This is a genomic window from Pseudoxanthomonas sp. 3HH-4 (assembly GCF_006716465.1).
Taxonomy (GTDB): Bacteria; Pseudomonadota; Gammaproteobacteria; order Xanthomonadales; family Xanthomonadaceae; genus Pseudoxanthomonas_A.
This window is the reverse complement of record NZ_VFPB01000001.1, coordinates 416,152-520,982: the sequence shown is the minus strand read 5'-3', so window position 1 is coordinate 520,982 and position 104,831 is coordinate 416,152. Positions and strand designations below refer to the sequence as shown.

General features: G+C 67.0%; 101 protein-coding genes and 1 pseudogene (2 of these 102 only partly in view). 50 read left to right on the top strand and 52 right to left on the bottom strand.

Features of this window, described 5'->3' with window-relative positions; all coding sequences use genetic code 11:
- Window positions 1–1,047, bottom strand: partial view of a tyrosine--tRNA ligase gene (gene tyrS / locus FB548_RS02380; protein ID WP_142123163.1) — the 5' portion only. Its footprint begins 162 nt before the window's first position; only the first 1,047 of its 1,209 coding nucleotides appear in the window; the start codon lies at window positions 1,045–1,047; its stop codon lies off the left edge, out of view.
- Between the two features lie 184 nt (window positions 1,048–1,231).
- Here tyrS and FB548_RS02375 point away from each other — a divergent pair, with 184 nt between their 5' ends.
- Together FB548_RS02375 and FB548_RS02370 are read left to right on the top strand one after the other, a co-directional pair.
- A complete protein-coding gene (locus FB548_RS02375; protein WP_142123162.1) occupies window positions 1,232–2,683 on the top strand; it encodes a peptidoglycan DD-metalloendopeptidase family protein in 1,452 nt (483 codons plus the stop codon).
- Between the two features lie 73 nt (window positions 2,684–2,756).
- Window positions 2,757–3,896, top strand: a complete 1,140-nt coding sequence (locus FB548_RS02370; RefSeq protein ID WP_142123161.1) for an anhydro-N-acetylmuramic acid kinase — start codon at window positions 2,757–2,759, stop codon at window positions 3,894–3,896.
- On the opposite strand, the gene FB548_RS02365 is transcribed toward FB548_RS02370, so the two are convergent.
- From FB548_RS02365 to FB548_RS02355, 3 genes are read right to left on the bottom strand one after another with little or no spacing between them, the layout of a single operon-like run.
- A complete protein-coding gene (locus tag FB548_RS02365) occupies window positions 3,893–4,120 on the bottom strand; it encodes a hypothetical protein (RefSeq protein WP_142123160.1) in 228 nt (75 codons plus the stop codon). The genes FB548_RS02370 and FB548_RS02365 overlap by 4 nt on opposite strands.
- 46 nt (window positions 4,121–4,166) lie before the next feature.
- Entirely contained in the window at window positions 4,167–5,501 is a 1,335-nt protein-coding gene (locus FB548_RS02360; RefSeq protein WP_255470275.1) for an MFS transporter, read from the bottom strand.
- Window positions 5,501–6,271: an exodeoxyribonuclease III gene (locus FB548_RS02355; RefSeq protein ID WP_142123159.1), complete on the bottom strand. Its 771-nt coding sequence runs from the start codon at window positions 6,269–6,271 to the stop codon at window positions 5,501–5,503. The genes FB548_RS02360 and FB548_RS02355 overlap by 1 nt, the downstream gene beginning before the upstream one ends.
- 116 nt (window positions 6,272–6,387) lie before the next feature.
- Between FB548_RS02355 and pyrE the strand changes: the two genes are divergently transcribed.
- Together pyrE and FB548_RS02345 are read left to right on the top strand one after the other, a co-directional pair.
- Window positions 6,388–7,059 (top strand): orotate phosphoribosyltransferase, encoded by a 672-nt coding sequence (pyrE, locus tag FB548_RS02350; RefSeq protein ID WP_142123158.1) that lies wholly within the window; start codon window positions 6,388–6,390, stop codon window positions 7,057–7,059.
- Window positions 7,060–7,076: 17 nt separating this feature from the next.
- On the top strand, window positions 7,077–7,781 hold the full coding sequence (locus FB548_RS02345) for a hypothetical protein (protein WP_142123157.1): 705 nt from the start codon (window positions 7,077–7,079) through the stop codon (window positions 7,779–7,781).
- 91 nt (window positions 7,782–7,872) lie between these two features.
- Here FB548_RS02345 and FB548_RS02340 read toward each other — a convergent pair whose 3' ends face one another.
- From FB548_RS02340 to coaBC, 3 genes are read right to left on the bottom strand one after another with little or no spacing between them, the layout of a single operon-like run.
- The gene (locus FB548_RS02340; protein WP_142123156.1) at window positions 7,873–10,209 is read right to left on the bottom strand and encodes a phosphomannomutase/phosphoglucomutase; all 2,337 of its coding nucleotides are present in this window, start codon (window positions 10,207–10,209) and stop codon (window positions 7,873–7,875) included.
- Window positions 10,210–10,223: 14 nt separating this feature from the next.
- Window positions 10,224–10,688, bottom strand: coding sequence for a dUTP diphosphatase (gene dut / locus FB548_RS02335; protein WP_142123155.1), 465 nt, complete (start codon window positions 10,686–10,688; stop codon window positions 10,224–10,226).
- Window positions 10,685–11,914, bottom strand: coding sequence for a bifunctional phosphopantothenoylcysteine decarboxylase/phosphopantothenate--cysteine ligase CoaBC (gene coaBC, locus FB548_RS02330; protein ID WP_142123154.1), 1,230 nt, complete (start codon window positions 11,912–11,914; stop codon window positions 10,685–10,687). The genes dut and coaBC overlap by 4 nt, the downstream gene beginning before the upstream one ends.
- A 96-nt stretch (window positions 11,915–12,010) precedes the next feature.
- On the opposite strand from coaBC, the gene radC reads away from it, so the two are divergent.
- The 7 genes from radC (at window position 12,011) to FB548_RS02295 (ending at window position 17,499) form a co-directional block, all read left to right on the top strand.
- On the top strand, window positions 12,011–12,685 hold the full coding sequence (gene radC / locus FB548_RS02325; protein WP_142123153.1) for a DNA repair protein RadC: 675 nt from the start codon (window positions 12,011–12,013) through the stop codon (window positions 12,683–12,685).
- Window positions 12,686–12,772: 87 nt separating this feature from the next.
- On the top strand, window positions 12,773–14,461 hold the full coding sequence (argS, locus tag FB548_RS02320; RefSeq protein WP_142123152.1) for an arginine--tRNA ligase: 1,689 nt from the start codon (window positions 12,773–12,775) through the stop codon (window positions 14,459–14,461).
- A gap of 14 nt (window positions 14,462–14,475) precedes the next feature.
- The gene (locus tag FB548_RS02315) at window positions 14,476–15,267 is read left to right on the top strand and encodes an SPOR domain-containing protein (RefSeq protein WP_142123151.1); all 792 of its coding nucleotides are present in this window, start codon (window positions 14,476–14,478) and stop codon (window positions 15,265–15,267) included.
- Entirely contained in the window at window positions 15,264–15,674 is a 411-nt protein-coding gene (locus tag FB548_RS02310; RefSeq protein WP_142123150.1) for a hypothetical protein, read from the top strand. Before FB548_RS02315 ends, FB548_RS02310 begins: the two co-directional genes overlap by 4 nt.
- 35 nt (window positions 15,675–15,709) lie before the next feature.
- A complete protein-coding gene (locus FB548_RS02305) occupies window positions 15,710–16,462 on the top strand; it encodes an SDR family NAD(P)-dependent oxidoreductase (protein ID WP_142123149.1) in 753 nt (250 codons plus the stop codon).
- A gap of 106 nt (window positions 16,463–16,568) precedes the next feature.
- Window positions 16,569–17,135 carry an RNA polymerase sigma factor gene (locus FB548_RS02300; RefSeq protein WP_142123148.1) on the top strand — a complete coding sequence of 189 codons (567 nt, stop codon included), beginning with the start codon at window positions 16,569–16,571 and terminating at the stop codon, window positions 17,133–17,135.
- Complete coding sequence (locus FB548_RS02295) at window positions 17,122–17,499, top strand: DUF6768 family protein (RefSeq protein WP_142123147.1); 378 nt, start codon at window positions 17,122–17,124, stop codon at window positions 17,497–17,499. The genes FB548_RS02300 and FB548_RS02295 overlap by 14 nt, the downstream gene beginning before the upstream one ends.
- A gap of 80 nt (window positions 17,500–17,579) precedes the next feature.
- Here the strand turns inward: FB548_RS02295 and speA are convergent, their stop codons facing one another.
- Window positions 17,580–19,469, bottom strand: a complete 1,890-nt coding sequence (speA, locus tag FB548_RS02290; RefSeq protein WP_142123146.1) for an arginine decarboxylase — start codon at window positions 19,467–19,469, stop codon at window positions 17,580–17,582.
- Window positions 19,470–19,713: 244 nt separating this feature from the next.
- Between speA and speE the strand changes: the two genes are divergently transcribed.
- Window positions 19,714–20,571 (top strand): polyamine aminopropyltransferase, encoded by an 858-nt coding sequence (speE, locus tag FB548_RS02285; RefSeq protein WP_142123145.1) that lies wholly within the window; start codon window positions 19,714–19,716, stop codon window positions 20,569–20,571.
- Between the two features lie 58 nt (window positions 20,572–20,629).
- On the opposite strand, the gene FB548_RS02280 is transcribed toward speE, so the two are convergent.
- Together FB548_RS02280 and FB548_RS02275 are read right to left on the bottom strand one after the other, a co-directional pair.
- On the bottom strand, window positions 20,630–20,992 hold the full coding sequence (locus FB548_RS02280; RefSeq protein WP_142123144.1) for a DUF6404 family protein: 363 nt from the start codon (window positions 20,990–20,992) through the stop codon (window positions 20,630–20,632).
- Window positions 20,993–21,004: 12 nt separating this feature from the next.
- Window positions 21,005–21,343 carry a P-II family nitrogen regulator gene (locus FB548_RS02275; RefSeq protein WP_142123143.1) on the bottom strand — a complete coding sequence of 113 codons (339 nt, stop codon included), beginning with the start codon at window positions 21,341–21,343 and terminating at the stop codon, window positions 21,005–21,007.
- 187 nt (window positions 21,344–21,530) lie between these two features.
- Here FB548_RS02275 and FB548_RS02270 point away from each other — a divergent pair, with 187 nt between their 5' ends.
- The 3 genes from FB548_RS02270 (at window position 21,531) to FB548_RS02260 (ending at window position 25,476) form a co-directional block, all read left to right on the top strand.
- Window positions 21,531–21,794: an accessory factor UbiK family protein gene (locus FB548_RS02270; RefSeq protein ID WP_142123142.1), complete on the top strand. Its 264-nt coding sequence runs from the start codon at window positions 21,531–21,533 to the stop codon at window positions 21,792–21,794.
- 10 nt (window positions 21,795–21,804) lie between these two features.
- A complete protein-coding gene (locus FB548_RS02265) occupies window positions 21,805–23,310 on the top strand; it encodes a YifB family Mg chelatase-like AAA ATPase (protein ID WP_142123141.1) in 1,506 nt (501 codons plus the stop codon).
- 105 nt (window positions 23,311–23,415) lie between these two features.
- Window positions 23,416–25,476 carry a S9 family peptidase gene (locus FB548_RS02260; RefSeq protein ID WP_142123140.1) on the top strand — a complete coding sequence of 687 codons (2,061 nt, stop codon included), beginning with the start codon at window positions 23,416–23,418 and terminating at the stop codon, window positions 25,474–25,476.
- An 84-nt stretch (window positions 25,477–25,560) separates the two neighbouring features.
- Here FB548_RS02260 and aceA read toward each other — a convergent pair whose 3' ends face one another.
- Complete coding sequence (aceA, locus tag FB548_RS02255) at window positions 25,561–26,895, bottom strand: isocitrate lyase (RefSeq protein WP_142123139.1); 1,335 nt, start codon at window positions 26,893–26,895, stop codon at window positions 25,561–25,563.
- A gap of 45 nt (window positions 26,896–26,940) precedes the next feature.
- Entirely contained in the window at window positions 26,941–28,572 is a 1,632-nt protein-coding gene (gene aceB, locus FB548_RS02250; RefSeq protein WP_142123138.1) for a malate synthase A, read from the bottom strand.
- A 110-nt stretch (window positions 28,573–28,682) separates the two neighbouring features.
- Here aceB and FB548_RS02245 point away from each other — a divergent pair, with 110 nt between their 5' ends.
- The 3 genes from FB548_RS02245 to FB548_RS02235 all read left to right on the top strand — a co-directional run bounded on the left by FB548_RS02245 (window position 28,683) and on the right by FB548_RS02235 (window position 30,795).
- Window positions 28,683–29,651, top strand: a complete 969-nt coding sequence (locus FB548_RS02245) for a LysR family transcriptional regulator (protein ID WP_142123137.1) — start codon at window positions 28,683–28,685, stop codon at window positions 29,649–29,651.
- 12 nt (window positions 29,652–29,663) lie between these two features.
- Window positions 29,664–30,374, top strand: coding sequence for a helix-turn-helix domain-containing protein (locus FB548_RS02240; protein ID WP_142123136.1), 711 nt, complete (start codon window positions 29,664–29,666; stop codon window positions 30,372–30,374).
- Window positions 30,375–30,444: 70 nt separating this feature from the next.
- Window positions 30,445–30,795, top strand: coding sequence for a VOC family protein (locus FB548_RS02235; protein ID WP_142123135.1), 351 nt, complete (start codon window positions 30,445–30,447; stop codon window positions 30,793–30,795).
- Window position 30,796: 1 nt separating this feature from the next.
- Here the strand turns inward: FB548_RS02235 and FB548_RS02230 are convergent, their stop codons facing one another.
- Both FB548_RS02230 and FB548_RS02225 read right to left on the bottom strand, forming a co-directional pair.
- Window positions 30,797–31,789 (bottom strand): acetylhydrolase, encoded by a 993-nt coding sequence (locus FB548_RS02230; protein ID WP_142123134.1) that lies wholly within the window; start codon window positions 31,787–31,789, stop codon window positions 30,797–30,799.
- 88 nt (window positions 31,790–31,877) lie between these two features.
- Window positions 31,878–32,162: a hypothetical protein gene (locus FB548_RS02225; RefSeq protein WP_142123133.1), complete on the bottom strand. Its 285-nt coding sequence runs from the start codon at window positions 32,160–32,162 to the stop codon at window positions 31,878–31,880.
- A 156-nt stretch (window positions 32,163–32,318) separates the two neighbouring features.
- Here FB548_RS02225 and FB548_RS02220 point away from each other — a divergent pair, with 156 nt between their 5' ends.
- Both FB548_RS02220 and FB548_RS02215 read left to right on the top strand, forming a co-directional pair.
- A complete protein-coding gene (locus FB548_RS02220; RefSeq protein ID WP_185741940.1) occupies window positions 32,319–33,140 on the top strand; it encodes a CHAD domain-containing protein in 822 nt (273 codons plus the stop codon).
- A 272-nt stretch (window positions 33,141–33,412) separates the two neighbouring features.
- Entirely contained in the window at window positions 33,413–36,073 is a 2,661-nt protein-coding gene (locus FB548_RS02215; RefSeq protein WP_142123131.1) for an EAL domain-containing protein, read from the top strand.
- Between the two features lie 162 nt (window positions 36,074–36,235).
- Here the strand turns inward: FB548_RS02215 and FB548_RS02210 are convergent, their stop codons facing one another.
- Window positions 36,236–37,357, bottom strand: coding sequence for an alpha/beta hydrolase (locus tag FB548_RS02210; RefSeq protein WP_142123130.1), 1,122 nt, complete (start codon window positions 37,355–37,357; stop codon window positions 36,236–36,238).
- Window positions 37,358–37,544: 187 nt separating this feature from the next.
- Between FB548_RS02210 and FB548_RS02205 the strand changes: the two genes are divergently transcribed.
- Complete coding sequence (locus FB548_RS02205) at window positions 37,545–39,125, top strand: hypothetical protein (RefSeq protein WP_142123129.1); 1,581 nt, start codon at window positions 37,545–37,547, stop codon at window positions 39,123–39,125.
- Between the two features lie 15 nt (window positions 39,126–39,140).
- Here FB548_RS02205 and FB548_RS02200 read toward each other — a convergent pair whose 3' ends face one another.
- The gene (locus FB548_RS02200; protein WP_142123128.1) at window positions 39,141–39,530 is read right to left on the bottom strand and encodes a DUF1801 domain-containing protein; all 390 of its coding nucleotides are present in this window, start codon (window positions 39,528–39,530) and stop codon (window positions 39,141–39,143) included.
- 190 nt (window positions 39,531–39,720) lie between these two features.
- Between FB548_RS02200 and adhP the strand changes: the two genes are divergently transcribed.
- Window positions 39,721–40,749, top strand: a complete 1,029-nt coding sequence (adhP, locus tag FB548_RS02195) for an alcohol dehydrogenase AdhP (RefSeq protein ID WP_142123127.1) — start codon at window positions 39,721–39,723, stop codon at window positions 40,747–40,749.
- Between the two features lie 13 nt (window positions 40,750–40,762).
- On the opposite strand, the gene FB548_RS02190 is transcribed toward adhP, so the two are convergent.
- A complete protein-coding gene (locus FB548_RS02190) occupies window positions 40,763–41,161 on the bottom strand; it encodes a hypothetical protein (RefSeq protein WP_142123126.1) in 399 nt (132 codons plus the stop codon).
- A gap of 203 nt (window positions 41,162–41,364) precedes the next feature.
- Here FB548_RS02190 and FB548_RS02185 point away from each other — a divergent pair, with 203 nt between their 5' ends.
- Both FB548_RS02185 and FB548_RS02180 read left to right on the top strand, forming a co-directional pair.
- Window positions 41,365–42,471, top strand: a complete 1,107-nt coding sequence (locus tag FB548_RS02185; protein WP_142123125.1) for a histidine kinase — start codon at window positions 41,365–41,367, stop codon at window positions 42,469–42,471.
- The gene (locus tag FB548_RS02180) at window positions 42,468–43,247 is read left to right on the top strand and encodes a LytTR family transcriptional regulator DNA-binding domain-containing protein (protein WP_142123124.1); all 780 of its coding nucleotides are present in this window, start codon (window positions 42,468–42,470) and stop codon (window positions 43,245–43,247) included. Before FB548_RS02185 ends, FB548_RS02180 begins: the two co-directional genes overlap by 4 nt.
- Here FB548_RS02180 and FB548_RS02175 read toward each other — a convergent pair.
- The 3 genes from FB548_RS02175 to FB548_RS02165 form a co-directional block, all read right to left on the bottom strand.
- Window positions 43,225–43,476, bottom strand: a complete 252-nt coding sequence (locus FB548_RS02175) for a hypothetical protein (protein WP_142123123.1) — start codon at window positions 43,474–43,476, stop codon at window positions 43,225–43,227. The two genes, FB548_RS02180 and FB548_RS02175, sit on opposite strands and share 23 nt — an antisense overlap.
- A 101-nt stretch (window positions 43,477–43,577) precedes the next feature.
- Complete coding sequence (locus FB548_RS02170; protein ID WP_142123122.1) at window positions 43,578–44,546, bottom strand: polysaccharide deacetylase family protein; 969 nt, start codon at window positions 44,544–44,546, stop codon at window positions 43,578–43,580.
- Window positions 44,547–44,612: 66 nt separating this feature from the next.
- Window positions 44,613–45,452 (bottom strand): arylamine N-acetyltransferase, encoded by an 840-nt coding sequence (locus tag FB548_RS02165; RefSeq protein WP_142123121.1) that lies wholly within the window; start codon window positions 45,450–45,452, stop codon window positions 44,613–44,615.
- Between the two features lie 192 nt (window positions 45,453–45,644).
- Between FB548_RS02165 and FB548_RS02160 the strand changes: the two genes are divergently transcribed.
- From FB548_RS02160 to FB548_RS02145, 4 genes are all read left to right on the top strand, one after another.
- A complete protein-coding gene (locus tag FB548_RS02160; protein ID WP_142123120.1) occupies window positions 45,645–46,670 on the top strand; it encodes a DUF2272 domain-containing protein in 1,026 nt (341 codons plus the stop codon).
- The gene (locus FB548_RS02155) at window positions 46,667–47,050 is read left to right on the top strand and encodes a hypothetical protein (protein WP_142123119.1); all 384 of its coding nucleotides are present in this window, start codon (window positions 46,667–46,669) and stop codon (window positions 47,048–47,050) included. The genes FB548_RS02160 and FB548_RS02155 overlap by 4 nt, the downstream gene beginning before the upstream one ends.
- Before the next feature lie 264 nt (window positions 47,051–47,314).
- Window positions 47,315–48,187: a DUF2167 domain-containing protein gene (locus tag FB548_RS02150; RefSeq protein WP_185741939.1), complete on the top strand. Its 873-nt coding sequence runs from the start codon at window positions 47,315–47,317 to the stop codon at window positions 48,185–48,187.
- Entirely contained in the window at window positions 48,184–48,918 is a 735-nt protein-coding gene (locus tag FB548_RS02145) for a hypothetical protein (protein ID WP_142123117.1), read from the top strand. The genes FB548_RS02150 and FB548_RS02145 overlap by 4 nt, the downstream gene beginning before the upstream one ends.
- Here the strand turns inward: FB548_RS02145 and mddA are convergent.
- Window positions 48,902–49,660 (bottom strand): methanethiol S-methyltransferase, encoded by a 759-nt coding sequence (gene mddA, locus FB548_RS02140; RefSeq protein WP_142123116.1) that lies wholly within the window; start codon window positions 49,658–49,660, stop codon window positions 48,902–48,904. The two genes, FB548_RS02145 and mddA, sit on opposite strands and share 17 nt — an antisense overlap.
- A gap of 189 nt (window positions 49,661–49,849) precedes the next feature.
- On the opposite strand from mddA, the gene FB548_RS19095 reads away from it, so the two are divergent.
- Window positions 49,850–50,902, top strand: coding sequence for an alpha/beta fold hydrolase (locus tag FB548_RS19095; protein WP_221625895.1), 1,053 nt, complete (start codon window positions 49,850–49,852; stop codon window positions 50,900–50,902).
- 16 nt (window positions 50,903–50,918) lie between these two features.
- Here FB548_RS19095 and FB548_RS02130 read toward each other — a convergent pair whose 3' ends face one another.
- The 9 genes and pseudogenes from FB548_RS02130 to aceE form a co-directional block, all read right to left on the bottom strand.
- Window positions 50,919–51,872, bottom strand: coding sequence for an HPP family protein (locus FB548_RS02130; protein WP_142123115.1), 954 nt, complete (start codon window positions 51,870–51,872; stop codon window positions 50,919–50,921).
- 97 nt (window positions 51,873–51,969) lie between these two features.
- Complete coding sequence (locus tag FB548_RS02125) at window positions 51,970–52,287, bottom strand: DUF3817 domain-containing protein (protein ID WP_142123114.1); 318 nt, start codon at window positions 52,285–52,287, stop codon at window positions 51,970–51,972.
- Between the two features lie 744 nt (window positions 52,288–53,031).
- A complete protein-coding gene (locus FB548_RS02115; RefSeq protein ID WP_142123112.1) occupies window positions 53,032–54,096 on the bottom strand; it encodes a hypothetical protein in 1,065 nt (354 codons plus the stop codon).
- The gene (locus tag FB548_RS02110; RefSeq protein WP_142123111.1) at window positions 54,097–54,621 is read right to left on the bottom strand and encodes an ImmA/IrrE family metallo-endopeptidase; all 525 of its coding nucleotides are present in this window, start codon (window positions 54,619–54,621) and stop codon (window positions 54,097–54,099) included.
- Between the two features lie 8 nt (window positions 54,622–54,629).
- Window positions 54,630–55,241, bottom strand: a complete 612-nt coding sequence (locus FB548_RS02105) for a hypothetical protein (protein ID WP_142123110.1) — start codon at window positions 55,239–55,241, stop codon at window positions 54,630–54,632.
- A gap of 240 nt (window positions 55,242–55,481) precedes the next feature.
- Complete coding sequence (locus FB548_RS02100; RefSeq protein ID WP_142123109.1) at window positions 55,482–56,576, bottom strand: crosslink repair DNA glycosylase YcaQ family protein; 1,095 nt, start codon at window positions 56,574–56,576, stop codon at window positions 55,482–55,484.
- A gap of 190 nt (window positions 56,577–56,766) precedes the next feature.
- Window positions 56,767–57,045, bottom strand: a pseudogene (locus FB548_RS02095) (addiction module antidote protein); the annotation flags it as partial.
- Window position 57,046: 1 nt separating this feature from the next.
- Window positions 57,047–57,343, bottom strand: coding sequence for a type II toxin-antitoxin system RelE/ParE family toxin (locus tag FB548_RS02090; protein ID WP_142123107.1), 297 nt, complete (start codon window positions 57,341–57,343; stop codon window positions 57,047–57,049).
- Window positions 57,344–57,485: 142 nt separating this feature from the next.
- Entirely contained in the window at window positions 57,486–60,179 is a 2,694-nt protein-coding gene (aceE, locus tag FB548_RS02085) for a pyruvate dehydrogenase (acetyl-transferring), homodimeric type (protein ID WP_142123106.1), read from the bottom strand.
- A 235-nt stretch (window positions 60,180–60,414) separates the two neighbouring features.
- Between aceE and FB548_RS02080 the strand changes: the two genes are divergently transcribed.
- From FB548_RS02080 to FB548_RS02065, 4 genes are all read left to right on the top strand, one after another.
- The gene (locus tag FB548_RS02080) at window positions 60,415–62,442 is read left to right on the top strand and encodes a SpoIIE family protein phosphatase (RefSeq protein ID WP_142123105.1); all 2,028 of its coding nucleotides are present in this window, start codon (window positions 60,415–60,417) and stop codon (window positions 62,440–62,442) included.
- Window positions 62,414–62,851: an ATP-binding protein gene (locus FB548_RS02075; protein ID WP_142123104.1), complete on the top strand. Its 438-nt coding sequence runs from the start codon at window positions 62,414–62,416 to the stop codon at window positions 62,849–62,851. Before FB548_RS02080 ends, FB548_RS02075 begins: the two co-directional genes overlap by 29 nt.
- On the top strand, window positions 62,848–63,237 hold the full coding sequence (locus tag FB548_RS02070; RefSeq protein WP_142123103.1) for an STAS domain-containing protein: 390 nt from the start codon (window positions 62,848–62,850) through the stop codon (window positions 63,235–63,237). The genes FB548_RS02075 and FB548_RS02070 overlap by 4 nt, the downstream gene beginning before the upstream one ends.
- Window positions 63,238–63,350: 113 nt before the next feature.
- Entirely contained in the window at window positions 63,351–63,734 is a 384-nt protein-coding gene (locus FB548_RS02065) for an STAS domain-containing protein (protein ID WP_142123102.1), read from the top strand.
- Between the two features lie 152 nt (window positions 63,735–63,886).
- Here the strand turns inward: FB548_RS02065 and FB548_RS02060 are convergent, their stop codons facing one another.
- The 4 genes from FB548_RS02060 to FB548_RS02045 form a co-directional block, all read right to left on the bottom strand.
- Entirely contained in the window at window positions 63,887–66,184 is a 2,298-nt protein-coding gene (locus tag FB548_RS02060; protein WP_142123101.1) for an NADP-dependent malic enzyme, read from the bottom strand.
- 115 nt (window positions 66,185–66,299) lie between these two features.
- On the bottom strand, window positions 66,300–67,592 hold the full coding sequence (locus FB548_RS02055) for a hypothetical protein (protein ID WP_142123100.1): 1,293 nt from the start codon (window positions 67,590–67,592) through the stop codon (window positions 66,300–66,302).
- A gap of 19 nt (window positions 67,593–67,611) precedes the next feature.
- A complete protein-coding gene (locus FB548_RS02050) occupies window positions 67,612–70,689 on the bottom strand; it encodes a TonB-dependent receptor (RefSeq protein ID WP_142123099.1) in 3,078 nt (1,025 codons plus the stop codon).
- A 38-nt stretch (window positions 70,690–70,727) separates the two neighbouring features.
- On the bottom strand, window positions 70,728–72,083 hold the full coding sequence (locus FB548_RS02045; RefSeq protein ID WP_142123098.1) for a dicarboxylate/amino acid:cation symporter: 1,356 nt from the start codon (window positions 72,081–72,083) through the stop codon (window positions 70,728–70,730).
- A 137-nt stretch (window positions 72,084–72,220) separates the two neighbouring features.
- Between FB548_RS02045 and FB548_RS02040 the strand changes: the two genes are divergently transcribed.
- On the top strand, window positions 72,221–74,863 hold the full coding sequence (locus FB548_RS02040; RefSeq protein ID WP_142124062.1) for a PAS-domain containing protein: 2,643 nt from the start codon (window positions 72,221–72,223) through the stop codon (window positions 74,861–74,863).
- Between the two features lie 22 nt (window positions 74,864–74,885).
- Window positions 74,886–75,803 carry an AEC family transporter gene (locus FB548_RS02035; RefSeq protein ID WP_142123097.1) on the top strand — a complete coding sequence of 306 codons (918 nt, stop codon included), beginning with the start codon at window positions 74,886–74,888 and terminating at the stop codon, window positions 75,801–75,803.
- 3 nt (window positions 75,804–75,806) lie between these two features.
- Here the strand turns inward: FB548_RS02035 and FB548_RS02030 are convergent, their stop codons facing one another.
- Window positions 75,807–76,451 (bottom strand): response regulator transcription factor, encoded by a 645-nt coding sequence (locus tag FB548_RS02030; RefSeq protein WP_142123096.1) that lies wholly within the window; start codon window positions 76,449–76,451, stop codon window positions 75,807–75,809.
- A gap of 48 nt (window positions 76,452–76,499) precedes the next feature.
- The gene (locus FB548_RS02025; RefSeq protein WP_142123095.1) at window positions 76,500–77,738 is read right to left on the bottom strand and encodes a flavohemoglobin expression-modulating QEGLA motif protein; all 1,239 of its coding nucleotides are present in this window, start codon (window positions 77,736–77,738) and stop codon (window positions 76,500–76,502) included.
- Between the two features lie 103 nt (window positions 77,739–77,841).
- Here FB548_RS02025 and gltS point away from each other — a divergent pair, with 103 nt between their 5' ends.
- Window positions 77,842–79,044 carry a sodium/glutamate symporter gene (gene gltS, locus FB548_RS02020; RefSeq protein ID WP_142123094.1) on the top strand — a complete coding sequence of 401 codons (1,203 nt, stop codon included), beginning with the start codon at window positions 77,842–77,844 and terminating at the stop codon, window positions 79,042–79,044.
- A 31-nt stretch (window positions 79,045–79,075) separates the two neighbouring features.
- Here the strand turns inward: gltS and FB548_RS02015 are convergent, their stop codons facing one another.
- Together FB548_RS02015 and rsgA are read right to left on the bottom strand one after the other, a co-directional pair.
- Window positions 79,076–79,348 carry a hypothetical protein gene (locus tag FB548_RS02015; protein WP_142123093.1) on the bottom strand — a complete coding sequence of 91 codons (273 nt, stop codon included), beginning with the start codon at window positions 79,346–79,348 and terminating at the stop codon, window positions 79,076–79,078.
- Between the two features lie 31 nt (window positions 79,349–79,379).
- The gene (gene rsgA, locus FB548_RS02010) at window positions 79,380–80,504 is read right to left on the bottom strand and encodes a ribosome small subunit-dependent GTPase A (RefSeq protein WP_142123092.1); all 1,125 of its coding nucleotides are present in this window, start codon (window positions 80,502–80,504) and stop codon (window positions 79,380–79,382) included.
- Between the two features lie 102 nt (window positions 80,505–80,606).
- On the opposite strand from rsgA, the gene FB548_RS02005 reads away from it, so the two are divergent.
- From FB548_RS02005 to FB548_RS01995, 3 genes are all read left to right on the top strand, one after another.
- On the top strand, window positions 80,607–81,887 hold the full coding sequence (locus FB548_RS02005) for a pyridoxal phosphate-dependent aminotransferase (protein ID WP_142123091.1): 1,281 nt from the start codon (window positions 80,607–80,609) through the stop codon (window positions 81,885–81,887).
- Between the two features lie 191 nt (window positions 81,888–82,078).
- A complete protein-coding gene (locus FB548_RS02000) occupies window positions 82,079–82,732 on the top strand; it encodes an SGNH/GDSL hydrolase family protein (RefSeq protein ID WP_142123090.1) in 654 nt (217 codons plus the stop codon).
- 96 nt (window positions 82,733–82,828) lie between these two features.
- Complete coding sequence (locus FB548_RS01995) at window positions 82,829–83,182, top strand: DUF3806 domain-containing protein (protein WP_185741937.1); 354 nt, start codon at window positions 82,829–82,831, stop codon at window positions 83,180–83,182.
- A gap of 57 nt (window positions 83,183–83,239) precedes the next feature.
- On the opposite strand, the gene FB548_RS01990 is transcribed toward FB548_RS01995, so the two are convergent.
- Complete coding sequence (locus FB548_RS01990) at window positions 83,240–84,052, bottom strand: polysaccharide deacetylase family protein (protein ID WP_142123088.1); 813 nt, start codon at window positions 84,050–84,052, stop codon at window positions 83,240–83,242.
- 66 nt (window positions 84,053–84,118) lie between these two features.
- Between FB548_RS01990 and grxD the strand changes: the two genes are divergently transcribed.
- Window positions 84,119–85,048, top strand: coding sequence for a Grx4 family monothiol glutaredoxin (gene grxD / locus FB548_RS01985; RefSeq protein ID WP_142123087.1), 930 nt, complete (start codon window positions 84,119–84,121; stop codon window positions 85,046–85,048).
- Window positions 85,049–85,265: 217 nt separating this feature from the next.
- Here grxD and FB548_RS01980 read toward each other — a convergent pair whose 3' ends face one another.
- From FB548_RS01980 to FB548_RS01960, 5 genes are all read right to left on the bottom strand, one after another.
- Complete coding sequence (locus tag FB548_RS01980; protein WP_142123086.1) at window positions 85,266–85,814, bottom strand: DUF924 family protein; 549 nt, start codon at window positions 85,812–85,814, stop codon at window positions 85,266–85,268.
- Window positions 85,811–86,338, bottom strand: a complete 528-nt coding sequence (locus FB548_RS01975; protein WP_142123085.1) for a hypothetical protein — start codon at window positions 86,336–86,338, stop codon at window positions 85,811–85,813. The genes FB548_RS01980 and FB548_RS01975 overlap by 4 nt, the downstream gene beginning before the upstream one ends.
- A gap of 74 nt (window positions 86,339–86,412) precedes the next feature.
- Window positions 86,413–87,159, bottom strand: coding sequence for a phage Gp37/Gp68 family protein (locus tag FB548_RS01970; RefSeq protein WP_142123084.1), 747 nt, complete (start codon window positions 87,157–87,159; stop codon window positions 86,413–86,415).
- Window positions 87,160–87,161: 2 nt separating this feature from the next.
- A complete protein-coding gene (tcmP, locus tag FB548_RS01965) occupies window positions 87,162–88,001 on the bottom strand; it encodes a three-Cys-motif partner protein TcmP (protein ID WP_142123083.1) in 840 nt (279 codons plus the stop codon).
- Between the two features lie 40 nt (window positions 88,002–88,041).
- Complete coding sequence (locus FB548_RS01960; protein ID WP_055937943.1) at window positions 88,042–88,818, bottom strand: AMP nucleosidase; 777 nt, start codon at window positions 88,816–88,818, stop codon at window positions 88,042–88,044.
- 113 nt (window positions 88,819–88,931) lie between these two features.
- Between FB548_RS01960 and FB548_RS01955 the strand changes: the two genes are divergently transcribed.
- Both FB548_RS01955 and FB548_RS01950 read left to right on the top strand, forming a co-directional pair.
- Complete coding sequence (locus FB548_RS01955) at window positions 88,932–90,353, top strand: amidohydrolase (protein WP_142123082.1); 1,422 nt, start codon at window positions 88,932–88,934, stop codon at window positions 90,351–90,353.
- A gap of 116 nt (window positions 90,354–90,469) precedes the next feature.
- On the top strand, window positions 90,470–91,723 hold the full coding sequence (locus FB548_RS01950) for an amidohydrolase family protein (RefSeq protein ID WP_345775910.1): 1,254 nt from the start codon (window positions 90,470–90,472) through the stop codon (window positions 91,721–91,723).
- A gap of 17 nt (window positions 91,724–91,740) precedes the next feature.
- Here FB548_RS01950 and FB548_RS01945 read toward each other — a convergent pair whose 3' ends face one another.
- On the bottom strand, window positions 91,741–93,423 hold the full coding sequence (locus FB548_RS01945) for a diguanylate cyclase (RefSeq protein ID WP_142123081.1): 1,683 nt from the start codon (window positions 93,421–93,423) through the stop codon (window positions 91,741–91,743).
- Between the two features lie 265 nt (window positions 93,424–93,688).
- On the opposite strand from FB548_RS01945, the gene FB548_RS01940 reads away from it, so the two are divergent.
- Genes FB548_RS01940 through FB548_RS01930 form a run of 3 tightly spaced genes read left to right on the top strand, consistent with a single transcriptional unit; the run spans window position 93,689 to window position 95,762 of the window.
- Window positions 93,689–94,636, top strand: a complete 948-nt coding sequence (locus FB548_RS01940) for a DegV family protein (RefSeq protein WP_142123080.1) — start codon at window positions 93,689–93,691, stop codon at window positions 94,634–94,636.
- A gap of 55 nt (window positions 94,637–94,691) precedes the next feature.
- Complete coding sequence (locus FB548_RS01935; RefSeq protein ID WP_142123079.1) at window positions 94,692–95,036, top strand: hypothetical protein; 345 nt, start codon at window positions 94,692–94,694, stop codon at window positions 95,034–95,036.
- 33 nt (window positions 95,037–95,069) lie between these two features.
- Window positions 95,070–95,762 (top strand): adenine nucleotide alpha hydrolase, encoded by a 693-nt coding sequence (locus tag FB548_RS01930; RefSeq protein ID WP_142124060.1) that lies wholly within the window; start codon window positions 95,070–95,072, stop codon window positions 95,760–95,762.
- Window positions 95,763–95,899: 137 nt separating this feature from the next.
- On the opposite strand, the gene FB548_RS01925 is transcribed toward FB548_RS01930, so the two are convergent.
- The 7 genes from FB548_RS01925 to FB548_RS01895 all read right to left on the bottom strand — a co-directional run bounded on the left by FB548_RS01925 (window position 95,900) and on the right by FB548_RS01895 (window position 100,637).
- On the bottom strand, window positions 95,900–96,235 hold the full coding sequence (locus tag FB548_RS01925) for a putative quinol monooxygenase (protein ID WP_142123078.1): 336 nt from the start codon (window positions 96,233–96,235) through the stop codon (window positions 95,900–95,902).
- Window positions 96,232–97,068: an S-formylglutathione hydrolase gene (fghA, locus tag FB548_RS01920; RefSeq protein ID WP_142123077.1), complete on the bottom strand. Its 837-nt coding sequence runs from the start codon at window positions 97,066–97,068 to the stop codon at window positions 96,232–96,234. Before fghA ends, FB548_RS01925 begins: the two co-directional genes overlap by 4 nt.
- A gap of 1 nt (window position 97,069) precedes the next feature.
- Window positions 97,070–97,414 carry a DUF3658 domain-containing protein gene (locus FB548_RS01915; protein WP_185741936.1) on the bottom strand — a complete coding sequence of 115 codons (345 nt, stop codon included), beginning with the start codon at window positions 97,412–97,414 and terminating at the stop codon, window positions 97,070–97,072.
- 7 nt (window positions 97,415–97,421) lie between these two features.
- Complete coding sequence (locus FB548_RS01910) at window positions 97,422–98,531, bottom strand: S-(hydroxymethyl)glutathione dehydrogenase/class III alcohol dehydrogenase (RefSeq protein ID WP_142123075.1); 1,110 nt, start codon at window positions 98,529–98,531, stop codon at window positions 97,422–97,424.
- 14 nt (window positions 98,532–98,545) lie between these two features.
- Window positions 98,546–98,821: a formaldehyde-responsive transcriptional repressor FrmR gene (gene frmR / locus FB548_RS01905; RefSeq protein ID WP_142123074.1), complete on the bottom strand. Its 276-nt coding sequence runs from the start codon at window positions 98,819–98,821 to the stop codon at window positions 98,546–98,548.
- 79 nt (window positions 98,822–98,900) lie between these two features.
- Complete coding sequence (gene arsH / locus FB548_RS01900) at window positions 98,901–99,716, bottom strand: arsenical resistance protein ArsH (protein ID WP_142123073.1); 816 nt, start codon at window positions 99,714–99,716, stop codon at window positions 98,901–98,903.
- 27 nt (window positions 99,717–99,743) lie between these two features.
- On the bottom strand, window positions 99,744–100,637 hold the full coding sequence (locus FB548_RS01895; RefSeq protein WP_142123072.1) for a sterol desaturase family protein: 894 nt from the start codon (window positions 100,635–100,637) through the stop codon (window positions 99,744–99,746).
- 41 nt (window positions 100,638–100,678) lie between these two features.
- Here FB548_RS01895 and FB548_RS01890 point away from each other — a divergent pair, with 41 nt between their 5' ends.
- The 5 genes in view from FB548_RS01890 to arsJ are tightly spaced (at most 44 nt apart) and all read left to right on the top strand, a layout consistent with a single transcriptional unit that may run on beyond the window.
- On the top strand, window positions 100,679–101,014 hold the full coding sequence (locus FB548_RS01890; RefSeq protein ID WP_142123071.1) for a metalloregulator ArsR/SmtB family transcription factor: 336 nt from the start codon (window positions 100,679–100,681) through the stop codon (window positions 101,012–101,014).
- Between the two features lie 32 nt (window positions 101,015–101,046).
- Window positions 101,047–102,072: an ACR3 family arsenite efflux transporter gene (gene arsB / locus FB548_RS01885; protein ID WP_142124059.1), complete on the top strand. Its 1,026-nt coding sequence runs from the start codon at window positions 101,047–101,049 to the stop codon at window positions 102,070–102,072.
- Window positions 102,073–102,114: 42 nt separating this feature from the next.
- Complete coding sequence (locus FB548_RS01880) at window positions 102,115–102,609, top strand: arsenate reductase ArsC (RefSeq protein WP_142123070.1); 495 nt, start codon at window positions 102,115–102,117, stop codon at window positions 102,607–102,609.
- Window positions 102,610–102,653: 44 nt separating this feature from the next.
- Window positions 102,654–103,658, top strand: coding sequence for an ArsJ-associated glyceraldehyde-3-phosphate dehydrogenase (locus tag FB548_RS01875; protein ID WP_142123069.1), 1,005 nt, complete (start codon window positions 102,654–102,656; stop codon window positions 103,656–103,658).
- Window positions 103,659–103,663: 5 nt separating this feature from the next.
- Window positions 103,664–104,831, top strand: partial view of an organoarsenical effux MFS transporter ArsJ gene (gene arsJ / locus FB548_RS01870; RefSeq protein WP_142123068.1) — the 5' portion only. It continues 53 nt past the right edge of the window; only the first 1,168 of its 1,221 coding nucleotides appear in the window; it begins with the start codon at window positions 103,664–103,666; its stop codon lies off the right edge, out of view.

Sequence of the window (104,831 nt, the reverse complement as noted above, 5' to 3'; positions counted from 1 at the left end):
GATGCCGGCCGCCGTGAGCAGCGCAGCGATGCGGATGCCCTCCGCAGGCACCACCACATCCTTCAGCTCCAGCAACGAGGTGTCGCCCTGGCCGGTAACAACCGCATGCCAGCCGGCGATGGCGTTGTCAGCCTCACCCGCCGCATGGAACCGCGTGGCCAGTTCGCGCGCCAGACGCAATTTCACGTCGCGCGGGTTCAGTTCGCCGCTTGCGACGGACGCCTTCAGGGCCACCGCTTCCGCCGCGCCGATCTCGAAGCTCAACAGCTCGATCCAGCGCCACATCAGGTCGTCGCCGATCTTCATGGTCTTGGTGACGATGTCGATGGCCGGTTCGCTGACACCGATGTAGTTGCCCAGCGACTTGGACATCTTGTTGACGCCATCCAGACCCTCCAGCAGGGGCATGGTCAGCACGATCTGCGGTGCCTGGCCGTGATGCTCCTGCAGGCCGCGTCCCATCAGCAGGTTGAACTTCTGGTCGGTGCCCCCGAGTTCGACATCGGCCTGCAGGGCCACGGAGTCATAGCCCTGCACCAGCGGGTACAGGAATTCATGGATGGCGATGGACTGCTGGGCGGCGTAGCGCTTGGCGAAGTCGTCACGCTCGAGCATGCGGGCCACGGTGTGCTGGCCGGCGAGGCGGATCATGTCCACCGCCCCCATCTTGCCGAACCATTCGGAATTGAAGCGGACCTCGGTCTTTTCCCGGTCCAGCACCTTGAACACCTGGTCTTCGTAGGTGCGCGCGTTGGCGAGCACATCCTCGCGGCTGAGGGGTTTGCGGGTGATGTTCTTGCCGGACGGGTCGCCGATCATCCCGGTGAAGTCGCCGATCAGGAAGATCACCTGATGCCCCAGGTCCTGGAACTGGCGCATCTTGTTCAGCAGCACCGTATGGCCCAAGTGCAGATCTGGCGCCGTGGGGTCGAAACCCGCCTTCACGCGCAGTGGCCGCCCCAGCTTCAGGCGAGCTTCCAGGTCTTCGGGCTTGAGGATTTCGTCGGCGCCACGGCCGATCACGGCAAGAGCTTCTGCAAGGGACACGGAGAACAGTTCCAGTAGGGGTGGCCGCGTGAAGGCCAAGTCAGTGAGGTGAAGTTACCGTTAAATGAAAGTAAACAGTGATACCTATCAAAAAAGCCAATTGACTCAATGGTTTGACGCGAAGTCTTCGCGTGTCTATGGTACGCCGATTGGGGCTTTGCCTTGGCCCCGGGATGCAACCTTGATGCAAACTCATGGGGGCGGCAACGGCCGCAAGCAACAGTTCCGGGAGCGCCTGGGGGTGCTTCGCGACACTGCACTTCATCATCAGGTGAAGCGCCATCTGCCGGAAGGGCGATGGACGCGCCGCCATTGGATCCATGCCAGCCTGTTCACCACCATCGGCGTGCTGATGGCGACCATCGTGCCGGGTTTCTCCAGCGCCATCCAAGCGCCGGTATCCGAGCCGCGCAGCACGTTGCTGCTCGATCTGCCCGAATTGTCAGCGGCGCGCGTGGCCGGTACGGCCGGCGACAGCTGGCAGGTGATCCGGGTGAAACCGGGCCAGACCATGGGGGCGATCTTCGAGGAATTGGGCATTCCGGCCGCCACCCTGCACCGCCTCCTGGAGAACGCCGACGCCAAGAAGGCATTCACCCGACTGAAACCGGGCACTGAGATCGCTTTCGACCTGCCGGTCAATGGCGGGCTGCGCACGCTGCGCTACGACCGCGACCCCAGCCACCGCGTGGAGTTGCTGGTGGGCGCGGACAAGGTCACCGAGCGCGTGATCGCCCGCGAGACGACCACCCGAACGGTGGTGCTGAGCGGCAAGGTCGGGCGCTCGCTGAACCGTTCGGCGCGCAAGGCAGGCCTGACCTCCGCCAACGTGAACTCGCTGACGGACGAAATCTTCAAGTACGACATCGACTTCAATTCCGACCTGGGCGCGGACGATCGTTTCAGCGTGGTAGTGGAACAGACCTGGCGCGAGGGCGAGCTGATCAGCACCGGCCCGGTGCAGGCCGCCACGTTCACGGTGGACGGCAAGCTGCATTCGGGCTTCCGCTTCACCCGTCCCGGCGGCAAGCCGGAGTACTTCACCGCCGCCGGCCGGCCGCTGAAGAAGAACTTCATCCGCATGCCGATCCCCTATGCGCGCATGAGCTCCAAGTTCGGTGCGCGTCGCCACCCGGTGCTGGGCACGATGCGGATGCACAAGGGCGTGGATTACGCCGCCTCCAGCGGCACGCCAATCATGGCCGCCGGCGATGGCCGCGTGCAGTTCGCCGGCTGGCAGGGCGGTTACGGACGCACCGTGATCCTTGATCATGGCCGCGGTCACACCACGCTGTACGCGCACATGTCCCGGATGGGCAAGATCAAGCAGGGCCAACGCGTCGCACAGGGTACTGTGATCGGTTATGTCGGCACCACCGGGCTGTCGACCGGCCCGCACCTGCACTACGAATTCCGCATCAACGGCGTGCACCGCAACCCGCTGTCGGTGACGATGCCGCCGCCGGAACCGCTGGGTGGCGCGCAGCTCGCGGCGTTCCGCACGTATACCGCCAACGCGCTGGCACGTATCCGCACCGTGGAAGACATCATCTACGCCGATGTCCGCCCGGCTGGTGATGCCGCAAAGGGCTCGACCGTCGCGTCCGCCAAGCCGACCCCGGGAAAGAAGGGCTGACGGGCCCACGCATGGCGGGATGGCCGAAAAGGCGGGACACTGTCCCGCCTTTTTCTTTGCGTGCCGATCCCGTATGCCCCCAGCCTCCGACGCCGCTGTCTCCGAGCTCTACCTCGGCCTGATTTCCGGCACCAGCGCCGATGGAATCGATGCCGCCCTCGTGCGCTTCGACGGTGAAGGCCATGCGCTGCGTTGCGATCTCGTACATGGGCGCACCTTTGCGTGGGACGGTGCGCTGCGAGGGCAGCTCGTCGCGCTGGGACAAGGCGCGGACGCCGTTTCGCTGGATGCGCTGGGCGCACTAGAGGGCCGCACCGCACTGGCATTCGCCGATGCGGCATTGGCGCTGCTGCACGAGGCCGACGTGCCGCGCGGACGCGTGCGCGCGATCGGTTCGCATGGCCAGACCATCCGCCATCGCCCGCATGCGGACCCACCGTTCACCTGGCAACTCGGGGATGGCAATGTCATCGCCGAACGCAGCGGCATCGACACCGTGGCCGACTTCCGCCGGCGGGACGTGGCGGCCGGCGGGCACGGCGCACCGCTGATGCCGGCGTTCCATGCCGCCCTGCTTGGTTCGCCGCAGGAAGATCGGGCAGTACTCAACCTCGGCGGTATCGGCAACTTCACCCTGCTGCCAGCGGTAGGCGATGTGCGCGGCTTCGATACCGGACCGGCGAACGCCCTGATGGACGCTTGGTGCGAACGCCACACCGGGCACGCCTACGACGCAGGCGGCGCCTTCGCCGCGAGCGGACGCGTGGACGCCGGACTGCTGGCTCGCCTGCTGGCGGAACCGTGGTTTGCGCTGGCGCCACCGAAGAGCACAGGACGCGAACAGTTCCACCTGGACTGGCTGCAGGCGCGCATGGGCGAGGCCACGACTTCGCAGGCCGACGTACAGGCCACCTTGCTGGAGCTGACTGCCCGCACCGTCGCCGACGCGCTGCAGATCACCCAGCCTTTCACTCGCCGTGTGCTGGTCTGCGGTGGCGGCGTCCACAACGCGGTACTGATGGCGCGGCTGGCCGCCCATTTGCCGCAGGCGGTGGTGGAATCCACCGCCGCGCATGGCCTTGATCCGGATTACGTGGAGGCGATGGGCTTTGCCTGGCTGGCGCGCGAAACGCTGGCCGGCCGGCCAGGCAATCTTCCTGCGGTCACCGGGGCCGTCGGCCGCCGCGTTCTGGGCGTGGTGTACCCGGCCTAGAACCCCTTGCCGGGCGGCACGTCCTTCAGCGCGCTGATCGCATCGGCGAGCGCATTGACTTCACGGTCGTCGAGGCCGCCGCGCACTTCGGACTCGCAGACGAAGAGGCCCTGCTCCAGCAGGTTGAAGATGGTGTCGTGGATCGGCCATCCCCGTGCCTGCGAGACGCGCCGGATGCGCTCGGCGAGGATCGGGTCCACGTCCTTCAGCACGATGTCGGTCATTGCCCCGTCCCCTGCATGCCCCTTGGCCGGACTTTAGCGCACGCGCTCAGTCCGGTGCCCCGCCCGCCGACCGGTCGATGCCACTCGCCGGCTCGTGGTCGCCGCCGAACTGGATGCGCGGGGCCAGCCAGAAGAACAGCCCGACCGCCGGGATCGCCACCAGGGCGGTTATCCAGAAATACACCCCGTACCCCGTCTGCTCCACGATACCGCCGGACACCGCGCCCAGCAGCTTGCCCGGCAGCATCACCAGCGACGAGAACAACGCGTACTGGGTGGCGGTGAAGCGCTGGTTGACCAGCGCCGACAGGAACGCCACCAGCGTGGTGCCCTGGAAGCCCTGAGCGAGGTTCTCGCCGGAAATCACCAGTGTCAGCCGCCAAAGATCGCCATCAGCGCCTATCAGCCACACGTACAGCAAGTTACTGACTGCACCAAGCACAATGCCCGCGAGCAGCGGCCACTTCACGCCCCAACGCGCGACCGCAATGCCGGCGATGAAGACGCCGACGATGCCCATCCACACACCCCATAGCTTGGACACCGTGCCGATCTCGGTCTTGGTGAAGCCTTGACCCAGGTAGAACGGCGCCATGATGCCGCCGCCCAGCGATTGGTCGGATACCTTCGCCAGCAAGATGAACGCCAACAGCGCCAGCGCCAGCGCCGCGCCAAAGCGTCGGAAGAAATCGAGGAAGGGCTCCACGACACCCACGTACAAGCCTTCGCTCCAGGTCGTCACCTGCACGCGAAGGACTTCGGGTTCGCGCGACATCAGCACCGCGATGACCGGTATCAGCATGACGGCCGCCATCGCCTGATAGACCCGCGGCCACGCTACGTGGTCGGCCATCACCAACGCCAGCATGCCGGTGATGATCAGCGCGATCCGATAGCCGAGCGAATAGGTTGCCAGCAATGCGCCTTGGGATTCCTGCGGTGCGATCTCGATGCGGTAAGCGTCGACGGCAATATCCAGCGTCGCACCGGCGAACGCCGTCATCAGGGTGATCCATACGAACGGCCCCAGCCGACCCGGAGTCAGTTGCGCCATCAGCAGCAGGCCGATGGCGACGACGATGAGCGCCAGCAGCAGCCAGCCGCGCCGTTGCCCGAGCCGCCCCAGCAGCGGCAACCGCCAGCGATCCACCAGCGGGGCCCACAGGAACTTCAGCGAATAGGTCAGACCAGCGCTGGCGATCAGGGTGATGTTTTTCAGTTCAAGGCCGTTTTCGGTCAGCCAATAGGCCAACGTCAAACCGACCAGCAGGAACGGCATGCCCGAGGCAAAGCCGAAGAAGAACATCGTCCACGCCGAGGGCTGCGCGAAGGCACGCCAGACCGAGGGCTTGCCGGGACGTTCGCTCGCCGTTGTCGTCATCAGGTGTAGTCCACCGTGAAGGGCGCATGGTCGGAGAAACGCTGCTCACGGTAGATCGAACAGGCCTTCAGGCGGTCACGCAGCGACGGCGTGACGAACTGGTAGTCGATCCGCCACCCCACGTTGTTGGCGCGCGCGGCGCCGCGGTTGCTCCACCAGGTGTAGTCCTGACCTTCCGGGTGCAGTACGCGATAGGCATCGACCCAGCCGCCGTCGTCCACGCACATCCCGTTCAACCAGTCGCGCTCGGGCGGCAGGCAGCCGGAGTTCTTCTGGTTGCTGGTCCAGTTCTTGATGTCCAGCCGGCTGCGCACGATGTTCCAGTCGCCGCACAGCACGTAGTGGCGGCCACTGCGGCGCCACTCGTCCAGCGTGGGCGCCAGCCAATCCATGACCTTGAACTTGAAACCCTGGCGTTCGTCGCCGGACGAGCCGGACGGGATATAGAACGACACCACGCTCAGGTCGCCGAAGCGCGCCTCAATGTAGCGGCCCTCTTCGTCGAAGTCCGGCCAGCCCAGCGCGGTGCGGACCTCGTCCGGCTCGCGTCGGGCGTAGATCGCCACGCCGCTGTAGCCCTTCTTGGTGGTCGCGTCGCGGAACCAGGCCTTGTACCCGGCCGGCAGGAATTCCGGTCCGGCCAGCTGGTGTTCCTGGGCCTTGGTCTCCTGCACGCACAGCACGTCGGCGTTCTGCGTGGTGAACCAGTCGAAGAAGCCCTTGGTGGCCGCCGAGCGCAGGCCGTTGGCGTTGAAGCTGATGATGCGCATGGATACGTCGTTCGTCGGAAACCGGGCAAGCGTACCCGAACCGGCGCATCCGTCGCGCGGCAGCGGCGGCGTGGCGGTTATCCTGTCACCTCACCTGTTCAGCCCTCGGCTCGCCCATGTCCGATCACCGCTCCCGCTTCCTCCAGCTCGCGCTGCACGCGCAGGCCCTGCGCTTCGGCCAGTTCACCCTGAAATCGGGCCGGCAGAGCCCGTACTTCTTCAATGCCGGCCGCTTCGACAGCGGCGCGCGCCTGGCCGGGCTGGCCGCCTGCTACGCGGATGCGGTCGAAGAGGCCGGCCTGTCGTTCGACCTGCTGTTCGGCCCGGCCTACAAGGGCATTCCGCTGGCGACCGCGGTCGCGTGCGAGTTCGCCCGCCGCGGCCGCGACCTGCCGGTGGCGTTCAACCGCAAGGAAGCCAAGGACCACGGCGAGGGCGGCCTGCTGATCGGCGCGCCGCTGGAAGACCGCCGCGTGCTGATCGTCGACGACGTGATCACCGCCGGCACGGCCATCCGCGAGGCGTTGGGCCTGATCCGCGCCGGCGGCGGCACGCCGGCCGGCATCGTGGTGGCGCTGGACCGCCAGGAAGTGCTGGGCGAACCCGGCGCAACCGCTCCGCGCCGTTCGGCGGCGCAATCCGTCGCCGAGGAAACCGGCGTGCCGGTGGTGGCCGTGGCCAGCCTGCACGACCTGCTTGCATTTGCTGGCGAAAGCGCCGAACTTGTCCGCCATCGCGACGACCTGCTGGCCTACCGGGCCCGCTACGGCAGCGCGACCCAGGACTGAAGCAGCAGGGGGCTGCCATGACCGTCCGAACTTCCTTGGCCCTGTCGGCCGTACTGCTGGCGCTGGCACCCACCGTGCTCGCGCAGGGCAAGAACAAGCCGGCGGCACCCACCGCCAACAAGAAACTCTTCTGCTGGGAAGAGAAGGGCCAGCGCGTCTGCAGTGATGCGCTGCCGGCCGATGTGGTCAACGCGGCCCGCGACGAGATCAGCGCGACCAGCGGACTGCGCACCGGTGGCGTCGCCCGGGCAATGAGCGAAGAGGAACGCGCCCAGGCGGCCATCACGGCCCAGCAGAAGATGATCGACGACGCCGCCTCGGAAATGCGGCGCCGCACCGATGCCGCCATGCTGATGTCCTACCGCAGCGAGGACGAGTTGCGGCGCGTCTTCAACGAACGCACCGCGATCGTCGACAACAACGTGCGCACTGCGCGTTACAACGCGGTCAGCCTGCGCGAGGGCCTTGTCAGCCTGCTGCAGACAGCGGGCGATCAAGAGCTGGCCGGACGTCCGATCCGTGCGGACATGTCGGCCACCATCCACCAGCGCCATGCCGAGCTGCTGCGCACCCGTCGCCTGCAGCAGAGCTTCGAGGCCCAGCGCGCGCAGCTGGACGTCGAGATCGCCGATATCCTGCAGCGCTACCGCAACATGAAGGGCATCACGGCCGAGGCCGCTGAAGAAGCGGCTACCCCGGCCATGCCACCAGCGCGCAACTGATCCGGCAAAGCCTTTCCGGAAGCCCCTCTGGAACGACGACGCCGGGACAAGCCCGGCGCCGTGGTCATGCCGCTCCGAAGCGCGGCAGGCGTCAGAACGTCATCGTCAGTTCCGGTGCAAGCGCCTGCAGGCGGGTACGGAATTCGGTCTTGATCCGCTCGAGCGCCTCGCGGTTGTCCGCCTCGAACCGCAGCACCAGGATCGGCGTGGTGTTGGACGCACGCACCAGGCCCCAGCCATCGTCCCAGTCGGCGCGCAGGCCATCGATGGTGGACAGGCGCGCGCCCTCGAACTCTGCGCCATCGACGAAGCGCTCGACAATGGCGTGCGGCGTGCCTTCGTGCACCGCCACCTTGATCTCCGGCGTGGACACACCATCGGGCAACTCGGCCAGCACTTCCGACGGCGTTTCGGCACGGTTGGCCAGGATCTCCAGCAGGCGCGCGGCGGAATACAGCCCGTCGTCGAAGCCGTACCAGCGTTCCTGGAAGAAGAAGTGGCCGCTCATCTCGCCGGCCAGCTCGGCGCCGGTTTCGCGCATCTTGGCCTTGATCAGCGAATGGCCGGTCTTCCACATCATCGGCGTGCCGCCGTGGCGCAGCACCCAGCCTTGCAGCTTTCCGGTGCACTTCACGTCGAAGATGATCAGTGCGCCCGGATTGCGTTCGAGCACATCGGCGGCGAACAGCATCAGCAGGCGGTCCGGGAAGATGATGGCGCCTTCCTTGGTCACCACGCCCAGGCGGTCGCCGTCACCGTCGAACGCCAGGCCGATGTCCGCGTCGAAACGCTTCACGGTCTGGATGAGGTCTTCCAGGTTGTGCGGCTCGCTGGGGTCTGGATGGTGGTTGGGGAAGGTACCGTCCACGTCGCAGTACAGCGGGATGACTTCTGCGCCGATGGCTTCAAGCAGCTGCGGGGCGATGTCGCCGGCCACGCCATTGCCGGCGTCCACCACGACTTTCAGCGGACGCTCCAGCTGCACGTCGTCGGCGATGCGCTGTATGTAGTCGGCCGAAACATCGCGCTGCTGCAGGTCCCCCCGCGCGTTGGCCACGAACAGGCGGTTGTCGCGGATGCGTTCGTACAGGTCGGTGATGGCGTCACCTGACAACGTCTGCCCGCCGACGACGATCTTGAACCCGTTGTAGTCCGGCGGATTGTGGCTGCCGGTGACGGCCACGCTGCTGCCGGTACGCAGGTGGTAGGCCGCGAAATAAGCCACCGGCGTGGGCGCCAGGCCGATGTCGATGACATTGCGCCCCGCCTTGCGCAGGCCTTCGATCAGCCCTCCGACCAGGTCCGGGCCGGAGAGGCGGCCGTCGCGGCCCACCACGATGTCGGTCAGGTCCTCGTCGCGCATCACCGAGCCGATGGCCAGGCCGATCAGTTCGGCGACCTCGATGCTGAGGGACTGCCCGACGATGCCGCGGATGTCGTACGCGCGGAAGATGCCCGCATCCACCTCGACTGTCGCCGAGTCCGCCTTCCGGTAGTCATCCTGTTCGGAGGATGGGGCCGCCGCGCGATTTCCAGCGGCGGGCAGAGGGTCGCGCATCAGCGCTTCACCCAGTGTGGGCTCATCCGTATCGCTCATCTCCACTCCTTTCTTGCCAAAACCACCCAGGCGCATCCCGCCGCGAGCGACCAGCACCGACACGACCGCGAGGCCTGCGAGCAGCGCCGCCACGATCATCGCCGGAAGGGCACCCAGCCCCAGCGGCCCGGGCTCGCTGACGGGCACCGCCGTCGCCACGCGCAGGCCCGTCTTGCCCACCGCACGCGCCATGCGCTCCGCGCCATCTTGCAGCCCGCTGTTGCCGCGCTGCTTGACGGAATAGTTCCCCTGGCGCAGCGCAAGATAGCCACCTTTGGCCAACACCACGCCATCGAAGGCCTGGGTCAGTTGCGTCAGCGGCAGGCGGACATAGACCACGCCCTGCGGCGCGGGCGCCGCCATGCCGAACGCGATCTGCTTGCCATCCTTCACCACGCGGGTGGCGATGCCGTCGCCCTGCATGCCGTCCTCCAGCAGCGCCAGCTTGCTGAAACCGAACACCGCAGCATCGTCATAGGCCGCCTGCAATGCGCCATCCAGGATCTCGACCTGCTCCACGCCCGCCCAACCCTCCTTCAGGGCAGCCACGGCGGCGGCGGTATCGTTGGCGGCCAGCGCCGCCTTGACCGGCGCGGATGCCAGACGCTGTTCGAACTGGCGGATCTGCGCCGCATGACTGGCCTGAACGGCCTCGACCGCGCGATCACGGGCCTGTCCGACGTCTTCCAGCAGGCGCGCTTCGCGCCATTGGCGGACACCACTCCAGGCCAGCAGTGCTGCGAGCAATGCCAGCAGCACCGCCAGCTTCGGCAGCGCGCCGCGCAGGTCGCCCACGGGAATCCGCTTGCGGCTCTCGTTCGTCGTATTCATTGCGTTGTCCCCTGTCACCGCACGCCGGTGTGGCCGAAACCACCCGTCCCCCGTGCGCTGTCAGCGAAAGTATCCACCACTTGCAGGTGCACGCGCACGACCGGCAGCACCATGACCTGGGCGATGCGGTCGCCGGGCTGGATGGTGAAGGTCTCATGCCCCCGGTTCCACACGCTGATCAGCAGCGGGCCCTGGTAATCCGCATCGATCAGGCCGGTGCCGTTGCCCAGCACGATGCCGTGGCGATGGCCCAGGCCGGAGCGCGGCAGCACCACCGCGCACAGCTGCGGGTCGCCCAGGTGCAGGGCGATGCCGCTGGGCACCAGCGCCGCGTCGCCAGGCTCGAGCACCAGGGGTGCGTCCAGTGCCGCACGCAGGTCCATGCCGGCGCTGGCCTCGGTGGCGTAGGCCGGCAGCGGCCATTCGTCGCCGAAGCGCGGGTCCAGCAGCTTCACTTCCACGGCCCGGGGTGCACTCATGCGTTCAGTCGCTCCACGATCAGGTCGATCAGTTCATCGGCCAGCTGCGTCTTCGGCGCGGAAGCGAAGCTGCGCTCGCCATCCTTCCAGTAGGCCGTCATTGCATTCTGGTCGCTCTCGAAACCGCCATCGGCGATGCCAACCCGGTTGGCCACGATCATGTCCAGCCGCTTGGCTTCCAGCTTCCTGCGCGCGTACTCGGCCACGTTGTTGGTCTCGGCGGCAAAGCCGACCACCAGCTTCAGCGCCTGCGTCTGCGCGGCGACCTCGGCCAGGATGTCGGGCGTACGCACCAGGTCCAGCGCCAGCGACTCGCTGGACTTCTTGATCTTGTTGGCGGCCGGCTCGCGCGGCGTGTAGTCGGCCACGGCAGCGGCACCGATGTAGATGTCGGCCGGCAAGGCAGCGAACACCGCCCGGTGCATCTGCGCGGCCGAACGCACGTCCACGCGCGCGACGCCTGTCGGCGTGGCCAACTGCACAGGCCCGGCGATCAGGGTGACGCTGGCGCCACGGCGCGCAGCGCTGGCAGCGACCGCGAAGCCCATCTTGCCGCTGCTGCGGTTGCCCAGGTAGCGCACGGGATCCAGGTCTTCGTAGGTGGGGCCAGCGCTGACCACCACGTTGAGCCCGGCAAGATCCTGCGGCACCGTGGCGGCGCGAAGGGTGGCGCCGGACAGCGCAGCGACGATCTCTTCCGGCTCGGCCAGCCGGCCCGGACCGGACTCGCCCTCGGCCAGCGGACCGTCGTTCGGCCCGACCACCTGTATGCCGCGTTCGCGCAGCGTGGCCAGATTGGCCCGGGTCGCGGGGTGCTGCCACATGCGGTGGTTCATCGCCGGCGCGATCAGGATCGGCGCGGTGGTGGCCAGGCACAGCGTGGCCACCAGATCGTCGGCCAGCCCATGTGCCAGGCGCGCCATCAGGTCGGCCGTAGCCGGTGCGATGACGACGCGATCGGCCCAGCGGGCCAGCTCGATGTGACCCATCGCCTGCTCGGCCGCGCCATCCCACAGCGTGGTGCGGGTCGGTTGGCCGGACAACGCCTGGAAGCTCAGCGGCGTCACGAACTGCTGCGCACCCGCCGTCATCGCGACCTGCACCTCGGCCCCGGCATCGCGCAGTCGGCGCACGAGTTCCAGCGCCTTGTAGGCGGCGATCCCGCCGCCCACGCACACCAGGACACGCTGTCCCGCCAGATCACGTGTCTTGTCCGATCCGCTCACGTCAGCCCGTTCCTACGTCCATACAGGCGATTAGCTTACCCGAACGCCCCTCATCACCCGATGCACGCCCGGCGTCCTCCGGCCGATCCTGTCGCCATGCACATCCGCGACTGGCCCCACGACGAACGCCCCCGCGAGAAGCTGCTCGCCCGCGGCCCCGCAAGCCTCAGCGACGCCGAGGTGCTCGCCATCTTCCTGGGCTCCGGCCTGCGCGGACGCGACGCCGTCGCCACCGCGCGCGAACTGCTCACCACTCATGGCCCACTGCGCGCCCTGCTGGAGCGTCCACCTGCCGAACTGATGGCGCTGCCGGGCCTGGGACCCGCCCGCGCCTGTGCCCTGGCGGCGGCACTGGAACTGGGCACGCGCCTGCTTCACGCCGCCCTTGAGCGGGGCGACGCCATCGGCGATCCGGAGGCCGCCGGGCGCTACTTCGCCCAGCGCTTGCGTGGCCGCCAGCACGAGGTGTTCGCGGCCCTGTTCCTCGATACACGGCATCGCGTACTGGCGTTCGAGGAGCTGTTCCAGGGCTCGGTGGACAGCGCCGAGGTCCATCCGCGCGAAGTGGCCCGTCGCGCACTGGCACTGAACGCAACCGCCCTGATCGTCGGCCACAACCATCCCTCGGGCAGTGCAGAACCCTCGGCCGCCGATCGCGCCGTGACCCAGCGCCTGAAACAGCCGCTGGCACTGGTGGATGTCCGGCTGCTGGACCACTTCGTGATTGGCGACGGGCCACCCCAGTCGATGGCGGCACGCGGATGGGTCTGAGGATCACCTTCGCTGAACCACGCCGATCCCACGTAATGGGCCGGAAAACCTAGAATAGGCGGTTCCCACGCACCAAGACGGTTCTCCGTGAAAGCTTCCCTTCGCGCCTTGATCGCCCAGGGCATCGACGCCCTGCGCTCCGCCGGCACCCTGCCCGCCGATGCCGCCACGCCCGACTTCGTGGTCGAACGCCCGAAGACGCGCGAGCACGGCGATTTCGCCACCAACGCCGCCATGCAGCTGGCCAAGGCCGCGCGCAGCAACCCGCGCGCCATCGCCACCGCCCTGGTGGCAGCGCTGCCGGCGAGCGACGACGTCGTGAAGGTCGAGATCGCCGGCCCCGGCTTCATCAACTTCCACCTGAGCCCCGGCGCCTATCAGCGCGAAGTGGCCACCGTGCTGGCGCAGGGCGCCGCCTACGGTCGCAACGACAGCGGCGGCGGCCGCACGGTGGGCGTGGAGTACGTATCGGCCAACCCGACCGGACCACTGCATGTCGGCCATGGTCGCGCGGGTGCGATCGGCGACTGCATCGCCCGTGTGCTGGCCGCCAACGGCTGGAACGCAAAACGCGAGTTCTACTACAACGACGCCGGCGTGCAGATCGACAACCTAGCCAAGTCCACGCAGGCACGCGCCCTCGGACTGACCCCGGACAGCGAAGGCTGGCCGGAAGACGGCTATCGCGGCGACTACATCGCCGACGTGGCACAGGCCTACCTCGACGGCGATTCGGTCGAGGTGGAAGGCCACGTCGTCACCGGCGAGAAGGATCCTCAGGACCTCGACGCCATCCGCCGCTTCGCCGTGGCCTATCTGCGGCGCGAGCAGAACCTGGACCTGGCCGCGTTCGGTGTGTCGTTCGACCGCTACTTCCTGGAAAGCTCGCTGTACTCGGACCGGAAGGTGGAAGAGACCGTGAGCAAGCTGATCGCCTCCGGCCACACGTACGAGGAAGGCGGCGCGCTGTGGCTGAAGTCCACCGACTTCGGCGACGACAAGGATCGCGTGATGCGCAAGTCCGACGGCACGTACACCTACTTCGTGCCGGACGTGGCTTACCACCTCAGCAAGTGGCAGCGAGGCTATGAGCGCGCCATCACCGAGCTGGGCGCCGACCACCACGGCTCGCTGGCGCGCGTGAAAGCTGGCCTGCAGGCCCTTGGCGAAGGCATTCCTGCCGGATATCCCGAGTACGTGCTGCACCAGATGGTCACGGTGATGCGCGGTGGCGAGGAAGTGAAACTGTCCAAGCGTGCCGGCAGCTACTTCACCCTGCGCGACCTGATCGAGGAGACCAGCGCCGATGCCACTCGCTGGTTCCTGATCGCGCGCAAGCCGGATTCTCAACTGACATTCGACATCGATCTGGCGCGCCAACAGAGCAACGACAACCCGGTGTTCTACGTGCAGTACGCACATGCGCGCGTGTGCAGCCTGCTGCGCCAGGCGGGCGAGAAGGGTTACGCCTACGACCAGGCGAACGGACTGGCGAACCTGGCGCGCCTGGACGACGACACGTCGCTACAGCTCATGGTGGAACTGTCCCGCTATCCCGAGGTGGTGGAAGCTGTCGGCGAATCGCTCGAACCCCATGCGGTCGCGCAATACCTGCGCGAGTTGGCCTATGCTTTCCATACGTGGTACGCCGGCACGCCCGTGCTTACCGACGATGCGCAGGCACGTGATGCGCGGCTGGCGCTGGCACTGGCGGTACGCCAGGCGCTGGCCAATGGACTGGACCTGTTGGGCGTGAGTGCGCCCGAAAAGATGTGAGCGGAGAGCAGTAGATGGCAGCGAGGCGCGGCAAGAGTCAGGCCACACGCAATTCCAGTCAGGCCACGCCCGCGTGGGTCTGGCTGATCCTCGGGCTGCTGATCGGCCTGGCGGTGTATTTCGTGGTGCCGGGGCTGGGCAAGAAGGACGGCGACGGTTTCTTCCGTCCCACGCCCAACCCTGACGCGCAACCCGCACCTGTCGACAGTGCCGATGTGGAAGCCGTGGTGCCCGACGCGCCCAGCAACGAGGCACCGGCCGCCGCCGCGACGACGGACGATGCCGCCGCGAAGGAAACCCAGTACGACTTCTACACCCTGCTTCCCGGCAAGGAAGTGCAGATGTCCGACGCGGAACTGGCCGCCAGCGCGCGCGAGGAGGAGGCACGCAAGGCGCGCGCCGCCCTCAACGGGCAGGCCACAACGCCCGTCGCCGCCACGCCCGCTGCCACCGCAGCGGCTCAGCCCACGCCGATCAACGAGAGCGCGCCTGCCCGCCCCGCCGAGACACCGCGCCCCGCAGACGCCCCTCCCGCCCCCAAGCCTGCCGCCACCGTAGCCAGCGCAGACACCGGCGCGCGCTACATCCTGCAGGCCGGCGCGTTCGGCGCATCGGGCGATGCCGAGGCCACCAAGGCCAAGATCGCCATGCTGGGCCTGAGCGCCCGCGTGGAGTCGGCACAGATCAACGGCAAGACCGTCTATCGCGTGCGCATGGGGCCGTATGGCACGGCGAGCGAACTCGCCGAGGCGAAGCAGAAACTCGCCAGCGGCGGGTTGCCTGCGATGGCGGTGAAGGCCCAGTGAGCGCCACGCGGCCGACGCTGCAGCGCCTGATCGTGGCGACGGCCGCGGCGATGGGGTCGCTGCTTGCCGCCTCGTGGTTGGTCGGCCTTGTCCTGCCCGCCCACTGGCAGGAGGTGGTGCAGACACGTTGGGGATTCCTGGCGCCGGTCAGCTATGTCGTGACCGCCCTCTGCATGGGGCTGGGTGGCGCGCTGGCAGGCCATCGTTTCCTGATCGTCGCCGTCGGCCTGACGCTGGCGGTGTGGATCGCGACGCTGTCGGTGCTGGCCGGCATCGCCGGTGCGGCCTCGGACATGTCCTACCCCCTTGGTTTCCTGCTGCGCACTAACGCACTCAGCGCGACGCTGTCCGTGGTCGCCGCCGCGCTCGGCACCTGGCTGGGCGCTCTCTGGTATGCGCGCCGCTGACCGCGACCCGTTTTCCCCTCCCCCAAGGAATCCCCATGACCCGCACCGCCCTCATCACCGGCGCCACCTCCGGCTTCGGTGCCGCCGCCGTCCGCCGCTTCGCCGCTGCCGGCTGGCGCGTGATCGCCACGGGCCGCCGTGCCGAGCGCCTGCAGGCGCTGGTGGATGAGATGGGTGCCGACAAGGTGCATGCCGCGGTGTTCGACATCCGCGACGAGGCGGCGATGGACGCCGCGCTGGCTGCATTGCCTGCGGGGTTCCGCGACATCGACCTGCTGGTCAACAACGCCGGTCTTGCACAGGGCACCGCGCCCGCGCAAAGCGCGCTGCTGTCCGACTGGCGCACGATGATCGACACCAACATCACCGCGCTGGTCACGCTGACCCATCGCTTGCTGCCGATGCTGGTCGAACGCAAGGGCGCCATCATCAACATCAGTTCCGTTGCCGGCGTGTATCCGTACCCCGGCGGCAACGCGTACGGCGGCAGCAAGGCGTTCGTCAGCCAGTTCTCGCTGGGCCTGCGCAGCGACCTGCACGGCACCGGGGTGCGCGTGACCACCATCGAACCCGGCATGGCCGAAACCGAATTCACCCTGGTGCGCACGCATGGCGACCAGCAGGCGTCGGACAAGCTCTACACCGGTGCCTCCCCGATGACGGCCGACGACATCGCCGAGACCATCTTCTACGTCGCCACGCTGCCGCCACACCTCAACATCAACCGGCTGGAGATCATGCCGGTGACGCAGTCGGTGGCGGGTTTCCAGGTACATCGCGGCACCTAGGCTGCCCGCGGGCACCGGTCGCATTGTTCCTTCTCCGCCCCGGATTGAACCGTTTTCCTTCAATCCGGCACCTTGATTCCCGATAGACGGAGACAGGGGCAGGCGCGTGCAGCGGGACACGGAACGGATACTGGACGAGTACCTCGCCGCGGCCGCCCGGACGGGTGACCGTGCCGCGTGGGACCGTCTGGTCGCGCGCTGGCAGCCGCGCCTGCTGCGCCACGCGTGGCGCCTGACCGGTCATCCGGACCTCGCGCGCGACATGGCCCAGGAAGCCTGGGTCGAGATCCTGCGCGGACTCCGCCGGTTGGACGATGTGGCGGCGTTCCCGGCCTGGGCCTTCCGCATCGTCACCCGCCGGTGCGCACGCGCGATCCGAGGACGGCAGTTCGAGCGCAGCCACCTCGTCGAGGTCGAGCTTGAGGCGGTGATGCCGGGCGAACAGGACGCGGCAGGCGAACGCGCGTCGGAGTTGGCCATCGTCAGGGCGGAAATGCAGGCCCTGCCCGCGCCCCAGCGCGCGGCGCTGTCGCTGTTCTACCTGGAAGACCTGAGCGTGGCGGAGATCTCCGTGGCGCTCGACGTGCCACCGGGAACGGTCAAGACCCGGCTGATGCATGCGCGGCGCAAGATCCGCGCGCGACTGGAAGGAGGTTCCGATGAACAAGACTGATGACCTGATCAAGCAGACACTCTCGGCCGAGGATCGCGATCTGTTGGCGCGACACGGCGAACCCGGCTATTTCTCGCAGGCGTTCGGGCTGTTCCGCGGCTCGCTGGGCTGGGTGGTGTGGGTGGCTTACCTCTGCGGCATCGTTGCCTTCGCGGGCTTCGGCGTTTCGCTGTGGCGCAGCTGGCATGCCACCGAAGCCTTGGCAGCCGTGCAATGGGGCGTGCTGGCGATCGTGCTGTTCCAGTTCACGATGATCATGAAGTCGTTCCTGGGCAGCCACATGGAGGCGAACCGCATGCTGCGCGAGCTCAAGCGCGTGGAGCTGCAGCTCGCTCTGCTCCGGCAGGACCAGACCGGCATCTAGGCGCGAACGCGCTTGCGTAGCGTGCGCCATGCGCACGTCATGTGGGATCGGGCATCGCGCGGCCGTACGCGTGTCGCACGCTACGCCAGCGGTTCGTCCGACAGATAGGTGTAGCCGGTAAGTCCCGCTTCCAGCGCCTCGGCCAGCCGCTTCGACTCGTCGGCCGGCAGGCCGGCCTCGTCCACGCGCTGGCGATACACCGCGCGCAGATCGGCGAGCTGGTAGCCCACATAGTCGAGCATCACGTCGGTGGTATCGCCACGACGCTGCTGGGTGAGCAGGTAGCCGGTGCCGGCGTCGGCGCTGACTTCCACCGCATCGGTGTCGCCGAACAGGTTGTGGATGTCGCCGAGGATTTCCTGGTAGGCGCCGACCAGGAAGATGCCCAGCCGGTAGCTCTCGCCGGGCTTCAGCGCATGCAGCGGCAGCGAGGAATCCAGCCCCTCGTTCTCCACATACGTATCGATCATGCCGTCGGAGTCGCAGGTCATGTCGGCGATCACGCCGCGGCGCTGCGGGGCTTCATCCAGGCGGTCGATCGGCACGATCGGGAACACCTGGTCGATCGCCCACACGTCGGGAATCGATTCGAACACGCTGAAGTTGACGAAGTACTTGTCGACCAGGCGCTCGTTCAACTCATCCAGCAGGTCGCGGTGGCTGCGCTCGTCGCTGCTCAAACGCGCGCGCACCGCATGCGCGATGGCGTAAAACAGATCGTCGATGCGCGCACGGTGCACCAGGTCGATCTGGCCCAGCGCGTACAACGACAGGCCTTCGCTGTGGTGGTGCTGCGCTTCGTGGAAGAGCTCCACCGCTGGACGTGTATCGAGTTCGCCATGGATCTCGCGCAGGTGGCGGATCACCGCCGGCTCGTCGTCGTGCGCCGGCGGCACACGGCCTTCCGGCGCCTGTTCGACTTCCGACACGTTCACCACCAGCACCGCGTGATGCGCGGTCATCGCGCGGCCACACTCGGTGACGATGCGCGGCGGAGTGAGTCCGTTCTGCTCGCAAGCCTCGGCCAGTGGCTGCACGATGTTGTTGGCGTACTGGCTGATGCCGTAGTTGATGGAGCAGTAGCTGCGCGAACGCGTGCCCTCGTAGTCGATGCCCAGGCCACCACCGACATCGACATGGCTGATCGTCGCACCCAGCTTGGACAGCTCGATGAAATAGCGGGTCGCTTCGCGCATGCCATTGGCGATGTCGCGCACGTTGGAGATCTGCGACCCCATGTGGAAGTGCAGCAGGTTCAGCGTGTCCTGCAGACCGGCCTCGCGCAGCTGCTTCCACAGGTCCAGCACCTGGCGCGGCGACAGGCCGAACTTGGCCTTGTCGCCGCCACTGTTCTGCCACTTGCCGGCGCCCAGCGTGGCCAGGCGCATGCGTACGCCCAGGCCGGGCTTCACGCCCAGCGCGCGCGACTCCTCGATGACCAGCGTCAGTTCGGAAGGCTTCTCGATGACGATGAAGGTCTGTAGCCCAAGCTTGCGGCCGATCAGCGCCAGGCGGATGTACTCACGATCCTTGTAACCATTGCAGACGATCAGGCCGCCCGGGCGCGACAGCGCCAGCACCGCCATCAGCTCGGGCTTGCTGCCGGCCTCCAGGCCAAAACCTTCACCGGCATGTGAGGCCAGCGTGCCGGCGACGCCGCGATGCTGGTTGACCTTGATCGGATAGACCGCCGTGTAGCCGCCCTTGTAGTCCCAGTCGGCCTGCGCCTGCGCGAACGCGGCCTGCAGCTTGCCGAGGCGGTCGCCAAGGATGTCAGGAAAGCGCACCAGCAGCGGCAGCTGCGCGCCCTGCGCGCGTGCGGCATCGACCACCTCGGGCAGCGGGATCAGCGGACCCTGCGCACCCTTGGGCGACACCACGATGCGGCCGGCGGCGTCCACGTCGAAATACCCCTCGGCCCAGTGCGGGACGGAGTAGGTCTTGCGGGCGTGGTCGGTGGACCAGGACATGGCGTTTTCCAAGGTGTGGTAGGCGGCCGCGCATTCTACAGGCTGCGGTCACATGGGTCCGTTACAATGCGCGCCGCGCTCAAGCCCCTCTCCCCTCGGGAGAGGGGTTGGGGTGAGGGTACGGCGGATCCATGATGGTTCGGACGCCGCTGCCTTCGCCGCACCCGCATCCGGCGCTTCGCGCCACCTTCTCCCGGAGGGAGAAGGGAACAACCTCCGCTTTCCGCTCGAAGGACACCACCCCATGACCGCCAACGACACCTGGTTCATCGAACACTTCTCGCACACCGGCTCCGCGATCGGGTTCCGCACCACCGGCAAGCTGGACGAAGTGCAGTCGCCGTTCCAGAAGATCGAGATCTACGACAGCACCGACTGGGGCAAGTTGATGGTGATCGACGGCGCGATGATGCTGACCACGCGCGACAACTTCTTCTACCACGAGATGATCAGCCACCCGGTGCTGTTCACCCACGCCGCGCCCAAGCGCGTGGTGATCATCGGTGGCGGCGACTGCGGCACGCTGCGCCAAGTGCTGAAGCACCCGGGCGTGGAGAAGGCCACGCAGTGCGACATCGACGAGCAGGTCACGCGCATGGCGGAGAAGTACTTCCCCGAACTGTGCGAATCGAACAACGACCCGCGCGCCGAGCTGCTGTTCGACGACGGCGTGGCCTACATGGCCAACTGCGAGCCCGGCAGCGTCGACGTGGTCATCGTCGACTCGACCGACCCGGTGGGCCCGGCCGAAGGCCTGTTCAACAAGGCATTCTTCGAGAGCTGCTTCCGCGCGCTCAAGCCGGACGGCCTGCTGGTGCAGCAGTCCGAATCGCCGCTGGCGCTGCTGGACCTGATCAAGGACATGCGCGCCGAGATGGGCAAGGCCGGCTTCCAGTCGTTCAAGACGCTGCCGTTCCCGCAGCCGTGCTATCCGACCGGCTGGTGGAGCGTGACCTTGGCCAGCAAGCAGGCAGGCTTCGGTTTCGACTTCCGCCAGGCGGATGCGTCGGCCAAGTCGTTCGATACGCTGTACTACACCGCGCACCTGCACACGGGCGTGCTGGTGGCGCCACCGTTCGTGGCGAAGGCGCTGGGGGAGTAAGCCTCCGCCCGTGCAGCAATGAAAAAGCCCCGCGATGCGGGGCTTTTTCATGTCGTGCTCAGGCCTCAAACTCGCGCCAGTGAGGAATCCCGTGCTTGCGCGCCTGATGCCGCAGGTACCAGGCCATGGTGAGGCCGAACAGCAGGCCCGCCACCAGCGCCGTGGCGGCGCCGACCAACACGGGCATGCCTTGCCTGCTCCACATCAGCAGCCACATGAAGAGGCCCCAGAACACGCCGAAGAACCCACCCATCAGCGTCGCGTTGATGGCGAAACCGGCCATGTGCGGGGGCGGCAGCTTCAGGCCCATCTTCCACATCAGCCGGAACAAGGGCGGCGCGTAGGTGCTCCTGCCGAGCTTCTTGGACTCCAGCATCGCAAGCGCCCGCTGCAGACGCATTTCGAAGACATCCGTGGTCATCGCAGCCGTCCCCTAGAGTGCATCGGCGTCGAGTTCGCCCGTGCGGATCCGCACTACGCGCTCCAGGTCGTAGACGAACACTTTGCCGTCGCCGATCTTGCCGGTGCCGGCCGCCTTCACGATGGCTTCCACCACCTGTTCGGCTTGCTCATCGGTCACGGCGACCTCCAGCTTCACCTTTGGCAGGAAATCGACCACGTACTCCGCGCCCCGGTAGAGCTCGGTGTGCCCCTTCTGGCGGCCGAATCCTTTCACTTCCGTGACCGTGATGCCGGCGATGCCGGTTTCCGCCAGCGCCTCGCGCACGTCGTCCAGCTTGAACGGCTTGATGATGGCCATGACCATTTTCATGCAGCTTGCTCCCGTGGATGCTGCACGCAGGATAGCGCGGCGCGGCGGCATGCGGTTGCGGCAACCGGTCATGTCGCGGTTCAATGGCGGCCTCGTCGCCGGACTTTTCCGACAACGCTGCGCAGCGAACGCCGATGGCAGGCCACCGGCATCGCCCACAAGCTCGGTGCACTGCCGGAGAACAGACATGATCGACCTCAACCACATCGACGACCTCGCCCGCCGCCTCAGCCAGCTGGTGCCGCCCGGCCTGCGCGATTCGCAGGAAGAGCTGCAGCAGACCTTCAAGTCCGCGCTGCAGGCGGGGCTGGCGAAGCTGGACCTCGTCACGCGCGAAGAATTCGACGTGCAGCAGGCCGTGCTGCTGCGCACGCGCGAGAAACTCGAAACGCTGGAACGCACCGTGGCCGCGCTGGAAACCCAGCTGGCCGACAAGCCCGCCCAGTCCTGATCCCGCCGCCATGAGTTTGGCCCTGGTGAACAGCCGGGCGCGGGCGGGCGTGTCCGCGCCGCCCGTGCGCGTGGAAGTCCACCTGTCCGGCGGCCTGCCGTCCACGCAGATCGTCGGCCTGCCTGAAGCCGCCGTGCGCGAGGCGCGCGACCGCGTGCGCGCCGCGATCCTGTGCGCGCAGTTCGAATTCCCGACGCGCCGGATCACGGTGAACCTGGCGCCGGCGGACCTCCCCAAGGACGGCGGCCGCTTCGACCTGCCCATCGCACTCGGCATCCTGGCCGCCAGCGGGCAGATCCGCCGCGAATCGCTGGCGGAATACGAATTCCTCGGTGAGTTGAGCCTGACCGGTGAACTGCGCGCGGTAGACGGCGTGCTGCCGGCAGCGCTTGCCGTGGCTGCGACGGGTCGAACCCTCGTCGTGCCCGAGCCCAGCGGCGCCGAAGCCGCGCTCGCGCAACAAGGACGCGCATGCACCGGTCGCACGCTGCTGGAGGTCTGTGCCCTGCTCGAAGGCCGCAAGGTACTGCCCGCTGCAACGGCACCGCCTCCGCTGCCCAGTTCCACCCCGGACATGACCGATGTTCGCGGACAGGCCCACGCCCGCCGCGCGCTCGAAGTGGCCGCAGCCGGCGGCCACCACCTCCTACTGATCGGATCACCTGGTTGCGGCAAGACCCTGCTCGCCTCGCGCCTGCCCGGGCTGCTGCCGGTGGCCAGCGATGGCGAGGCCATGGAAAGTGCCGCCATCGCCTCGGTCAGTGGACGCGGGCTGGACCCCGCTCGTTGGCGCCAGCGCCCGTATCGCGCACCGCACCACACCGCGAGCGCGGTCGCACTGGTGGGGGGCGGAGCGCAGCCGCGACCAGGCGAAATTTCGCTGGCGCACAATGGCGTCCTCTTCATGGACGAGCTTCCCGAGTGGTCACGGGCGGCGCTCGAAGTCCTGAGGGAGCCGCTGGAATCCGGCACCGTCACCGTGTCGCGAGCGGCGCGTACGGCGGAGTTCCCCGCCCGTTTCCAACTGGTCGCGGCCATGAATCCCTGCCCATGCGGCTGGGCCGGCGACCCCAGCGGGCGTTGCCGCTGTGGCCCGGACCTCATCCGTCGCTATCGCAGCCGATTGTCGGGGCCGCTGCTCGATCGCATCGACCTCCATGTCCATGTGCCGCGGCTGCCGCCCCACGAGCTGAGGCCGGATGCACCGGACGGCGAATCCACGGCCTCGGTGCAGGCCCGCGTCGTTGCTGCACGCGCACGCCAACAAGCACGCGCCGGTTGCGCGAACGCACGCCTCGGTCAAGCCGACACCATGGCGCACTGCCGACTGTCGGCACGGGACCAGGCGCTGCTGGAGCGCGCCGTCGAGCGCCTGCAGCTGTCCGCGCGCAGCCTGCATCGCATCCTGCGGGTGGCGCGCACCATCGCGGATCTCGCAGGCAGCGACTCCATCGCCACCCCGCACCTGACCGAGGCGCTGGGCTACCGGGGCATGGACCGCGGCTGCGCAGCATGACCTCCGGCCACGGCGAGCGAAGGAGTGGTGTGGTCTACTCGGGTCACACCTCCGGCTGGCGGGCGTCCTGTCCGCTGTCCCTTCCTCGCATCCAGGAGTCTTCCCATGCGTCATGCCGCATTCCGTTTCACGCTGTTGGCCTCGACCGTCGCCGTTGCGCTTGCAGCGCAGGCGGCACCGTCCGCCGCCGACCGCATCGCCGGTACCGAACTGATCGCGCGCGACGCGCTGTTCGGCAATCCCGAACGCGCCAACGTGCAGATCAGCCCCGACGGCAAGTACCTGAGCTGGGTCGCCGCCGTCGATGGCGTGCTCAACGTCTGGGTCGCCCCGGCCGACAACCCGTCGCAGGCCAGGGCCGTCACCCAGGACAAGGCGCGCGGCATCCGCAGCTACTTCTGGTCCTACCACCCCGACACGCTGCTGTACCTGCGCGACAGCGGCGGCGACGAGGACTTCCATCTGTATGCCGTGGACCTGAAGACCGGTCAGGCGAAGGACTTGACCCCTTTCCCGAAGACCACCGCCCAGGTCGCCGGCGTCAGCCCGAAACACCCCGGCACGATCCTGGTCGGCATGAACGACCGCGACGCGCAGTGGCACGACATCTACAAGGTCGATCTGGCCAGCGGCAACCGCACGCTGCTGGAGAAGAACGACGCGCAGATCGCCGGCTACATCGCCGACGCCTACTACACCCTCAAGTACGCGCAGCGCTCGCGGCCGGACGGCGGCGCCGACGTGCTGAGGCGCGGCGCCAACGGGGCGTGGGAGAAGTTCGACGACATCCCGTTCGAGGATGTGCTGACCACCAGCCCCGGCGGCCTGACGCTGGACGGCAAGACGCTGTACTTCACCGATTCGCGCGGCCGCAACACGGCGGCGCTGTTCGCGATCGACGTGGCCAGCGGCACGCGCACGCTGGTGCTGGAAGACGCACGCGCCGACGTCGGCGGCACGCTGGCGGATCCGGCCACGGGCAAGGTGCAGGCCGTGTCGGTGGACTACCTGCGCGACGAGTGGAAGGTGGTCGATCCGTCGATCCGCGCCGACCTGGAGAAGCTGGAGGCAATCGGCCCCGGCGATGTATCCGTCAACACGCGCACGCTGGACGACAGGACCTGGATCGTCGCGTACTCGGCGGCCGAGGCGCCGCTGGTCTACTACCGTTACGACCGCGGCGCCGGCACGCTGACCAAGCTCTTTTCCGCGCGGCCGAAGCTCGAAGGCAAGCCGCTGGTCCCGCAGTGGCCGGTGGAGATCGCTTCGCGCGACAACAAGACGCTGGTCAGCTACCTGACCCTGCCGCGTAGTGCCGATGCAAACAACGATGGCAAGGCCGACGCGCCGGTGCCGCTGGTGCTGCTGGTCCACGGCGGCCCGTGGGCGCGCGATTCCTATGGCTACGGCGGCTACAACCAGTGGCTGGCCAACCGTGGCTACGCGGTGCTGTCGGTCAACTTCCGCGGTTCCACCGGCTTCGGCAAGGCCTTTACCAACGCCGGCAACGGCGAATGGGCCGGCAAGATGCACGACGACCTGATCGACGCCGTGCAGTGGGCGGTCAAGCAGGGCGTCACCACCCAGGACCAGGTGGCGATCATGGGTGGCAGCTATGGCGGTTACGCCACGCTGGCCGGCCTGACCTTCACGCCGGACGCGTTCGCGTGCGGCGTGGATATCGTCGGTCCGTCCAACCTCAACACCCTGCTCAGCACGGTGCCGCCGTACTGGGCGAGCTTCTTCGAGCAGTTGGCCAAGCGCATGGGCGACCCACGCACCGACGCCGGCAAGGCGTGGCTGACCGAGCGCTCGCCGCTGACCCGCGCCGACCAGATCAAGAAGCCGCTGCTGATCGGCCAGGGCGCGAACGACCCGCGCGTGAAACAGGACGAGAGCGACCAGATCGTCAAGGCGATGACGGCGAAGAACATCCCGGTGACCTACGTGCTGTTCCCCGACGAAGGCCACGGCTTCGCCCGGCCGGAGAACAACAAGGCGTTCAACGCGGTGACCGAGGGCTTCCTCGCCCAGTGCCTGGGGGGTCGTGCCGAGCCCATCGGCAAGGACTTCACCGGCTCGAGCATCAGCGTGCCGACCGGCGCCAATGACGTGCCGGGCTTGTCCGAGGCGCTGAAGGGGCATACGCAGGAAGTGAAGAAGTAAGCGCGCGCTTTCTTCCCGCAACGCTGAAAGAAGAAACGCCGGCGAAAGCCGGCGTTTCCTTTGCTGCATCCCTGCGAGCAGCGGTCAGGCCGCCTTTTCCTTTCCGTAGAACTGCTCTTCCTCGGTCGATCCCTTCAGCGCGGTGACGCTGGAACTGCCGCCCTGGATGACGGTGGTGACGTCGTCGAAGTAACCGGCGCCCACTTCCTGCTGGTGCGAGACGAAGGTGTAGCCCTTTTCGCGCGCGGCGAACTCCTTCTCCTGCACCTGCTCGACGTAATGCTTCATGCCTTCGCCACGCGCGTAGTCGTGGGCGAACTGGAAGCTGTTGAACCAGTTGATGTGGATGCCGGCCAACGTGATGAACTGGAACTTGTAGCCCAGCGCCGACAGGTCATCCTGGAAGCGGGCGATCTGCGCGTCGTCCAGGTTCTTCTTCCAGTTGAAGCTGGGCGAGCAGTTGTACGACAGCAGCTTGCCAGGATGCTTCGCGTGCACCGCCTGGGCGAACTCGCGGGCGAAGCCGATGTCCGGCGTGCCGGTCTCGCACCACACCAGGTCGGCGTACGGCGCGTAGGCGATGCCACGACTGATCGCCTGCTCCAGGCCGTTCTTCACCCGGTAGAAGCCTTCCGCGGTGCGTTGGCCGGTGACGAAGGGCTGGTCGTTGGCGTCGAAATCCGAGGTCAGCAGGTTGGCGGCTTCGGCGTCGGTGCGGGCCAGCACGATGGTCGGCACGCCCAGCACGTCGGCGGCCAGGCGCGCGGCCTGCAACTTCTGCACCGCTTCCTGCGTGGGCACCAGCACCTTGCCGCCCATGTGGCCGCACTTCTTCACCGCGGCCAGCTGGTCCTCGAAGTGCACGCCCGCGGCACCGGCGACGATCATGTTCTTCATCAGCTCGTAGGCGTTCAGCACGCCGCCGAAGCCGGCCTCGCCATCGGCGACGATCGGCAGGAAGAAGTCGATGGCGTCGGCGTCGTTCGCTTTGCCGTCGCAGATGTTCTTCCACTGGATCTCGTCGGCGCGCTGGAACGTGTTGTTGATGCGGCGGACCATCGTCGGCACCGAGTCGTAGGCGTACAGCGACTGGTCGGGGTACATCGTCTCGGACGTGTTGCCGTCGGCGGCGACCTGCCAGCCGGACAGGTAGACGGCCTCCAGGCCGGCCTTGGCCTGCTGCATCGCCTGGCCGGCACTGATGGCGCCGAACGCGTTGACGTAGCCCTTCTTCGCTTCGCCGTTGACGAGATCCCACAGCTTCTCCGCGCCGCGGCGGGCCAGCGTGTACTCCGGCTGCAGGCTGCCGCGCAGGCGGACGACATCCGCGGCGGCGTAGTCACGCTTGATGCCGGTCCAGCGCGGGTTGCTGTCCCAGTCCTGCTGGATGGCGTCGATCTGCTGTTGCTTGGTGCTCATGGCGGACTCTCTTTTCGTCGTGGGGCGTCGTGGGTGGGGGCGGGGTCAGTCGATGCGGTCGTACGCGGGCAGGGTCAGGAAGTCGGCCAGCTCCTCGGCGCGGCTCAGGGCGTCGAGCAACGCGATGGCTTCGGAAATGCGCTCGCCGCCCGGCAGCCGCGAGTGATCGCCCAGCTTCGCGGGCAACGCAGCCAGCGTGCGCTGCAGCAGCGCGTAGTCGATCTGGGTGCCATCGCACAGGTGCACGTCGGCGGTGTGCAGCCACTGCCAGATCTGCGTGCGCGAGATCTCGGCGGTGGCGGCGTCCTCCATCAGCCAGTGGATCGGCACGCAGCCGTTGCCGTCCAACCATGCGGCCAGGTAGCGCACACAGACCTCCACGTTGCCTTCGAAACCGGCGCGCGTGATGGTGCCGGTGGACGGGCGGATCAGGTCGTCGCGGGTCACCGCCACGTCCTCGCGCAGCACGCTGCGCTGGTTGGTCTGCGGCATGTGCTCGTCGAAGATCGCCTTCGCCACGGGAATCAGCGCCGGGTGCGCGACCCAGGTGCCGTCATGGCCGGCGGTGACTTCGCGCAGCTTGTCGGCGCGCACGCGGGCCAGCGCCTGTTCGTTGGCGGCCTCGTCGTTGCTGATCGGGATCTGCGCGGCCATGCCGCCCATCGCATGCGCGCCGCGACGATGGCAGGTCTGGATCAGCAGTTCCGAATACGCCTTCAGGAACGGCTGCGTCATCGTCACCTGGCCGCGCTCCGGCAGCACCTTGTCGGCGTGGCGGCGGAAGGTCTTCAGGTAGGAAAAGATGTAGTCCCAGCGGCCGCAATTCAGGCCGACGATGCGATCGCGCAGCGCATGCAGGATCTCGTGCATCTCAAACACCGCCGGCAGCGTCTCGATCAGCACGGTGACCTTCATCTGTCCATGCGGCAGGCCCAGCGCGGCTTCGATGTGCGACAGCGCGGTCTCCCACAGCGCGGCCTCTTCCATGCTCTGCAGCTTGGGCAGGTAGAAGTACGGGCCACGGTCACGGGCCTGCAACGCGCGGGCGTTGTGCCAGGCGAACACGGCCACGTCGAACAGGCCGCCGGCGATCGGCGCGCCGTCGATCAGCACATGCTTCTCGTCCAGGTGCCAGCCGCGCGGGCGCACCAGCAGCACGGCCTGCTCGTTCTGCGGCTTCAGCGCGTAGTGCTTGCCGGTCTCGGACGTGAACTCCAGATCGCCAGCGACGGCGCCGATCAGCGCGCGCTGGCCGGTCAGCAGGTTCTGCCAGGTCGGCGAGGTGGAATCCTCGAAGTCGGCCATGAACACCTTGGCACCGGAGTTCAGCGCGTTGATGACCATCTTCGGGTCGACCGGGCCGGTGATCTCGACGCGGCGGTCCTGCAATGCGGTCGGCACCGGGGCGACCGTCCAGTCGCCGTCGCGGATCGAGCGCGTATCGGTGCGGAAGTCCGGCAGGCCACCGGCATCGAAGAAGGCCTGGCGCTCGCGGCGAGCCGCCAGCCGGGCCTGGCGCTCCGGCTCGATCGCACGATGCAGCGAGACGAGCAGGGCCAGGGCGCCGGGAGGCAGCAGTTCGTCCTGGCCCGCCACGTTGGCGGTCAGGGCAATGCCGGGGGTGGGACGGTCACCGCGCGAATCGCGTGGCGGCAGGGCGAAAGCGGTGGCGGACATGGCGGTCTCCTGGCGTCTTGCTGGAACCGCACAGTGCTCCTCCACTGAATTATTTGACAAAACAGTTTTGTCAATGCATTAAATAAGCACAACTTATAGTTTGTTAGAACGTGAGCTCTAAAGAAGCCCCAACCCCGCGATTTCCCTACAAATCCGACCGACTGAAGCCCCTGCGGGCGTTCTGCCAGACGGTGCGCCTGGGGTCGGTTTCGCGGGCAGCGGAGGCACTTTTTGTCAGCCAGCCGGCCATCACCCTGCAGCTGCAGGCTCTGGAGCGGGAGCTGGGAGTGACCCTGTTCGAGCGCAGCGGTCGACGGCTGGCACCGAGCCGCGAAGGCCAGCTCCTGTACGAGATGGCCCAACCGCTGGTGGCGGGACTGGACGGCCTGGATGCCAGCTTCCGCGAGAAAGTCAGCGGACTGGAGGCCGGTGAGCTGAACGTGGCGGCCAACAGCTCGACCATCCTGTACCTGCTGCCGAAGATCGTGGAGCACTTCCGCCAGCAGCACCCCGATGTGAAGCTGACCCTGCACAACGCCGCCAGCGCCGACGGCACCGACCTGCTGCGCTCGGATGCGGTGGACCTGGCGGTCGGCTCGGTGCTCGACGTGCCCGCCGACCTCAGCTACGCGCCGGTCTACCGCTTCGAACCGATGCTGATCACGCCCCCGGACCATCCGCTGGCGAAGAAGCGCGACCTGCGACTGGAAGACCTCTCTCCGCACGCGCTGATCTTGCCGCCGAAGCGGTTGGTCACCTACCGGCTGGTGGACCTGGTGTTCCAGCAGGCGCGCGTGCCGTACACGGTCGCGCTGGAAGTCGGCGGGTGGGAGGTGATCAAGCAATACGTCAGCATGGGCATGGGCATCTCGATCATCGCCTCGATCTGCCTGACCGAGGCGGACCGCGACCGGTTGGCCGCGCGCTCGCTGAGCCAGTGGTTCCCGTCGCGCAGTTACGGCGTGGTGGTACGCAAGGGCAAGTTCCTGTCGCCGCAGGCTCGCGCCTTCATCGAACTGATCCAGCCCCACCTGTTCGAGCGCCGCGATTACGATGAGAGCGGGCATTCCGAGCGCTGACGCCACGCCACGATGAGCGGCCACTATCGACAATACGACTTCGCGCCCGGCCAGTCGCTGCTGTGTCGCTGGGAATACATGCTGGGAACGGAGGCAAGTCCCGCGCTCGTACTGCCCGACGCCTGCGTCGACCTGCTGTGGGATGGCGAGCGCCTGCGCATCGCCGGGCCCGACACGCGGGCGCAGTACGCCCGGATCGCACCGGGTCGCCGGGTACGGGGCCTACGGTTCGCGCCCGGCGCGGCAACGCGCTGGCTGGGTGTTCCGTTGCACGTCCTTGCCGACCAGCGTGTGGACCTGCGCGATCTCGGCACTCCGCGCGTGGCGACGCTGGCCGACCGGATGGCGGAGCGCGACGCCGACGCGATGGCATGGCTCGCCGACCGGATCCTGGCCGATACGCCGCCGCGTAGCGACGCGATGTCGGCCGTGCATGCACGACTGTCGCGTGCACGGCCCGACACGGTCGCGCAACTGGCGCGCGAACTCGGCATCACCGAGCGCACCCTGCTGCGCCGGTGCGACGAAGCATTCGGCTACGGGCCGAAGCTGCTGGCGCGCATCCTGCGGCTGCAGCGCTTCCTGCGACGGCGGCACCACCATGCCAACATCCTGGAAGCCGCACTCGACGCGGGCTACTACGACGCCGCGCAACTGGCCGGCGACACGCGCCGGCTCACCGGCTTCTCGCCCACGCGCCTGCTCGCGCAGGTCCTGGACTGACTGTCCGATTTCGCCAAGACAGACCGCAAGGACTTCGCCAGACTGGCGGCCTCTTCCACGGACACCCACCATGAGCACCGCCGAGCACCACCACCGCATCGACTACATCGAGTTCACCGTCGCCTCCATCGCCGCCTCGAAGGCGTTCTACGGCGGGGCGTTCGGCTGGACGTTCCAGGACTACGGTCCGGACTACTGCGAGTTCCGCGATGGCCGGCTGACGGGCGGCTTCGCGCACGGCACGCCACAACCGGGCGGCGCGCTGGTGGTGCTGTACTCGACGGCACTGGAAGAAAGCCTGGCGAACGTCGAAGCCGCGGGCGGAAAGATCACCAAGCCGATCTTCGCCTTCCCCGGTGGTCGCCGCTTCCAGTTCACCGATGCCGACGGCTACGAACTCGCCGTCTGGTCCACCACCTGAGTCAGCGCGCGTCGTAGCGCGCAAGCAGTGCACGGTGGCCGGACTGCCAGCGTGCCAACTCGGCAGTGGATTGGCCGTAAGCCGTATCGATGAACGCCAGCGACAACGCTTCGGTCGCCTGCTTGACCTGCTCGCTGACCTCGCGCGAATCGAAGTAGCGGTGATCGGTGAACACGTTGTGCGTGCCGTGCCGGTACACGGCCAGCACCTTGTGTGCCCCGCCAATGGCTTCGAACACCTTCAGCCGGTCGTCCACGCCGGAACCGAAGCCGGGGATGCGGATGATGTCGTCGGCCGTGGTCACGTGCAGGGTGGGGATGGTGATGCCGGAAAGGATGGGGCGGAAATCGTCATCACCATAGAACGGCGGCGCGGAGATCACGATGGCGGCACTGAAGCGCGGATCGCGGAGATCGATCGCCTTGCCTTCGCGCACCACCCGCGCGCCGGCCGACATCAACGTGGTATTGGCGCCATAGGAATGGCCGGCGGCGACGATGCGTGCGCGATCGACATGCGTGCCCCATTCGCCCGCGAGCACCTGGTCGAGCGCGAACCGCTGGTCGCGCACGCGCGCCACGGCTTCGGCTTCACCTGCGGCCTGTTGGAAGCGCGACACCAGCGTGAGCGGATTGCCCTGCCACAGCGCGCGGTCGCTGCCGACGTGCTGCACGTGGATGCTGGCGATGCCATGCCGCGCCCAGTAGTGGCCCAGGTAGGTGTAACCGTCGCGCGCGCTGCCGATGCCGTGCGAGAACACCACCAGCGGCACCTTGCCGCTGCGTGCCGCGTCTGGCCAGAACAGCTTCACCGGCACGGCACGACCGCGCTCGGGATCCATCCATTCCAGATCGCGCACGCTGTAGCCCGCCTGCGGCTCCTGCATCACCGCGCGTACCGGCGCATGCGTCGAGGCCACCAGCACGGGGGCCAGCAGCAGGACGGACAGCAGGGCCACCCAGCGGTGGCGGCGGAGGATCGCGGCAAGGTTCATCGATGGCACTTCAGGCTGGAACGGGAGGACGGCACGCCGACTGGCGGATGCCGTGATCAGGTCAACGCACGCCGCGCGGAGGCGGCATCTACTTCTTCTTCGGACGACCGGCCTTGACCGGCGCCAGCGCATCCAGCGCCTTGGTCAGCGCCTGCGGCGACAGCGCGGACAGCGCATGCAATCCCGCTCGCAGCAACTCGCTCTTTTTCGCCGGCCGCTGCATCTGCAGCGCACGACCTTTCAGCACGGCCACCAGCGCGAAGTCGCCGGCCGGCATGGTGAAGCTGTCGCGCACCAGCTTCGCGGGCGCTCCAACGCCTCCGGAGAGGTCGTCGACAGCACCTGCGTCGCGCGTCTTGCGGGACTTGGCCATGGCACGCCCTTAAATCGTATAAACGATTTATACCTTTTCTGTCGTGGGCCGCCAAGTGCGTGCGGACCGACGAACGGTGCACGTTCAGGCGGCGCGAGGGCGATGGCGGGCGGCAACGCGGCCGTAGACTGGCAGTCCCCGCCATGGATGCCGCCCATGTGCCCCCGCGCCACCTCCCGCACCGGCGAACGTGCCGCCGCGCTCGCGACCGACGAAGCGCGGGCGCTGGTCGCGGCCCTGGCCATCGCGCCCGGCGACCCGGCCGGGGTGCACGAAGCGCGCAAGAGCCTTCGCCGGCTGCGCTCTTTGCTGGCGCTCGCGCGCAGCGCGCTCGGCAAGGAGGTGGTGGATCCGGTCGACAGCGAACTCCGTGCGCTGACCAAGAGCCTGTCCGGACTCCGCGACGGGCAGGTGGTGCTCGACACCGCGCAGCGCATGGCGCGCGATGCCAGCACCGCCGATGAAGCGGTAAGCTGGGAAGCGTTGTTGCCGCTGTTGTCGCAGCAACAGGAACACCGGCTCGCCGACGTCTTGAGCGACGACCCCGGCTTCATGCGCCGGCAGGCGCAGGCGCACCGGCAGGCGGAACGACTGCAGCAGTTGCCGTGGCACCGGCTGCATGGCGGCGACCTGCGCAATGCGCTTGCCCGCTCGGTCTACCGACAGGAACGTTCGCAGGCCACGGCGCTGGCCAGCGGACGCGTCGACGACCTGCACGCCTGGCGCCGCAGGTCGCGCCGGCTGCGGATGCAATTGGCCGCGTTCCGCAAACTCCACGTTCGCCGTCAAATGAACGGGCATGCCCTGGCCATCGCACCCCGGCATATCGCTGAACTGGTCGATCAACTCGGCGTGCTGCAGGACCTCGCGTTGCTGCAGCAGGCACTCGCCACGCTGGAGCGGGCACAGGCACGCGCGGCCCCCGTCGCGAAGCGCCGGCGCCCGGCCATTCCGTCACCCATTCATCCGCTGACGTAATCCGCTTTACTTCCGCTTCCCGTCGTCGACCGCGCCCGTCAAGTCCGCCCTGCTGGGGCCGATAGTGACCCATACGGTCCCTCTGGTCGGCGTATGGAATGCCGAGCAAGACCGGAAGCCCCGGAAATCCGGTATTTCCCAACGCGGGACGCTTGGCACGAAGTCTGCATTCCTTTCGTAGATCGATCCCGTCGCAGCTGGACCGCCCTCTCATCACGCAGGATCAAGGCCCGCAGGTGGACTCCCTCCACGCAGCAAACTCCGGAGACCCCATGGCGTCTCCGGGTTCGCCTTCCCGCCGCGTCGGCCTCCCGCCGCTGGTGTGGGCATCGGCCGTCCTGCTGGTGGGCCTGCTGTGCACGGTGATCGTCGCCCATCGGGAGTGGCGGGGACTGCAGGAAAGCGCGGAAGCGTCCCGGCGCGCGCTGGCGGATGCCGGCGCCACGCGCCTGCGGGTGCCGCTGGAACAGGCCGCCTCCACGTTGCGTGCTCTGCAGACCGTGTTCCTGTCCAACGACCAGATGGATCAGGCACGCTTCAGCCAGTATCACGCGAGCCTGCGCAGCCCGCTGGCACCGACCGCCTATACCTCGGTCGCGTTCGCACGCCGCACGCCCGCCGGACAGCCGCTGGCCGACCATGTCTCCTATCGGTACGAGTTCGTCACGCCCTACGAAAGCAACGCGGCGCTGGTCGGCTTCGACATGGTCACGCAGCGGGCCAACCTGAGCGCCCTGCTGCGCGCTCGCGACACCGATACCGTAGTGATCTCCGCGCCGTTCGCATTGCGCCAGACCACACCGGCAGGCCAGAACCCCCTGGGCATCACACTGCGCCTGCCGGTGTACTCCGACGGCCCCACGCCGACGTCGCCGAATCAGCGGCGCGCACGCGAGATCGGCGCGCTCGCCATCGGCATGCGCCTGCAGCCGCTGGTCGAAACCGCATTGTCGGGGTCCGTGCTGGAGGGCTTCCGCGTGCGCGTCTACGACGCGACGGCGCAGGCGCATCCGTTCTACGACTCCGGCACCCCGATCGAGACCGGATTGCCGATGCAGGTGCGGCGACTGGACTTTGGCGGCAGGCAATGGCGTATCGAAATGGAGCCGCGCCCGCATCCGCTGGATCTGGGACGACTGCAGACCATCCTTGCCGGTGGTGGCGTCATCAGCCTGCTGCTGGCTGCGCTGGTATGGTCGCTGGCCACCACGCGGCGGCGGGCCATGGCACTGGGCGAGCAGATGAGCCGGCGTTACCGCGAGAGCGAACTGCGCTTCCGCGCCCTCAACGAACTGTTGCCCGCGCTGGTGCTGCTTGCCGACGCACGCGATGGCCGCATCGTCTATGCCAACCAGGCGGCGCGCCTGCGCCTGGGCGATCCCACCGGCCTGCCGCTGTCGGCGCTGTTCTCCGACCCGCAACTCCAGCACCGTGCCCGCGACGCCGATGCCATCGGCAACGACTGGGGCAATCTGGAAGCGGTGCTGATGAGTCCGGCTGGCGACGCGTTCTGGGCGAGCGCCTCGATCGCGCAGGTGGACATGGACGGTGAGGCGCATCTGCTGATGGTGGCCACCGACATCTCCGAGCAGCGCGAGCTGACCGAACGCCTGAGCTACCAGGCCACGCACGATGCGCTGACGGAACTGTGCAACCGGCGCGAGTTCGAGCGGCGCGTGGAAGAAGCACTGCACGAACGCAAGGGCCGCGCGACCAGCGACCCCTGCGCGCTGCTCTATATCGATCTTGACCAGTTCAAGCTGATCAACGACGTCTCCGGCCACATGGCGGGCGACCAGCTGCTCGCACAGCTCGCACTCGCCATGCGCCAGCAGCTGCGCGGCGGCGACGTGCTCGCGCGCCTGGGCGGCGACGAGTTCGGCCTGATGGCGTTCCACGTGGATGCCGAAGGTGCGCGCGCGCTGGCCGAGCGCCTGCGCGAGTGCATCGAGGCGTTGATGTTCGTCTGGCAGGACCGCACCTACACCGTCAGCGCCAGCATCGGCGTGGTGGTGGTGGACCAGCAGGAGCCCACTCTGAAGGACCTGCTGGCATGGGCGGATACTGCGTGCTACCTGGCCAAGGAAAACGGCCGCAACCGCGTGCACCTGTATCGCGAGGACAACGAGACCACCCGCCGCCATGGCGAAATGGAATGGGCCAGCCGCCTGCGCTGGGCGGTCGAACAGGACCGCCTGCTGCTCGACTACCAGGAGATCGTGCCGCTGGACGGCAGCGACACCGCGACCAGCATCGAACTGCTGTTGCGGCTGCGCGACGAGGACGGCGGCGTGGTGCCGCCCGGCGCGTTCCTGCCGGCCGCCGAGCGCTACGGGCTGATGCCTGCGATCGACCGCTGGGTGATCCGCAACGCGCTTGCCCACTTCAGTCTGCTGCACGAATCCGGCATGCGCCTGGGCACCTGCGCGATCAACCTGTCCGGCGCCAGCATCGAGGACGAGGGCCTGGCCGACTTCATCCTCGCCCGCATCACCGAATACGCCGTGCCCGCGCACACGCTGTGCTTCGAGATCACCGAAACCGTCGCGGTGCGCAACCTGCTGAAGGTCGTGAGCGTGATCGAACGCTTGCGCCGCGCGGGGTGCCGCATCGCACTGGACGACTTCGGCGCCGGCATGTCGTCCTTCGGCTACCTAAAGAACCTGCCGGTGGACCTGATCAAGATCGACGGCAGCTTCATCCGCGATCTTGAAACCGATCCGATGAGCCGCACCATCGTCAGCGCCATCGCGCAGATCGGCCACCAGCGTGGCCTCAAGGTGGTCGCCGAATGGGTCAGCAGCCCGCGGATGTGCGAGGCGCTGCGTGCGCTGGGCGTGGACTACGGCCAGGGCTATGCCCTGCACCGTCCGGAACGCGTGCTGTTCCAGCGCGAAGAGCCGCCGCCGCGCCGGCTGGCCCTGGTGCGCTGACATCCCGCCCAGGGGAAGCGACACCCGTCGTCATCATGGGTGCCGGCCCATCCGGTTCACGGCGTCACCTCGCGACCGGCATCGCTTCTCCACCGATGTGGCCCACATGGGTGAACGCGTGGATTCAAGTGGCGGGGCCTGCATCCGCACGTGCGCTCCTCTTCAATGCGGCGCAGGGCCGTCATCCACTGCCAGCGGCCGCACGTGCTCCAGCAGGCTGACGAGCGTCCTGCCCGGCTCTTCCCACGGGATCATGTGGGCGGAACGCTCGAACCAGACGCCCTGCTTGTACGGCGCACGCACCTTCGCCAACCATGCCGCAGTGGGTTCCGAGGGCGTGGTGTAGTCGTGGCGTCCCATGAACATCACCACCGGGATGGGGAATTCCTCCACGCCGGTGAAGTCCACCTGCAGGAATTCGTCCAGCAACCGCCCCAGCGTGAACACGCTGCCGGCATTGATCGCACAGCGCGCGGCATCGTCGTAATCGGGTGACAGGCGCGGGCCCTGGAAGTAGTACATCGACTCGTCTCGATAGGCGGTGAGTCCGCCATAGAACTGCGGCCACTTGCGCGCGATGATGATGCGCTCGCGCGTGATCGGCGTGTCGCCGGGATATGGCGCGATGGATTCCATCTCGCGCACGGCCTCGGCATTGCCCCGCGCGCGGGCAGTGCGCAGGCCGTAGTCGAAGCTCACCTGCTCGTTGGTGCGCACGTTGATGACCTGGCCGATGCCGACATAGGCGTGGAACAGGTCCGGCCGCTGCAGCGCCGCGTGCATCGCCACCACCGTGCCCCAGCTGTGCGCCATCAGCACCAGCTTGCGCTTGTGGTAGCGCGTGCGCAGGTACTCGGCGAGCGCGATCGCATCGTCCACGTAGCGCTGCACATGCAGGGTGTCGGCGACGGCCTCCTGCGGGTTCAACGTCAGCGTCTTGCCCGCACCGCGCTGGTCGTAGTTGACGACGGTGAAGTATTCCTCCAGCGGACGCTGGAACTGCCACAGCGTGGGGATGACCGGCGACGCCGGGCCCCCGTGCACGAACAACACCATCGGATTGTCGCGGTCCTGTCCGCGCACGTTCACCCACTGGCGGATGCCGCCGATGTCGACCGCGTACGCGTCCTGCACGCCCGTGGGTGCGACGATGCGGCCCAGGTCACCGATGATCTCCCGCGCCGGCGCATACGCCGAGCGATCCGGACAGGCATCCTGCGCGCGGGACGCGTGCGGAGCGCACAGCGCGGCGACCATCATCAGCGCGGACACGGTGTTCCTCATTGGCGTTTCTCCAAGCATCACGGGACATGACCAGTTTCATCGCGCCCGCACGCACCGGCGTGTGTCTTTGGTCCTGCACGGGTGGCGCGCCGTCACGCTTCCTGCGCAGGCGTGGCATACGCACCGATTCCGCCGAGCGCCCGATTGCGCTCTAATGCCCCTGGGAGCAATGGGGGCATGCGTGCGGATGAAGGCGTGGATAGGGGCGGTCTTCCTGGCGGCCGCAAGTCATGGCGTGCTGGCGCAATCCGCCACTTCCGCGGCCGCACACGACGCGCATCACCAGCAGCCCCCCTCGGCGTCGGCCTTCAGCAAGCACGGCCCGCCGCCGCGCGAGAAGCGCAAGCAGGGCGTGTCGCCGGCCTACGCGCGGCAATGGCGCGATGCGCTGGCGCTGGGCGACCAGGGCGACGCCGTCGAAGCGGACCGCGCGCTCGCCAGAGTGATGGCGCATCAGGAGTTCACCACCTTGGTCGCTGGCGACCAGCGGGCGACCTGGTCGCGCGCGGCGTGGATGGCGACCCGCCTCGGCGACAACACGCGTGCGCGCCGCTGGGTCACCCGCGCCGTGGAGGCCGGCTCCGATGATCCGGACGACGTGTACCTGCTCGCGCAACTGGACGACCGCGACGGCGCGCACGAAGCTGCGGCACGCCACCTGCGCGACTTCGCGGTGCGCTGGCCGCGCATGCTCCGCTATCTGGATACGGACTTCGTGCTGGGCGTCGCCCGGCAGGCGCCGCAGGATGCGCCCATCCGGCTGCACCTGCTGGAGGCGCTGCTGCAGGCCGGCTGGGATGCCAACGGGCTGGGCGTTGGCGATCTGTGGTACCAGCTCGCCCTGCTGTACCAGGCGCGCGACGATACCGAGGGCGTCCGCCGCGCCATCGCCCTCACCACCTCGCCCGACGCACTGGTGAAGTTCCGCGTCGACCGGCGCTTCGATGGCGTCGTCGACCGCGACACCGAGGCACTCGACATCGCAGCAGCCGCGCGCCGGCGCGTGGCATACCTGCGTACGCTGGCCGACAGGCGGCCACGCAGTCTCGAAATCCGCATGGAACTCGGCTACGCGCTGTTGGCGACGGGCCAGCATGCAGAGGTGGTCACGCTGGCGAACCAGACCCTGTCCTCACTGTCGGCCGCACCGGCGGACGCCCCCGCGTTCGAGGATCCGCACTACGCCGTGTGGGTGCTCAACAACCGTGCGATCGCACAGCGGCGGCTCGGCAAACTGTACGACGCGCAGGCCGACCTGTTCCGCGGCACGCTGATGGCCGAATCGGGCGGCGCCAACGTCAGCCAGGTACTCAACCTGGGCCAGTTCCTCTGCCAGCGCGGCCGTCCGGACGAAGCCCTCGCCGCGCTCGGGCGGGTCGGCGACATGAGCGGCTACGGTCGCATGGTGCAAGCCTCCGTCGAACACTGCGCCGCCGTCCAGCAACAGGATGGCGCCGCCGCGCGACGCGCACTCGACTACCTGCGCGACCATCGCGACGACGCGCAGGAGATCTGGATCCGGGCGCTGGTCGAAGCCGATCGCATGGACGACGCGGCGCAGGCCCTGATCGCCGCCCTTGCGGCACCGGCGAGTCGCGGCGACATGCTTGCGGCTGTGCAGGACTGGCGCGAACCCGACGCGCTGCCCGCGTTCGTCTCCGTGCAGCACCGCTGGCGCGCCCTGCTGGCCCGCGAAGACGTGCGCCGGGCGGTGGCAGCGGTCGGCCGCATCGAACCTCAACCGATCTTCACCCTCGGCGGCATCTGACGCGAAGCACCCGCGTCAGACGTGGGCCATCCATTGCCGCAGCAGCGCCTGCAGCGCCGCCGCGCGCACGTCCACATCCTGCGTGCTGCCGAAGGACGCGGTTGCGCGGTCGGCGGCCAACCAGGTCAGCAGCCCGTCCGGATCGTGGATGGCGCCGTCGGGCATCGCGCGCTTCGCCGCGCCCAGGTGAAGCACCAGCAGCACACTGTCCCGTCGGCGCAGTTGCATCGTGGCGAAATGATGTCCGTCCACGTGGAAACTCGGCGCATTCCACTTGATGCCTTCGCCGATGCGCGGATCGGCCGCTTGGATCACGGCGCGCAACCGGCGGATCGTGGCGTCCTGCGGATGCTCCAGTTCCCTCAGAAAAGCGTCCACATCGGTCGATGGCGTGCGTGAGGGCATGGGGAGTGGCCTTGCTGTCGTCGTTGCGCGGATGGCGCCACGACGACCGTACAGCGTGTTGCAGCGGATGCCCAGCGGGATTCCTGTCCGACGGGCGGCAGCGGGTGCGCCGGCGGAGTTGATCGGAATCAACGTGCCCCTCACGCCACCGGCGTAGGGTGAAGCTTCATCAGGTACAGGAGCATCGAAAATGGACAGCACCATGAAGGCCGCCGTCGTGCGGGAGTTCGGCAAGCCGCTGGTGATCGAGGAAGTTCCCGTGCCGCGTCCTGCGGCAGGTGACATCCTGGTGAAGATCGAGGCCTGCGGCGTCTGCCACACCGACCTGCATGCGGCCGAAGGCGACTGGCCGGTGAAGCCCAGCCCGCCCTTCATTCCCGGACACGAAGGCGTGGGCCACGTGGTCGCGGTCGGTGCCGGCGTCACCCACGTGAAGGAAGGCGACCGCGTCGGCATTCCGTGGCTGTATTCCGCCTGTGGCTATTGCGAGCACTGCCTCGGCGGCTGGGAAACGCTGTGCGAGGCGCAACAGAACACTGGCTATTCGATCAACGGCGGCTTCGCCGAATACGCATTGGCCAATGCAGGCTATGTCGGCCACCTGCCGAAGAACATCGGCTTCGTCGAGATCGCGCCGATCCTGTGCGCCGGCGTCACCGTGTACAAGGGCCTGAAGGTCACCGACACCAAGCCGGGCGACTGGGTGGTGATCTCCGGCATCGGCGGACTCGGCCACATGGCCGTGCAGTATGCGAAGGCGATGGGACTGAACGTGGCCGCCGTGGACGTTGACGACACCAAGCTCGATCTCGCACGCCGGCTCGGCGCGACCGTCACCGTCAACGCGAAGACCACCGATCCGGTCGCGTACCTGAAGAAGGAGATCGGCGGCGCGCACGGCGCGCTGGTCACCGCGGTGTCGCCGAAGGCCTTCGAACAGGCCATCGGCATGGTCCGCCGCGGCGGCACCGTGTCGCTCAACGGCCTGCCGCCGGGGCAGTTCCCGCTCGACATTTTCGGCATGGTGCTCAACGGCATCACCGTGCGCGGTTCCATCGTCGGCACGCGGCTGGACCTGCAGGAGTCGCTGGACTTCGCCGCGATGGGCAAGGTGGCGGCGACGGTGGCGACCGACCGGCTGGAGAACATCAACGACATCTTCGCGCGCATGCATGCCGGCCAGATCGAAGGCCGCGTCGTGCTGGATTTCGCCACCTGAGCCGCGGGCGGCTTCAGTCGGCGACAGGCAGCGGGGCAGGCATTCGATCGTCCTGCACCGCCATCCTGCCGTTCGCGCCGCGCGCAGGCAGCGGCTGGATGCGCAGGCCGCGATGGCGGCACACATCAACCGCCGGATACAACGCGCGACGGCCGTTGGCGAACTCCACCCGGATATCGTGCACGCAGGCGTCGCTGGCGACCTGCACGGTCACCGCACCTCCGCCGCCTGCCACTGCGTCGCCCAGCAGCAGTTCGTTCCACGCTGTACCACCCGCCGGCGTGGTCGCGACCGAGACGACCCGGTCATGTGCACGGTTGATCAGGTCGAGGTAGTGGGTGCGTTCAACTGCGTGGGCGTTGGCGACGGACAGCGCGGCGGAAAAGAGGGCGATGACGGACAGGCGGCACATGGCGTGATCTCCGGAGGGAAGGGTGCCAGCGGCAACGCAGTGTGCGTGCCGGGGCAGCCGCATCTCGCGCCGCGTCGACTCGCACGGCAACGGATCCGGGACGGATCGTCGTGCCGGCGGGGCGAATCGTAGTCCGTGACGTTCGCGCCTTCCCGGCCGTCGCGGCGGGGCCTACGATGCCGGCACCTTCCGGGAACACGTGCATGAAGATCCGACTCGGCAGCATGGAGGTGCGACTGTCCCGCTACCTGGGTCTCTGGGCGGTCGTGGTCTTCGTGTTCGCTGCGCAGGGCTGTGTCAACGACGCCGTCAACGGCCATCTGTGGTCTCCCGGCGACTACCTGCGCTGGTGGTCGATCCAGTGGCTGACCTGGGCGGGACTCGCGCCGCTGGTGTTCCGCCTGGGCGAACGCCATCCCATTCCATTCCCACCACGGCTGAGCGCGCTGGCGCGGCACGTGGGCTACAGCCTGGCCGTTACCCTGTTGGCGGTGGTCATCGGCGCCCTGGTATCGACGCTGTTCGAACCGAGCAGCTTCGGCCAGCAACTCATACAGTTCATCAGCAAGCACTACGCCATCGGCCTGCTCGCCTACTGGACCTTGCTGGCCGTGCAGCAGCTGCTGCATTTCCAGGCCGAGAAGTCGCGGCGCGAGATCGAGGCCACGCGTCTGGCGACCGAACTTGCGCAGTCGCGGCTGCAGGTGCTGAAGACCCAGCTGCAGCCGCACTTCCTCTTCAATACGCTGCACGCCATCGTCACCCTGCTCGACGAGGACACGCTGTCGGCGGAAGACATGCTGCTGCGGTTGAGCGAACTGCTGCGCGCGTTCCTGGAAGACTACGACGGCCAGGAAATCCCGCTGCGGCGCGAACTGGAACTGCTCGAACTGTATCTCGGCATCCAGCGGCGACGCTTCAAGGACCGGCTGACCACGCGCATCCACGTGGCGCCGGACGTGCTGGATGCGGCCGTGCCCAGCCTGGTGCTGCAGCCTATCGTGGAGAACGCGATCCGTTACGGCATCGGCCAGCATGTCGGTGACGACTGCGTCGAGATCGACTGCCGGCGCGAGGGCGACGCGCTGTGCATCGACGTACGCAACTACAACAGCACGCTGGACGAAGGCGGCCATGCCGGCGGCCACGGCATCGGCCTGTCCAACACGCGGCTGCGCATGCGCGAACTCTACGGCGATGCGGCCAGCCTGCGCTTGGACCTGATCGTGCCGCGCGGCGTGGCCTGTCGCCTGCGCGTGCCGTTCCACGAGATGGACGAGGATCCATTGCCGGAGCACGTGCCCGCATGAGCCTGACCGCCGTGGTGATCGACGACGAACCCATCGCGCGGCACGCGGTGGTGCGGCTGCTGCGCGAGGACCCGGACATCGAGGTGGCGGGCGAATGCGGGGACGGCGTTTCCGCCGTGGCGGCGATCCGCGACCTGTCGCCGGACCTGGTGTTCCTCGACATCCAGATGCCGGCGATCACCGGCCTGGACGTGGTCGCCACCATCGGTGCGTCGCGGATGCCGGCGACGGTGTTCGTGACGGCTTACGAGCAGTTCGCGGTGCGCGCCTTCGAGGCGAACGCGGTGGATTACCTGGTCAAACCGTTCAGCCGCGACCGCTTCGCCGAAACGCTGCGCCGTGCGAAGCAGCGACTGGCCACCGCGCGCGGCGCCGATGCCGACGCCACCGCCCGCATCATGCAGGCCCTCGCATCGCTGCAGCAGCGTGATGCCTACCTGGAGCGGATCCCCGTGCGCGAGGACGAGCGCGTGGTGCTGGTCGACGTGGACGACATCGTCTGGATCAAGGCCAGTGGCAACACCGTGCGCCTGCACCTGGCCGACCGCGTGCACGAACTGCGCGAGACCATGGCCGCGCTGGCCGCGCGACTGGACCCGCGCCGCTTCGCGCGCGTGCACCGCTCGGCCATCATCAACATCCGCCGGGTGAAGGACATCCACCCGTGGTTCAACGGCTACCACGTCGTCACCATGGACACCGGCCAGCAGTTGCGCATGAGCCGCTATCAGCACGATGCCTTCCTGAAACTGGCTACCCTGCGCCGCGAGGACTGACCGGCACATCGCCGTCGATCATGCGCGCTGCCTGCGCCTTCCCCGCGGCCAGCGCGTCATGGCAGGTGAAGTAGCCGCGGCTTCCATCCACCCAGGCATCGCTCCACGCGCCGCCCTGCACGGCGCGCACGCGCACCGCGAGCGACCACGGCTGGCGGTCGTCGGGCCGCTCGATCACCACTTCCACCAGATGCCCCAGGCGGGTCGACAGGTCCACCTTCTTCTGCATGCGCGTGTTCCCGGCAAAGTGAAGTTCCGCCCTGCCTGGCCTGCGCTCCGGTCCACCCTGGTCCATCGGGACCAACGCGGAAACCCGGCGCCGCGGGCCAGCTATTCCGATGCCACGCCTGCCAGCGCCAGCACCCATCCGGGCACTGCCGGCTCGCCGGCATAGAAGTCCTTGGGCTTCTTCTCGGCCATCGCCCAGCGGTGCAGCCAGCTGGGGCCGAAGCGGCCGTTGTAGCCGTCCTCGCCGCGGGCATACGCGGGGTCGCGCAGCGCTTCGTCCAGCGTCACCACCCGGTAGCCGCGCCGCTGCACGCCGGCCACGAGCTCGGCGTAGGCCACCGCGTTGAGCTCGTTGGCATGCAGCAACCACACCTGCGGCAGCGCATGGCCGAGCAGCGCCTGCGATTGCCGCTCGTAGTAGTCGACCTTGTTGAGCATGTAGGGGATGTAGCCGCGGCGCAGGCGCTCCAGCGTGGCGGCGCGCGCCGGCGTATCCGGCTGGACGTCCAGCACGTTGGCATAGGCGAAGGCCCAGACCCATTCGCCGTTGTCCACCGTCACGGGCGCGATGCGGTAGCCGTGTTCGCCGAGGAACGCCGACAGCGTGGCGCGGTCCTCCGGCGTGCGCCCCGCGCGAAGATAGGGATGGCGGAACCAGCGCGGCTCCTGTCCGCGTTCCGCCAGCAGCGGACGCAGCACGCGCTCGCCGTCCAGGATGTCCTGCTGGAACGCAGGCAGGCCGACCGCATGCAGGTCGAGGTGGCCATGGGTGTGGTTACCCAGTTCGAAGCCCGCCTCCAGCCAGTCGCGCAGCATCGCCACGCGTGCGGGCTGCACCTGGCCATCGATCTCCAGCTTGCCTTCGTTGACGAACCCCACCACCGGCACGCCGGCCTGCTCCAGCTGCGCCATCAACTGCGCGTGCCGTGCCGGCAATTCGGCTTCCGGCGTCTTGCCCATGCGTTGCCATGGCAGGTCATCGATGGTGATGGCGATGCGGCGATCAGGTTCGGCGGCGTGCGCGCTCAACGCAAACGCCGACAGCAGCAGTACACGCAGGAGGAAAGGCACGCACGATCCAGGGCAGCCGGGGGAGCGGCGAGCTTACCGTCCGCCACGGCCCTGCCGCCAGACGCCTCAGGACGCGCCGCTGGACTCCGCTCGCATTCGCGCATCGATGGCGGCACGCAGGCCGGGATGGTCCGGCACGCGGATGCCGAACTCATCCTGCAGCACCGCGATCACGGCATCGGCATCCGGCAGGCTGCGGCGTTCGCTCGCATGACCGAGGCGATGCAGCGCGAAGCTGCCGTTGTTGAGCGTCCTGCGCCAGCCCGGCCCGGTGCGTGCGGCGCGCAGCTGGCCCAGGAAAGGCGAGTCCGGATGCGTGCTGACATACCAGTTGCCGACGATGTAGTCGATCTCGGCCTGCGGTTGCAGGTCGAACACGTACATCGCCCGCCACTCGCCGGCCACCAGCGCGCGCAGGATATGCAGACCGTCGTGCCGGGTGATGCGGTACGGCTCGTGCGGCGTGGTTTGCACGTCTTCGGTGTCCAGCCGCAGCGGTGCGGTAGGCACCATGCCGCCGAAGCCGACATCGGCGATATGGCGCTGGCCGTCCACGGTGACCAGCACCAGCAGATGGGTGCGCGCAGTCAGTTCGTCCTCCGGCCCCCCCATCACCACGCGCGCCGTCAGGCCGCGTGCATCGAACCCCAGGTGTTGCAGCAACGCCAGGAAAACGCGGTTGAGTTCGTAGCAGTAGCCGCCGCGACCTTCGTGCAGCAGCTTGTGCTGGATGGCCGGCAGGTCGAGCGGCACGGGCAGGTGCAGCAGGGTGGACAGGGTTTCGAACGGGAACGTGGCGGTATGCCGCTGCTGCAGTGCGCGCAGGGTTTCCAGCGTGGGCGGCGGCGCCCGGTCATGACCCAGGCGTTGCAGGTACAGCGCGATGTCGGTGAGGGTGTCGGTCACGGCGGACTCCTTGTTCGGCAGGCGACCACTGTGCGACCTCAAGCGCGATTGAGGTCAAGACGGCGCGCCATGCGCATCATCGATCACGGCGATCCGCTTACCATTTCCATACCTTCAGTCCGCGTGACGGCGGCGTGTCCTGCGGATGCGGCATGATGCGTAAGAGGATCACGGACCCCGAAGGATGTGCTGATGCGTGCATGGTTGTTGCTGCCGTTCCTGTTGTTGTCTTCCGGTGCCGCGTTCGCGGCCGACGCCTGCCCGCAGTTGTCGCAGCAGACGCCGTCCGACGTCGCCACCCGCATCGCGGCGGTCGCTTGCCGCGAGCACCTGATGTGGTACCGCCCCTTCATCGACCGCAACGGCCGGCTGGCGAACGCACCGATGATGGAAGCCGAGTCGTCGCTGTTGTCGATCGGCGACGATCGCGCCTGGCAACGCGTCGCGCGCTACTGGCGCGACAGCGGCCTGCTCGGCGCCATCGGCCATCGCCGCGGTGCGACCGACTGCCTGTATGCCTCGGCGACCGGTCCGCAGGCCGAAGCCTGCCGCGGCTTCGTGGTGGATACGCCGTGGTCGGCCGCCTTCATCTCGTGGGTGATGCGCGAAGCCCGGGTGCCGGGCTTCCGCGGTTCCAGCCGCCACTTCACCTACGTGCAGGCGGCGTACCAGAACCCGTCGACGAATGCCTTCGACGTGATCGATGTGGCGAAGGCCAAGCCGATGGTCGGCGACATGATCTGCTATGTGCGCCAGTCGGGCCGCCTGTTCGGCAATGAGGGCCTGCTGCCGGTACTGCGCAGTGGCGGTCCGCTCGACATGCATTGCGACATCGTGGTGGCGGTGAACCCGGGCAACGACAACACCGCGTACGCGATCGGCGGCAACGTGCAGCAGGCCGTGACCATGCGGATGCTGCCGCTGAACCGCAACGGTGAGTTCTGGGGTGGCCTGCCGCTGCGGATCGGCGACGGCACGCTGTGCGCCCCCGACAACGAAGCGGCCTGCAACATGAACCGTCAGGACTGGGCGGCGATCCTGCGGCTCAAGGCGCCGGCGGAACTGGCGAAGCTGCCGGGCGCGCTGCCGCCGGTGCAGGATGCGCCCGGCAGTGGATCACCCGAGAAGGCGGAGTGCTGCATTCACTGCGTCGTCGGGTCGGGTGTGCCAAGGTGCCCGGCGGAAGCGACCCCGCCCGCCACCACGGACACCCCATGAAGACCCTGCCCCGCCTCCCCGTCGCACGTCGTCTCGCGACCCTCGCCACAATCGTGATGCTGGCCGGCTGCACGACCACGCCAACTACCAGCAGTCCCACGCTCGCTGCCGGCGAGCAGGCCACCGTCGAAGGCAGCATCGTCAGCGTGGACACCACGCCATGGACCTATGACGGCAGCGCGGTGGTCAGAATCGCTGCCTCCAACGGCCAGGTGGATGTGCACCTGCCCGCACGCTGGAACCTGTGCAAAGCCCCGCCACCGGAGGACGTGCAAGCGCTGAAGGCCGGCGACCGCGTGCAGGCCACCGGCACCGTCAGCGAGGATGGCGCACTGGTGGTCTGCGAACGTGCCGAGCATGGGTTGCGCAGGGCAGACTGAGCGCGGCACGCGAACGCGCGACAGCAAAGCAGAGGCGACAACCCCCACGAACGCGATCCCAGGCTGCACCTCTTCAAGGAATCGGCAGCGGGCTGGTGACCGGGCGTGCGTCATACGCGCCGAAAATCTGAGATTAAGATGGCCGCCATGGCCCCCTTCCTGCCTGCTACTCTCGCCACCGTATCGCTGCAGCCGGCCGGCGATGCGACCTGCCGATGAGGCATGGCTGGGGAGTCCGGCATGCCAATGGGGAGGGAACCACCGATGCGTATCCGTTACGCGGCGCTGCTTGCCGCGGTCTTCATGCTTTTCCTTTTTCCCTGCGCGGTCAGCGCGCAGGAAGACACCGCGTCGAATCCGATCGGGGACCTGCCGTGGCAGCTCGGACCGAGCGTCGGCAAGATCGGCACCCGGGCCACGGTCGACGTGCCCGAGGGATACGCGTTCCTGGATGTCGTCGGCACACGCCGACTCAACCAGTTGCTGGAGAACCCGCCGGACGGCGATGACACCTACACGCTGGCGCCGCATGACCTGTCGTGGATCGGCTTCTTTTCGTTCCGGGAAATGGGCTACGTCAAGGACGACGAAAAGGTGGATGCCGACGACGTACTCGAGAGCGTCCGCAAAGGGACCGAGCACGGCAACGAAGAACGGCGCCAGCGCGGCTGGGAGACCATGCGCATCCTCGGCTGGTCGTTCAAACCCCAGTACGACGACCAGCTCAAGGCGCTGGAGTGGGCCATTCTCGCCGAGACCGAAACCAGTAAGAACAAGATCGTCAACTACAACACCCGCGTGCTGGGTCGTCGCGGCGTGATGGAAGTGATCGTGGTGGCGGATCCGGAAACGCTGCAGCCGGCCATCGCGGACTTCAAGCGCCTGATGCCGGGCTACAGCTTCGCCGCGGGCGAGAAATACAGCGAGTTCCGCGCCGGCGACCATGTGGCGGAAGTGGGCCTGGCGGCGTTGATCACCGGCGGTGCGGCGGTGGTGGCTTCGAAGAAGGGCTGGCTGGCCGCTGCCGGCGCTGTGCTGGTCAAGATGTGGAAGCTGCTGTTGATCGGCTTGTTCGGCGTGGCCGCCGCGGTGCGCGGCCTGTTCAAACGCAAGCAGAAGGACAAGACGGTCCGGTGAGTGTCAGCAGCGAGTGGCTGCTGGTCGCGGGCATCCTGGCGTTCTACGTCCAGGATTCCGCCCGTCTGGCCTACTTCGACGATGTGGTCGTGTCGGGGGGACGGACATGGCGCGTCGCGATCGAGGCGACCACCGAGATGCGCGGCCGTTTCCTCTGGATTCCATCTCCGCTGCTGCCGGTACGCACCACGCTGCACGCGAGCTGGCTCGCACCGGCGGACAGCGCGGTCGCTGACACGGCCGACGACCTGCGCGCCTTCGCGCGCCAGCTGTGGCCCGTCCGCGCGGGATGCGTGGTGGCGGGACTGGTCGTGCTGCTGGCCATTCCGTATCTGTTGTTGACGGGCGCGCCGCCGACCTGGCTGCTCGGTGGCCTGCTGGCCTGGCTGGCGGTGACGCTCGCGATGCTTGCGTGGCTGGCCGTGCGATCGCGCCGGCTCGGCCTCACGCGCCGGCGCCTGGCCACGCTGGCCGCCGAGTGCCTGCTATGCCCGCCGTACGCGGTCAATCTCTACCGGAAGCTGTGCGACCAGCGCGGCTTCCGCGGCGATCCCGTCGCCTTTGCAGCGGAAAACCTGCCCCGGCCGCAACGGCAACGGTTACTGGAGGCCATCGAACGACGCATCGCGCTGTTCGCGCAGTCGTCCGACGAGGAGAAGCTTCTGCGGCTGCAGCAAGCGCACGTCCGGATACGCGGCACGCTGGACGCAGCCATCATGCCAGAGACCTAGAGCGCGGGGCTTTCTCCGCGCGGCGCGTTCCCGGCACCAGCATCGGTACGCGCCGGCGGTAGTCCGCGTACTCCGGCAGCGCCGCCACCAGATCGCGCTCCTCCCAGCGGATCGCGAGCAGGATGTAGACCGTCGTCATCACTGCGAAAAGCAGGTGCGTCATGGTCATGGTCGGCGTGGCCCAGAAGGTCAGCAGCCACGCCACATACAGCGGATGGCGTACCCAGCGGTACACGGTCGGTGTGCGGAATGGCAGCGGGGTATAGGGCCGTCCGCGGAACTGCAGCCAGACTTGGCGCAGGCCGAACAGGTCGAAGTGATTCAGCAGGAACGTCGTGTACAGCAGCAGCACCCAGCCGGCCGCAAAGAGCGTGTACAGGGCAGTGCGCGCGGCGGGGTGCTGCACGTTCCAGACCGTGCCACCCAGTGGACTCCACAGCCAGAACAGCAGGATCAGCGCGACGCTCGACAGCAGGGTATAGGTGCTGCGTTCCGCCGATTCCGGTATCAGCCGCGTCCATGCCCGCTTGAAGGCGGGGCGCGCCATCACGCTGTGCTGCACCGCGAACAGGGCGAGCAGACCGAGGTCGATCAGCAGCGCGGTGGCGAACGGCGCGGTGGGCGGGGAATCCATGCCCTTCGGCACCCAGAGGTTGCCGATGAAGCCGATGGCATACAGGAACGTGGCGAAGAACACGGCGTAGCAGGCCACGCCATAGAGCAGGATCAGGGTGCGTTTCATCATGGCCTCGTGTTGGGCGCGGCGCAGCCGGGGGACCGCTGCGGGCGCGCGGGATGGGATGCGGCAGCGTGGCCGCTCCATGCCGTCCGCGGCAGAGGAACAATGTCCCGACGCACGGCATCGTCCGCGCCAGCCGGGGGAACAATGTCCCGGCTACACTGCGGGCCGGTTTCCTTCCGGGATGGCCGCATGCAGCAGGCGATCCGCTACCTGACCAGCGACGATGGCGCGCGGCTGGCGTGGGCATCGATGGGCAGCGGGCCCGTGCTGGTCAAGGCGGCGAACTGGCTCAGCCATCTGGAATACGACCTGCAGAGCCCGATCTGGCGGCACTGGTACCGGTTCTTCGGCGAGCACTACCGGCTGCTGCGCTATGACGAACGCGGCTGCGGCATGAGCGGTGGCGATGCGCGGCATCTGACCCTGGATCACTGGCTGGGCGACCTGGAGGTGATGGTGGACGCGGCGGGCCTGCACGAGCCCTTCGCGCTGATGGGCATCTCGCAGGGGGCGGCGGCCTGCGTGGCGTATGCGGTGAAGCATCCGCAGCGCGTGTCCCGGCTGCTGCTGTACGGGGCGTACGCGCGCGGCCCTTACGAGCGCGGCAATGAAGAGGCGGCGCGGTTGTACCGGGCCATCATCGACATTGCACGGATCGGCTGGGCCGACCAGAACCCGGTGTTCCGGCAGGTGTTCACGTCGCGCTTCATTCCCGATGCCACGGAAGCCCAGGTGCACTGGTTCAACGAGCTGGTGCGTACCACGACCACGGCGGAAGCCGCCGCCGCGCTGCTGGAGGCGCGCGCGCGCATCAACGTCACCGCCCTGCTCGGCCAGGTCAGCGTGCCCACGCTGGTGCTGCACGCGCGACAGGACAGCGTGGTGCCGCTGGAGGAAGGGCGACTGCTGGCGGCCGGCATCCCGGGCGCGCGCTTCGTCGAACTGGAATCGCGCAACCACGTGCTGCTGGAACACGAGCCGGCCTGGCAGCGCTTCCGCCAGGAGGTGCTGGCATTCCTCGGTGGCGCGCCACAGGGCGAGGAACGCCTGGCGGAACTGACACCGCGTGAGCGCGAGATCGTGGCGGGGCTGGTGGCCGGCAGGACCAATGCGCAGATCGCAGCCACGCTGTTCATCAGCGACAAGACCGTGCGCAACGCGCTCACGCGAATCTACGAAAAGCTGGGCGTGCAGTCGCGGACGCAGGCGATGGCGTTGTTGCAGGGGTCGCCGGCGGACTGAGCGGGCATGACGAACGCTAGTCCGCGATCACCCACCGCCCATTGTCCTGCAGCACCACCTCGAAGCGCGCCCACTGTCGGAATTCGTCGGGACTGGCCGTTCCGATGCTGCCCGTTTGCTCGCCTGCGACGACGCGGTATTGCAGCGAGGGGCCTTCGCCTTCCAGTACGTGGCGCACGCTCCACAGGCGGCCGAGTTTGCCGTTGCTGTAGAAGCGGCCGCGGAGGATCGTGTCGGGGTGGGTGATGTTGCGCTCGGCGTGCTGCTTGGCCAGTTCCAACAGTTCGGTGAGGTTCTCGGTGGTGATGTCGACGTAGGAGTTGAGTTGCTCCATCGCGGCGGAGAAATCTTCCTGGGTCAGTTCGAACTGGCGCTGCGCGGGCTGGGTGATGCGCGAGGCCTGGCGACGGCGGTGCAGGTGAGCCGGGTAGCGGCGCCACGGGAACAGCGCGTTGAAGGCGATGGCCATGGAGAGGATAGCCACCACGTTGATCAGCACGGGCATCAACAGGTAGTGGTAGCCCAGCGCGTGGACGTCGGGGCCGCCGATCACGGCAGCCAGGGCGGTGGCGCCTCCGGGCGGGTGGATGCAGCGCAGGTAGTACATGCCTAGCACGGCCAGGCCGACGGCAAGTGCCGCGGTCCAGGCGTGACCGGGGAACAGTTTCTGGCAGCTCACGCCGATGAAGGCGGACAGCAGGTGCCCGCCCACCACGGCCCACGGCTGCGACAGCGCACCCTGCGGCACGGCGAACAACAACACGGCGGACGCGCCCATCGAGGTGACCATCAGCGCGCCGCCGACGGCGGACGCGGCGTCGGCGGGAAACGCCCAGCGGGTCAGCCAGTACACGGACACAATGCCCAGCAGCGCGCCGATGCCGGAGACCCATTTCTCGCCATGGCTCGTGGTGTTGCGCTCGATGCCCAGCAGCAGGCGCAGCTCGGTCAGGCGGGAATGGGGGCTCATGGACGACAGCGGCAGGGGTGGGCGCCGAAGTCTATGCGAAGGCTGCGGTTTCGTCCGTAACGCCGTAGGGCGGGCCCCGGCCCGCCGCCCAGGGATATCAGATGCGTGCGCTGAGCAACCCGATCCGCCGGAACCACATTTCCAGCGGCACGGTCACCAGCGGCGGCACGGCGGCGATGAGGGCGAGCAGCGCGGCCCACCACGGCCAGCGCAGGCGCAGCGCGGACAGCACGGTGGCAACGACGTAGAACAGGAAGGCGCCGCCGTGCAGCGGCCCGAAGATCTTCACGCCCAGTTCGTTGCCCACCGGCCCGTACTTCAGGAACATGCCGATCAGCAGACCGGCCCAGGTGAAGCCTTCGATGAAGGCGGCGACAGCGAACAGGCGCCCGGCGGGCGCAGGGGGGCGGGACATGCAGGAGCTCCAGTGAGGAAATGCCGCGACGCGATAGCGACTGCGACGCTCGCTGGCAAGCTATTGTAGCGATGTGGCACCACTTAGGAATCCAACCGCGCGGGCTGATCAGAGCTGTCATACTGATCCGAACTTGCGGCCGCCCCCATGACATACGCGAGAGACGAAGCAATTAGGCTGGTTCAGTGGATTCTGGAATCTTTGGACGCGAACGAATCATTGAGCATCGAGCTTCCGTTTCGGGACGTCCGGAGAAAAGCGGACCTAGCAATCATTTCTCAAGACCGCCTTTCTGCGATTGAGATAAAGGGGGCGAGAGACAACACTCAAACGCTAGAGAAGCAGATAGCGGACTATCAGGAAATGTTTCTTGACGTAACGATAGCTACCGCACCCCGGCACCTCAATCGCGTTCGTGAAATTACGCCTCGAGCTGTGGGCATTGTCCTACTTGACAGTCAGTCAGTGCGGCTTCTGCGAAAACCTACCCGGCGTAGAAACCTGTCTCGAATCGCGGCCGCGAACTGGCTGGATAGGAACGAACTAGCCACACTGATTGGAAGATCAAATGTGCGCGACCTCGGCATAGCGGAGGCAAGAGAATTGGCCGCTGAATCTTTTTCCTCAGACGAGCTAACGAGGCAAGCGCTCTCCTCAATATCCAGCAAAAATTCCGAGCGTTTTGCAGCGTTCCTGCGCGAGCGAAGCAAGAACATTGATCTTGACGATCTCCATATGCTCGCATTACAGCCAAAGGTCAGGCGATAACCTCTTAACCTGTCGCGTAATGTGGTAGTTGACACGCGCTGATATCCAGAATGCTGGACTTCGTCCCGGCGGAGCGCCCTGAGCAGCTTCTACCACACAGTCGTCAGCCCAGCATTTGAGCTTCTCGTACCTCGGATTCTCAATGGCACGACGAGCCGCGAGCGCGTAGCCACCAGCTTCTCTTCTATATCGGTGGTAATAGCCCTCCATACTCAACGGAATATCTACACGAGGAACCCAGTTTGTCACTACCCCTTCAAAATCATCCGGATGAATTAGCGCATAGTCGCCATGAAGGATCTCTGCACCTTGCAATCCAAATAATTTGAGCGACTCAGAGACTCTAACTTCTTCGAGCGAGAATAGTCCGTATGCGTCGCCACCACCAAAGGACGGCACTTTGACACTACTTGGAAAGCTGCTCGTCAACGGGACCGCGAGATCTACTTTTCCCGCGAAGTGATTGAATACTCGCTCACATCTCTGTGCAGCCGCGTCGCCACCACCCTGCGGCACAAACCCATCATCAGCAAGTAAAAGTACGTGCCCCTCACCCCTCTCATTCTTTGGCCTCAGCGCTGCAGCAACGTTCGCCACAAATGCATAATCGGTCGGAACACGAATGGCCACCGCGCCGCTATGAGTCCACAAGCCATTTATTTGGGCGACCAACTCCGCCAGATCAAATGGATCACTCAGGTGCACTACAGGGATGCAGCTCTTTGGTAGCGAGCTAATGAAGCTCTGCCAATTTCCATAAGAGTTGGCCGGATCGAGCAGGCCTGCGGTGTGGGCATTCCCCTGCGACTCGAGAGAAGTGACATCTGCAATAAAGACTCTATCGCCCACAGCATCTAGTAGGCGCTTTACCGTTACATCGATCGCACCTTCCGGATTAGATTTCGATCGCCGCGACTTGGTCAATTCGAAGACTGGCAGCAAAGATTGCTTGGTTGCAGGACTTAGATTTTCGTAGCCCTTGAGCTCAGCATCTCGGGTTCTGAGCGCCGGAACGTACACCCCACCCTTTAGCGAGATCATTCAGGCCACCCTGTATCCAAGATTCATTAGTCGATACTTCATTGCCAAACCTGAGACTTGGTATCGCTCTGCTAGCTCATGTACGTTCGTCTTGCCGCTTCTAACATCAGCGATCAATTCTTCCGAAGGCATAAGGAGTTGCGCAGCAAAGGAATCCGCCTCGCGCTCCATCTGATTACGCTCCAATGAGCGCCGGGTAAAGATCAGGTCTCGAAAGTTTTCCTGCAGATTCCTGTGCAGGACGAAATGGGCCAACTCATGCGCAATGGTAAAGCGCTGCCTAACACCGCTGTGGTGGGCATTGACGCCAGCGACCCAATCAACTCCTCGCTTCTCCAGATACCCCGACATCTCGTCTGCCATAGGCTCGTACTGAACACGAACCCCCAATGCTGCCGCAGCACCATTGATATCTAGAGGAATAGCAGAGATGCCGGCACCTGCGAGCACCCTGCGGGTCGTCTCGATGTCGGATATAAGAGCCACCACAGGAGTTGGCTCAGGTTTTTTCTTAACTACGGCCATATTTGCGCCTACTTATCTTCCGCTTTCTTCTGCGACTTCTTTGCAGCCTTCTTTGCGGGTGCAGGCCTGCTCTTCTCTGGTTTAACCGCTTGCTGCGGGTTCTGTACAACCAAGTCGAGAGGAACCGAGAACTCTTCCAGCTTCGAGTTAACTTCCTCCATGCGCAGCTCCACAGCCTCCTCAACGACCTCGTTGAGCCTTCTGCGAAAGCCTTCGTGATCTCCAAGGATCCTGGTCGCAGCCTCTGTAGCCGTCTCTTCTGCTTGAGCTCTGGTGACGACTTTAATTGTCCAGAACGCGAGCCCTGCCACAACTGCTACAACCGCCAACAAGATGCTGATGACTGTTTCGTAGAAGCTAGTAAGCACATCAAGCTCTTTTCCAAAATCTCTTGCTTCTCGCTCATTACGCGACTCCTCTACCGCACTTCCGAGCAGAGGCTTACGTGCTTCAATGTGTAACGCACGCTCCCATCTCTGCTCATGCGGCTTTCGAATGGCGTCATAAAGTGGCTTAGAGCAAGCCACCAGCAAGAGCAAGGCCGCGACCGAAACCGCGAGCCATTTAACAATCCTCATACCATTCTTGGTTGGCGCTTCTTGCGAACCCAACTGAGCCATGGTGCTCCTACCTTGGCTATTACTTGTCGCATAGCTTGCGACTGGCTTGAGGTTGATACAACGGGAGGGAGATTAGGCCCGCAGCCAACCGGCCGCAACCCCTTGATCGCACCGCAATTTACCCCGCAAGTATGCTCAGGCTCGACCACACTCGCCCTCTCCGCATAGATGCCGTCCTGATTGATGGCGACCCAGTCTATTGACAGCCGCCTTGGCTGACTCCAGGCGGGGCAAACGACGTCACCCTTTCAGGCCCAAAAAGACGTGAGTACGACCCAGCTCCGCCTCAAGCGCAGCCCGAAACGCAGCATCCTTCGACCCACCCGCCTCCACATACCCAAACGTCGACCGCAACTCCCCCTCGACCACACTAAGATTCCCCCACCCGATCACCCGGTCACCCCACAGCACCGGCAACGCGTAATACCCCAGCTTCCGCTTCGGTGCCGGCGTGTACGCCTCGAAGCGGTACGTCCAGCCCCAGAACATCTCGAACCGTCGCCGGTCCCACACCACCGGATCGAACGGCGTCAGCAGCCGCACCTGGTCATCCGGCTTCCAGCGCCGCGAACGCGGATCTTCATCCGCCGGCCAGTACCAGTCCACCCCATCGACACGCGCCGTGCCCAACCGCTGGCGTGCCCGCTTCAAAGTCCCCGCGCGCAGGCCTTCCCACTGCGGCACCCCGCGACGCAGATAGCCAAGCAACTGGCCCAGGCTGGCCGCCGGCAACGGCGCGTACTTGCGCACGATGATGTCGAGCAGCGCATCCAGTCGCGCTTCCGCATCGGACATCGCGACCGGCGTTGCGTCACCGACGCGCGGCGCATAGACCCGCGTACCGCCCTCGCGGCGTGCGACCCGCAACAGCCCGCGATAATGCATGCCGTCCAGCAACTGCGTGCTCGCGTTGGACGAACCACCGAACCAGTTGGTCGTCTTGCCATGCCCGAAGTGCGCATCCACGTCGCGCGGATGCGCGTTGCCGCGCTCTGTAACGAAATCCAGCACCGCCCGTGCCTGCTTCCAGCGCGCGGGCGTCCACGCCTCGCGTGCCTTGCGCGGGTGCATCAGTTGGTGATGCTCGCGCGGCAGGAAGCCGTAGTTGACGAAGAAGTCTTCTTCCAGCGACAACCGCGGATACCGACGTTCCAGATCACCGGCGCGGTAACCGGCGACGCGGTGGCGCAGCGTCAGGTCCTGCGCGCGTGCCGGCGCCCGGATCGGGTCCGCCTGCACGAAGCCCAGCCGATGGATCGCACGCGACAGGGTGGTCGGTTTGAACAGGCTGCGTGCGACGGCATAGCGGCGCAGGTGGTCGAGGGTCAGCGTCATGCCGAAGAGCCACACCACTGGACGGTGCGCAGCATCGCGTGATCACGCGTGAGCCGCCATCGCCGGATGCGACGACCGGTACTCATCTTTGCTTGGCCTGCGCGACGCTCCGCTTGCCTGCGCCCTTCGGCGCGTCCGGCGCGACGGTCCGCTTGCCCGCCTTGCGGCTCGCCTTGGCTCGCTTGCTGACCAGCGCAAACCGGTAGCCCATCGCACCGGCCACTTTCAACACCGTGCCGAAACTGGGATTGCCGTCGCTGGACAGCGCCTTGTACAGGCCCTCGCGCGTCAGTCCGGTGTCACGCGCCAACTGGCTCATGTTGCGCGCGCGCGCCGCCACACCCAGCGCATGCACCAGGAACGCCGGATCATCACCCGCTTCCTCGAAGCACGCATCCAGATAGGCGGTGATGTCCGCCTCGGTCTTGAGGTACTCCGCCGAATCCCACGGCGTGGTCTTCAGTGCCATGTCAGTTCTCCAACGCGTTCGCCAACGCCAATGCCGCCTTGATGTCCGCACGCTGCGATGCCTTGTCGCCTCCGCACAGCAGCACGACCCACGCATCGCCGTGGCGGGTGAAGTAAACGCGATAGCCCGGGCCGCAATCGATCTTCATCTCGCATACCCCGCCGGTCAGCACGCGATGCTGCCCCGGATTGCCGAAGGCGAGCCGATCGATGCGCGCCTGAATGCGCATCCTCGCCTGCCGGTCACGCAGCGAAACAAACCAGCCCTCGAACAGTCGCGTCTTCCGGACCTCGATCATGCAGCGTCATCCGTGACGTCAATCTTGCCCAGACTGTGAACCATGGTTCACAACATGTCAATCGGTCAGGCAACAAAAAAGCGGCCATGGGCCGCTTTTTCGTCCGGTCATCCTCACCGCGTACGGGGAGGAACGGCGTGCATCACACCGTCACCGGGTTCGCCTTCTCCACATCGATCTTGTACTGCTTGATCGCGCGGGACACGTCCTTGGCGGTCATCTTGCCTTCCTTCGCCAGCGCGGCGATGGCGGCGTGGGCGATGTAGTAGCGGTCCACTTCGAAGTGGCGGCGCAGGTTGGCGCGGGTATCGCTGCGGCCGAAGCCGTCCGTGCCCAGCACCGTGTACGACCCCGGCACGAACGCGCGGATCTGGTCGCTGTAGGCACGCACGTAGTCGGTCGCGGCGATCACCGGTCCCTGGCGGCCTTCCAGCAGCTCGGTCACGTACGCCTTGCGCGGCGACTTCGCTTCCGGGTTGAGACGGTTCCAGCGCTCGGCGTCGAAACCGTCACGACGCAGCTCGTTGAAGCTCGGGCACGACCAGATGTCGGCGGTCACGCCGAAATCCTTGTCCAGCAGCTCGGCCGCCGCGATCGCCTCGCGCAGGATGGTGCCGCTGCCCAGCAGCTGCACGCGCAGCTCGCCCTTCTTCGGCTTGCCCGCATCGGTGAGCAGGTACATGCCCTTGATGATCCCCGCCGCTGCGCCTTCCGGCATCTCCGGGTGGGTGTAGTTCTCGTTCATCAGGGTGACGTAGTAGTACTCGTCCACCTGCTCCTGCAGCATCTTCTGCATGCCGTGCTGCAGGACTACCGCGACTTCGAAACCGAAGGTCGGGTCGTAGCTGCGCACGTTGGGGATGCTGCCGGCGATGACGTGACTGAAACCGTCCTCGTGCTGCAGGCCTTCACCGTTGAGCGTCGTGCGGCCCGCGGTGCCGCCCAGCAGGAAGCCGCGCGTGCGCATGTCCGCCGCCTGCCAGGCGATGTCGCCAATGCGCTGGAAGCCGAACATCGAGTAGTAGATGTAGAACGGCAGCATCGGCACGTTGCTGACCGAATAGCTGGTGCCCGCCGCCATCCACGACGACATCGCGCCCGGCTCGCTGATGCCCTGCTGCAGCACCTGGCCGGACTGGTCTTCGCGGTAGTACATCAGCTGGTCGGCATCGACCGGCTTGTACTTCTGGCCGAACGGCGCATAGATGCCGATCTGGCGGAACATGCCTTCCATGCCGAACGTGCGCGCCTCGTCGGCGACGATCGGCACCAGGCGCGGACCAACCTGCTTGTCGCGCAGCGCGATGTTCAGGCCCTGCACGAACGCCATCGTGGTGGAAATCTCGCGGTCGCCGGTGCTCTTCAGCAGGCGGTCGAACGCTTCCAGCTTCGGCGTCTCGAACGACTCGCTGGCCTTGCGGCGGCGCTGCGGCAGGTAGCCGCCCAGCGCGGCGCGGCGCGACTTCAGGTACTGGATTTCCGGCGAGTCCTCGCCCGGATGGTAGAACGGCACCTGCGCCGACTCTTCCAGCTGCTTGTCGCTGACCGGGATGTTGAAGCGGTCGCGGAACGTGCGGATGGCTTCGTCGTCCAGCTTCTTGGTCTGGTGGGTCGGATTGAGCGATTCGCCCGCCGAGCCCATGCCGTAGCCCTTCACCGTCTTGGCCAGGATCACCGTGGGCATGCCCTTGGTGTTCACCGCCTCGTGGTAGGCCGCGTAGACCTTGTGCGGATCGTGGCCGCCACGGTTGAGGCGCCAGATGTCGTCATCGGACAGGTTGGCGACCATGGCCGCCGTCTCCGGGTACTTGCCGAAGAAATTGTCGCGCGTGTACTTGCCGCCGAATGCCTTGCAGTTCTGGTACTCGCCGTCGACGGTTTCCATCATCAGCTTCTTCAGCGCGCCGCTGGTGTCGCGGGCGAGGAGCGGATCCCAGTAGCTGCCCCACAGCAGCTTGATGACGTTCCAGCCGCCGCCGCGGAACACGCCTTCCAGCTCCTGGATGATCTTGCCGTTGCCACGCACCGGGCCGTCGAGGCGCTGCAGGTTGCAGTTGACCACGAAGATCAGGTTGTCGAGGCCTTCGCGGCCGGCCAGCGCGATGGCGCCGAGGGTTTCCGGCTCGTCGCTCTCGCCGTCGCCGATGAAGCACCACACCTTGCGGTCGGACTTCTCGATCAGGCCGCGGTGCTCCAGGTACTTCATGAACTGCGCCTGGTAGATCGCCGCCAGCGGGCCCAGGCCCATCGACACGGTCGGGGTCTGCCAGTAGTCCGGCATCAGCCACGGATGCGGGTAGGACGAAATGCCCTGGCCGTCGACTTCCATGCGGAAGTTGTCCAGCTGCTGCTCGCTGATGCGGCCTTCCAGGAACGAACGCGCGTAGATGCCGGGCGCGCTGTGGCCCTGGATGAACAGCAGGTCGCCCGGGTGGTTGTCGCTCGGCGCGCGCCAGAAGTGGTTGAAGCCGACGTCGTACAGCGTGGCGCCGGAAGCGAAGCTGGCGATGTGGCCGCCCAGGTCGCCGGGCTTGCGGTTGGCGCGCACGACGGTGGCCATCGCGTTCCAGCGGATGATCGAACGGATGCGCCATTCCAGTGCGGCGTCACCGGGGCTCTTGGCCTCGTTCTGCGGCGCGATGGTGTTGACGTATTCGGTGGTGGGCGAGAACGGCAGGTAGGCACCGGCGCGGCGGGTGACTTCCACCATGCCTTCGAGCAACTGGTGAGCACGCAGGGCGCCGTTCTTCTCGATCACCGCCTGCATGGAATCGATCCATTCGCGGGATTCCTGCGGGTCCGGATCGCTCTGCAACATCTCGTTCAACCAGTTCATTCCCACTCCTGTTGCGCCGCGCGTGGGGCACGGCATTGCCGATACTTTCAGAGCCTTGAAGTGTAACGCACGCACCCACCGCGGGACCTGGCTACGCAGGCGTATGGAGCGGATGCTCCGTATCTGTCCCGGGACAATGACCACACCAAAATCAGACCTTTGCCGTATTGCAATGCAGCAAGCAAAAGTGAGCTTATGATCCCCTTCCGGGGGGAACGCGACGATCAGGGTCGGCATGCGAAACGCAGTGCCCAGCAGTGTCGTGCCAGAGGATGTCGCCGGTGCCGCGCACTGGCGCAGCAGCCTGCGCACGCGCATCGCCCTGTGGGCCGGCCTGGTCAACGTGGTGCTGGTGCTGCTGCTGGTGCTGGGGACGGCGTGGTTCGCGCGCCGGCTGATCCTGGACGACGCGCGCCGCGACACGCACGCCACCGCTCAGGAAGCCGCGCAGCGGCTGGACAACGCACTGCATGTGGTGACGATCACCACGCACGGCATCTCCGACCTGGTCGGCAACGCACAGCTGTCGCCGGACGAACTGACTACCACCCTGCGCGCGATGGTGAACGCCACGCCCGGCTGCGTGGGCGGACTGCTGATCCTGGAGCCGCGCACGCGCGATGACGCACCGTTCGCACGTTACGTGGCCGGCAATGGCAGCGACCGCGACTTCGTCGCCGACGGGTACCCGTTCCGCGACCAAGGCTGGTACCAGCGCACCGTGGCATCGCCGGGCGGCTGGTGGTCCGAGCCCTACCTCAACCAGACTGCGGGCGGCGTGTGGATGGTCACCTACAACATGCCGCTGCGCGAACCCGGACGCGGTGCGCGCACTCGCGGCATGGTCAGCCTGGACTTGCCGCTGGCCAACCTGACCGACCTGGTGGATGCGCTGGCGCACCTGCCGGGATGGCGGGTGACGCTGGTGGCACCGGCCGGCACGCTGGCACTGAATCCGGAGGTGGGTGTCGAGCGGCTGGAGACCCTGGACGACTACATCATGCGCGCCGGTCGCGCCGACCTGCGCGAAGCCGCGCAGGCGGTACGCGTTCGACAGTCCCTGCAGTACGCGCACGTGGATGCCGTCAGCGGCGAGCGGCGCTACACCGTGGTGGAGCCGGTCGGCAGCAGCGGCTGGAATCTGCTGGTCGCGCAGTCCTACGAGCTGATCATCGCCCGCCTGACCGAGGCGCTGTGGATGCTGGCGGCGGTCGGCGCGCTGCTCGCGCTGCTGTGCATGCTGGTGGTGCGCAAGCTGGCGCGCCACATCAGCCAGCCGGTGGAAGGCCTTTCGTCGTCGGCGGCGCGGCTTGCACAGGGCGACTACAGCGCGCCGGTACCGTTCCTGCAGCGACGCGACGAGGTCGGCCAGATGGCACGCACGCTGGAGCACGCGCGCGGCTCGATCCGGCAGCAGCTCAGTGAAATCGAGGACATGACGGCGGCCCGGCAGAAGCTGGAGAGCGAGCTGTCGATCGCGCGCGAGATCCAGCAGGCGATGCTGCCGCCGGGTCGCGTGATCGACCGCGAGCACGCGCACCTGGAGGCTTATGCAAGGCTGGAGCCGGCCAAGGCCGTGGGCGGCGACTTCTACTGCTTCATCGAAACCGACGCCGACGGCCTGTGGTTCGCCATCGGCGACGTGTCCGACAAGGGCGTGCCGGCGGCGCTGTTCATGGCCCGCACCGTGACCGTGCTGGAAGTGGCCGCCAGCACGCATGCTTCGCCGGAACGCGTGCTCACCGAGGCATCGCGCCGGCTGGTGCAGGGCAACGATGCGTGCATGTTCGCCACGGTGCTGTGCGGGCGCGTGGACGTGCGCAGCGGCGCCTGCGTGCTCGCCAGTGCAGGCCATGACGCGCCCCTGCTGCTGCATGCGGATGGACGCCACGAGGAGCTGCCGCTGCAGCCCGGGCCGCCGCTGGGGTTCGAGGTGGGCGACGCCTTCCCGCTGTGGTCCGGGCAACTGCCCGCGGGCGCCACCTTGCTGGCGTGGACCGACGGCATCACCGAAGCCTTCGATGCCGCGAACCAGGCGTTCGGTGCGGAGCGCATCCCCGGTGCGCTGCTGCCGGGCGCGACCGCGCGCGACCAGTGCGAAGGCCTGATATCGCAGGTTCACGCGTTTACCGGCGCCGCCCCGCAATCGGACGACATCACCGTGCTGGCCATCCGTCGCCGGCTGGACAGCGGCACCACTTCATCCGAAGCTCCGCCATCACAGGAGGCCCCGCATGCAGATGCGACTGTTCATTCCACGTGAGCACGCCCGCGTGGACGATCTCAACGCGTCGTTGGAGGCCGTGCTGGCCAACAACGGGGTCAGCCGTGCGATCCAGTGCGACGTGCGGCTGATCGTGGAGGAGTTGGCCAGCAACTCGATCGAGCATGGCGATGTGGCGCGCGTGGGTGCCGAGGAGCACGAGCTGTGCGTGGACATCGGCATCCGCGCGAACCTGCTGACCCTCGAGTTCCGCGAAAGCGGCGCCGCGTTCAATCCGCTCGACCAGCCGCCGCCGGATCTCGACGCCGACATCCTCGACCGGCCCACCGGCGGGCTGGGCCTGCATCTGGTGCGCCAGGTGGCGGAAGAAGCCGCCTACCAGCGGATCGGCAACTACAACGTGCTGCGCCTGACCCTGCGCATCCCGACCGAGGAGAGCGACGCATGAGCCTCAGCATCGACATCCACCCGACCGGCAAGGGCAGCCAGCGCGTCACCCTCGCTGGCCGGCTGGACACGCACACCTACGAAGACCTGGACGAAGCCCTCGCACCGCTGATGACCCGCCAGCTGCATTCGCTGGTACTGGACTTGTCCGGGCTGGAGTACATCAGCAGCGCCGGCATCCGTTCGATCTTCAAGGCACGCAAGACGCTGGCGCCGCACAGCGGCAAGGTGCTGCTGGTCAATCCGCAGCCGCAGATCCAGAAGGTGCTGGACATGGTCAAGGCCGTGCCATTGAACGAGATCTTCTCGTCCACCGCCGAAGCCGATGCCTACCTGGACATGATGCAGCGCAAGGTACTGCGCGCTGGCGACGAGGACGACGACTGACGCCGCGACGCGCACGGGCCGTACGTCCGGCGCGCGATTGATTTACGATCCAGCGTCACTCCCCTCCCTCCCGGGCTCCCCCACCCGGCATATCCGGATCACCGAGATGCCCGATGACGCTGGAGATTGAGATCTATCCGCCGGTCAACGGCAACCAGTACGTGCTGCTCAGCGGCCGCCTGGACACCGTCAGCCACGCGCAGCTGGACGAACGGCTGGCACCGATGCTGGCTGCACGCCCGCAGGCGCTGGTGCTGGACCTGGCCCACCTGGACTACATCAGCAGCGCCGGCGTGCGCAGCATCCTGAAGGCCCGCAAGGCCCTGGCACCACATGAAGGCCGCCTGCTGGTGGTGCACCCGCAGGAACAGATCCGCAAGGTCATCGAGATCGTCCAGGCCGTGCCGATGGACGAGATCTTCGAATCCACCGCCGATGCCGATGCCTATCTGGATGCGCTGCAGCGGCGGATCCTGGATGGCGAGGAAGAGGCCTGATTGCCCGTGTAGGAGCGACGTAAGTCGCGACCGCATGAATCAAGCGCCCATGATGTCTGAAGGCATGCGGTCGCGACTCACGTCGCTCCTACATGGCATCCACAGAAAAAAACGCCCCATGCGGGGCGTTTTCTTTTCCTCATGCCGGCCGATCAACCCGGCCCGTTGCGCTCGGCTTCGCGCTGCTGGCGGATCTGCGCGTCCACGGCGGCGATCGCGGTCATGTTGATGACGCGGCGCGGCGTGGCGCTGGTGGTCAGGATGTGCACCGGCTTGGAGATGCCCATCAGGATCGGGCCGATGGCCACGCCGTCGGTGACCACGCGCACCATGTTGTAGGTGATGTTGGCCGCGTCCAGGTTGGGCAGCACGAACAGGTTGGCGCGCCCGGTCAGCGTGCTGCCCGGCATGATGCGGTTGCGCAGCACTTCATCCCAGGCGGTGTCGCCCTGCATCTCGCCGTCGACGTTGAGATCCGGCTTGCGCTTGAGCAGCAGTTCGCGCACATGCCGCATCTTCACCGCACTGGCGGTCTCGTGGCTGCCGAAGTTGGCGTGCGACAGCAGCGCGATGCGCGGCTCGATGCCGAACAGCTTCAGCCGGTACGCGGCCTGCAGCGTAGCCTCGGCGATCTGCTCGGCGGTCGGGTTGTCCTGCACGTGCGTGTCCAGGAAGAAGTACGCGCCCTGGTTGTTGATCACGCCGGTCATCGCCGAGGTCGACTGTACGCCCGGGTCCAGCGGAATCACGCTGCGCACGTAGCCGAGCTTCTTGTGGAAGCGGCCGACGATGCCGCTGACCAGCGCATCGGCTTCACCGCGCGCCACCATCACGGCGGCGATCAGCGTGGGCCGCGAGCGCATCAGGTTCTTCGCCGCCGCCGGCGTCACGCCACGGCGTGCGGTCAGCGCGTGGTAGTGCTGCCAGTAGTCGTTGAAGCGGGGATCGTCGTTCTGGTTGGTCAGCTCGAAATCCACGCCCGCGCGCATGCGCAGACCCAGGCGCTCGATGCGCGCATCGATCACCTCGGGGCGGCCGATCAGGATCGGGAAGGCCAGGCCTTCGTCGATCACGGTCTGCACGGCGCGCAGCACGGTCTCCTCTTCGCCCTCGGCATAGACCACGCGCTTCTTGTCGGCACGCGCGCGGTCGTAGACCGGCTTCATCATCAGGCTGGTGCGGTAGACGAACTGGCCCAGCTTCTCGCGGTAGGCCCACATGTCCGGGATCGGGCGCAGTGCCACGCCGGAATCCATCGCAGCCTGCGCCACCGCCGCGGCGACTTCCACCAGCAGGCGCGGATCGAACGGGCGCGGGATCAGGTATTCGGGGCCGAAGCACGGCACGTCGTCGCCGTAGGCGCTGCCCAGGTCGGAGGCTTCACGCCGCGCCAGCTTGGCGATCGCATGCACGCACGCGACCTTCATCTCTTCATTGATGACCGTGGCGCCCACGTCCAGCGCGCCGCGGAATATGTACGGAAAGCAGAGCGCGTTGTTGACCTGGTTCGGGTAATCGCTGCGGCCGGTGCCGATGATCGCGTCCGGACGCACGGCCTTGGCATCGGCTGGCGAGATCTCGGGATTCGGATTGGCCAGCGCCAGGATGACCGGCTTGTCGGCCATCGTGGCGACCATCTCCGGCTTGAGGATGCCGCCGGCCGACAGGCCCAGGAAGATGTCCGCACCATCGACGATCTCCGCCAGCGTGCGCTTGTCGGTCGGACGCGCGTAACGCGCCTTGTCCGGGTCCAGATTGGGACGGCCGGTGTAGATGACGCCGTCACGGTCGAAGGCCAGGATGTTCTCCGGCTTCAGGCCCAGTGCGACGAGCATGTCCAGGCAGGCGATGCCGGCGGCGCCAGCGCCACTGGTGGCCAGCTTCACGTCGCCGATCTTCTTGCCGACCACTTCCAGCGCGTTGACCACCGCTGCGCCGACGATGATCGCGGTGCCGTGCTGGTCGTCATGGAACACCGGGATGCTCATCCGCTCGCGCAGCTTGCGCTCGACGATGAAGCATTCCGGCGCCTTGATGTCTTCCAGGTTGATGCCGCCGAAGGTCGGCTCGAGCGAGGCGATGATGTCGACCAGCTTGTCCGGGTCGGTCTCGTTGATCTCGATGTCGAACACGTCGATGCCGGCGAACTTCTGGAACAGCACGCCCTTGCCTTCCATCACCGGCTTGCCGGCCAGCGGACCGATGTTGCCGAGCCCGAGCACGGCGGTGCCGTTGGTGACCACGGCCACCAGGTTGCCGCGCGCGGTGAGCTCGCTGGCGGTGTTGGGATCCTCGACGATGGCCTCGCAGGCGTAGGCCACGCCCGGCGAGTACGCCAGCGCCAGGTCACGCTGGGTGAGCATCGGCTTGGTCGGCGCGACCTTGATCTTGCCGGGCGGAGACAGGCGGTGGTATTCCAGCGCGGCCTGCTTGAAATCGTCGTTCGTCATTGCGGAAACGGTGCCTGTGGTGAAGGCGGGGGAGCAGCGATTCTACTCCTTCCCCGTGATGGCCGGACCCGGCCGATTGCGGCGCTGCGTCACGCGTGGCGCGTGCAGGCGCGCCTCAGGGCGCGATGAAGCGGCAGCCTTCGCGCGCCTGCGACAGGCGGCCGCAAGTCTCGCCGAATGCATCGGCCGGTGGCCGCACGCTGCTGTCCAGCCAGTTTTCGAGCACCTGCAGCGCGGTGAGATACGTCGCATCCTGCAGGCGGCTATGGCCGTGTTCGTCCGTGAGCGCCTGCAGGAGCAGATGGCCGCGACCGGCCGCCTCGACGGTGGCCGCATAGGCGGCTTCTGCTTCGTAGGACACCGTGGGATCGTGGCGCGCGTGCACGGTGACGGTGGGCAGCACGATCAGCCCGGAGAGGTCGGCGTCGTAGGCCAGTGCGGCGACGGCGGCAGGGTCGGCGGCGAAGCGCTCGACACCGGCATTCAGTGCCGTGTCGTCATGCGAGCCGCGATAGACCGTCTTCGCGTTGTCGAACGGATTGCGCCCGGCCAGGCGCTTCTGCACCACGTCCTGGAAGTGGAACGTGCCCCAGGCCAGGTGGGAAAAGAGCTGCTTCTCGGCGACGCCGGTCACCGCGAGGATGTCGCGCAGCCTTGCCGACTGATCGGGCGAACGCTTCGCCTTGGCGAGATCGACACCGGTGCAGGCGTTGACGCGTGCGCGCAGATCGTCGCGCGTCATCCGTGCACCGGCAGGCAGGCCTTGCCAGAGCGGATACTGCGCTTCCTCTGCTGCCGGATGGTTGCGGCAGTAGTACTGGTACACCGCGCGCAGGTCCGCGCGGAAGCCGTAGCCGCGCGTGCCGCCGAACAGCATGCCGTTGGTGGCCAGCACGCCGTCGTAGTTGGCGTGCCCATCGATGTCGAGCGCATACAGCTCGGCTGCCTTCGCCGCCACGTTGCCGCCCCACGACTGTCCATGCAGCAGCGTGCGCTCCGGGCGGCCCCAGCGGGCCCAGAACGCACGGCGGCTGACGTCCGCGTCGGCCGCTGCCATGCGTACGCCATAGCCGCCGCGACGGTAGGTGCTGCCGATCCACGCATAGCCGGCGCGCACCATCACCGCGAAGCGATCGAGGTCCTCGGCGGAATCCCCCGCTTGCGGTGCGCCGAGCCGCGGACCGCCGTGCGCATGCACGATCAGCTTGCGGTTCCAGGTGCGCGGCATCGCCACCATCAGCCAGGCGCCGTTCGCGTCCTGCGCCTCGTGGCAGTCGACCTGCGGGCCGACCGAGGCCGGACAGGCGACCGGCGCGAACGTTGCCTCCGCATTAGCCGCCGCCGCGCTGCCCGGCAGCGCGGCGGCACCCAGCACGGCGAACGCGACGGTGATCCAGTGACGGCTCATGCGCATCGGAACGGCTTCCTCAGAACGACCGGCTGATATTGACGTACCAGTATCGGCCCCACGGATTGTGCAGCGAACCGCGATAGCCGCCATCGGCCAGCGACGGGCCCTCGTCGGTCAGGTCGCGCACGCCCAGGCGCACCGCGGTGCCGTCGACGAAGCGATACTGGCCGTAAAGGTTGTGCGTCAGCCGGTCCTCGACGACCCAGGGATCGCCGGAGATGCCGAGCAGCTGCGGCTGTTCGAATGAACTCATGTACTGCGCAGAGTAGCCCACGCGCCATGCGGACTTGTTCCACGTCAGCGAACCGGTCGCACGCCACTCCGGCCGGCCGTTCTGGCCGATCAGCCGGGTGGAGTCCGGCAACGGTGTCAGCGGATCGATCGTGCCCGCGGCGCGTGCTGCATAGAGCGCATTGACGATATCGCCCGGATCGCGCGTGAATTCCAGCAGGCGCGTCGCGTTGAGGTTGACCGAGAACGAGCCGAAGCGCGTGCGCCGCAGCGACCAGTCCACGCCGAAGTCCAGCCCGCCTGCGGTCTGCGGCTGCAGGTTGATGAAGCGGTCGTTGATGGCGATGACCTGGCCGACCGGGTCGATGCCGGTGCCGGCGAAGGCGTCGATGTCCTCCTGCGTGGGCGCGTCACGCACCACCAGCGGGTTGCTGCCCCCGCCAACGCGCGCCAGGTAGTCCACCGTCAGCGCGGTCTGCGCTCCCAGCAAGCCGACGATCTGTTCCTGCTTGATCTTCCAGCGGTCGACCGTGACGGTGAAGCTGCCGAAGCGCTCCGGGATGAAGGTCGGCTGGAACACCACGCCGAACGAGGTGTTGGTGCTTTCCTCCGGCTCCAGGTCCGGGTTGCCGGCCACCAGCAGCGAGGCACCCGACGTGCTCTGGCCGCACTCGCTGAACGACGCGATACGGCCGGCGCGAAGGTCGGCTTCGCAACGGATATGGTCCACGCCGCTGGCCAGGCGCGCGTACTGGGTGGCGTTGGTCTGCTCGAGGTTGGGCGCACGGAAACCTTCGGAGTACGAGCCGCGCAGGCGCAGGCCTTCCACCAGGTCCCAGGCCAGCGCGACCTTGGGCTTGGCGACGGAGCCGAAGTCGGAATAGTGCTCGTAGCGACCTGCCAACTGCATGTCCAGGCGATGCACCAGCGGAATGCCCATGTCCCCCGACACCAGCGGTAAAGCAAACTCGATGTAGGCCGAACCCACGTTGCGCGAGCCGCGCGTATCGGGGTTCGGACTGACGGCCGCGACGTTGCTGAGGTTGGTGGCGCCGGTCACCATGTCGGTGAACGTGTACGTGCCGTCGAGGTTGGCATCGCGGTCGTCGCGTTGCGTTTCGCGGCGCGCTTCGGCACCGAAGGCGATGCCGACATTGCCGGCAGGCAGCGCAAACAGGTCGCCGCGGTTCATCTTGAAATCGGCCATGGTCAGCGTGGTACGCGACTCGCGCACCAGATCGAACACGATGCCGTCGATCGCCGCCTGCGAACTGGGCGAGCAATCGCCGTAGGTCGGCGTGGCCACGCAGCCGCCGCTGAACGGGTTGTACGCATCCGGCGTGGACAGCGCCAGCTGCTGCTGCAGCAGGGTCATGTTGATGTTGGGCGAGCGGTCTTCGGCTTCGGCCTCGGAGTAGAGCAGTGCGGTCTCCCAGTTCCAGCCGCTCCATTCGCCGCGCAGGCCGGCGAGGAAGCGCGCCTGGTAGTTCTCCACGCGCACGCGCTGGAAGCCGGTGTCGACGTAGCGGTAGTTGCTCATCTGCACCGGCAGGCCGGCGGCGGGCACGTTGGTCAATCCCGGCAGGCGGTTCGGATTCGGCGTGCCGTCGGGCAGCGTGGCCGCGCCGAACGGATTCCAGTAATTGCTGGCCGGGATCCACAGGCTGTTGAGGTTGACCACCGGCGGCTGCAGGGCCTCGCTGACCGCCTGGTAGAAGCCGACTTCACCGAAGGCCTCCACGCTGTCGCTGATCTCGTGATGACCGGTGAGGAACAGGTTGATGCGCTCCACCGACGGCCGCACCGTGGTGCCGTGGCGCGTGTCGTAGCGCATCTCCCGATTGGTGGTGTTGAAGTTGTGGTTGCCACTGGACAGGCACAGGTCGTTGCCGAGGCTGGCGCCGCAGCCGAAGTCCGACGGCTGTATGCGAAAGGCGCCGGAACTGTTGGTCACCGCCGTCCCGTTGGAGCGGATCACCGCACGCGGTCCGACGCTCAGGCGCGCCCACGGCGTGTGCGAGGAGCGGCCGTCTAGCGAGGACAGGCCGGCGAAGTCCGGATAGTCCGCGAACAGTCCGCGCAGATCGTCCGTCTCGGTGAAGTCCTGGTCGGCCGCCATCAGTTCCGAGCGGTCGGTGTAGTTGAGGAATGCCGACACGTTGCCGCGGTCGTAGTTGTGGCCCGCGAACAGGTTGACCTCGAATTCGTGCATGCCGGTGCCTTCGGCACTGCCATAGCGCGTGCTGGCGCTGACGCCGTCGAAGTCGGTCTGCAGCACGGTGTTCACCACACCAGCCACGGCATCGGCGCCGTAGATCGCGGCCGCACCGTCCAGCAGGATCTCCATGCGGTCCAGGCCCGACACCGGCAACGCATTCGAATTGAAACTCTGCACGGGCACGGTGCCCGTGTCCGACGTACCCTGGCTGGTCGGGTGCTGCACCAGCCGGCGGCCGTTGAGCAGCACCAGGGTGTTGCCGACGCCGAGCGAGCGGAGGTTGACCGAATTGACGTCGCCGCGCGCCGCGTTGCTGGTCTGCGGATTGTTGGACGCATCGAACAGCACGTCGCCCATCTGCGGGATGGTGCGCATCAGTTCGTCGCCGGAGATCGCACCGGCGGCATCGATCTGCTCCGCGCCCACCACCATCACCGGCAGCGCATCGGTGGTGGACGTGCCCTGGATGTGCGAACCCACCACGACCACCGTGTCGAGGTTGGTCGCCTCTTCCGCGGACGCCGACTGCGGTACGGGCTCTGCCGGGGGCGTGGTGTCCTGCGCCGCGGCGGCGTGGATCACCGCCAACAGGGCCAGGGTCAGGCTGCTCCGCAACGGGGCGGCGCGTCGGTTGAAGTTGTGCATCGTTCAGTCCCTCCTCTGAAGACGTGGTGTGGCCGGCGTCAGTCGGCCGTGAGTCGTGTCGGGTCGCCCGGGCCCGCGGCCGGATCGGGCGCGGCGGCAATCGGGGCGGATGGCCCGCCCAGCGCGCGCGCCAGCGCGTCGCGGTCGAGCGCGTTCTCCCAGCGCGCGACCACCAGCGTGGCCACCGCGTTGCCGGTGAAATTGGTCAGCGAGCGGCATTCGCTCATGAAGCGGTCGATGCCCAGGATCAGCGCCATGCCGGCGACCGGCACTTCCGGCACCACGGCGAGCGTGGCCGCCAGCGTGATGAAGCCGGCACCGGTCACGCCGGCGGCACCCTTCGAGCTCAGCATCGCCACCAGCAGCAGCATGATCTGGTGGCCCAGGCTCAGCTCGGTGTTGGTCGCCTGCGCGATGAACAGCGCGGCCAGCGTCATGTAGATGTTGGTGCCATCCAGGTTGAACGAATAGCCGGTGGGCACGACCAGCCCGACCACCGACTTCGACGCACCGGCGCGTTCCATCTTCTCCATCAGCGACGGCAGCGCGGATTCGGACGACGAGGTGCCCAGCACCAGCAGCAGTTCGGCCTTGAGGTAGCGGATCAGGCGGAAGATCGAGAACCCGCACCACCACGACACCAGGCCGAGGATGACGATCACGAACAGCAGCGAGGTCAGGTAGAACGAGCCGACCAGCCAGGCCAGGTTGACCAGCATGCCGACGCCGTACTTGCCGATGGTGAAGGCGATGGCGCCGAATGCACCGATCGGCGCCGCACGCATCAGGATGTGCACCAGTCGGAACACCGGCGCGGTCAGTGCCTCCAGCAGGTTCAACACCGGCCGGCCCTTCTCGCCCACCAGCGCCAGCGACAGGCCGAACAGCACCGCCACGAAAAGCACCTGCAGGATGTTGTCGCCCACCAACGGGCTGACCAGCGTCTTCGGGATGATGTCCATCAGGAAGCCGACCAGCGACAGCTCGTGCGACTTCTGCACGTAGTTCCGCACCGCGGACTGGTCCAGGTCGGCCGGATTGATGTTCATGCCGGCGCCGGGCTGCACCACGTGCGCCACGATCATGCCGATCACCAGCGCCAGCGTGGAGAAGAACAGGAAGTACGCCATCGCCTTGGCGAACACGCGGCCCACCGTGCGCAGGTGGGTCATGCCGGCGATGCCGGTGACGATGGTCAGGAAGATCACAGGCGCGATGATCATCTTCACCAGCTTGATAAAGGCATCGCCCAGCGGCTTCATCGATTCGGCGAATGCAGGCTCGAAGTGCCCCAGCAACGCGCCCAGCACGATGGCCACGATCACCTGGAAGTACAGCTGCCTGTACAGCGGCTGGCGCGGCGGCGGCGTGTAGGGCGTATCGGCCAGGTGCATGGGTCAACTCCGAACGGATGGCGACGCCACCCGGATCGGTGGCCGGCATGTTGTACCCCCGCATCGCCGCCGCACCGATAACCTATTGGTACTAGCCCACACTCCGGCGGCGGCGCCGCCCGTAGACTTGCCCCATGCTGCGCGCCCGCCGCCACCGCCGGATCCTGCTGGTACTGCTGTCGATCCTGGGCGGCGCATTGCTGGTGATGGCGCTGGCCTACCACTGGGCGGGCGCCCGCGCGCAGCGGGCGGAGACCGCACAGCTCGACCGCCAGCTCGACCTGCATGCGCAGGCGCTGCAGCAGCGCATCGACCGCTACCGCACGCTGCCGCAGGTGCTGGCGCAGGACCCGGATCTCCGCGACGCACTCGCCGGGCCGGTGGACGATGCCCGTCGCAACGCATTGAACCAGCGCCTGGAAGACGCCAACAGCGTCACCCGTTCGTCCACGCTCACGCTGATCGACCGTCGTGGCATCGCGCTGGCGGCCAGCAATTGGCGCGAGCCCACCAGCAACGTGGGCGAGGACTACAGCTTCCGGCCCTACGTGAAGCAGGCACTGCGCAACGGGCGGGGCCAGTTCTACGGCATCGGCCTGACCACCGGCGAGCCGGGTTACTTCCTGTCGCAGGCCATCAACGGCCCGGACGGCAACGTCGCTGGCCTGGTCGTGATCAAGATCGAACTGGACGCGCTGGAACAGGAGTGGCTGCAGACACCGGACATCGTGCTGGTCAGCGACGCGCACGGCGTGATCTTCCTCGCCAGCCGCGACGGATGGCGCTATCGCACGCTCACCGCGCTCGACGATGCCGACCGCCGCGAACTGGCCGCCACCCGCCAGTACGCGCGTCAGCGGCTCACGCCCCTGCAATCGCAGGACCTGTCCACCACGGACGATGGCGCACGGCGCGTGCAGTTCACCAACCCCGCGCTCGCCGGCGCGGTGCTGTGGCAATCGATGGCGCTGCCGGAGGAAGGTTGGCAACTGCACCTGCTGCACGATGCTTCGGCGATCACCGCCGCAGGCCGCACCGCCGCGCTCGCGGCCGGCGGAGGCTGGCTGGCGCTGGCGTTCCTGGCGCTGTTCATGCAGCAGCGACGACGCACCGCAATGCTGCAGCAACGCAGCCGCGAGGAACTCGAAGCCGTGCTGCAGCAGCACGCGCAGGAACTGCGCACCGCGCAGGACGGTATCGTCGAAGCCGCGCGCCAGGCCGATGCCGGCCTCAGCCGCAGCCTGGAACACCTGCCACAGGGCGTGGTCATCATCGATGCCGACCTGCGGCTGGTGGCATGGAATTCACGCTACATGGACCTGTTCCGCTTCCCGCCCGACCTGATCCACGTCGGCCGCCCGATCGAGGACGTGTTCCGCTACAACGCACGCCGCGGCCTGCTGGGGCCCGGCCCGGTCGAGGACGCGATCCAGCGGCGCCTGGACCATCTGCGCAGCGGCAAGCCCCACATGCGCGAGAGCGAGAAGGACGACGGCGTGGTGCTGGAGATCCGCGGCAACCCGCTGCCGGATGGCGGCTTCGTCACCAGCTACGCGGACATCACCAGCTACAAGAATGCAGCCCGCGAACTGCGCTCGCTGGCCGACGCGCTGGAGCGCCGCGTCGAGGAACGCACGCGCGCGCTCGCCGCCGCCACGCAGGCGGCGGAGAACGCCAACCGCTACAAGACCCGCTTCGTCGCCTCCGCCGTGCACGACCTGCTGCAGCCGCTGAACGCCGCGCGCATGTTCGTGTCCGCGCTGCGCGGCCGCCTGCACGACGACGAAGCGCGGCGCATCGCCGACCACGTCGACAATGCACTGACCGCGCAGGACGCCATCCTCAACAGCCTGCTGGACATTGCCCGGCTCGAATCGGGCACGCTGCCGGCGCGCGTGCGCGATTTCGCCCTGGCACCGCTGCTGGAAACGCTGGCGCGCGAGTTCGGCATGGTTGCCGGCGAGCGCGGGTTGGCGCTTGCATGCATTCCGACCGGCGCCATCGTGCGCAGCGACGAAGCCCTGCTGCGCCGTATCCTGCAGAACTTCCTGTCCAACGCGATCCGCTACACGCCGCGCGGCCGCGTGCTCCTGGGCGTCCGCCGACGCGGCAGCCAGGTCCGCATCGAAGTGCACGACCAGGGACCGGGCATTCCGGAAAGCCTGCAGGCGGAGATCTTCGAAGAGTTCCGCCGCCTCAACGACGGGGTGGTGAACGATCGCGGCGCCGGCCTCGGGCTGGCCATCGTGGAACGCATCGGCCGCGTGCTCGGCCACCGCATCGGCCTGTACTCCCGACTGGGCCTCGGCAGCGTGTTCTGGGTGGAACTGCCGCGCAGCATCGCCAATGCCACGACAACGCAAGCGTCGCCAATGCTCGACGACATCGACGATGGCTCGCCGTTGCGCGGCCGCCGCGTGTGGTGCGTGGACGACGACCCGCGTGTCCGCGAAGCCACGCGCGCCCTGCTGCTGCGCTGGGAGTGCGAAGTGAACCTTGCGTCCGGTCCCGACGACGCAGCGGCAGCGGCCGTGCGGGACCAGGCACCCGACCTTCTGCTGCTCGACGTGCGACTGGGCGACACCGACGGGCCGACGCTGTACGCACGCTTGTGCGAACGCTGGGGCCTCGCGCCGCCGGTGATCCTGGTGACCGCCGAGCGCGACGAGGCACTGCGCGCGCTGGCGCTGGAGCGCGGCTGGGGCTTCCTCGCAAAACCGGTGAAGCCCGCGGCGCTGCGCGCGCTGATGACCCAACTCCACGTGCGCCGCGCGCGCTGAGGGACCCTCGCATGCCATACCGATGCTGACCTACGTCATTCCCGTCCTCGCCATCGTGCTGCTCGGCGCGGCCCTGCGACGGATGCGCCGGGTACCCGACGGCCTGTTCCCGGCGATGGAGTGGTTTTCCTTCCACGTCGCCTTCCCTGCGCTGCTGTTCGTCGGCGCCGCGCGATTGAAACTGTCCGCCAGCGACGCGCTCGACCTGTCGCTGGCCGCGTTGCTGCCCACGCTACTGCTGACCCTCGTGGTGGTGCTGGCGGTGCGGGTCGCGCCGCGCCTGTCCGGTCCCAGCCGCTCCTCCGTCGTGCAGGGCGCGGTGCGGCCGAGCAGCTACTTCGGCTTGGCGGTGGCGGCGCTGCTGTTCACGCCGGACACCACCGCGATGGTGATGCTGGCGCTGGCGATCTGCCTGCCGGTGGTCAACGTCATCGCGGTGGTCGCGCTGGCGGTCTGGGGCCATGGCGATGCCAGTGCTCGCGGCATCGCGCGGGCGCTGGTTCGCAATCCGTTCATCCTAGCGACGCTGGCCGGCCTGCTGTTCAACCTCAGCAGCCTGCCACTGCCGGTACCGCTGGCGGCCACGCTCGACATCCTCGCCGATGCTGCGCTGGCGCTGGGCCTGCTGTGCGTGGGAGGTGGCCTGCAGTTCCGGCGCGACGAGGTGCGTCCGCTGCTGCTGGGCGCCACCACCGCGCTGAAGCTGCTCGCCCTGCCACTGCTGGCCGTGCTGCTGTGCCGGTGGCTGGATGCCAGTGCGGCGGTGACGACGGCGGCTTGCTTCTACGCCGCGCTGCCCACCGCGTCCAACGCGTACATCATGGCCCGGCAGATGGGCGGTGATGCGCCGCTGATGGCCTCGCTGGTGACCTGGCAGACACTGGCGGCCGCCGTGACCGTGCCGCTGGCGATGCAACTGCCGGCATGGCTGGCCGGCTGAGCCTCACGCCAGCGGCGGCCCTTCCGGTTCCAGCGATTTCACCAGCACTGCCGCCTGTGTACGGCTGTGGCATTCCAGCTTCTTGAGGACCGCGGTGACGTGCACCTTCACCGTGTTCTCCGCCAGGCCCAGCTCGTGCGCGATCTGCTTGTTGAGCAGGCCGTCGGCCAGGCACAGCAGTACGCGGAACTGCTGCGGGGTGATCTGCGCCAGCCGTGCGGCCAGCGCCGCATCCTGTTCCGAACGCTCCACCGTCAGCGGGGGAAACCAGGCGCCTCCGTCCAGCACGGCGATCACCGCCTCGCCGATGGTCTCGGCCGGCGACGATTTGGGAATGAAGCCGGCCGCGCCAAACTGCTGCGCGCGGCGGATCACGCGCGGATGTTCGTTCGACGAGATCACCACCACCGGCACTTCGGGATGCTCGCCGCGCACATGCAGCAGCGCCGAGAAGCCGTGCGCGCCGGGCATGCTCAGGTCCAGCAGCACCAGGTCGGTTTCCGGCCGCGCGTCCAGCGCCTGGCCCAGGCTGGCCGCGCTGGCGGCCTCGGACACCGTTGCGCCGGGCAGCGCTTCGCGCAGCGCGTGGATCACCGCATTGCGGAACAGCGGATGGTCGTCGGCGACAAGGATGGCGGGCGAACTCATGCCGCCAGTGTGCCATCGGCGGCTGACGGCGCGGCTAGCACTTTGTGGCTAGGTGTCGTCCGACAACCGGTCCAGGCGGATGCGGTTGGCGAACAGCGAGAACGCCAGCATCCCCGCGAGGCCATTGGCGCGGCTGACCCAGCTTGGCAGCCAGCGCGGCGGCACCAGCACGCCGGCTTCGAACATCGGCTCGAACATCGTCACGTCCTCCAGCGTCATCTTGCCGGCGAACAGGCGACGGCACACCCGCAGGCGATCCTGTTGCAGCGAGCGGCGGAAGAACGTGTGTACGCCGATCAGGCCACGCAGGTAGACGGTGTCCTTGGTGAAGGCCGCACCTCCGGATGTCGGCACGCCACGGAACACGCGCTGCGCGGACGAAAAGCTCTCGGCGGGGTTCTGGCCCGCGTCGGTGAAGTAGCGGAAGACTTCGATGAAGTCGGCGCCGGCCAGCGCCATCGCCACCGCCTCGATACGCAGGCTGATGCGCTTCATCCGCTCGATGTCGATGCTGCCGGTGATCTGCTCGGCGAACGTCGCCAACCCTTCCTGGGTGGCGGTGACGCGCGGCGACGCCAGCGCCAGGCTGGGCAGCACCGTCTGCTCGCGACCATTCAACGCGGTCAGCGAATGCACCAGCGCCTCGTGCTGCAGCAGTTGGCGGCGGTCGTAGTCGCTGAAGGCCGCGCCGTGGCGCAGGCGGATGCGGGTGGCGCCTGCAGCAGCCTTCGCGATCAGGTTGCGGTCCAGCTCCACGGTGATGACGCGGCCATCGAAGAAGTCGTCCAGGTCCGCCTGCAACTGCAGCTGCAATGCCGTTGCCGACACCGGGATCTGTTCCTCCGGCGCGAGCAGTTCGTGGTCCAGTTCGTTGGCGATGGCGATGAAGTGACCGGCGGCATCGCGCGTGGTGGGGCCGTCGCCGGGCAGGCATGCCTCCGGCGTGCCGAACAGGGCAACCGAATGGGTGGTCACCGCCGGCGTGCCCAAGGATTCCAGCAACTGCGCGGCGATGTCCCAGCTGTGCACGGATTCGCGCAGGTAGCGACCGAGCGGATGCGCATCGTCGGCGGCCGCTGCGACATCCGCGAGTTCGCGGCGCGCCTCGCTGAAATCCAGGCGCGGATAGGCGATCACCGGCAGCTGCGGCTGTCCGCGCGCCACGCCGTCCAGGAATGGCGCCTGCACATCGGCCGGCCAGCTGGCCAGGCTCAGCAGCTTGATGCCGCGCACGGCCCGGACCAGGCGTGCGTCGAGTGCGGCGTGATGGGCGATGTCGGCCGGCATGCGTCCTCCTTCCGTCACACTTTAGCCCAGTGCATGGAGCGGCCGGCACAAGCGCCCGCGCCTCGACTATGCTCGACCCTCTTCCATCGGTTGCGGGGGCAGCATGCTGGAGCTCGATGCGGTACAGACACTGGCCTTCGCCGGCCTGGCCCTTTTCCTCGGGTATGCGCTCTGCCGCGTCGTCCCGCTGTTCTCCCGCTACAACCTGCCCGCACCGGTGATCGGCGGCCTGGTCGTCGCGTTGGGGGTGCTGTTGGCACGCAGGCACGACATCACGCTGTTCACGCTGGACACCAGCCTGCAGACGCCGTTGATGATCGCGTTCTTCACCACCATCGGCGTCAACGCCAGCGTGGCGCTGCTGAAGATCAGCGGCCGCCAGGTGGTGGTGTTCCTGCTGCTCGCCACCGGATTCGCCATCGTGCAGAACCTGCTGGGCATGGCCGTGGCGATGGGCTTCGGCCTGCATCCGTTGTTCGGCGTGCTGGCGGGCTCCACGACACTGACCGGCGGTCCCGCGACCGGCCTCGCGTTCGCGCCGCTGTTCGAACAGGCCGGCGTGGCCGGGGCGGAATCCATCGCGGTCGCGGCGGCGATGGCGGGCATCCTGTGCGGTGGCCTGATCGGTGGCCCGGTGGCCACGGTGCTGATCCGCCGCCACAAGCTCTACGGCGGCGTGCGCCTGGGCGCGCCGGACGAATCCGCGGCAGAGCCCGCGGGCGCGCGCGATACGCCCGACTTCGCCACGCGCGAGCACGCCGCCCTGAAGAGCATCGTGGTGATCCTGGTGGCGATGTGGCTGGGTGCGGGGGTCAGCAATGGCCTGGAGGCCATCGGCATGACCCTGCCAGCCTACGTCGGCGCGATGCTGGTGGGCGCGATGATCCGCTACATCGACGATCGCACCCACTGGATCGGTCTGCCGGTGGCGACCACCGACCTGGTCGGCAACGTGTGCCTGTCGCTGTTCCTGGCCGTGGCGCTGATGAACCTCAAGCTTTGGGAACTGGCGGGACTGGCCGCGCCACTGCTGGTCAACCTGGCGCTGCAGGCGGCGCTGGTGGCGTTGTTCTGCGGCGTGGTGTTCCGCGTGATGGGCCGTGACTACGACGCCGCCGTGATGGGAGGCGGCTTCATCGGCTTCATGCTCGGCACCACAGCGAATGCAATGGCGGTGATGCGTACGCTGGTGGAGCGCTACGGCATGGCGCCGCGCGCCTTCCTGGTGGCGCCGCTGGTGGGCGCGTTCTTCATCGACTTCAGCAATGCGTTGATCATTACCGGGTTCATCAACCTTTGGGATTGATCGACCCTCATCCCGACCATCACCGGCATTGTCAGGCATCCAGTCGGCACCAGAAAGTCAGTGTGTACCTGCCTACCTCGATAGATTCCCAATCCGCTGACTCATGGATGGGCATATCAAGGTTGACAGTCTTGAGATCTATGTGAGCCAGGAAATCGGCGAGGACGATGTCGGCTGCATCCGGTCCCAGCTTGTAAGTTGCCTGGAACAGGGCAAATGCACTGGTCAGCTCTGTGCTGCCCACTGAAAGCTCGCCACGATCCAACAACTCATCGCCATCGAAAAGCGCTAGATCAACGCGCATGGACCTCACTCCTACTGACTAACCTTGGCGGTCAGCGCTTGCCGTACTTGTCGGTGAGCCGCTTGTTCAACGCCTTGTTCTGCACCTTCGCATTGGCCTTGTCGGCCAGGCGCGAGGCCAGCTTATCGGCGGCGGCGGCGACTTCGTCGCGCAACTTGAGGTAGTTGAGGAACCGGCCTTCGTCCAGCTCCTCGCTGTCGATCGCTGCGCGTACCGCGCAGCCCGGTTCGCGATCGTGCGAGCAGTCGCGGAACTTGCACTGCGCGGCCAGCGCTTCGATGTCGGCGAAACCGCCGTCGGCCAGGTCTTCCTCGCCGGTGGGCTTGAGCTCGCGCATGCCGGGCGTGTCGATCAGGCACGCACCGGCCGGCAGCGGAATCAGCGCGCGGTAGGTGGTGGTGTGGCGCCCGCGCGAATCGCTCTCGCGCACTTCGCCGGTCTTCATGCGCTCGTCGCCGAGCAGCGTGTTGGTGATCGTGGACTTGCCGGCGCCGGACGAGCCGACCAGCACCACGGTGTGGCCTGGATCCAGCCACGGTGCCAGCTGCGCGACGCTGGCGGGATCCTTCGCATTCACGGTGAACACCGGCACGCCCTGCGCGGTGAGGTCGGCCAGCACCTCGACCGCGTCGTCGGCGTACTCGGTGCGATCGGCCTTGGTCAGCACGACCACCGGCTGCGCGCCGCCACCGCCGACCAGCAGCAGGTAGCGTTCGATCCGGCGCGGATTGAAGTCGGCATCCAGGCCACAGACGATGAACACGGTATCGATGTTCGCCGCGATCACCTGCTGGTGGTAATGCTCGCCGGCCGCGCCGCGCTTGATGCCGGTATGGCGCGGCAGCAGGGCGACGATGCGGGGACGCTTCGATGCCGCGTCTTCCAGCAGCACCCAGTCGCCGACGGCCGGTCGCTCATGCGCCGGAAAACGGGGGCGCTGCCACTCCGGCAGCGACTCGGCCTTCACCCCCATGCCGGGCGCATCGGCGACCACGTAGCCAGAGCGGTGCTGCTCGATAACGCGCGCCGGGGTGGCCGTCGGGTGTGCCGCCATGGCCTCGCGCCATGCGCAGTCCTCCGGTTCACCCGTGTAGGGCCAGCCAATGGACCGCAGAAGGGTGACGTCGGACACGCTGGGAGCAGGGGTTTCGGGCATGGCGCGCATTCTAGACGGGGGCTGAAGCCGGCGGGGCCGGACAGGCTAAATATCCGTTAAGCTGCCCCTCCTTCCCGCTTTCGCCCTTTCGCGGTCGTCGCCATGTCCACCCCTCCCGTCAAACCGCTCGCCACGCGCGAACGCCTGTCCGAAGTCCGCTACGAGATCCGGGGCGAACTGGCGCGGCGAGCCCGGGAGCTGGAGGCGCGGGGCCAGAAGCTGATCAAGCTCAACATCGGCAATCCGGGCGCGTTCGGTTTCCGTGCGCCGGAACACCTGCAGCGCGCGATTGCCGACGACATGGGCCGCACCGACCCGTACACGCACCAGCAGGGCCTGCCCTCGGCGCGCGAGGCCATCGCATCCGCCTACGCCACGCGCGGCGCGCCCGATGCGCATCCGGACCGCGTGTTCGTCGGCAACGGCGTGTCGGAACTGATCGACCTGTCGCTGCGTGCCCTGCTCAACCCCGGAGACGAGGTGCTGGTGCCCTCGCCCGACTATCCGCTGTGGTCGGCCGCCACCATCCTCAACGACGGCCGCCCGGTCTATTACCGCTGCGATCCCGAGAACGACTTCCAGCCCGATCCGAACGAGATCGAGCAACTGATCAGTTCACGCACCCGCGCCATCGTGCTGATCAACCCGAACAATCCCACCGGCGCGACCTACCCGCGCGAGCTGCTGGAGCGCATCGTCGCCATCGCGGCCAAGCACCGCCTGCTGCTGATGGTCGACGAGATCTACGACCAGGTGCTGTACGACGGTGCGACCTTCGTGCCGGTGGCGCCGCTCGCGGGCGACGTGCCGTGCATCACCTTCAGCGGCCTGAGCAAGGTGCACCGCGCCTGCGGCTGGCGCGTGGGCTGGGGCATGGTGTCCGGCCACGGCGACGTGGTGCGCGATTTCCTGCATGCGATGGACCTGCTCAGCGCGCTGCGCCTGTGCGCCAACGTGCCCGGTCAGTACGCCATCGAAGCCGCGGTCAACGGCCCTGACACCATCAGCGCGCTGTGCGCGCCGGGTGGCCGCCTGTACGAAACCCGCCGCGCGGTGATCGAGGCCTGCGAGGCCAGCCCGCACCTGGACCTGGTGAATCCGGCCGGTGCGCTCTACGCGTTCCCGGCGGTGGTCGGCGATGCGGTCAAGGGCTTCGACGACCATGCGTTCGCGCTCGAGCTGATGGAAACCGAAGGCGTGCTGGTCGTGCCCGGCTCCAGCTTCAACGTGCCGTACCGCCACCACTTCCGCGTCACCCTGCTGCCGGAAGCGGCCACGATGCGCGAAGTCTTCGCCCGCATCGACCGCGCCCTGTCGCGCCGCGCAGAAGCGGCCACCAAGGTGGTGCCGATCAAGGGCAAATCGCGGCCGGCGGCGGCGTAAGCGCGTTGCCCCTGTAGGAGCGACGTGAGTCGCGACCACACGCCGCGACCAAACGTGGGGCTCTGTTCGAGCGCGAGCAGGGCACCGCCGCTGGCGAAGTCTCGGGTGCTCGACATCTTCCAGGCCGCCCGGATTCACGGTCGCGACTCACGTCGCTCCTACAGTAGATCCGAAGAGCGCATCATTCGCCCATGACCACGATCTCCGCCCCCCACACCACCGCCCTCACCACCGAGCTGCGCTACCTCGCGCTCGGCGACTCCTACACCATCGGCGAAGCCGTGGACGAAGCCGGCCGCTGGCCGATGCAGCTGGCGCGCCTGTTGCGGAGGGAAGGCGTGCTGCTCGGCGACCCACGCATCATCGCCACCACCGGCTGGACGACCGGCGAACTGGACGCCGCGATCACCGCCGCCGAACCGCTGGGCGAACACGACTTCGTCACCCTGCTGATCGGCGTGAACAATCAGTACCGCGGCCGCGACGTGGATGAATACCGCACGCAGTTCGCCGCCCTGCTCTGGCGCGCCATCGGCTTCGCGCGCAACCGGCCCGACCGCGTGCTCGTGCTGTCGATCCCCGACTGGGGCGTCACGCCGTTCGCCGCGCAGTCCGGCCGCGATGTCGCGCAGATCGCACGCGAGCTGGATGCCTACAACCTTGCTGCGCGCGAGGTCTGCGCGCAGCGCGGCGTCGTTTTCGTCGACATCACCGCCATCAGCCGCGCACGCGGTGGCGAAGCGGCGATGCTGGCCGACGACGGCCTGCATCCCTCCGCCGCGATGTACACCGAATGGACGCGCCTCGCATTTCCGGTCGCGCACCACTTGCTGGCGATGGCGTGATGGCGCAATGCACGGATACCACAGATGATTGAAGCTCCAACCCGGGACGACATTGAGCGCATCGCCCGTTCGTTGGTCCATGCCCGGCAAACCGTGATGGATATCGTACAGGCCGAACTCGATGGATCAAGAGGCGATCTGCTGCTGATCCAGCGCACGCTCGATTCGGGGGTGATCGACCCGGAATCGGAATACACGATCCAGGCGCTGGGCTTGGCGTTCGGCAAGGTGTTCGTCAACACCGAGCCAGACTACGACTGGTGGATGATCAGCGATGAGTATGGTCGGGACCCGGCGATCCGGTATCTTCGGTCAACCCTGACCTTCCATCCCCAGGACATGCTGCTCAAGAGGATCGAGGCCGGCGAGCGTTTCGATGTAGTGGATCTCTATGACCAGCTGCGCACGCAGCTTCGGGAAATAGTGGAAGAAGGCGTGGATGGCGCCTGAAAGCACGTTCCCGCAGGACCCGCAACGCGGGCACGCCCGATCCGGGGCGCGGGTGCCCTACGCGACGGCGACGCCCGCGGCGGCGGCTGTATCGGATTCCGGCAGCACCGCGCGATAGCCCTCCACCTCCAGCCATGCCAGCAGTTCGGCAAGGATGGCGATGTTGTGGCCGTGCGCCGCGCCTTCATGCAGCAGCACGATGGCGCCGGGCGCGATGTCGCGAGTGATCCGCGCCAGCACCTCGTCCGGCTGGCAGTCGACGCCATCGAAGCCGCGCGCGCTCCATGCCACGCGGGCCAGGCCGTGGCGCTTCAGCGACAGGCCGACGAAGGGGTTGGTCATGCCCACCACGCTGCGATACCAGCGCGGCGTATCGCCGGTGATGGCGGTCAGGATGGACTGGTTGCGGCCGATCTCGTCTTCCATCGCCCCCGGCCCCAGGCGCCAGAACCGCGTGTCCGGATGGCTGGCGCTGTGGTTGCCGATGCCATGGCCGCGGTCACGGATGGCCTGCACGCTCGCCGGCCGTGCCAGCGCGTGCTCGCCTACCAGGAAGAACGTCGCCTTCGCCCCATGACGGTCCAGCAGATCCAGAATCGCCGGGGTCTCATCGGACGGGCCGTCGTCGATGGTCAGCCACACCACGCGCTCGTCCGTAGGCAGCCGCGACAGTGCCGGGCAGAACAGGGTGGCGCGCGGGTACAGCGTGGCCCAGACCACCAGCAGGTGCGTGGCCATCATCACGGGTAGGCCGACCGTCCAGCCGAACCGCCACCACAGCCAGGCCACGCCCACTTGCGACAGCGCCAGCAGGCCCAATATCAGGCCGGGACGGCGTGGCGGACGATGCAGTGTTCCCGGCGTGGTCATGCCCCATGATGCCACGGGGCGTAAAATCCCCCTCCGCTCGTCCTTCACGCTTACCGGTGCCTGTCCATGTCCCTTGATCCCGCCCTGCGCTCGCGCATCGAATCCCTCCTGCAGTCCAACCGCGTGGTGCTGTTCATGAAGGGCCAGCCCACCATGCCGCAGTGCGGCTTCTCGGCCAAGGCGGTGGGCGCGTTGTCGGCGCTGGGTGTGGATTACGCCCACGTCAACGTGCTGGCCGACCAGGAGATCCGCGAAGGCATCAAGGTCTACGGCGACTGGCCGACCATCCCGCAGCTGTACATCGACGGCGAGCTCGTCGGCGGCAGCGACATCATCGAGCAGATGACCAACTCCGGCGAACTGGCCACCGTGCTGGGCCTGCAGGCCCCCGACCGCACGCCGCCGGCGATCACCATCACCGCGGCGGCCGCCGAGATGCTGCAGAACGCGGTCGCCGATGCGGGCCCGGGCGCCGCGCTGGCGCTGTCGATCAATGCGCAATACCAGCCCAACTTCCAGCTGGCGCAATTCGACGCCAACGCCATCGCCAGCGAATCCAACGGCGTGCGCGTGCAGTTCGACCTGGCCAGCGCGCGACGCGCCGACGGCATCACCATCGACTGGGTGGACGACATCCGCGGCAAGGGCCTGGCCATCGACAACCCCAATGCACCCAAGCCGGTGCAGGCGCTGTCGCCGATGGACGCCGATGCGAAGGTCCGCGCCAGCGAAGCGCTGCTGGTCGACGTCCGCCCGGCCGACGAACGCACCATCGCGTCGGTGAAGCTGCCCTTCAAGACTTTCGACGGCAACGGTCGCGCCGAACTGGAAGCGCTGCCGAAGGACACCGCGCTCGCGTTCCTCTGCCGCAGCGGCGGCCGCAGCCAGCAGGCAGCGGAAGAGTTCCGCGCACTGGGCTTCACCAACGTCCACAACGTCACCGGCGGCATCAATGCCTGGGCCGATGACGTGGATGGCACGCTCAGCAAGTATTGATCGCCCCTAGCTCCAAGAACGAAAAGGCGGGCCTCGGCCCGCCTTTTTTTTGCGGCGCCGTGGGAGCGAGGTCAGTCGCGACCGGAAATGTCTTCGGCATCGCTACTGACGTCGCGCGTAGGGTGGGCCTTGGCCCACCACACCCGGGACATCGAACCGCGACCTGCATCGAGGCTCCCACCATTCACCACGACGGTGGGCCAAGGCCCACCCTACGTCATCCGGAGAAACCGCCGCTGGCCAGGTAATCGCGCTCTTCCTGAGTGGAGATGCGGCCCGTCGCCTCATTTCGATGGGGGAACCGGCCGAAGCGGGCGATCAGGTCGTAGTGCAACTGCGCGTACTTGATGTAGTTCTCGTCACCGGTGGCACGGAACAGGTCCAGCGAACGCTGCTGGTCGTCCAGCGCTTCGGAATGCTCGTAGGGCATGTAGAAGAAGATCTTCAGCGCCGGATCCACCTGTGCATCGAAGCCGGCGTCGATGGCACGTGAGGCGTAGTACCGCGCCAGGCCGTCGGTGGCGTAGGAATGCGCGCTCTCGCGGAAGCAGTTGCGCGGGAACTGGTCCAACAGCAACACCAGCGCCAATGCGCCCTCGGCATCGCCCATCCAGCCTTCCAGCTCGCGCCGCGCGGCGCGGAAATGCAGCCCGCGGAAGCGCTGGTCGAAGTCGGCATCGAAGGCGTCGTCGCGCGAGAACCACTCCTCGTAGCCGGCGTTCTTCCAGAAGGTGATGACGTCCTGCGACTGAATGTCGTGGGTCATTTCGCTTTGCTCCCGTGTTCCAGGGCCTGCAGTGTCGCAAAGAATTCGGCGTGCTGGCGGTAGTCGTAGGCACCTTCTTCGGTGGCCGCCGCGATACGCGCACACGCCGCCGGGGTCACCGCACCGTCGGGAAACATCTCCAGCAGCGCCTTGCGCGTAGCGCCGGTGAACTCCGCCTTGCGCGCGTCGGCGAACGCCTTGCCTTCTGCCTCTCCGCCAGCCGCGGTGACGGCGTCCGTCAACATGAGCACGCGCTGCAGCGAGGGCTCCAGATAGCGGTGATTGCGCTGCTGCCAACCCTGCAGCGCTGCGCGCGCCCGGTGGCCTGTCTCGCCTTCGTACGTGCCGCACTGCTGGCCCAGCGCTTCCAGCAACGTGAGGCTGGTGGTGATGGCGAACCCGGCAGCGGCGTTGCGGGCTTCGGTGTCTGCGGCAGTCTCCCTCGCCACAGCAACCGTGCTAGCCATGGTCAGTATCAGTGTCGTCACACCCACCTGCCACCCGCGCGCGATGTCGTCCTTCATCCTGATCTCCCTAAGGTCCCTAGAAGCGTTCATCTGAGCGAAGACTCGATGAAGCTTGCGTGCATGGCTTTCTTTCAGACGTGCGCATATTCCGGCATGGCGTCCCAGGTGCGACCCAACAGCTCGCGCCCATTGGATTTCTTGTCGCGTTTGACACCATCCACGCCGAACGCACCCCACTGCTTGAAGAAGAAGCGGACGCCCTGCTCCTCGCATTGCCGCTTAATGTTCAGCGCCCACGCCTCTTTCATCGGACGTGCTCCGTGGCCGGATTCGCCCCCCACGATCACCCAGTTGATGCCAGTCAGATCAAGTTTTCCGACATCCTCCAGCAACGGCTCGACGCTGAGGAATTTCACGCTCGCCTTGGCCGACTGGAGGTGTGCGATACGCGGCACACCGTGGCGCTTGTTCTCGACGGAAACCCCGATCCAGACGTTGGCTGGAATCGCGCGCTCCTGACTGTAGTCGGAGATCCGCTCCGCTCGCTTGGTGAGGACCTGGAATGTGTGCTGCGGACAGCGCGTCATGACGTCGAACACGCGATCAATGAAACTCTCCGACACTGCGGTATGGAAGAGGTCGCTCATGGAGTTGACGAAGTAGACCGTCGGCTGCTTCTTCTTGAGAGGCTCATCAAGGCGGAACGGCAGTGTCCGCACCTTCTTGAAACCCTGCTCGTAGCCGGCGACACCCATCGCCTGCAGGCGCCGCGCCATGGTCTCCGCGTAGCAATGCTTGCAACCTGCGCTCAGCTTGGTGCAGCCAACCACGGGATTCCAAGTACTCTCAGTCCATTCGATTCTGGATTTTGTGGTCACGTTCAGATAAGTCCACGTTGAGGACCTAGGTTTGCGATCTCGCGCCACAACTTGCCGCCGAGATCATGCCTTGAAGCGAATACTAGCCAGTAAATTTCCGCACGATTGGGACCCCGCACACGAACTATCGTGTCCGAAACCTTATAACGCAGCTTAGATTCCAGAAGTCCCTTCCAATGAAAGAAAACAGCGTTTCGCTGTTCATCGACACCCATCGTCTTCGACACAACTTTCTGCCAGCCAGGAGCCAGTGAATCCAAGCGCCCATCCTGCATCATGGTCGACAGATTTCTTCGATAGTCCATGACGCTGAAGTGGATAAGTTGATCCATCCTATTGAGCTCCCCAAGCGTCTCAATTACCGAGAACGGCAGGTTCGCATTGAATGGGTCGATGAAAGCAAGGTTGAGCCCACCTTTGTGAAGCGCATTGATGGCAGGACGAACTGTTTCCTCCGCAGGACCACAAAGAGCGCAAATATTGCTGACGCCCACCGCCCGCAGCCTGCTCTCACAGGCCGCCAGAAGCTCCTTATCGATGTCCGCAATTACATAGCGCTGAAACGGAGTACAAGCCTCACTTCTCTTTGCCGCTACAACGGCGCTCCCATCGGCCACAACGTTTGTTTCGCGTATTCGTGCTCGGCCGGGGCCGCAGTAGAGATCAACGAACCCGGTCTCCTTGCCATACTCACGCCAGAATTTTCTTCTAGCAGCATGCGACGCAAAGATGTATTTCTGCATTCGCTCGTGCTTGTCCTCCACACCCCACGCACCAATCACTCCTCGCTTCAAACCATCAACGGGATCAATTTCATACTGGTCTTTCTTGGGTTTAGCCATTGCAACTCCTTTGCGTGACCTGCCTAATTCTCTTTGTTAACTACTCATCAAACCGCAAATGCCGCACCGACTTCCCGTTGCGCCGGATCAGCTTCAGCGCTTCGATCCCCACGGTGATGTGGTTCTCCACGAATGACGAGCTGACCTTCGCGTCGCTGGCTTCGGTCTTCACGCCTTCCGGGATCATCGGCTGATCGCTGACCAGCAGCAGGGCGCCGACGGGGATGCGGTTGGCGAAGCCGGCAGCGAAGACGGTGGCGGTTTCCATGTCGATGGCCATGCAGCGCATCGCGCGCAGGCGTTCCTTGAACGCGACGTCGTGTTCCCACACGCGGCGGTTGGTGGTGTAGACCGTGCCGGTCCAGTAGTCGTGGCCCAGGTCGCGGATCATCGTGGAGACCGCACGCTGCAACGCAAACGCCGGCAGCGCCGGCACTTCCGGCAGCAGGTAATCGTTGCTGGTGCCCTCGCCGCGGATGGCCGCGATGGGCAGCACCAGGTCGCCCAGCTGGTTCTTGCGCTTCAGCCCGCCGCACTTGCCGAGGAACAGCACCGCCTTGGGCATGATGGCCGACAGCAGATCCATCATGGTGGCGGCATTGGGGCTGCCCATGCCGAAGTTGATCATGGTGATGCCATCGGCGGTGGCACTGGCCATCGGCCGGTCCAGGCCCACGATAGGCGCGCCGGTGAGCTGCGAGAACACGTTGAGGTAGCCGCCGAAATTGGTCAGCAGCACGTGCTCGCCGAACTGGTCCAGCGGCACGCCGGTGTAGCGCGGCAGCCAGTTGTCGACGATTTCGCTCTTGTCTTTCATGGGGCTCCTCTTCTTTTTGTTGTTTGCGGCGATTCTGGCACGACTGCGACACGCGTACTTGGCAGAGTGCGCCCGGGCCGGTTAGGTTTCGCTTCTCTTCTAGGGGATACACCATGCGAATGACCTTGTTGGCCGGGCTGGTCCTGGCTGCGTTGGGGAGTGGCGCGCATGCCGCCACGCCCGCCTCCCGCTTCACCCAGGACCCGTACCCCAGCACCTACAGGGCGATCGGTTCCGGACCCGTGTTGCTGACCAACGCGACCGTGCTGACCGGCACCGGCGAGCGCCTGGACGGTGCGGACGTGCTGCTGGCCGATGGCAAGGTGGCGGCGGTCGGCCGCGGCCTGTCCGCACCGGAAGGCACCACGCGCGTCGACGCGACGGGCAAGTGGGTCACGCCCGGCCTGATCGACGTGCATTCGCACTTGGGCGTGTATCCCAGCCCGGGCGTGAAGGCGCACAGCGACGGCAACGAGATGACGGCGCCGGTGACGGCCAACGTGTGGGCCGAGCATTCGATCTGGGCGCAGGATCCGGGCTTCCACACCGCGCTCGCCGGCGGCGTGACGTCGATGCAGATCCTGCCGGGTTCGGCCAACCTGGTCGGCGGCCGCGGTGTGACGCTGAAGAACGTGCCGTCCACCAGCTACCAGGGCATGAAGTTCCCGGGTGCGCCGTGGGGCCTGAAGATGGCCTGCGGCGAGAACCCCAAGCGCGTCTACGGCGGCAAGGCCGGCCCAGCCACGCGCATGGGCAACGTGGCCGGCTACCGCGCCGCCTTCATCGATGCCAGCGAGTATCTGAAGAAGAACGCGCCCAAGCCTCAACAGCCGAAGCGGAAGCGCTGGTGGGAACGCGCCAGTGGCGGTGAAGGCACGGACAGCGGGGGTGATGCCGGCGGCAAGCGCGACCTGAAGCTGGACACGCTGGCAGGCGCGATCAACGGCGAGATCCTGGTGCACATCCACTGCTACCGCGCCGATGAGATGACCACGATGCTCGACCTGGCGAAGGAGTTCGGCTTCAAGGTAACCGCGTTCCACCATGGCGTGGAGGCTTACAAGCTGGCCGACCGACTGGCGCAGGATGGCGTGTGCGGGGCGCTGTGGGCCGACTGGTGGGGCTTCAAGATGGAAGCCTTCGACGGCATCCAGGAAAACATCGCGCTGGTGGATCGTCCGGCCAACAGTTGCGCCATCGTGCACTCGGATTCGGACGAGGGCATCCAGCGGTTGAACCAGGAAGCGGCGAAGGTGATGGCGAACGCGCGCCGCGCCGGCATGGGCGACATCGCGCCGGAACGCGCGATCCGCTGGGTGACCAGCAACGCAGCGAAGTCACTGGGCATCGCCGAGCGCACCGGCACGCTGGAGGCCGGCAAGATGGCCGATGTGGTGCTGTGGAACCAGAACCCCTTCAGCGTGTACGCCAAGGCCGAGCAGGTCTACATCGACGGCGCGCGCATCTACGACCGCAACGACCGCAGCAGGCAACCGGTGTCGGACTTCATGCTGGGCCAGGAGGTGATGCCGTGAGCCGCGCGCAGGATGTGTCCTTGTCGTCATCCCAGCGCATGCTGGGATCCACCTTGCTTTTGCTTTGCCGCAACAGCTCAACGTCAAAATGGGTCCCAGCGTTCGCTGGGACGACGGTGAAGGTGCTAGCCGTGGCGATCGCATTCGCGTCCACCTCGTTCAGCACGCTCGCTCAAGACGTCCTTGTCCGTAATGCCACCGTGCACACCGCCGGGGCGCAGGGCACGTTGAAGAACGCGGACGTGCTGGTGCGCAATGGCGTGGTGCAGGCTGTCGGTACCGCGCTGGCCGCACCCGCCGCTGGGACGGTGGTCGAAGCCGATGGCCGTCCGCTGACGCCGGCGTTCTTCGGCGGCATCACCGAGATCGGTGTGGAAGAAGTGTCGGGGGAAGCGTCCACGGTCGATGCGGCCGTGACGTTGACCGATCAGCCGATGCGGCCGGAGTTCGACGTGACGCTGGCCTACAACCCGGCATCGGTGGTGATCCCGGTGACGCGTGTGGAAGGCATAGGCTTCACCTTGTTGGCGGCGTCGACGGGCGGTTCCTTCATCGCCGGACAGGGTGGCGTGATGCGGCTAGACGGCAGTGCCGACCCGGTCGGCCCGCGTGCGCTGTTCGTGCGATTGGGCGCTGGCGCGTCCGACCTGAGCGGCAAGTCGCGCGCGGCGCAGTGGATGCTGCTGGACCAGATGGTGGCCGAAGCGCGCGGTCGCGTGCCGGCGGATTCGCCGCATGCGTTGTTGACGCCAGCCGGCCGCGCGACGCTGGCGCGCTATCTCGCCGGCAATGGCCGCATCGTCGTGCAGGTGAACCGTGCGGCGGATATCCGCCAGCTGTTGCGCTGGGCGCAGCGCGAGAACGTGCGCATCGCCATCGCCGGGGGTGCTGAGGCGTGGAAGCTGGCGCCCCAACTCGCTCAGGCGAAGGTGCCGGTGTTCGTGGATGCACTCGCGGACCTGCCGGCCGACTTCGACCAGATCGGCGCCACGCTGGAGAACGCGGCGCGGCTGGACGCGGCGGGCGTGGGCGTCAGCTTCTCGCAGGCCGGCGATGCCTCGCACAACGCACGCAAGATCCGTCAGCTGGCGGGCAACGCGGTGGCCAACGGATTGCCTTGGGAAGACGGCCTGGCCGGCCTGACCCGGGTGCCGGCGGAAGCATTCGGCGTGGGCGACCGGGTGGGCACGATCGCGCCGGGCAAGCTGGCCGACCTGGTGCTGTGGAGCGGCGATCCGCTCGATGTAGCGCACACCGCCGAGCAGGTATGGCTGGGTGGGCGCGCGATCCCGATGCGCTCGCGCCAGACCGAGCTGCGCGACCGTTACCTGCAGCAGGCCGGTCCGCTGCCGCGGGCGTATTCGAAGTAGGCGACGCCGCGCGGGCGTCAGTCCACGGGGGCGCCTTCGGGCGCCTTCGTGGTGTGCGACGGCACGGATAGCGCGTCTTCGCCCACCACGCGGTCGCCGCCCGCACGCTTGGCCGCGTACATGGCATGGTCCGCGCGCGCGATCAGCGAGGTCACCGTATCGCCATCGCGCGCGTGCGCGGCACCGATGCTGGCGGTTACGCCCACGGGGACGCCTTCCACGCTCGCGCAGTCACGGCGGATGCGTTCGCCGACTTCTTCGCCGAACCGGACCGCGGCCGGCAGTTCCACACCGGCCAGCACCAGGACGAACTCCTCGCCGCCCAGCCGGCCCAACTGGTCGCCGTACTGGAAGCGCTGGCTGATCACGCGCGTCACCGCGCGCAGGCAGGCATCGCCCAGGGCATGTCCGTGGCGGTCATTGACCTGTTTGAAGTGGTCCAGGTCGATGAACAGCAGCGAGACCGGAATGCCTTCGCGCTGCCGCTCGATCAGGGCCCAGTCGAGGCGGTGTTCGATGCCACCCCGGTTGAGCACGCCCGTCAGCCCATCGCGCTCGGCGTGCGCCTTGGCCCGGTCGCGTTCGCGACGGAAGGTCAGCATGCGGTCGGCCAGGCCCAGCGCCAGCACCACGGCGGTGAAGGCGAGCACCCAGGGCAGGCCGTATTCCAGCCACGGCTCGGCTCGCTCACCGGCACTGAAGCGCAGTGCCCGCGTCATGGTGAACACCAGCAGCGGCACCCACGCGATCAGCACGTAGGCCGCATGCCGCTGGCCACGACGCCAGGCCACCACCAGCGTGACCAGCGCGATGGCATTGGTGAGCAGGAAGAGCGCGTTGGCGATGTCGGGGAACCACGCCTTGTCGGCGGGCCACGGCAACAGCAACAGCAGCAGGGTCAGGCCACACCCGTAGGCACCCACGACGCGCACCAGCCACGCCAGCCGCGGCGCGACCCGGCGCAGGCCAGCGTAGTCCAGCCACAGGTAGACCAGCAGGATGGTGGCGAGCGTGCCCGTGCCCCAGATGCCCTGCGCACCGAAGCGCGCCAGCAGGGACAACCCAGGCCATGCGTAGGCTTCGCCGTACGAGCACAGCGCGTACAGCAACTGGAACAGCATGGCGCCGGCGTACAGCAGGTAGACGCGCTCGCGCAGCACGGCCCAGAACAGCAGCACCGCCAGCGAAACGCCCAGCACCACGCCGATCGCCGGCAGCACCAGCCGCACGTGCCACAGGTCGGCGACAGCGTAGGACGGGCCAGACTCCACCGACACATGCAGCGGATAACGCGCGCCCTCCACCTTCACGTACACCGGCCCGTCGCCCTGCAAGGGGAACACCAGCGCACGTCGGCTGTACTGCGGATCGAGGTCGGCGCTGAAGATATCGCGTCGGCGTGGCGTGCCCTCCGCTTCGTCCAGCACGGTCACGCGGGCGGTATACGGGTGATAGAACACCAGCAGCGGCTCACGCACGCCGGGCGTGGGTTCCAAGCGCCATTCACCGTTGCCGATCACGCGCACGGTGGCGCCACCGTCGTCGAAGCGGCGTTCCGAGAACAATCCGGCGCGCTGTCCGGCCTGCTGCTCCAGCGCCAGTGGCTGGATGCGATCAATGCGCGCGATGTTCTCCCCTCGCACATCCATCGTTGGCAGCAGGGCCAGAAGCAGCAGTAGCGACCACCACCCCTGTTTCATGTTGCCCCATCGCGTTCGAGGCGAGTGTCGGGCCGGGCCCCTCCACCGACAAGCCGGAATCTGGCAATTATGTGATGTGAGTCACATAAACTATGGGCATATACCTCAACCGATGTCCGACACAGCCCACGTTTTCTCCTGTGTCGCAGGCGCGCAAAAGGTGACGGCACTCACACTTCACGCGTTTACGCGACGACTTGCCGGTGGATGTCCGCTAGTTTTGCGGAGATAAGAGCAAATGCGATGGATGCCGGGAGGGGCTGAGATGCGCATTGGAATAGTCGTCGATTCGGCGTGCGATCTGCCGCTGGAGTATCTGCAACAACACAACATCGTGATCCTGCCGATCACGGTGCGCATTGGCGAAGCCGTACTCGCAGACCATCGCGACGAGCAGGCGACGCTGAGCTTCCTGCACGCGCACGTGGCCGAGCGCGGGCACGAGGCGGAAACCACGCCGTTCACCGTCAACCAGATCCGCGACCTGTTCCTGGGCCGGCTGGTGATCGACTACGACCACGTCTTCTGCATGACGATCACCAAGACGCGCTCGCCGATCCACGAGAATGCGATGCAGGCCAGCTTCGCCATCCTCAACGACTACAAGCCCGTGCGGCAGGCCGCGGGCCACAATTCGCCGTTCGCGCTGCGGGTGATCGACACGCAGAACCTGTTCGCCGCGCAGGGCATCACCGCGGTGGAAGCGGTGCGCATGCGCGACGCCGGCGCCAACGTGCAGCAGATCCGCGTGCGCCTGGAAGAACTGGCGCAGAACACACACGGCTACATGATCCCGCGCGACCTGTACTACCTGCGCAATCGCGCGCGCACCAAAGGCGATCGCAGTGTCGGCCTGCTCAGCGCAGCCTTGGGCAGCGCACTGGACATCAAACCCGTGCTGTACGGCCATGCCGGCAACACCGAGCCAGTGGCGAAGATCAAGGGCTTCGACAATGCGGTCGAACAGATGTTCAAGTTCACCGGCAACCGGGTGATGGCCGGCCTGATGACGCCGACCGTCTGCCTGAGCTACGGTGGCGAACTGTCGGAACTGCGCGCCTTGCCCGGCTACCAGCGCCTGCGCGACATCTGCGAGAACAACAAGGTCGAGGTGTTCGAAAGCGTCATGAGCCTGACCGGCATGGTCAACGTGGGCAAAGGGGCCGTCGTGGCCGCCTTCGCCGCGCCGCCCGCACCGTTCAAGGCAACATAACGACGGCCTAACGCGGCAGGGCTACGCTATGGCCCTGGCTTGAACCGGGGGCGCCATGGCGGTCCGCTACTACATCAGTCTGCCCAATCCCGCCCGCGCACGCGGCGGCGATCCGGCTTTCAGTTTCGATGCGCACGGCGCGGACGAGTTCGCCGCGCAGCTGCAGCATGCGCTGCGCACCAGCAGCCTGTTCGAGCGGTGGCGTGCACGCCAGGAAGAACCCGATGAAGTCGATCCCGGCCTCGGTGTCACCGACGATGCCGCGACGGTGCGTGGCCAGCAGGACGATCTCAGCATCCTGCTGGTGGCGACCTCCTCCATCCCCGGGCAGGTACTGAAGCATCGCCTGCGTCTGTTGGCCGGGCATGCCTGGGAATTGCGCGATGTGTCCGCCGCGTAAGTCGCGGTGTGGGCGCGACGTGTCCGCCGCCTGATGGCGGTGCGCGTTCCTGTCCTGCTCGCCTGGAGCGGCGGCAAGGATGCGGCGTGGGCGCTGCGTGTCCTGCGCACGCGAGACGACGTGGACGTCGTCGGCCTGTTGACTACGGTGACCGAGGAATACGACCGGGTGTCGATGCAGGGCATCCGGCGCAGCGTCCTTCATGCACAGGCGGACGCGACCGGATTGCCCTTGATCGAGGCCATGATTCCGGCGGCCTGCACCAACGAAGACTACGAAAGCGCCATGACGCACGCGCTGGCGGACGCCGCTCAGCGCTGGCCCGGCCTGCGCACGATGGCATTCGGTGACCTGTTCCTGGAGGACATCCGCGCGTACCGCGTGCAGAACCTGGCACGCATCGGCTGGGATGTACTGACACCACTGTTCGGCAGCGACACGGCGAAGCTCGCGCGCGAGATGATCGACGGCGGCCTGCACGCGGATCTGTGCTGCGTGGACACGCAACAACTCGATGCCTCCTTCGCCGGGCGTGCATTCGATACCGGGCTGCTCGATGCACTGCCGGCGGGTGTGGACCCGTGCGGCGAGAACGGCGAGTTCCACACTTGCGTCTCGGCCGGTCCGATGTTCACGGCGCCCCTCGGGGTGACGAAGGGCGATACCGAACTGCGCGATGGGCGCTTCGCGTTCACCGACTACGCACTCGCCGACGTGCCCACGTAGGGTGGGCCCTGGCCCACCATCGCGGTGACCCGATGGTCAAGGGACGGCGGGCTTGAGCCCGCTCTACGCCTTCGATGCATCGCGTTTCCGCCGACAATGTTCGATGTCAACGACTACGCACTGCCGACCCAGTCCGGTTACGGCCAGCTGGCCAACGGCACGAGTACCTGCGGTTCGCGCGGTCCCTGCAGCAACTCGGGCAACCGCGCCTCGTAGTCGCGACGGTAGGGTTTGTCCTGCTGCTCGAGGAAGGTGGCCACGTCGGGTTCGGCCCAGCGTTCATAGAGGGTGAACAGCGTCGGGTCGTGGGCGTCTCGATGCAGTGCACACGACAGGAACGTGTCCTCCTTCGACATCGCATCGACGATATCGTGCACCGCACGCAGCCATTCGTCGACGCACTCCGGCTTCACGCGCAGACGGACGTAGAACACCAGCGGTACGGACGGGGTTGCAGCGTGATCGAGGCTCATCGGTGCAGGGCCTTGGCATGGTAAGCGATGTGGTCGCCGATGAAACTGGCGATGAAGTAGTAGCTGTGGTCGTAGCCGGGCTGCAGACGCAGCGTCAGCGGATGGCCGGCAGCCTCGGCTGCGGCCTGCAGCAGTTCCGGCTTCAGCTGCATGCGCAGGAACTCGTCCGCATCACCCTGGTCGACCAGCAGCGGCAGCCGTTCCTGCGCGCCCGCCACCAGTGCGACGGTGTCGTGCGCTCTCCAAGCCGCACGGTCCTCACCAAGATAGGCGGTAAACGCCTTCTCGCCCCACGGCACCTGCGAGGGCGCGACGATCGGCGAAAACGCCGACACGCTGCGATAGCGGCCAGGATTCTTCAACGCGATCGTCAACGCGCCATGCCCGCCCATCGAATGCCCGCTGATCGCACGCCGATCGTTCGCCGCCGGATCGGCTTCGATCCAGGCCGGGAGTTCGTCGACGATGTAGTCGTACATCCGGTAGTGCGAGGCCCAGGGTGCCTGAGTCGCGTTGACGTAGAAGCCCGCGCCCTTGCCCAGATCGTAGCCGTCGGCATCGGCCACCTCATCGCCACGCGGACTGGTGTCCGGTGCGACCAGGATGATGCCGTGCTCGGCGGCGTAACGCTGCGCGCCGGCCTTGGTGATGAAGTTCTGCTCGGTGCAGGTCAGGCCGCTGAGCCAGTAAAGCACCGGGCACGGCTCCTGCTCGGCCTGTGGCGGAAAGTAGACGCCCACCGTCATGTCGCAGCCGAGCACCTCGGAGCGATGGCGGTAGACGTCCTGCCAGCCGCCGAAGCAGGCACGGTGTTCGATGCGCTCGGTCGTCATGTCAGGCAACTCCCGTTGCGGGCGCCAGACGGATCTCGAAGGTCTTCAATGCACGCGCATCGCCTTTCGTCTCGATGCGCGATGCCTCGGCAAGCACCCGGATCCGGGATGCGTAGAACATCTCCGGCAGATCCTCGTATTCGTCCGGGGCGGCAATCATGACGCCTGCAGTGATGAAACCCGCCTTCTTCCACTCCCGACCCAGCGAAGACAGGATCGCTTGATCGATCTTCAGCAGGTCGTGTTCACCCAGTCGCGCAATCGCATCGCGGGCTTCCTGGTCGAGGGCGCCGCCCTCCATCGCTACGTCAGGCGTCGCGTCAAAGGGCGACTTTTCAAAGAACATGGTCATCTCAGTAATGCACCACCGACCGGATCGACTTGCCTTCGTGCATCAGGTCGAATGCTTCGTTGATGTCCTCCAGCGGCATGGTGTGGGTGACGAACGGCGCGAGTTCGATGTCGCCCTTCATCGCGTCCTCGACCATGCCCGGCAGCTGCGAGCGCCCCTTCACGCCGCCGAACGCCGTGCCCATCCATTTGCGGCCGGTGACCAGTTGGAACGGGCGCGTGGAGATCTCCTGGCCGGCACCGGCGACACCGATGATCACGCTCTGGCCCCAGCCACGATGGGCGCATTCCAGTGCGGCACGCATGACGTTGACGTTGCCGATGCACTCGAACGAATGGTCCACGCCCCAGCCCGTCATCTCGACGATGACCTGCTGGATCGGCTTGTCGAAGTCCTTCGGGTTGACGCAGTCGGTGGCGCCGAACTGCTTCGCCATCTCGAACTTGGAAGGATTGGTGTCGATGGCGATGATGCGGCCGGCCTTCGCCTGGCGCGCGCCCTGGATCACCGCCAGGCCGATGCCACCCAGCCCGAACACCGCGACCGAGTCGCCCGCCTGTACCTTCGCCGTGTTGTGCACGGCACCGATGCCGGTGGTCACGCCGCAGCCGAGCAGACAGACGTGTTCCGGATTCGCATCGGGGTTGATCTTCGCCAGCGAGACCTCGGCGACCACCGTGTATTCGCTGAAGGTCGAGCAGCCCATGTAGTGGTACAGCGGCTGGCCTTCGTAGGAAAAGCGCGAGGTGCCGTCCGGCATCACGCCCTTGCCCTGGGTGGCGCGCACCGCCGTGCACAGGTTGGTCTTGCCGCTCTTGCAGAACAGGCACTCGCCGCACTCGGCGGTGTACAGCGGGATGACGTGGTCGCCCGGCTTCACGCTGGTCACGCCCTCGCCGACCTCGACCACGATACCGGCACCTTCATGACCCAGCACGACCGGGAACAGGCCTTCCGGATCGTCGCCGGACAGCGTGAACGCATCGGTGTGGCAGACGCCGGTGTGGGTGATCTTCACCAGCACCTCGCCCTTGCGGGGCGGGGCGACATCGATCTCGACGATCTTCAGCGGTTCGCCTGCGGCGAAGGCGACGGCGGCACGGGATTTCATGGCGGTACTCCTGCTTACTTCAAATAGGAACGGACCAGCGCGACGGCGGCATCGATGCCGGCCTCGCGTTGTTTGGGGGTGGCGGCCGGCTGCGCGAATTCCTCGCGCAGGTGGCTTTCCAGGATCTCCGACATCAGCCCATTGACCGCGCCGCGCACCGCAGCGAGTTGCTGCAGCACGGGCGCGCAATCCGCACCTTCCTCCAGCGCGCGCTCAAGCGCATCCAACTGGCCACGGATGCGACGCACACGGGTGAGCGCCTTCTTCTTGTCGGCGAGGGAATGGGGCATGTCGGCGGCGCGCCTTGATAGTGGGGGGGAGTATAAGCGACCCGCCTCGGCACTAGAAACCCCGCTTGCCCGGTTATCGCTACGTCGCGGCGCAGCAGGCGGGCCCGCAGCAGGCCTTCTCAGGGGCGGCGGCCCTATCCCGCCGTGAGACAGCAGGCAAGGGCGCAACAGGCGGGGCCTGCTCGACCACGCCGGACGCAGCCGTCGCGGCGCGCGACGCCAGGTCGCCCTTGCGTTCGCTGTAGCGGCTGGTCAGGTAATCGCTGCGGTCGCGCACCAGCAGGGTGAACTTCACCAGTTCCTCCATCACGTCCACCACGCGGTCGTAGTACGGCGAGGGCTTCATGCGGCCTTCGTCATCGAATTCCTGCCAGGCCTTCGGCACGGACGACTGGTTGGGGATGGTGACCATGCGCATCCAGCGGCCCAGCACGCGCAACGCATTGACCACGTTGAACGATTGCGAGCCGCCGCACACCTGCATGACTGCCAGGGTGCGGCCCTGCGTGGGTCGTACGCTGCCTTCGGACAGCGGCAGCCAGTCGATCTGGTTCTTGAACACCGCGCTGAGCGTGCCATGGCGTTCCGGGCTGACCCAGACCTGGCCTTCGGACCACTGCGACCACGCACGCAGCCGCTGCACCTCGGCATGGTCCGCGCCCACGCTGTCCAGGATGGGCAGGTCGTGCGGATGGAACACGCGCGTCTCCGCACCGAAATGCTGCAGCAGACGTTCTGCTTCCAGGGCCAGTTTTCGGCTGAAGGATTGCGGACGCAGCGAGCCGTACAGGATGAGGATGCGCGGCGGGTGCTCCGAACCGGCGATGGCCAGTTTGTCGACATCGGGAATGTCGAGCGCGCGGTGCGCCACGTGAGGCAAGTCGAGATCGTTCATGGGATCGTACTCGTTGAATAAAGGACTTCAGGCCAAGTGAGGCCCGCGGCAACACCGGGCCAGGCATGCGATGCCCCGGCATGGCAGGAGTGTCCGGAACGGCCAGGCCAACAGCGCGCCGACCCTCCATTCGCTCGGATAGCGCGACGGATCGAACACACCCACTCGGACCGGCGCGTCGCCGCGGCGGTAAGTACCGAACACCTGATCCCACAGGGGCAGTGCCGTTCCGTAGTTTCCGGCCTCCTCTGCGCGTGTGCTGTGATGCAGACGATGCAGTTCCGCGCTGCCCACCAGCCGGTCGAGCGGACCGATACTTCCCGCCACGTTGGCGTGGACGGCCAGGGTCTGGGTCAGACCGAACAGGGCGATGCCCACCATGGCCTCGGGCGCGAGACCGAGGACCAGCAGCGGCAGCACCCGAACGAGCTTGTCGTATACGGCATTGATCGGATGCGCGGTGATGGCGTTGGCGACGTTCAACCGATCAGGCCGGTGGTGAAGCAGATGCACGCGCCACAACCATTGCCCGCTGTGACTCCAGCGGTGCATCCAGTAGGCGCCGAACTCCGCTACCAACAGGCCGACCACGATCTGGACCGCCAACGGCCACGTGCTGTGCCCGGGCAGGTAGGCGACGACCAGCGCGGTCAAGGCGGCGGACGCGGCGGCATCGGTGGCCAGATTCAGCATCCCTATCGCGCCATCGCGCCGCACATGGCGCGGGGTGGCCTGCCATTCCGGGCGGAACGGTCGCCAGCGCTCGGCCTGCGCCAGCACCGCCAGGTTGAATACCAGCCAGCCGAACAAGGCGCTGGACGCCGACCACTGCAGGCGCTGCGTGATGGTGGCCATCAGCGGAATCCCGGCGAGCAGCAGCAGATGGGGCCAGTGCCAACGGACGTGTCGTCGTTCTGTCATGAGCGATTGATAGGCTGAGTTCGTTCGACTATTCTAGAAACATGGAAATAAAGAACGCAACCATTGCCTTGGCCGCCCTCGGCCAGACCACCCGCCTGGCGGTCTTCCGCCTGCTGGTCGAGGCCGGCCCGTCCGGTCGCATGGCGGGCGAGATCGCCGAGGCGCTGGGACTTCCGGGGGCGACGCTGTCGTTCCACCTGAAGGAACTGGTGGCCGCAGGGCTGGTGCAGAGCGAGGCGCGCGGCCGGCACGTCTGCTACCGGGCCGACTTCGCGGCAATGAATGCGTTGCTCGAATTCCTGACCCGCAACTGCTGCGGTGGGGACACGGCGCAGTGCGCGCCCGCCGCACCGTGCGGCCCTGAAGGCTGCCCATGACCGCGGCCGCCACGCCCCCACTGTCGCGCCGCATGGGCGGCTTCGAGCGCCACCTGACCTGGTGGGTGCTGGGCTGCATCGGAGTGGGCACGGCGCTGGGCTATCTGCTGCCGGGCGCGTTCGCCGCGCTGGGGGCGGCGGAAATCGCCAAGGTGAACCTGCCGGTGGCGGTGCTGATCTGGCTGATGATCATTCCGATGCTGCTGAAGATCGACTTCCGCGCGATGGGCGACGTGAAGCGGCACTGGAAGGGCATCGGCGTCACCGTGTTCGTGAACTGGGCGATCAAGCCGTTCTCGATGGCATTGCTGGCGTGGCTGTTCGTGCGCCATGTCTTCGCAGACCACCTGCCTGCCGGACAGATCGATTCCTACGTGGCCGGGCTGATCCTGCTGGCGGCAGCGCCGTGCACCGCGATGGTGTTCGTATGGAGCCACCTGTGCGATGGCGAGCCGCGCTTCACGCTGAGCCAGGTCGCGTTGAACGACGCAATCATGGTGGTGGCCTTCGCACCCATCGTCGGCCTGCTGCTGGGCATCTCGTCCATCACCGTGCCGTGGGCGACGCTCATGCTGTCGGTGGCGCTGTACATCGTGGTGCCGGTCATCGTCGCGGCGATGCTGCGCGGCTGGATACTGCGCCGCGGCGGTGACGCCGCGCTGCAGGCGCTGCTCAAGCGGCTGGGGCCGGTGTCGCTGGGCGCGCTGCTACTCACGCTGGTGCTGCTGTTCGGTTTCCAGGGCCGCCAGATCGTCGACCAGCCGCTGATCATCGCGATCCTCGCGGTGCCCATCGTGATCCAGGTGTACTTCAACGCCGGCGTGTCGTACTGGCTCAACCGCAGGCTGGGCGTGGCCCATTGCGTGGCGGGTCCGTCGGCATTGATCGGCGCCAGCAATTTCTTCGAACTCGCCGTGGCCACGGCCGTTGGGGTTTTCGGCGTGCATTCCGGCGCGGCGCTGGCCACGGTGGTCGGCGTGCTGGTGGAAGTGCCGGTGATGTTGTCCGTCGTCCGCATCGTCAACGCCTCGAAGCCCTGGTACGAACGCCGCGCCTGATTCCTTCCTCCCTGCCCACTCCTCTTCCTTCAGGACACGCCCATGGACCGCCCCTACAACCTGCTGTTCCTGTGCACCGGCAATTCCGCCCGCAGCATCATGGCCGAGGCCATGGCCAATCATCTTGGCAAGGGCCGCTTCCATGCCTACAGCGCGGGCAGCCACCCGCGCGGTCGCGTGCATCCGGTCGCGCTGCAGATCCTGCAGGAGGCCGGCTTGCCTACAGCGTCGTTGCGCAGCAAGCCGTGGGACGAATTCGCCGCCGCGGATGCGCCGCCGATGGACCTGATCATCACCGTCTGCGACAAGGCGGCGGGCGAAGCGTGTCCCGTCTGGCCAGGCCATCCGGTCACCGCGCATTGGGGCGTCGAAGATCCCGCCGCCGTCGCCGGCTCCCCGGAGCAGGTACGCCAAGCCTTTGCCCACGCCCTGCACCTGTTGCAGCACCGCATCACGCTGTTGCTTGCGCTCAGACCCGAGGCGCTGGATCGCCTGGCGCTGGAGACGCGGGTACGCGAGATCGGCACCTCGTCCTGAAGGCCACATCCACCCGCTATTCCACCTCCATCCAAGAACCTTCCATGAGCATTCGCGTTGGCATCAACGGCTTCGGCCGCATGGGCCGCCTCACCTTGCGTGCGGCCTGGGACAATCCCGACCTGCAGTTCGTCCAGATCAATGACCCCGCCGGCGATGCCGCCACGCTGGCGCATCTGCTGGAGTTCGATTCGATCCACGGTCGCTGGGACCACGAGATCCACGCCGACGGCGAGGCGCTGGTGATCGACGGCAAACGCATTCCAGTGACGAGCAACAAGGACATCGCGGCGACCGACTGGTCGGGCTGCGACGTGGTCATCGAATCCTCCGGCAAATTCCGCAAACCCGATGTGCTGCAACCCTATCTGGACCAGGGCGTGAAGCGCGTCGTCGTGACAGCGCCCGTGAAGTCGCCTGGCGTCCTGGACGTGGTGGTCGGCGTGAACCATCACCGCTTCGATCCCGCCCAGCATCGCATCGTATCCGCTGCTTCGTGCACGACCAACTGCTTCGCACCGGTGGTGAAGGTGATCCACGAAGGCATCGGCATCCGCCACGGCAGCCTGACCACGATCCACAGCCTGACCAACACGCAGGTGATCGTGGATGCGCCGCACAAGGACCTGCGCCGAGCGCGTGCGTGCGGCAGCAGCCTGATCCCAACCTCAACGGGCTCCGCGACCGCCATCGCCGAAATCTTCCCCGAACTGAAGGGACGACTGAACGGCCATGCGGTGCGCGTGCCACTGACCAACGCGTCGCTGACCGACTGCGTGTTCGAAGTGGAACGTGCCACGACGGTCGAGGAAGTGAACGCGCTGCTGAAGACCGCCGCCGACGGCGAACTGGCCGGCATCCTGGGTTACGAAACGCGTCCGCTGGTGTCGATCGATTACCAGACCGATCCGCGCTCCAGCATCGTTGATGCGCTGTCCACCATGGTGATCAATGGCACGCAGGTGAAGCTGTACGCCTGGTACGACAACGAGTGGGGCTACGTGAACCGTACCGCCGAACTCGTGCAGCTGGTCGGCAAGGCGGGCTGACACCCATGCTCGCGCGCCTGTCGGCCGATGTCCGCCAGTACCTGCTGATCACCGGCAACTACTGGGCCTTCACCCTGACCGACGGCGCGCTGCGCATGCTGGTGGTGCTGCATTTCCACCAGCTGGGCTACAGCCCGCTGCAGATCGCGATGCTGTTCCTGTTCTATGAGGTCTTCGGTGTCATCACCAACCTCGTCGGCGGATGGTTGGGTGCCAGGATCGGGCTCAACCGGACCATGAACATCGGGCTGGCGATGCAGGTCATTGCGCTGTCGATGCTGTTGGTGCCGGCTGTCTGGCTGACGGTGCCCTGGGTGATGTCGGCGCAGGCGTTGTCCGGCATCGCCAAGGACCTCAACAAGATGAGCGCCAAGAGCAGCATCAAGCTGCTGGTGCCAGGCGAGAGGCAAGGCACGCTGTACCGCTGGGTGGCCGCATTGACCGGCTCGAAGAATGCACTGAAGGGAATAGGCTTCTTCCTCGGCGGCGCACTGCTGGCCACTGTGGGCTTCGCGCCCGCGGTGGCGATCATGGCCGGCGCATTGCTGCTGGTGTGGCTGCTGAGCCTGTTGCTGCTCAAGCGCGACCTGGGCAAGGCCAAGTCAAAGCCGAAGTTCCGCGAAATCTTTTCGAAGAGTCGCGCCATCAACCTGTTGTCGGCCGCGCGCATGTTCCTGTTCGGCGCGCGTGACGTCTGGTTCGTCGTCGCATTGCCGGTGTTCCTGGCTTCTGCGCTGGGCTGGGATTTCTGGCAGGTGGGCGGATTCCTCGCGGCATGGATCATCGGCTACGGACTGGTGCAGTCGTTCGCACCGCACATCACCGGTCGTGGTGCTGGCCGCCTGCCGGACGGGCGGTCCGCCAGCGCGTGGGCCGTGCTGCTCGCCATCGTGCCGGCAACGATGGCCGCACTGCTGGTCTGCGGCGTGCCGGCAGCGTGGGTACTGATCGTCGGATTGACGGTCTTCGGCGTGCTGTTCGCACTCAACTCGGCGCTGCACAGCTACCTGATCGTGAGCTACGCCAGTGAAGATGGCGTGTCGCTGGATGTCGGCTTCTACTACATGGCCAACGCCATGGGGCGCTTGCTGGGCACGGTGCTGTCGGGCTGGGTCTTCCAGCGATGGGGTCTGGCCGCGTGCCTGGCGATCTCCGCCGTGCTGATCGGCATGG

Bases quoted from the DNA above. Each gene is read 5' to 3' on its own strand.
- FB548_RS02375 (WP_142123162.1), top strand. From the start codon at position 1,232: ATGCAAACTCATGGGGGCGGCAACGGCCGCAAGCAACAGTTCCGGGAG.
- FB548_RS02370 (WP_142123161.1), top strand. From the start codon at position 2,757: ATGCCCCCAGCCTCCGACGCCGCTGTCTCCGAGCTCTACCTCGGCCTG.
- FB548_RS02365 (WP_142123160.1), bottom strand. From the start codon at position 4,120: ATGACCGACATCGTGCTGAAGGACGTGGACCCGATCCTCGCCGAGCGC.
- FB548_RS02360 (WP_255470275.1), bottom strand. From the start codon at position 5,501: ATGACGACAACGGCGAGCGAACGTCCCGGCAAGCCCTCGGTCTGGCGT.
- FB548_RS02355 (WP_142123159.1), bottom strand. From the start codon at position 6,271: ATGCGCATCATCAGCTTCAACGCCAACGGCCTGCGCTCGGCGGCCACC.
- pyrE (WP_142123158.1), top strand. From the start codon at position 6,388: ATGTCCGATCACCGCTCCCGCTTCCTCCAGCTCGCGCTGCACGCGCAG.
- FB548_RS02345 (WP_142123157.1), top strand. From the start codon at position 7,077: ATGACCGTCCGAACTTCCTTGGCCCTGTCGGCCGTACTGCTGGCGCTG.
- FB548_RS02340 (WP_142123156.1), bottom strand. From the start codon at position 10,209: ATGAATACGACGAACGAGAGCCGCAAGCGGATTCCCGTGGGCGACCTG.
- dut (WP_142123155.1), bottom strand. From the start codon at position 10,688: ATGAGTGCACCCCGGGCCGTGGAAGTGAAGCTGCTGGACCCGCGCTTC.
- radC (WP_142123153.1), top strand. From the start codon at position 12,011: ATGCACATCCGCGACTGGCCCCACGACGAACGCCCCCGCGAGAAGCTG.
- FB548_RS02315 (WP_142123151.1), top strand. From the start codon at position 14,476: ATGGCAGCGAGGCGCGGCAAGAGTCAGGCCACACGCAATTCCAGTCAG.
- FB548_RS02305 (WP_142123149.1), top strand. From the start codon at position 15,710: ATGACCCGCACCGCCCTCATCACCGGCGCCACCTCCGGCTTCGGTGCC.
- FB548_RS02295 (WP_142123147.1), top strand. From the start codon at position 17,122: ATGAACAAGACTGATGACCTGATCAAGCAGACACTCTCGGCCGAGGAT.
- speA (WP_142123146.1), bottom strand. From the start codon at position 19,469: ATGTCCTGGTCCACCGACCACGCCCGCAAGACCTACTCCGTCCCGCAC.
- speE (WP_142123145.1), top strand. From the start codon at position 19,714: ATGACCGCCAACGACACCTGGTTCATCGAACACTTCTCGCACACCGGC.
- FB548_RS02280 (WP_142123144.1), bottom strand. From the start codon at position 20,992: ATGACCACGGATGTCTTCGAAATGCGTCTGCAGCGGGCGCTTGCGATG.
- FB548_RS02275 (WP_142123143.1), bottom strand. From the start codon at position 21,343: ATGAAAATGGTCATGGCCATCATCAAGCCGTTCAAGCTGGACGACGTG.
- FB548_RS02270 (WP_142123142.1), top strand. From the start codon at position 21,531: ATGATCGACCTCAACCACATCGACGACCTCGCCCGCCGCCTCAGCCAG.
- FB548_RS02265 (WP_142123141.1), top strand. From the start codon at position 21,805: ATGAGTTTGGCCCTGGTGAACAGCCGGGCGCGGGCGGGCGTGTCCGCG.
- FB548_RS02260 (WP_142123140.1), top strand. From the start codon at position 23,416: ATGCGTCATGCCGCATTCCGTTTCACGCTGTTGGCCTCGACCGTCGCC.
- aceA (WP_142123139.1), bottom strand. From the start codon at position 26,895: ATGAGCACCAAGCAACAGCAGATCGACGCCATCCAGCAGGACTGGGAC.
- aceB (WP_142123138.1), bottom strand. From the start codon at position 28,572: ATGTCCGCCACCGCTTTCGCCCTGCCGCCACGCGATTCGCGCGGTGAC.
- FB548_RS02240 (WP_142123136.1), top strand. From the start codon at position 29,664: ATGAGCGGCCACTATCGACAATACGACTTCGCGCCCGGCCAGTCGCTG.
- FB548_RS02235 (WP_142123135.1), top strand. From the start codon at position 30,445: ATGAGCACCGCCGAGCACCACCACCGCATCGACTACATCGAGTTCACC.
- FB548_RS02230 (WP_142123134.1), bottom strand. From the start codon at position 31,789: ATGAACCTTGCCGCGATCCTCCGCCGCCACCGCTGGGTGGCCCTGCTG.
- FB548_RS02225 (WP_142123133.1), bottom strand. From the start codon at position 32,162: ATGGCCAAGTCCCGCAAGACGCGCGACGCAGGTGCTGTCGACGACCTC.
- FB548_RS02220 (WP_185741940.1), top strand. From the start codon at position 32,319: ATGTGCCCCCGCGCCACCTCCCGCACCGGCGAACGTGCCGCCGCGCTC.
- FB548_RS02215 (WP_142123131.1), top strand. From the start codon at position 33,413: ATGGCGTCTCCGGGTTCGCCTTCCCGCCGCGTCGGCCTCCCGCCGCTG.
- FB548_RS02210 (WP_142123130.1), bottom strand. From the start codon at position 37,357: ATGAGGAACACCGTGTCCGCGCTGATGATGGTCGCCGCGCTGTGCGCT.
- FB548_RS02205 (WP_142123129.1), top strand. From the start codon at position 37,545: ATGAAGGCGTGGATAGGGGCGGTCTTCCTGGCGGCCGCAAGTCATGGC.
- FB548_RS02200 (WP_142123128.1), bottom strand. From the start codon at position 39,530: ATGCCCTCACGCACGCCATCGACCGATGTGGACGCTTTTCTGAGGGAA.
- adhP (WP_142123127.1), top strand. From the start codon at position 39,721: ATGGACAGCACCATGAAGGCCGCCGTCGTGCGGGAGTTCGGCAAGCCG.
- FB548_RS02190 (WP_142123126.1), bottom strand. From the start codon at position 41,161: ATGTGCCGCCTGTCCGTCATCGCCCTCTTTTCCGCCGCGCTGTCCGTC.
- FB548_RS02185 (WP_142123125.1), top strand. From the start codon at position 41,365: ATGAAGATCCGACTCGGCAGCATGGAGGTGCGACTGTCCCGCTACCTG.
- FB548_RS02180 (WP_142123124.1), top strand. From the start codon at position 42,468: ATGAGCCTGACCGCCGTGGTGATCGACGACGAACCCATCGCGCGGCAC.
- FB548_RS02175 (WP_142123123.1), bottom strand. From the start codon at position 43,476: ATGCAGAAGAAGGTGGACCTGTCGACCCGCCTGGGGCATCTGGTGGAA.
- FB548_RS02160 (WP_142123120.1), top strand. From the start codon at position 45,645: ATGCGTGCATGGTTGTTGCTGCCGTTCCTGTTGTTGTCTTCCGGTGCC.
- FB548_RS02155 (WP_142123119.1), top strand. From the start codon at position 46,667: ATGAAGACCCTGCCCCGCCTCCCCGTCGCACGTCGTCTCGCGACCCTC.
- FB548_RS02150 (WP_185741939.1), top strand. From the start codon at position 47,315: ATGCGTATCCGTTACGCGGCGCTGCTTGCCGCGGTCTTCATGCTTTTC.
- mddA (WP_142123116.1), bottom strand. From the start codon at position 49,660: ATGAAACGCACCCTGATCCTGCTCTATGGCGTGGCCTGCTACGCCGTG.
- FB548_RS19095 (WP_221625895.1), top strand. From the start codon at position 49,850: ATGCAGCAGGCGATCCGCTACCTGACCAGCGACGATGGCGCGCGGCTG.
- FB548_RS02130 (WP_142123115.1), bottom strand. From the start codon at position 51,872: ATGAGCCCCCATTCCCGCCTGACCGAGCTGCGCCTGCTGCTGGGCATC.
- FB548_RS02125 (WP_142123114.1), bottom strand. From the start codon at position 52,287: ATGTCCCGCCCCCCTGCGCCCGCCGGGCGCCTGTTCGCTGTCGCCGCC.
- FB548_RS02115 (WP_142123112.1), bottom strand. From the start codon at position 54,096: ATGATCTCGCTAAAGGGTGGGGTGTACGTTCCGGCGCTCAGAACCCGA.
- FB548_RS02110 (WP_142123111.1), bottom strand. From the start codon at position 54,621: ATGGCCGTAGTTAAGAAAAAACCTGAGCCAACTCCTGTGGTGGCTCTT.
- FB548_RS02105 (WP_142123110.1), bottom strand. From the start codon at position 55,241: ATGGCTCAGTTGGGTTCGCAAGAAGCGCCAACCAAGAATGGTATGAGG.
- FB548_RS02100 (WP_142123109.1), bottom strand. From the start codon at position 56,576: ATGACGCTGACCCTCGACCACCTGCGCCGCTATGCCGTCGCACGCAGC.
- FB548_RS02090 (WP_142123107.1), bottom strand. From the start codon at position 57,343: ATGATCGAGGTCCGGAAGACGCGACTGTTCGAGGGCTGGTTTGTTTCG.
- aceE (WP_142123106.1), bottom strand. From the start codon at position 60,179: ATGAACTGGTTGAACGAGATGTTGCAGAGCGATCCGGACCCGCAGGAA.
- FB548_RS02080 (WP_142123105.1), top strand. From the start codon at position 60,415: ATGCGAAACGCAGTGCCCAGCAGTGTCGTGCCAGAGGATGTCGCCGGT.
- FB548_RS02075 (WP_142123104.1), top strand. From the start codon at position 62,414: ATGCAGATGCGACTGTTCATTCCACGTGAGCACGCCCGCGTGGACGAT.
- FB548_RS02070 (WP_142123103.1), top strand. From the start codon at position 62,848: ATGAGCCTCAGCATCGACATCCACCCGACCGGCAAGGGCAGCCAGCGC.
- FB548_RS02065 (WP_142123102.1), top strand. From the start codon at position 63,351: ATGACGCTGGAGATTGAGATCTATCCGCCGGTCAACGGCAACCAGTAC.
- FB548_RS02060 (WP_142123101.1), bottom strand. From the start codon at position 66,184: ATGACGAACGACGATTTCAAGCAGGCCGCGCTGGAATACCACCGCCTG.
- FB548_RS02055 (WP_142123100.1), bottom strand. From the start codon at position 67,592: ATGAGCCGTCACTGGATCACCGTCGCGTTCGCCGTGCTGGGTGCCGCC.
- FB548_RS02050 (WP_142123099.1), bottom strand. From the start codon at position 70,689: ATGCACAACTTCAACCGACGCGCCGCCCCGTTGCGGAGCAGCCTGACC.
- FB548_RS02045 (WP_142123098.1), bottom strand. From the start codon at position 72,083: ATGCACCTGGCCGATACGCCCTACACGCCGCCGCCGCGCCAGCCGCTG.
- FB548_RS02035 (WP_142123097.1), top strand. From the start codon at position 74,886: ATGCTGACCTACGTCATTCCCGTCCTCGCCATCGTGCTGCTCGGCGCG.
- FB548_RS02030 (WP_142123096.1), bottom strand. From the start codon at position 76,451: ATGAGTTCGCCCGCCATCCTTGTCGCCGACGACCATCCGCTGTTCCGC.
- FB548_RS02025 (WP_142123095.1), bottom strand. From the start codon at position 77,738: ATGCCGGCCGACATCGCCCATCACGCCGCACTCGACGCACGCCTGGTC.
- gltS (WP_142123094.1), top strand. From the start codon at position 77,842: ATGCTGGAGCTCGATGCGGTACAGACACTGGCCTTCGCCGGCCTGGCC.
- FB548_RS02015 (WP_142123093.1), bottom strand. From the start codon at position 79,348: ATGCGCGTTGATCTAGCGCTTTTCGATGGCGATGAGTTGTTGGATCGT.
- rsgA (WP_142123092.1), bottom strand. From the start codon at position 80,504: ATGCCCGAAACCCCTGCTCCCAGCGTGTCCGACGTCACCCTTCTGCGG.
- FB548_RS02005 (WP_142123091.1), top strand. From the start codon at position 80,607: ATGTCCACCCCTCCCGTCAAACCGCTCGCCACGCGCGAACGCCTGTCC.
- FB548_RS02000 (WP_142123090.1), top strand. From the start codon at position 82,079: ATGACCACGATCTCCGCCCCCCACACCACCGCCCTCACCACCGAGCTG.
- FB548_RS01995 (WP_185741937.1), top strand. From the start codon at position 82,829: ATGGATATCGTACAGGCCGAACTCGATGGATCAAGAGGCGATCTGCTG.
- FB548_RS01990 (WP_142123088.1), bottom strand. From the start codon at position 84,052: ATGACCACGCCGGGAACACTGCATCGTCCGCCACGCCGTCCCGGCCTG.
- grxD (WP_142123087.1), top strand. From the start codon at position 84,119: ATGTCCCTTGATCCCGCCCTGCGCTCGCGCATCGAATCCCTCCTGCAG.
- FB548_RS01980 (WP_142123086.1), bottom strand. From the start codon at position 85,814: ATGACCCACGACATTCAGTCGCAGGACGTCATCACCTTCTGGAAGAAC.
- FB548_RS01975 (WP_142123085.1), bottom strand. From the start codon at position 86,338: ATGAAGGACGACATCGCGCGCGGGTGGCAGGTGGGTGTGACGACACTG.
- tcmP (WP_142123083.1), bottom strand. From the start codon at position 88,001: ATGGCTAAACCCAAGAAAGACCAGTATGAAATTGATCCCGTTGATGGT.
- FB548_RS01960 (WP_055937943.1), bottom strand. From the start codon at position 88,818: ATGAAAGACAAGAGCGAAATCGTCGACAACTGGCTGCCGCGCTACACC.
- FB548_RS01955 (WP_142123082.1), top strand. From the start codon at position 88,932: ATGCGAATGACCTTGTTGGCCGGGCTGGTCCTGGCTGCGTTGGGGAGT.
- FB548_RS01945 (WP_142123081.1), bottom strand. From the start codon at position 93,423: ATGAAACAGGGGTGGTGGTCGCTACTGCTGCTTCTGGCCCTGCTGCCA.
- FB548_RS01940 (WP_142123080.1), top strand. From the start codon at position 93,689: ATGCGCATTGGAATAGTCGTCGATTCGGCGTGCGATCTGCCGCTGGAG.
- FB548_RS01935 (WP_142123079.1), top strand. From the start codon at position 94,692: ATGGCGGTCCGCTACTACATCAGTCTGCCCAATCCCGCCCGCGCACGC.
- FB548_RS01930 (WP_142124060.1), top strand. From the start codon at position 95,070: ATGGCGGTGCGCGTTCCTGTCCTGCTCGCCTGGAGCGGCGGCAAGGAT.
- FB548_RS01925 (WP_142123078.1), bottom strand. From the start codon at position 96,235: ATGAGCCTCGATCACGCTGCAACCCCGTCCGTACCGCTGGTGTTCTAC.
- fghA (WP_142123077.1), bottom strand. From the start codon at position 97,068: ATGACGACCGAGCGCATCGAACACCGTGCCTGCTTCGGCGGCTGGCAG.
- FB548_RS01915 (WP_185741936.1), bottom strand. From the start codon at position 97,414: ATGTTCTTTGAAAAGTCGCCCTTTGACGCGACGCCTGACGTAGCGATG.
- FB548_RS01910 (WP_142123075.1), bottom strand. From the start codon at position 98,531: ATGAAATCCCGTGCCGCCGTCGCCTTCGCCGCAGGCGAACCGCTGAAG.
- frmR (WP_142123074.1), bottom strand. From the start codon at position 98,821: ATGCCCCATTCCCTCGCCGACAAGAAGAAGGCGCTCACCCGTGTGCGT.
- arsH (WP_142123073.1), bottom strand. From the start codon at position 99,716: ATGAACGATCTCGACTTGCCTCACGTGGCGCACCGCGCGCTCGACATT.
- FB548_RS01895 (WP_142123072.1), bottom strand. From the start codon at position 100,637: ATGACAGAACGACGACACGTCCGTTGGCACTGGCCCCATCTGCTGCTG.
- FB548_RS01890 (WP_142123071.1), top strand. From the start codon at position 100,679: ATGGAAATAAAGAACGCAACCATTGCCTTGGCCGCCCTCGGCCAGACC.
- arsB (WP_142124059.1), top strand. From the start codon at position 101,047: ATGGGCGGCTTCGAGCGCCACCTGACCTGGTGGGTGCTGGGCTGCATC.
- FB548_RS01880 (WP_142123070.1), top strand. From the start codon at position 102,115: ATGGACCGCCCCTACAACCTGCTGTTCCTGTGCACCGGCAATTCCGCC.
- FB548_RS01875 (WP_142123069.1), top strand. From the start codon at position 102,654: ATGAGCATTCGCGTTGGCATCAACGGCTTCGGCCGCATGGGCCGCCTC.